Source organism: Bifidobacterium pullorum subsp. saeculare, assembly GCF_016899725.1.
Classification (GTDB): Bacteria; Actinomycetota; Actinomycetes; order Actinomycetales; family Bifidobacteriaceae; genus Bifidobacterium; species Bifidobacterium pullorum_C.
This window is the reverse complement of record NZ_JACLYU010000007.1, coordinates 1-87,936: the sequence shown is the minus strand read 5'-3', so window position 1 is coordinate 87,936 and position 87,936 is coordinate 1. Positions and strand designations below refer to the sequence as shown.

The following is an 87,936-nucleotide window of genomic DNA, read 5'->3' as shown; positions in this document are numbered from 1 at the left end:
GCCCGGCACCGCGATCGTCCTCCTCAACGACACGCCATCCCGGAAATACAGATCGACCGCCCCGCGACGCTGCTCCTCGCCACACATATCGGACTCCAATCCAGACACCCACGCGTCCAACCTTTCGACCGCACCCCCAGACACACACCGCTGCACTGGATCGCGACGGTGATGGTCTCCTTTTTCCGCGGCACGCCCGGCATCGTGCAACTGTACCTCGTGTTTTTCGGTCTGCCACGCCTGTGCGCCCGGTTCGGCGCGGATCTCGACAGCTGGCCAGCAGGCGCGTTCTATATGATCGCCGCCACGTTGAATCTCTCCTGTTTCATAGGCGAGGCGCTGCGCAGCGGATATCTGGGCGTCGACCGCGGGCAGATCGAGGCCGGGCAGCATCGGTTTCAGCCCCGTGCAGAATCTCATCCACGTGATTGTGCCGCAGACGCTGCGCACGGCGCTGCCGAATCTCAAGAATCTTGCGATCGCCGTGCTCAAGGATACGTCCATCGCCTACTCCATCGGCGCGGTGGAGCTGCTCGGCTATGCGAAAACTGTGGTCGCGGCGCGCTATGGCCTGGGCCAGCTGTGGATCCTCGGCGCCGCGGCCGTCATGTACGCCATACTGTGCGCACTGTTGGAGCTGGCGTTCAACCTGGTGTCCCGGCGCATGGCACGGCACGGCACGGAGGGAGTCTGGCATGAGCGGGCTTGACTACGACTTTATGATCGCCGACCTGCCTGTCGTGCTCGCCGGCTTGCCGACGACGCTGCTCCTGGCCGTCTGGTCGATGCTAATCGCCTGCCTGCTGGCGCTGGGGTTCGGCTGCGTGATCCTCTCCGGCGCCACGCTGCTACGATGGTTCGTCAGCGCGGTGAACACATTCATCAAGGGCGTGCCGCTCGCGCTTCAGCTGTTGTTCTGCTATCACGCGGTGCCGCTGGCGGCGCGCTGGCTCGCCAGCATCGGGCTCATGTCATTCGACCCGCGTCATCCGCCGTATTTCCCGGCAGCGGTCATCGCCATCGCCTGCAATTTCAGCGCCTACCTCACCGACGTGGTGACCTCGTCGGCACAGGCCGTGGACCGCGGGCAGGCCGAGGCCGCGGCGGCGGTCGGCATGACGCGGGTACAGACGGCCACACGCATCGTCATTCCCCAAGCCTTGGCCATCGCCCTGCCGGGACTGACGAACTACGGCGTGTGGCTGCTCAAGAGCACCAGTCTGGCCTCGCTCATCAACGTGACGGAGATGCTGGCGACCGCGCAAATCAGCGCGGCCGACGGATACCAGTATCTGGAGGCATACCTCGATGCGGCCGTCATCTACTGGGCAACCTGCGCCGCCATCGAAGGCGCTTCGGGATGGCTGGACCGACGGCTCAAGCCTCTCACCGCCGTGGCGTGACGGACCGGGGCGCAACGGCCACGCCTAGGCGCCCCCGGCGTCCCGCAACCGCCAGCATCCGCATCCATCCACACATTCATCCTCATCCAACGACCACACCCTCAGGGAGGAAGCATGGCATACGAACACAATGTGCCGCATCTGCACGACGCCACCATCGACGCGGCCAGGGAGATTTCCGAACGGCGCGCGGCGACCATCAGCCGCATGGTCGACGAGGCGGCCAAACACGGTCTCGACGACCAGTTCGCCTACGACGCGGTAGCCGACTACGGCACAGACAATGCGACGGCATTCCGCCGGACTATGAAAGACCCCGATTCATTCGCTGAATTCGCCGATTCCTTCGGCACCGACCACAACCGGGGCGTCTACGAAATGGAGACCGTGACACGGACCGATGACGAACTGCGCATCGATTTCCATTACTGCCCCTATGTGACGGCATGGGTGCGGCAAGGCAAAACGCCGGAGCAGATTTCACGCCTGTGCGCGATTGCGATGGCCGGGGACCATGCGTTCGCCGACGAATTCCCGTACATGCGCTTTGATTTGGAAGGCACAATCGCGGACGGGAACCCCACGTGCGTGCTGCGGTTCACCCGCCAACAGCCTGCGGAACAACAGGGCGGCAACGCAGGCAGTGAAGACAGCGAAGGCGGTGGGCGCGCATGACGGGGCAACCGCAGCGGAACGCAGGCCCTATCCACCGCGCTATCGTGGAGGTGCACGCCATTCACGCATCCCACGGTGGCACCGAGGTCCTCCATGGCATCGATTTGTCGGTAGGCAGGGGCGAGGTGTTGGCCATCCTCGGGCCATCGGGTTCGGGGAAGACGACGCTGCTGCGCTGCATAAACGCACTGGAACGGCCCGATTCCGGCACTGTGCGCGTCGACGGGGTTACGCTCGATTACGCCGGCCACGTACCAGGCAGAAGTATCCTTGCATTGCGACGCAAAACCGCCATGGTGTTCCAAAGCTACAACCTGTTCCGAAACCGTACGGCGCTGCGTAACGTGACCGAGGGGCTGACCGTGGTGCGTGGCGTATCCCGAACGCAGGCGGATCGCACTGCGCGCCAAGCGCTCGCCGCGGTGAGAATGGAAACGTATGCCGACCGGTATCCTTCGCAATTATCAGGCGGGCAGCAGCAGCGGGTGTCCATTGCGCGCGCGTTGGCGCTCAAACCCGACGTCATCCTCTTCGACGAGCCCACCTCGGCGCTGGACCCCGAACGTGTCGGCGATGTCCACGATGCGATCGCGGCAGTGGCAGACAGCGGCGTCACGATGGTGATCGTCACACATGAGGTGCGCTTCGCACGCAGCATCGCGACCCGCGTGGTCTTCCTGGACGGCGGGCGCATCCTCGGGCAGGGCACTCCCGAAGAGATCATCGACCATCCGTCATCGCCGCGCATCGCCGGTTTCCTACGCCATGTGTCCCCGGCGTAATCGCCCGCGACGCCGGCCCGCGACGCGCAGTATGAAGAGATTGGGGGCATTCCCCGCCCGCGGCGTGACGCGGGCCGGATATCGATAGGATGTTCCGGTTGGCAAGGCTGCGCCCCGGCGCCGCCCGGGACGCCTGCGAGAGAGGAATGGCATGGTCGAGGGATTGCTGGCGCGGATCGGCGGACCGGACGACGTGAAGGCGCTGCCGGAGGGGCGGCTGCCCGATCTGTGCGCCGAGATCCGTGCCGCCCTCCTCGACTACGGCCATTGGCACGGCGGCCACATCGGCTCGAATCTGGGGATGGTCGAGGCGACGGTGGCCCTGCACCGCGTGTTCGACTCGCCGCGCGACCGCATCGTGTTCGACGTGTCCCACCAAAGCTATGTGCACAAGATGCTGACCGGCCGTGCGCGGGCGTATTTCGACCCGGCGCACGCCAACGAGGTGACCGGGTTCACCAACCCCGAGGAAAGCGAGCACGACCAGTTCGTGCTCGGGCACACCGGCACGTCGATCTCCTTGGCCTGCGGCCTGGCGAAGGCGCGCGACCTGGAGGGCCGCGACGGCGACGTGGTGGACGTCATCGGCGACGGATCGCTGAGCTCCGGGGTCGCGTTCGAAGGCCTCAACAACGCGGCCGAGCAGGGCACGGGCATGGTGATCGTGTTCAACGACAACGAGATGTCGATTTCCGGCGACTTCGGCGGCATGTACGGCCCGCTGGCCCGCCTGCGCGCCTCGGGTGGCACCGCGGAGCCGAACCTGTTCAAGGCCTTCGGCCTGGACTACCGCTATGTGGAGGACGGCAACGACGTGCTGGCGCTGGTGCGCGCGTTCCGCGAGGTGCGGGGCGCCACGCGCCCGGTGGTCGTCCACATCCATACGACCAAGGGCCTGGGTTTGCCGGCCGAGGGAGCCTGCGCATGCGCGGCGCCGGCACCGGCGTCCGTCGGCGACCCCGGATGGCACGGCGTGTCCGACGCATGCGACCTTTCGGGCAGCCATCTGCACGCGGGTCGCTGCGAGGCCGCGCACTGGCAGATGCCGGACAGCGCGCTGGGACGCCCGGACGACCCGCGCAAGCATTATGGCAAGCTGGCCATGGCCGCCCTGGAACGCCGCTTCGCCGCCGAGCCGGGCCTGGTGGTCGTCTCCCCGGCCACGCCGGGGTCGAACGGCATCACGCATGCCTTCCGCGAGCGCGCGGGCGCGCACTATGTGGACACCGGCATCACCGAATCGCATGCGGTGGCGGTGGCCGCCGGCATCGCGAAGGCCGGCGGCACGCCGGTGGTGGCGACGACCGCCTCGTTCTTCCAGCGCGCCTACGACCAGTTCTTCCAGGAGCTCGCCCTGAACCGGATGCCGGTGACGCTGCTCGATTTCCTCGGGGGTCTGTCCGGCTCCGACAACACGCATTCCGGCGCCTACGACCTGGCGATGTTCGGTAACATCCCGGACCTCGTGTGCCTGGCGCCGACCAGCGGCACCGACTTTCTCGGCATGCTCGCCTGGGCCACCGACCCGGCGCGGCGCGGCTCCGCCACGCCGGGGCCGGTGGTCATCCGCGTGCCCGGCGAGGCCATCCTCGCCCGTGACACCGCGGACGGCGCCCTCTCCCCCGCCACCCCGGACGGGGCGGCGGCCACGGACTGGACGCGCTGGCAGGTCACCCGAGCGGGCGGCCAGGTGGCCATCGTGGCCCTGGGCAACACGCATCCGCTGGCCGAGCGGACGGCGGACCTGCTCGCCGACGAGGCCGGCGTCCGGGCGACGATCGTCGACCCGCGCTGCTTCTCCGCGCTGGACGAGGCGGCGCTGGAGGCGCTGCGCGGCAGGCATCGACTCGTCGTCACGCTGGAGGACGGCCAATTGGAGGGCGGCTGGGGCGCCAAGGTGACCGCGTATTACGCGAACCGGCGCGACGGCGCCCCCGGGCGCGATCCGCGGGTGCTCAACGTGGGCGCGGCCAAGGAGTTCACCGACCGCGTGCCGCTGGCGCAGCTGGAGGAGCGCTACGGGCTGACGCCGCGGGCCATCGCCGGCCGCGTCCTCGCCGCGCTCTGAGCCGCGCCGGCGCCGCGCAGGCCGTCACTTGGTCTCCGCGGCGGTGAGCATGGCCTTGGTGACCTGCTCGTACAGGTCCTGGTAGCCGCCGGGCGTGGAGGCGGGCAGCACCACCGTCTTCGCGTTCGCCGAGTCGGACAGCGACCGCATCACGTCGAGGTACTGGTTGAACAGGACCACGTTGTTCACGTCGTTGATGTCCATGCCCACGGCCTGCAGGCTTTTGATCTGGTCGACGATGCCGTTGGCGATCTCGCGGCGGTAGTTGGCCTGGCCCTCGCCCTGCAGGCGGGTCTTCTCCGCTTCGGCTGCGGCCTGCGTCTCGATCTGGATGCGCTGCGCCTCGGCGCGCTGGCGCGTGGCCTCCTTCTCGCGTTGGGCGGCGTTGATCGAATCCATGGCGGCCTTGACCTGCGGGCTCGGATCGATGGCGGTGATCAGCGTCTTGACCACGGTGAAGCCGAATCGGCTCATCTCGTTGCCCACGGTCTTCTGCACGTCGAAGGCCACATCGTCCTTGCGCGCGAAGGCGTCGTCAAGCGTGAGCGCCGGAATGGCGCTGCGCAGAGCGTCCTCCATGTAGCTGCGCAGCTGGCCGGCCGGGTCGCGCAGCTCGTAGTACGCGGTGGCCACGTTCTCCGGGTTCACACGGAACTGCGTGGACGCCACCACCGTGACGAACACGTTGTCGAGCGTCTTGGTCTCCAGTTTGACGTCCAACTGGGCGACGCGCATATTCGTCTTCATCGCGATGCGGTCCACCACCGGGATGCGCATGTGGATGCCGGCGAACTGCACCTTGTGGAATTTGCCGAAGCGCTCGATGATATACGCCTGCTGCTGCGGCACCACGAAAATGGCCGCCACCAGCAGGGCGATGACCACCACGATGATCAGCAGGGCGATGACCCAGCCCACGATGATTGTGTCCATTGCGTCCATATCCGTCTCCTTCCCCTATGAAGCGGCATGGCATCCGTCGCCACGCCCGATCCCATCGTACCAACGCCAGCCGCGCCCCGAGGTATGGCGGCAACCGGCACGCCGCGCTTATCAGGGCGTGGCTATATCGTTTGGTTATCGTTGGTAATCGAGCACTCTGCGCGCCTGGTATGCCGCCCGGTATGCCAACGGTTGCGTTGTGATGGAAGGCAAGGATGACCGATCACGATTTTCCCCGCGAGTATGTGGCGCTGGATCTGGAGACAACCGGCTTCTACCCGGACAGCTGCCGGATCACGGAGATCGGCGCGGTGCGTGTGAGCGACGGCGCCATCGTCAGCCGCTTCCAGCAGCTGGTGAACCCGCTCAAGCCGATTCCCGCGCAGGTGACCCGGCTGACGGGCATCAGCGATGCGATGGTGGCCGACCAGCCGCCGCTGGACGAGGCGCTGCCCGCGTTCCTGGCGTGGCTGGCCGCCCCGGCCGGCGCGCTGCCGGTGGTGGGGCACAATGTGGGGTTCGACATCCGTTTCCTGGACCATGCGTCGCGCCGTGTGGCAGGCGTGCCGTTCGCCTGCGTGGATTACGACACGATGCAGATCAGCCGCGCGCTGTTCCCCACGCAGAAGCGGCATCGCCTGGTGGACCTGATCCAGCGCTTCGGCATCGCGGACACGGAGGAGCATCGCGCGCTGAGCGATGCGATCCAGACGCACCAGTGCCTGGAATGGATGCGCGGCTGGGTGCTCGACCGTTCCGGCCTGTTCGCCGACGGCTTCCGCTTCGTCCCCACCCCCGCCACCGACGGCACCGAGGCGCTGCACCAGCGTCTGGTGTGCGACTAGCGGCTCTCCGCGGTGCGGTGCGGCACCCGGCTGGAAGGCGAACCCTTATACGGTAAGGCCCCGCGTCGTGGCTTGCCGTCCATTGACGGTACGGAAGCCATGACGCGGGGCCTGACGGGCCGTGTCCGCGGCGTTTACTCCAGTTCCACCGCTCCGGTGTACAGCTGGTAGTACTCGCCCTTCTTCGCGATGAGCTCGTCGTGCGAGCCACGTTCGATGATGCGGCCGTGGTCGAGCACCATGATGACGTCCGAGTTGCGGATCGTGGACAGGCGGTGCGCGATGACGAACACCGTGCGCCCCTTCATGAGGTTGTCCATGCCGGCCTGCACCACGGACTCGGTGCGCGTGTCGATGGAGCTGGTCGCCTCGTCGAGGATGAGGCACGGCGGATCGGCCACGGCGGCGCGGGCGATGGAGATGAGCTGGCGCTGGCCCTGGGACAGGCCGGAGCCGTCGCCCTCGAGCACGGTCTGGTAGCCCTGCGGCAGCATGCGGATGAAGCCGTCCGCGTTGGTGAGCTTGGCCGCCTCGATGCATTCCTCGTCGGTGGCGTCGAGCCGTCCGTAGCGGATGTTGTCCATCACGGTACCGGTGAACAGGTTGACGTCCTGCAGCACGATGCCCAGCGAGCGGCGCAGGTCCGGCTTGCGGATGCCCTTGACGGAGATGCCGTCGTAGAGGATCTGCCCCTGCTGCACGTCGTAGAAGCGGTTGATGAGGTTGGTCACCGTGGTCTTGCCCGCGCCGGTCGCGCCGACGAGCGCGATCTTCTGGCCGGGCTTGGCGAACCAGGTGATGTCATGCAGCACCGGCTTGTCCGGGTTGTAGCCGAAGGTCACATCGGTGAAGCGCACGTCGCCGCGCAGCAGCGTGAGCCTGCCGTCCGGCGAGGTGACTGCCTGTTCGCGCGCCTTGGCGGCCACCTCGGCGGCCTTGGGCGACAGCGCGCTCGCGGCGGCCAGCGAGCGCGTGCCGTCGTCGCCGGCCTCGCGCTTCCACGCCCAGTGGCCGGTCTTGCGGTCGGTTTCGGTCATGGTGCGTCCGTCGTCGCCGAGCTCCACGTTGACGAGCGTGACGGTGCCGCCGTCCTCCTCGGACGGCTCGTCGAGCAGCGTGAAGATGCGGGAAGCGCCGGCCAGCGCCATCATCACCATGTTGAACTGCTGGGAGACCTGGCCGATCGGGTTGGTGAACGAGCGCGACAGCGTCAGCAGGGAGACGAGCGTGCCCAGCGTGAGCGAACCGGTGCCCTCCAGGCCGAAGTTGCCCCAGCCTGCGAGCGCCCAGGCGCCGCCGAACACCGCCAGCAGGATGTACAGCAAGTAGCCCATGTTGCCCACGACCGGCATCGTGACGTTGCCGTAGGTGTTGGCCTTGGCGGTAGCGTCGAAGAGCTCGTCGTTGCGGGCGCGGAACTGTTCGGCGGTGGCGGGCTCGTGGTTGAACACCTTGATGACCTTCTGGCCGTTGACTGCCTCCTCGACGAAGGCGTTGACCTCGCCGATGGACTGCTGCTGGAGCAGGAAGTAGTGGCCGGAGCGGGTGACCAGGTGGCGCACCACCACGATGAGGACGGCGGTGAACACGAGCACGAACAGCGTGACCGGCACCGACAGCCAGATCATGGAGATCAGCGCGGCTAGCGCGGAGACCACGGAGGCGAACATCTGCGGGAAGGACTGGCTGATCGCCTGGCGCAGTGTATCGGTGTCGTTGGTGTAGTGGCTCATCGTGTCGCCGTGCTCGTGCGTGTCGAAGTAGCGGATCGGCAGCGTCTGCTGGTGGGCGAACATCTCGTCGCGGATCGTCTTGAGGGTGCCTTGGGAGACGGCGACGAGCAGCCAGTTGTACAGCCAGGTGCTCACGGTGCCCACCGCGTACAGACAGCCCATGAGCGTCAGCGCACGGATGAGCGGGCCCCAGTCGGGGTCGGCGGCGCCGACGAGCGGCAGGATGTAGCTGTCGATCAGGCTCTGCAGGAACACGGCGGAGCCGGCTTGCGCGGCGGCGGACAGCAGGATGCACACGATGGAGACGGCCATGTGCGCCTTGTAGCGGAACACGTAGCCGAGCAACCGCTTGAGGGTGCCGGGCCGGGCGGTGGCGCTGAGCTTGCGCCCGTGCGGGGTGGCGGTGGCGAGCGCGTCCTTGAGCGCCTTCGATTCAACCGAGGCGCCGTTCGTGCCGGTGCCGGGCATGTGCTTCTTCGTGGTGGTCATGCTGGGTTCTCCCGTCATCTCACATCGCCTCCTGCGCGGTGTTGCGCGTCTGCGATTCGTGGATCTGCCGGTATTCGTCGCAGGTCTCCAGCAGCTCGTCGTGCGTGCCGGAGGCGATGATGCGCCCGCCGTCCATGACGAGGATGAGGTCGGACTCCTGCACGGAGGCGATGCGCTGGGCGATGATGATCTTCGTCGTGTCCGGGATTTCGGTGCGGAACGCGTTGCGGATCAGCTGGTCGGTTTTGGTGTCCACGGCGCTCGTGGAGTCGTCGAGGATCAGGATCTTCGGCTTCTTGAGCAGCGCGCGGGCGATGCACAGGCGCTGGCGCTGGCCGCCGGAGACGTTGGTGCCGCCCTGTTCGATGTGTGTGTCGTAGCCGTCGGGGAATTCGCGCACGAAGCCGTCGGCCTGCGCGAGCTGGCAGGCGTGGACGAGCTGGTCGTCGGTGGCGTGCGGGTCGCCCCAGCGCAGGTTCTCCTTGATGGTGCCGGCGAAGAGGATGTTCTTCTGCAGCACCATGGCCACCTGGTCGCGCAGGGTCACCAGGTCGTAGTCGCGCACGTCGACGCCGCCGACCTTGAGCGTGCCCGCGGTCACGTCGTACAGGCGCGGGATAAGCTGCACGAGGCTGGACTTGGCCGAACCGGTGCCGCCGACGATGCCGACGGTCATGCCCGGCTTGATCGTCAGGTTGATGTCGTCGAGCACAGGCTTCTCGGAATGGTCGGAGTAGCGGAAGCTCACATGGTCGAACTCGATCGAGCCGTCCGCCACCTCGACCACCGGATGCGCCGGGTCGATGACGGTGCTCCGCTCCTGCAGCAGCTGGCAGATGCGGCTGGCGGAGGCGCGCGAGATGATGACCATGACGAAGATCATCGAGATCATCATCATGCTCATGAGGATCTGCATCGCGTACGTGACCATGGCCGTGAGCTCTCCGGTCGTCAGGCCCAGCGCCGCGTTGTTGCCGGAGGCGACGATCTGGCTGGCGCCGAGCCAGGCGATGAGGATCATCGACACGTACATGCACAGCTGCATGAGCGGCATGTTGAAGCTCATCGTGCGCTCGGCCTTGAGGAAGTCCTTGTAGATGCGCTTGGAGATGCGCATGAACTTGGATTCCTCGTGGTCCTCGCGGTTGAAGGACTTGACCACGCGCATGCCCTGGATGTTCTCGTCGACCACGTTGTTGAGGTCGTCGTAGGTGTGGAACACACGTTCGAAGATCGGGTGCACGGCGGCGGCGAGCGCGATCAGCGCGATGCCGAGGATCGGCACGGCGATGAGGAACACCATCGAGATCGAATGGCTGATGTTGAACGAGCACGCCCAGGCGACGACCATCATGATCGGGGCGCGCACGCCCACGCGCACGAGCATCATGTACGCGTTCTGCACGTTGGTCACGTCGGTGGTCAGGCGTGTGATGATCGAGCCGGTGGAGAAGCGGTCGATGTTGGTGAAGCTGAAGCCCTGCACCTGGTCGAACAGGTCGCTGCGCAGGTTGCGCGCGAAGCCGGCGGCCGCGATGGCCGCGAACTTGCCGGCCAGGTAGCCGAAGAGCAGCGAGACCAGCGAGCACAGGAGCAGCAGCAGCCCGAACTTGAGGATGACGGGCATGCTGCCGCCGGTGATGCCCCGGTCGATGAGCTCGGCCATAACCGTGGGGATGAGGATCTCCAGGATGGCCTCCACCGCCACGCAGACGGGGGTGAGCAGGCTCTGCTTCTTGTATTCCCTCAGACTGTGCGCGAGGGTGCGCAGGATGTGCTTGGGCGGCGCAGGCCGGTCATGGCCGGCCTGCGCCGCGGTGATGTCCTGGGATGGCATGTGCGCGTTCCGTTCCTTTCCTTGCAATCGTTCGTATGCTTTCAGTCGTTCCCTCGCCCCGGGGCTGTGCCTCCGGAGGCCGGCCTTCCGCAGCGCCCCACCTTGCCGGTGGCGGCGAGGTTGTCCATCATCGCGTCGAGGCAGCGGCGGAAGACGGCGAGGTCGGCGCCGGCGATGCCGGCCGTCATCGTCGTCTCCATCCGGTCCCCGCTGCCGTGCAACAGGCGTTCGATGTCGCGCGCCTTGTCGGTGAGCACGATGCGCTTCAAGCGGGCGTCGCGCGCGACGGATTCGCGGCGGATGAGCCCTTTCTTCTCCATAAGCCCGAGCACGCGCGAGGACGTGGAGCGGGTGATGCCGAAGCGGCGTTCGATGTCCTGCGGGAACATCTCCCGGTCCTCGTGCCGGACCAGGTACAGGATGATCTCGGCGTTGCCGCCGGTCGCCTCGCGCGCTTCCTCGGGCATGGTGGCGCCCAGGTAACGTGCGGTCATGTTGTTGAGCCGCCGCAGCAGCACGCCCAGCGGCGTCTCGTCCGCCGGTTCGGCGACCGGCGTGGCGGGCGCGGACGATGATGGGGATTCGTTCATGGATTGGCGTCGATTCGTTTCCGGGTGGCGGGAGCCATGCCGGCCCTCTTTGACGAATCCGTACTATATACAACAGTTGCGCATACAACAATTTCAGGGCGTGTCCCCCGCCGATGCCGGCCACTGCGCGCCCGGCGCAACCGTGCGCCCGGCGTCACCGATTTTCAGCCAACCAGTCAAGGGCGTAGACCCGGCGGATGCCGTCGTAGGATTCCGGACGCGCGTCATCCATGGTGATGAGCGTCTTCGGATAGTTGTCACGCAACGGAGCGAACGATGATAACTCCCTTTCCAAGGTCGCCGAATTCGCCGTCGATTCGCTGACCTGCCAGTATTGGCGCCCGTCGGCGCCGTTGGTCACGAAGTCGATCTCCCCGCCGGCACCCTGCCCGACGAATACGGCCCGCTCGCGGCGCAGCAGCTCCAGATACACGACATTCTCCAGAATGCGGCCGGCGTCACGAACGTCGTTGGAGCACAGGACCCGGCGCAGGCCCAAGTCCACCGCATAATACTTGCGCTCCTGCTTGAGGATGCGTTTGCCACGGATGTCGTAGCGCGGGACCGCGTACACCACGAACGCCGATTCCAGCACGTCGAGATACGAGGCGACGGTGGGCGGCGTGACCTTGGTCCCGGCCGATGTCAGGGCGCGCGCGACGCCCGCCGCCGTGGTCAGGTTGCCGATGTTGTCGTACAGATACACCACCAATGCCCGCAGCAGGCCGACATTGGCTTGGACACGTTGCGCCACATCCTTGATCAGGATGGTGTTGAGGATGCCGTCGAGATAGTCGCGCACCAGCGAGTCGTCCCCGTTCAGTCCGCTGACGGCCGGAAAGCCGCCGTCGTGAAGATAGTCGGACCACCGGCGCCTCGGCGAGGAGTCGGCCGCGGCGGAGCCTACGGGAACGGACAGATACTCCGCGAACGACAGCGGCAGCATCGGAATCTCCACATACCGGCCGGACAGCAGCGTGGCCAACGTACCACCCAACAGCTTTGCGTTCGATCCGGTGACATAGAGGTCAATGTTGGGACGTACGTACAGGCTGTCCATAGCCCTCTGGAAGTCGGGGACGTTCTGAATCTCATCGATGAGCACGTAATGCATCGCGTCGTCCCGGCACCGACCGAGGATCTCGTCGTGTAGCGCATGATAGTCAAGCAGGCGCTCGTATTCCAGCATCTCCAGATTGATGTGAATGATATGGTCGTCCGCCACGCCGCGATCGCGAAGCCATTGCGCCCATATGCCCATCAACGTCGACTTGCCGCAACGCCGGACACCGGTGATGACCTTGATGACATCCCTGTCTCTCCACCGCTCCAGCATCGCTACATATCCAGGACGCTCGATCATCGCAGCCCTCCTTTCCACGGCACACACCCCAGATGCACCATCAAAACAAAACCTATTTCATTTTATCAACAACTTTCCGGGGAAAACATAATGGATTTTTGATTTGAGACATGCCTGACGCTAAGCGTCTGACGCTAGGTCGTCCACACCGCCGACCCGCAGCGCACGGATCCGGCGCCACGGATGTCCCGCGCGGAGACCCCGACCTCGACGGTGGCCTCGCCGGGCTCGACGTGCCAGTCGTGGAAGCGGACGGACCAGTAGGCGAACGCGCGCTCGTCCAGGTCGATGGCCACAGTCGTGGATGCGCCGGCCTTGAGGGACACCTTCACGAAGCCCTTGAGCTCGTGCTTCGGGCGGGCGACCTCCTGCCGGCCGGGGGCGACGTACACTTGCACGGTCTCGGCGCCGTCCACGGCGGATGTGTTGGTCACGGTGGCGGTGACGCGCGCGGTGTTGGCGCCGGTCTTGGCCACCCGCACGTCGGTGACATCGAAGCTGGCGTAGCTCAGGCCATAGCCGAACGGGTAGTCGACGTCCACGCCGTAGGTGTCGTAGTAGCGGTAGCCGACGAACACGCCCTCGCCGTAGTCCACATGCCCTTCCTCGCCGGGCCAGTTGAGCATGCTCGGATCGTCCTCCAGGCGCATCGGGATGGTCTGGGCGAGCTTGCCGGAGGGACTCACGTCACCCAGGATCACGTCGGCAAGCGCGGCGCCGCCGGCCTGGCCGAGCAGCCTCGGCCTCGAGGGCGGGGTTGGCGGGCTCCAGGTCGAGGGTGAAGCCGGGAGCGAAGTCATAATCCACGCCGCGCGCGGCGATCGCGTCGAGGAAGGAGGTCTTCCTCGTGGGGGTGATATGCGAGGAGCCGCCGCCCTGGTAGCGCGGAGTGCGGGCGAACTCGCCGATGACGGCGACCTTGGCGCCGGCCTTGAGCGGCAGGACGCCGCCTTCGTTCCTGAGCAGCACGATGGATTCACGGGCGGCGCGGCGTGCGGTCTCGTCGTGGGCGTTCACGTCGTAGCGGAAGCCCTCGCGTTCCATGGCGGGGCGGGCCTTCTCATAGAGGTCGAGCATGCCCTGGGCCATCGCGTCGAGCTGTGCCTGGTCGAGGCGCCCCTCGCGGGCGGCGTACACCACCTGGTCGTCGGTGAAGCTCGGCGGCATCTCCAGGTTGAGGCCGGCGTCGAGCGCGGCGACGCGGTCGTGCACGGCGCCCCAGTCGCTCATCACGATGCCGTCGAAGCCCCACTCCTTGCGCAGCACATCGGTGAGCAGCCAATGGTTCTGGGAGGCGTGCTCGCCGTTGACCTTGTTGTACGCGCACATGAGGGTCCACGGCTTGGCGGTTTTGACGATGTGCTCGAAGGCGGGCAGGTAGATCTCGCGCAGGGCGCGTTCGGAGATGCGCGCGTCAATGCGCAGGCGGTCGGTCTCCTGGTTGTTGGCCGCGTAGTGTTTGAGCGAGGTGCCCACGCCCTGGGACTGCACGCCCTCGACGATGCCCGCGGCCTCGTGGCCGGCAAGGTACGGGTCCTCGGACCAGTATTCGAAGCAGCGGCCGCCGAGCGGATTGCGCTTGATGTTCACGCCAGGGCCCAGGATCACGGCGACCTTCTCCTGCACGCATTCCTCGCCCATCGCCACGCCGACCTCGCGCACGAGCTCCGGGTTCCAAGAGCTGGCCAGACCGGCCGCCGGCGGGAAGCAGGTGGCGGGCACGGAGGCGTTGAGGTCGGTGCTCCCGGTGGTGTCGGCCAGCGCCTTGCGCAGGCCGTGGGGTCCATCGGTGATCATGTATCCGGGCACGCCCTTGGCCTCGATGCCCTGCAGATGCCAGGCGTCGCCGCCCGAGGTCAGGAGGCCTTCTCCTCCAGGGTGAGGTCCTTGACGGTGATGCGTTCGGTCATATGCGTCCTCGCTTTCTTGCGGATGTCGTGCGCTACGTCATTGTGCGCCGCGGTGCGCGGCCCCGGCAGGACTGACCTACCGTTCGGTAGGTACCTTACCAAAGCCCGCCCTCACAGCGCAACCCGCACCCCGGCGTCCGGCGCACACGCCACGGAGGACGGCCGGCCGCACAGCATGGGAGAATCGTAGGCAGCGCAGTTCCTGGACGAAGGAAGTCACCATGCCTGATCCCACCGCCGACACCGGCAGCCGCGCCGCGATCCTCGACGCGGCGGTCGAATCCTTCGGCACGCTCGGCTACTACGGCACGTCCCTGCAGCGCATCGCCAACGCCGTGGGACTGACCAAGGCCGGAGTGCTCCACCATGTGGGCAGCAAGGAGGGGTTGCTGCGCCTGGTGCTCGACGAGCGTTACGACCGTGAGACGCTGGACTTCACCTGCGCGATGGCGCGGCGCGAACGGCCGCTCATCGCCGAGATGTGGCGCGGCATCGTCTCCATCAACGCGCGCCGCCCCGCGCTGGTGCACATGTTCTCCACGCTGAGCGCGGAGGCGCTCGACCCCGGTCATCCTGCGCACGACTACTTCGAACGGCGTGAACGGCAGATTGTGGACACGGCGCTCACCATCCGCTGGCAGGTGCCGGCGGGTACGGATGTGGCCAAGCTGCTGGCCACAGGCTTCGCCGCGATGGACGGCGTACAGCTGCGCTGGCTGCGCGCGCCCGGCCGGGACCTGGTGGCGATGTGGGCGGACTGCGAGGACACGCTCATGCCCCTGCCCGTCTGGGAGGGCTACCGCTGAGCGGCATGATTCGGCGAGCGCCCTTCGCCTGCTTCCGCCCAAGGCCGCACCGGCCGGTATAATGGCGCCGTTTGCCGCCAGCCAAGGAGCCCGTCATGAAATCGCATCGTCCCTACCCGACCGCCACCGTCACCCCGAAGGCCGAGAAGGCACTGCGCGGCGGTCATCCGTGGGTGTATGGCGCGGAGGTCGTCGCGTTGGCGGCGCCCGCCGGCGAGAACGGCGCCGCCCGCGCCATCGGGCCGGATGAGGTGCCCGACGGCGCGTATGTGGACGTGGCGAACGCGAAGGGCGCCTATCTGGGCACCGGGTTCATCTCCCACGGCTCGAAGATCCGCATCCGCCTGGTCACGCACAATGCGAACGACCGCATGGACGCCGCGTTCTGGGAGCGCAAGGCCGCCTGGGCGTGGGATTACCGCCGCCAGGTGCTCGGCGACGTGGACGCGACCGCCTGCCGCATGCTGTTCTCCGAGGCCGACGGCTTCCCGGGTCTGGTGGTGGATCGCTTCGGCGACGTGCTCGTCACGCAGACGCTGTCGCTGGGCATGGAGCGGCTCAAACCGGTGGTGTTCCCGGCGATCGTACACGCGCTGGCCAAGGCCGGCGTGGCGATCCGCGGCATCTACGAGCGCAACGACGTGGCCGCCCGCTCCCACGAGGGACTGGGGCCGACCTGCGGCTGGTGGCCGATGGACGGCGCAGACGGCGGGGCCATCGTCCCCGATCCGGCGACTCCGGGCGCGATGGCGCCGCTGGATGCCGTCCCCTCCCCCGACCCCGACGCCACCGCCTACGGGCCGGCGGAGGTCGAGATCGTGGAGAACGGCGTGCGCTATCACGTGGACGTGGCGCGCGGGCAGAAGACCGGCTTCTTCCTCGACCAGAAGTACAACCGTCGCGCGGTGGCGAAGCTGGCGCACGGCCGGCGTGTGCTCGACTGCTTCACGCACACCGGCTCCTTCGCGCTCAATGCGGTGGCCGGCGGCGCCGCGCACGTCACCGCGGTGGACATCTCCGCCCCGGCGATCGAGATGGCCAAGCGCAACGCGCGGCTCAACGGTTTCATGGCCGAGGGCGCCGACGAGGGCGAACGCATCGACTTCCGCACCGAGAATGTGTTCGGCCTGCTCACCGACCTGGAGGCGAGCCACCGCAAGGACTACGACTTCATCATCCTCGATCCGCCGGCGTTCACGAAGTCGCGGCGCACCGTGGATTCCGCGGCCCGCGGCTACAAGGACATCAACCTGCGGGCCCTGAAGGCACTGCCGCGCGGCGGCTACCTGGCCACCGCCTCCTGCTCGCATTTCATGGACACGGAGCGCTTCCGCCGCATGTTGTGGTCGGCGGCGCGCGACGCCGGCGTGCAGCTGCGACAGATCGAGGAGCGTCAGCAGGCGCCCGACCATCCGATCGTGTGGGGCATCCCGGAGACCGACTACCTGAAGTTCTTCATCTTCCAGGTCGTGTGAGCCGCGTTGGGGCCTTGTAAGGAGGCCTTCGGGACAGAATCGCTGCATCAACTGGACGGCCTCTGTCGCTGACCAGGCTTGTGGGCCGCCGCCCCGCCATGCGGGAGCGACGGCCGACGGCTCAGACCGCGGCCTCCATATCCGGCGCGGCCTCGCCCTCGCGCTCATGCTCGCGCTTGGCGGCAGCCTTCTTGGCCGCGGCGATCATGAGCTTGATGCGGTTGAGCTGGTTCGCCTCGGAGGAGCCCGGGTCGTAGTCGATGCTCACGATGTTCGCCTCGGGGTGCAGGCGCCGGATCTTGCCGAACATACCGCGGCCGGTCACATGGTTGGGCAGGCAGGCGAAGGGCTGCGCGCACACCACGTTCGGGCAGCCGGATTCGATGAGCTCCAGGATCTCGGCCGTCAGCAGCCAGCCTTCGCCGGCCTGCACGCCCAGGGAGGTCACGGTCTGCGCCATCTGCGCGAGCTCGGTCATGGTGGCGTCCTGCTGGAACTTGCCGTGCGCCAGCTCGAGCGCCTTGCGCACCGGCTTCACATACGCCTCGAAGCCCTTGCGCATGATCCACTTGCCCAGGTCGGAGCCGCCCTTGCCCAGGTAGTGCTTCTCCCACTCGTGCGTGTACAGGTGGGTGGTCATGAACTCCATGATGCCGGGCACCACGGCCTCGCAGTCCTGCGATTCGATGACGTCCACCAGATGGTTGTTCGCGTCCGGGTGGTACTTGACCAGGATCTCGCCGACCACGCCCACGCGCGGCTTGCGCGGCATATCCTTCAGCGGCAGTGCGTCGAAGGAGCGCACGATCTCGCGCGCCAGCTTCGGGTACGGCAGGTAGCCCTTGGCCGCGCCAAGCCTGCGCCGGGCGGTCGCGGAGAAGCCGTGGTGCTCGATGGTCTCGCGCGCGATGGTATCCCACATCTCGTAGAGACGGTCGGCGGAGCCGGGCTCTGCCTCGTAGGGGTGCACGCGGCGCAGGCACTTCATGAGCAGGTCGCCGATCACCAGCGCCTTGAGCGCGCGGGCGGCCAGCGTGGGCGTGGCCTTGAAGCCGGGGTTGTCCTCGAAGCCCTGCACGGACAGCGCGATGACCGGCACCTGCGGATAACCGGCGTCGATCAGCGCCTTGCGGATCAGGCCGAAGTAGTTGGTGGCGCGGCACATGCCGCCGGTCTGCGTGATTGCCAGCGCCACACGGTCCGGGTCGTACTTGCCCTGGATGATCGCGTCGACCATCTGGCCCACCACCATGATCGCCGGGTAGCAGGCGTCGTTGTTCACGTATTTGAGGCCGGTCTCCACATCCTCGCGGCTCGCCGTGCGCAGCACGTCGAACTTGTAACCGCCGGACCGGATCGCCGCCTCGACGAGCGAGAAGTGGATCGGACTCATCTGCGGCGCCACGATCGTGTAGTCCTTCTTCATGTCCTTGCCGAAGGGGATGCGGTTGGCGTAGCGGCTCATCGTCGCGTTGTTGTGGCCGGAGCGGCTGGCGGCGCCGGCGGCGGGGCTGCCGTCGGCGTTGACCTCGGGCACGGCCGCGCCCTCCTTGGCGGCGCGGCGGGCGGCCTCGCGCACGCGGTCGGTGAGCTTGGGGTTGTCGGCCATCGTCGCGTTGAGCATGACCTGGCGGCCGGGGGTCGGCGCCTGGGAGCCGGTTCTGCGGAACCCGTCGCCGTCGGTGCGTGCGGCCTGCTCGCGGGCCTCGTCGGCGCGGCGGCGGGCCGCATCGAACGCGGCCTGCGCCTTCGCCAGGTCGGCCTGCGCGCTGGCCAAGTCGGCCTCGGCGCGGGCGGCGGCATCGGACGCAGCTGCGGACACATCGGAACCGGCGGTGTCGGCGGCCTTGGCGGCGCGCGCGGCCTCGCGGGCCTTGTTCGCCTCGCGCTCCTCGACCGCGGCCTTGAGCGAGCGCAGACGGATCTTGGCGGCGCCCAGGTTGGACACCTCGTCGATCTTGAGCATCGTGTACACGTCGGCCTTGTCGGCCAGGATCTCGGAGACCTGGTCGGTGGTGATGGCGTCGAGGCCGCAGCCGAAGGAGTTGAGCTGCACGAGCTCGAGCCCCGGGTAGGAGGCCACGAAGTTCGCGGCCGCGTACAGGCGCGCATGGTAGGCCCACTGGTTGGTCACGCGCAGCGGCATGCGGGTGACGGTGCGGTCGCCCACATGGCGGAAGCCGGCGGCGTTCTTCGCCCGCGGATCCGGCTCGCCCTCGGACAGGAACGCCGTCAGGTCGAGCTTCTCCCCCGGCTGCAGCTCGCACACGGAGTCCTCGGAGAGCACCACCATGCCCAGGGAGCAGATGGTCTCGGGGATGCCGTGGTTGATCTCAGGGTCGATGTGGTAGGGGCGGCCCGCGAGCACGATGCCGCGGCAGTCGTGCTCCTTCATGTAGGCGAGCGCGCGCAGGCCCTCCTGCTGCACGTCGTTCTTGAACACCTTGTCCTCGGCGTAGGCGGCTTTGACGGCCGTCTCGGCCTCCTCGCGGGTGACGCCGGCCCAGGCGAACTCCTCGACGATGCGGTCGACCATGAGGTCGTGGTCCGCCAGGTTGAAGTACGGGTGCATGTAGCGGATGCCGGGTTCGCGCAGCTCGGGCATGTTCGCGCCGATGACGAGCGGGTAGTTGGCCACGATCGGGCAGTTGTAGTGGTTGTCCGTGTGGTCCACGAGGTTCTCCTCGTAGGCGACGCACGGATAGAAGATCGTCTTGACGCCTTTGTTGAGCAGCCACTTGATGTGCCCGTGGGCGAGCTTGGCCGGGTAGCAGATGTTCTCCGAGGCGATCGACTCGATGCCGGTTTCGAACAGCTCGTGGCTGGAACGGCCGGAGATCACCACCTTGAAGCCCAGGCTGGTCAGCAGCGTGAACCAGAACGGGTAGTTCTCGTACATGTTCAGCGCGCGCGGGATGCCGATCTCGCCGCGCGTGGCCTTCTTGTCCGTGAGCCTGCGGTAGGCGAAGCACCGCTTGTACTTGTAGTCGTACAGGTTCGGCCGGTCGGAGCGCTGCCGCTTGGCGTCGCCGCCGCGTTCGCAGCGGTTGCCGGTCACGTAGCGCGAGCCGTCCGCGAAGGTGGTGATCGTGAGCTTGCAGTGGTTCTGGCACAGCTTGCACACGTCGCGCTCGGTGGTCATGGTCAGGGTGTCGAGCGCCTCGCCGGACAGGATGGCGGAGGCGGTGTGCCGCACCCCGTCGACCACGACGGTGCGGGCCTCGGCGCCGGAGCCGGTGGGCTTGAAGCCGTCCGCGTCCCCGGCGGGCGCGGAGCCGCCGTCAGCTGTCACCATCTCGTTCTGGTCCTCGGCCACGTCCTGGTAGTGCATGCGGGCGGTGAGGGCGGCGCCGTACGCGCCCATCAGGCCGGCGATGTTCGGACGGGTGACCTCGCGGCCGGTGAGCAGCTCGAAGGCGCGCAGCACCGCGTCGTTGAGGAAGGTGCCGCCCTGGACCACGACGGTGTCGCCGAGTTCGCCGGAGTCGCGCAGCTTGATCACCTTGTACAGCGCGTTGCGCACCACGGAGTAGCACAGGCCGGCGGCGATGTCCTCGATGGACGCGCCCTCCTTCTGCGCCTGCTTGACCGAGGAGTTCATGAACACGGTGCACCGCGAGCCCAGGTCCACCGGGCGTGTGGAGGCGAGCGCCTTCTGGGTGAATTCCTCGATGCTCAGGCCCATCGACATCGCAAAGGTCTGGAGGAAGGAGCCGCAGCCGGAGGAGCAGGCCTCGTTGACGGCGATCGAGTCGATGACGCCGTCGGCGACGGCCAGGTACTTCATGTCCTGGCCGCCGATGTCGATGACGGCGGTGACGCCGGGGCTGACCATCTCGGCGCCGCGGTAGTGGGCCATCGTCTCGACCACGCCCTCGTCCAGGTGCAGGCCGGTGGTGATGAGGCCTTCGCCGTAGCCGGTGGCGCAGGCGCGTGCGATCCACGCGCCCGCCGGCAGCTGGCTCTGGATGGCCTTGACGATGCCGATGGCGGCGGTCAGCGGGCTGCCCTCGTTGTTGGCGTAGCTGGACCAGACGATCTCGCGGTCGTCGTTGACCAAGGTGGCCTTGATCGTGGTGGAGCCCGCGTCGATGCCGAGGAAGTGCGGGCCCGACGCTCCTTCGAGCGTGCCGATGTGGACATGCTCGCGGTGGTGACGTTCGTCGAAGGCCTTCCGGTCCGCCTCGGTGGGGAACAGCGGCGGCATGTGCGGGGTGTTCGAGGGAAGGTTCTCGAGCTCGTCGAGGCGGGCGAGGATGTCCGCGCAGGTGCGCGGATCGTAATGCTCGCCGTCCATGTCGATGCCCTCGGGCTTGCCGGCCACGAGCGCGGCGCCGTAAGCCACGTAGAGGTGGGCGTCGGTGGGGACGATGAACTCGTCCACCTTGCCGTCGAGGGCGCGCTGGAACGCGGCGCGCAGCTCGCTCATGAAGAACAGCGGGCCGCCGAGGAAGATGACGGTGCCGTGGATGGGCCGGCCGGAGGCCAGGCCGGCGATGGTCTGCGTGGCCACGGCGGTGAAGATGGAGGCCGCCAGATCGGGCTTGGCGGCGCCGTCGTTGATCAGGGGCTGCAGGTCGGTTTTCGCGAAGACGCCGCAGCGGGAGGCGATCGGGTACAGGGTCTGGTAGTGGCTGGCCATCTCGTTGAGGCCGGCGGCGTCGGTGTCCAGCAGCGTGGACATCTGGTCGATGAACGCGCCGGTGCCGCCCGCGCACGAGCCGTTCATGCGCTGTTCCGGCGTGGGCTTCAGGTACGTGATCTTGGCGTCCTCGCCGCCGAGCTCGATGATGACGTCCGCCTGCGGATACTCCGCGTCGATGGCCTCGGTCTCGGCGATGACCTCCTGGACGAAGGGGACGTGCAGCTGGTCCGCCAGCGCGAGGCCGCCGGAGCCGGTGATGGCCAGGCGGATGGGGGCGTCGCCGCGGCCGAGCTGGTCGAGCTTGGCATGGATGTCCGTCAGCAGGCCCTGTACGGTGGCGCGCACGTTGGCGTGGTGGCGGCGGTAGTCGGAGAACAGCGTGGCGTCCAAAGAATCGGTCTGGTCGAGCACGACGGCCTTGACCGTGGTCGAGCCGATGTCCAGTCCCACGCGCAGCGGCATGGTGCCCGCGGAGCTCATGGTGGTTGCCTTCTCAGTCATGCATTCCTCTGTCTGTCCGTCTTCCGGAAGGAAGGTGCCCGAGGGGCCTGCGGCCAGGAGGCCTGCGGCGGCGCGGGGACGACTGCGTCATCGTCGTCCTGGGCCTCGTGCGGGGCACGCTGCGTCCGGTTGCTGCTATGTAATGTAGTCCGACTCCCGGTCCACGGCGCATCCGGGCGACGTGATTTCGCCCACAGAATGCATAACCTGTCGTGCGGACCGAGCCACGGCGCGTGTCACGACGACGTGCTTTTGCCGGATTCGCGGTCCTTGAGGTAGATCTCGGGGATGTCGCGCTCCTGGTCGTGGAGCCTGGCCCAGACGACGGGTCCGCCGGCCTCCAGCGACCTAGGCACGTCGAGGATGCGCTGGTTGGAGGAGCCGCGGAACTGCAGCAGCGAATCCTTGAGCGTCTTGATGTAGCGGCCGTCCACAAGCACGTCGATGAGTTCCAGCAGCTCGCGCTTGTCCGGCGTCTCGCCGGGGCGCATGAGCTCCTCCCACGTGTAGCCGGTCCAGCACCAGAGGTCCTTGGCATGGCCGAATTCGGCGCGGATGCGGCGGGCCAGCGGCACGAGCACCGGTGTGGCGAGCATCGGCTCGCCGCCCAGGAAGGTGAGACCCTGGATGTAGCCGGGCCGCAGGTCCTCGATGATCCGGTCCTCGAGTCGCTGCGTGTACTCGTGGCCGGCCTGGAAGTCCCAGATCGAGGCGTTGAAGCAGCCCTCACAGTGGAACGGGCATCCGGAGACGTACAGGGAGTTGCGCACGCCCTCGCCGTCGGTGACGACGACGGTCTTGTAGTCGGCGATCATGTTGCGGAACATGCGCCGGCCGTCCCATTGGCCGGCGCGGGGGTCGTTGCACAGTCCCCCGGACGGCACGGACGGCCCGCGGCCGGTCTCCCCTTCGGCGAAGTCGCGGCGGGGCGCGTCGGTTCTCACGGTGGTGACGGGCATGGCATCTCCTTTGCTTCGGCTTCCGCGCCGGCGGCCTGGCCTGCGTGCGGATGCGCGAGGGGCGGCCGCCATGCAGGCGACCGCCCCTCGCCGGTCGTGTCCCATCTTAGGCGCCCGGCCTGTCTTCCTCGGCCGGGTCCCCGCGATGGGTGTGGGTCACTTGGCCTCTTCGAACCATTCGCGGGTCTCGCCGTCAGCCAGCGTGACCTTGCCGGTGGAACCGCTCATGTGCTTGACGCGGTGGGCGATCTCCTCGTGGCGGCCGTGGACCATCGGGCGCTGCACCGGGGAGCCGAGGTAGCCGCAAGTGCGCTTGGTCACATTGCACTTGTCCGGGTCGGAGTTGCCGCACTCCGGGCACTTGAAGCCCTCCTCGGTGGGCTCGAAGTCGCCCTGGAAGCCGCAGACGAAGCAGTGGTCGATCGGCGTGTTCGTGCCCAGGTAGCCGATGCCGATGTTGTAGGCGTAGTCCCACACGGCTTCGAGCGCCTTCGGGTTGTCCTGCAGGCACGGGTACTCGCAGTAGTTGATGAAGCCGCCGGAGGCGTAGTACGGGAAGTCCTTCTCGAAGTTGAGCTTCTCCATCGGGGTGGGCTGCAGCCACACCGGGTAGTGGAAGGAGTTCGTGTAGAAGTCGTGGTCGGTCACGCCGTCGACGACGCCGAACTTCTCGCGGTCCATGCGGTTGAAGCGGTCGGTGAGCGACTCGGCCGGCGTGGAGTACACCGAGTAGTGGTAGCCCTCGGCCTTGCTCCACTGCTTGCACAGCTCGTTCATGCGCTTGACGATGGACAGCGCGAACTCCTTGCCCTCCGGGTCCCAGCCGTGGTCGCGGATCCAGTTCTTGCCGTAGAACACGGCGGTGGTCTCCGCCAGTCCGATGTAGCCCAGGGACACGGTGGCACGCTCGTTCTTGAACAGCGTGTCCACGTTGTCGTTCGCGCCGAGGCGGCCGAAGGCGCCGTAGCGGAACAACGTGGGCGCGTTGACCGGGGTGGCCTGCTTGCAGCGCATGATGCGGTACTGCAGCGCCTGGTGGGCGACCTCCATGCGCTCCTCGAAGATCTTCCAGAAGCGCTGCTTGTCGCCGCGGGACTCGAGGGCGATGCGCGGCACGTTCACCGTCACCACGCCCAGGTTCATGCGGCCGTCCTCCTCGTCCTCGCCGGTCGTCGGGTTGATCCAGCCCTGCAGGAAGGAGCGGCAGCCCATCGGCGCCTTGAAGGAACCGGTGATCTTGACGATGTTCTCGTAGAACACCACGTCCGGGTACATGCGCTTGGTCGCGCATTCGAGCGCCAGCTGCTTCAGGTCGTAGTTCGGGTCGCCCGGGTCGGCGTTCACGCCGTGCTTGACGGTGAACACGAGCTTCGGGAAGATCGGGGTGTGGTGCTCCTTGCCCAGGCCACGGATGCGGTTGAGCAGGATGGCGCGCTGGATCTCACGGGAGAACCAGTCGGTGCCCAGGCCGAAGCCCACGGTCACGAACGGGGTCTGGCCGTTGGAGACGCGGTTGGAGTTGATCTGGTACTCCATCGTCTGCATCGCGTCGTAGATGGCCTTGCGCGTGCGGATCTTGGCGAGGATCTCGCGCTCCTGCTCGAGCTCGTCGACGTCGTCGTGGAACGGGGTGTCCATCGGCAGCGGCTGGCGGGAGCCGAAGTGCAGCTTGGCCGGCTCGTTGCGCTTGGCGGACTCGACCTGGCGACGGGCGAATTCGACGGGCATGCCGTCGGGGATGGTTTCGCGGGCCTCCTCGAGGAACTTCTCGTAGTCCTTCTTCGCGTACTGCGCCAGATGCTCGTCGGCGCGGTTGGCGGTCTGGCCGCCGTACTGGCTCGAGGCCACGTCCTTCATGATCTGGGTGATCTGCGTGGCGGCGATCGCGATGGACTTCGGGGAGGCCATCGGCGCGTTGCCGAGGGTGAAGCCGTTGGCCAGCATGTCCCAGAAGTTGGGCAGCGAGCAGTTGGACTGCGCGGTGAACGGCGAATAGTCGGCGTCGTGGAAGTGGATGTCGCCCTTCATATGCGCGTTGGAGACGGCGTCCGGCAACATCGCGAAGGCGGTGGCTTTGGAGACGGCGCCGGCCAGCAGGTCGCGCTGCGTGGCGTAGACGTTGGAGTCCTTGTTGGCGTTCTCGTGGATGAGGGTCGGGTCGTGGTTGATGAAGCGGGCGACGGCCTCGTTCACGTCGGTGGCCTTGGCGCGCTGGATGTCCTTGTCCAGGCGGTAGTTGGTGTAGGCGCGGGCCACGTCGTACATATGCCCGTCGATGAGGGCGTGCTCCACGAGGTTCTGGATGTCCTCGATCTTGGCGGGGCCGGCGTAGCGCTCCTTGATCTCGCCTTCCACCTGGTCGGCGATGCCGCGGATGAACTGCTCCTCCTGCGGACCGACCTTCTTGTCGAGGTCGCCGAACGCGGACTTGACGGCCACGATGATGTTGACCGGATCGAAATCCACGATGCGGCCGTCACGCTTCTCGACCTTCACCCCTCCTGTGGATTGGGTGGATGCCACGGCTTGCATCATCTGAGTCTCCATCTCGACCTCGTTTCGACAAAAGATAGTTCGATAACAGCTCAGGCCGACCGTCCACACCCGCCGTCCGGCCGGGTCTGCGAAGGCCCTGCACGGAGGCCAAACCACATGGATGTGGTTCCGGTCGCCTCATGTACTGTACGACAACCCGCCCACTATATCTAGTGGCGACGCGCCGTCGAAACACTACCAGTAGTGCTTGAGGGGCTAAGTACCACCGAAACACGCGGTTGGGGGAGGTCGTGTGAAAAAGGTCACACGCCCCTCGTGGCGCGTCGGGTTGACGCCCCGGCGTATACCTGCCGGCAATCGATGCCTGCCTTCCACCGCTGCCTCCCTGCGGTCGCGGATCTTCCCCGGCCGCCATGCCGGCGTCGGTGACGCCATTGTCCCACCACAACGCGCGCACGGTATTTTTTTACCGGCTTTTCCCGCCGCACGTATCATGGTGGCCATGAGTTACCAGATGCACCAGGGACCGGCGCCCCGGCCGATGGACCAGCTGCCGAGGCTCGCCAGCGAGACCACGGCGGACAATCCATGGCCGGTGAGCGTGCTGAGCCAGAAGTTCCACATCGCGGTGGAGAAGTGGCCGGCGGCGTGGATCTGCGGGCAGATCACCGAGATCAACACGCGCCGCGCGGGCTCCGCCTATCTGACGGTGCGCGACGACTTCGAGGACATTGCGATCTCCGTCTCCGGCTGGCGTGCCTTCGCCGCGAAGGCCGCGCAGTTCCGCCAGGGCGACCGTGTGGTCATCCATGGCAAGGCCGATGTGTGGATGAAGCAGACGCGCCTGAGCTTCATCGGCGACGACATCCGCAAGATCGGCGCCGGCGGCCTCAAGGAGCAGATCGACGAGCTGCGCAAGAAGCTCAAGGGCGAGGGGTTGTTCGACCAGGAGAACAAGGTGCCGCTGCCCGAGTTCCCCCGGTGCATCGGGCTCATCTGCGCCCCGCAGGCGCGCGCCGAGGGCGACGTCATCACCAACGTGAACCTGCGGTGGCCGGCGGTCAGGTTCAAGGTGGTGCACACCCATGTGCAGGGCGAGCAGTGCCCGCCCGATGTGATCCGTGCGATCCGTCAGCTCGACGCGGATCCGGAGGTGGATGTGATCATCGTGGCCCGTGGCGGCGGCGCCTTCGAGGATCTGGTCGGTTTCTCCGACGAGGGCGTGGTGCGCGCCACCGCCGCCTGCGTCACGCCGATCATCTCCGCCATCGGCCACGAGGACGACTGGACGCTCATCGACCTGGCCGCCGACGTGCGCGCCTCCACGCCGACGGACGCGGCCAAGCGCGTGGTGCCGGATGTGCGCGAGCAGTGGCAGCTCGTGGACAACGCGATCGGCCGGATGCGCATGCGTGTCTCCGCCCGGGTGGACAGCGAGGTGCGGCTGGTGGAGGGGTATGCGAACCGTCCGAGCCTGACGCATCCGCTGACGATGCTGGACCCGCACCAGCGCCTGCTGGACGAGGCCCGGCAGCGCCTCGACGTGGGGCTGCGCCGGCTGGTGGACGATGCGGAGCGCACCGTCGAACGGGCGCATGCCACGCTCACCGCGATGAGCCCGCAGGCCACGCTGGACCGCGGCTATGCCGTCGTCCAAGCCGCCGACGGCCATGTGCTCGACGACGCGGCCCGCGTGAACCCCGGCGACGCGCTCACGCTGACACTGCGCCGCGGCGTCGTCACCGCCACCGCGACCGCCACCGCGTGAGCTTCGGCTCCGCGATCCCCTCCGACACCATTCCCACCAACACCATTCCATCAGCATCACACCCAGAGAAAGGAACGACGATGACGACACAGCAGGGCGCCACCACCGACGAGACGGCGCAGGAGGCCACGGCCGGCGAGCAGACGGCCCCCTCCCCCGCCTCGTCCCTCACCGACGCGGAGCGCGAGGCCATCGCGCGGATGCCGTATGAGGAGGCGCGCGACAAACTCATCCAGGCCGTGCAGACACTGGAGGCAGGAGGCCTCGACCTCGACCAGTCAATGCGCCAGTGGGAGATCGGCGAGGCGCTGGCCAAGCGCGCGCAGAGCCTGCTCAACGAAGTGCGCACCAAGCTCGACGCCGCGCAAAGCGCCCAGGCCGCCACCGCGGACACGGCCGGCACGCAGTCGAACCTCGGCTGAGCGGCACGCCGGATGGCCGCTTCGCCGCCCGAGCGCCGCTTCGCCGCTCAGCCGACGGCGATCGTGGCGATGAGCGCGGCGTGGTCGGAACCGGCGATTGGCTTGACCAGGGTCTGGCCGGCGGTCATGCCCTGGTCGAGCACGATGTGGTCGATGCCGGCGACGCGCGGCAGCGGCGGCTTATCCGTCGGCCAGGTGAAGGTGAAGCCATGCCCGGCCGACTTGGCCGCGTCGTGGAAACGGTCGCCCAGGAACGTGCGGAACGGCGTGTGGTCGTCGGTGGCGTTGAAGTCACCCATGAACACGTAGCGGGTGCCGGTGTCGGCGCGCATGCGGGCGAGCTCGTCGAGCGACCGCTTCCACTGGCCCCAGTAGCCGGGCACGGGCGCTGTGGTGTGCACGGAGACGAACCGCACCGGCAGACTGCCACCGGAGAAGCCCACGGTGCCGCCGGGCATGAAGGAGGCGCTGGAGTCGACGTCGGTGTCGCGCGGGTCGCCGAGCGGAGTGGCGGACCACAGGCCGTTGCCGAACACGCCATCCGAACTGGACACATTCGAGTACGGCAGGTAGCCGCCGATGCCGGCCTCCTCGAGCGCCCGCACGAAGGCGTCGGTGGTCTCCTGCAGGGCGAGCACCTCGATGCGGTTGTCACGCACGGCCTCGACGATGGCGGCGGGGTCGGCCTGGCCCTTGTACACGTTGAAGGTCATCACGCGGGCGTAGGCATCCGCCGTGTCTGGCTTCGCGGCGGCGACGGCGGCCTCGGCCGCTTCGGGCAACGGGGATCCGGCCATGAAGAACGGATGCTGCCACCAGCCCTGTGCGCCGATGCAGGCGATGGCCACCAGCGCGGTGAGGTAACGGGCGGAGACCAACGCCATCACCAGGGCCAGCACGGACAGGATCGTGAACCACGGAGTCGCGGAGACCAGCACCGGCACATACGGCAGGGCCTGCAGATCGCCGGGCAGCGTGCGGGCGAAGGTGCCCAGCGCAGCGGCCACCGCGCAAATCACCGCGAGCGCCCCAAGGATGCGATGACGCCTCTTACCCATGCCCGGTCCTCCTAACCGTCCTCCGATTCGCCACGATGATTCGCCACCATACCCGATGCGGCGCATCACCGTCCGTCAGACCGCATCCCGTCGGCCCCGCAGCCGGCCGGGCAGCTTGGCGACCTCCATCTGTACCAGCGACATCGCCGCCAGAGCCGCGGTCACGGCCCACTGGCCGCCGGTGAGCGAGGCTAGGCCGAAAGCCTCCCGCAGGGCAGGGACCAGCAGCACCGCCATCGTCAGCGCCAGGGAGCAGAGCACGGCGGCGACCAGCCAGGGGTTGGCGCCTTCGGCGCGCACCCACACCGGCTCGGTGGTGGACCGCTGGTTGAGCGCGCGCAGCAGCTGGGAGAAGGCGAGCACGCAGAAGGCCATCGTCTGGCCTACGGCGTGGCCGCCCGCGCCGGCGCCCCAGCCGGTGCCGACCCAGTATGCGGCGGTGGTCATCAGCGCCACGAACACGCCCTGCGCAAGCACACGGCCCACGAGTCCGCAGTCGAACAGCGTGCCGGAGCGCACCGGCGCATGCCGCGTGGCCGTGGCTAGGTTCACCCACAGGATGTGGGCGCCGGAGAGCGGCGCGGCTAGGTTGAGCGCTGCCGCGACGAGCAGCGTCGTGATCTCCGCGATGTTGCCGGCCAACAGGAACTGGATGACCTTCTGGATGTTGCGCGCCACACGCCGGCCTTCCTTGACTGCGACGGCGATGGTGGCGAATGAGTCGTCAAGCAGGATCATGTCCGCCGCGCCCTTGGCCACGTCGGTGCCGGCCACGCCCATCGCCACGCCGATGTCGGCGGCCTCGAGCGCGGGCGAGTCGTTGACACCATCGCCAGTCATCGCGATGACCTCGCCGGTACGTCGGAGACTGTCGATGATGCGCAGCTTATCGCCGGGGGTCACGCGCGCGAACACGGTGGCACTGCCGACGACCGCGTCGAGGGCGGCGTCATCCATGCGGGCCAGGTCGGCGCCGGTGACCACCGTGTCGCCAGGGCGGTGGATGCCCAGGTCCCGGGCGATGGCCAGCGCCGTGAGCGGATGGTCACCGGTGATCATGACGGTGCGGATGCCGGCGGCGGAACAGGAGCGCACCGCCTCGCCGGCTTCACGGCGAAGCGGGTCAATCATGCCAGTCACGCCGAGGAAGACGAAGCCACGTTCCAGCACGGCCGGATCGGGGGACGCCAGGACCGGGGAGCCCGGACCCGCGGCGCAGGCATCGGGCGTGCCGGGGGCGAGCCCGGCCTGCGAGGCATCCGTCGTGCGCATCGCGAAGCCGAGTGTGCGCTGCGCGTCGCCGGCCATGCCGCGGCAGAGCGCCAGGATGCGGCCGCGGTCGGCGGATGTCATCGCACGCACGGTGCCATCGTCGCCGCAGATCCGGTCGCACAGCGGCAGCAGCCCTTCCACGGAGCCCTTGGCGTAGGCGGTCAGTCCGTCGCCGACGCGGTGCACGGTGGTCATACGTTGGCGTTCGGAGTCGAACGGGCATTCGGCCACGCGCGGGAAGCGGTCCTCGAGCGCCTCGTGGTCGATGCCGAAGCGTTGGGCGAAGCGGATGAGCGCGCCCTCGGTGGGGTCGCCGATGACCTCGCCCGGATGGTCCGGGTCGAGGCTCGCGTCGTTGCACAGCGCGGCGGCCGTGAGCAGGAGACCGGCAGCGGAGCCGATTCCGGTGCCGGTCTCACCGTTGCTCGCGTCGGCCACGGACCTGCCGAGGTCGTCGACAGGTGTGGCCTCGCCGGCCGTAAACCCGCCGTCGGTCGCCACATGGGTCACGGTCATGCGATTGAGCGTGAGCGTACCGGTTGTGTCGGAGCAGATCACCGTCACACCGCCGAGCGTCTCCACCGCAGGCAGCGTCTTGACCAGCGCATGGCGGCGGGCCATGCGCTGCACGCCGAGCGCCATCACGATGGTGGCGGTGGCCGGCAACCCCTCGGGGATGATTGAGATGGCCAGCGTGATCGCGACAAGCAGCTGCGGCACCATCGGCCGCTGGTACAGCACGCCGAGGAGCAGAATCGCCGCGCAGACGACGAGGCCCACGATGGTCAGCGCCTTGCCCACGGCGGCGAGCGATCCCGACCGCATGCCGGGCATTGAAAGAAAGAAAGGGTGCCCCAGATAGGAATCGAACCTACGACACCTTCTTTAGGAGAGAAGTGCTCTATCCACTGAGCTACTGGGGCAACAGCGTCCTATTGTACACAGGTTCGCACCGCCGCCGGACCCTGGTGTCGTCGGCGGGACGGACGGCTCACAGTTCGAAGCCGAGTTCCCGTGCGGCCTCGGTGGGCACCGGATCCTCGCACCACAGGTCCTCGAGGTTCTCGTTGGAGGTGAGGGAGCGGATCTCGGCCTTGTCGATGTACAGCTCGCCGGACAGATGGTCGGTCTCGTGCTGGAAGATGCGCGCCGGCCAGCCGTGCAGGCGTTCCTTGTGGTGGTTGCCGTCCTCGTCATCCCATTCGGCGTCGATGTCGAGCCAGCGGCGGCGCACCGCCTGGTAGCCGTCGAAGCTCAGGCAGCCTTCGAAGAAGCTGCGGGTCTGCTCCCCCACCGGCGTGTACTTCGGGTTGATGATCACATGGAACGGGAACTCCGCGGCCTCGCGCGGGTCGTTCTCGTCGCCTTCGCCCGCGTGGTCCTCTACGACGGCGAGCGCCAGCCCTAGGCCAATCTGCGGGCCGGCCAGGCCCACGCCGGGGGCCTCGAGCATCGTCACATGCATGGTGTCGATGAGCTTGGCCAGCGTGCGTTTGCTCAGCTGCCCGGTGTAGGCGGCGCACCGCTGGCGCAGCACCGGCTCGCCGGCCTGCACGATGGGCAGGATCCGCTCCTTGCCGCCCTCCTTGATAAGGCGTTCGACGGCTTTGTTGAGCTCGAGGTCGACCTTGGCGTTCTTGCCGAACATGGATGTTCTCCGTTTCCTGACGGCACCCCGGGCACGGCGTCCGGGGCGTGGGGGTGGATGGGCTAGAGCTTGAGTTCGTCGGCGACGACCTGCGCGAGGCGGGCGCACACCTCGTCGGCCTGCTGCTGGGTGGCGGCCTCGGCCATCACACGCACCAGCGGCTCGGTGCCCGAGGGGCGCAGCAGCACGCGGCCGGTGTCGCCCAGCAGCTGCTCCTCGCGCTTGACGGCGGCCTGCACCGCGACGTTGGTGGAGGCTGCCATCTTGTCCACGTTCGGCACGTTGACCAGGGTCTGCGGCAGCTGCGGGAAGTCGGCGGCGAGCTGCTTGAGGGACTTGCCGGAGCGCACGACCTCGTTGCACAGGGTCAGGGCCGTCAGCGTGCCGTCGCCGGTGGTGGCGAACTCGCGGTTGATCACGTGGCCGGACTGCTCGCCGCCCAGCGTGTAGCCGCCGCGCAGCATCTCCTCGAGCACGTAGCGGTCGCCGACGGCGGTCTGCACGGTGGCGATGCCCATGTCTTTCAGGGCGAGCTTGAGGCCCAGGTTGCTCATCACGGTGACGACGAGCGTGTCGTGGGCGAGTTTGCCCTCGCGCTTCTTGGCGCGGGCGAGGATGCCCATGATCTGGTCGCCGTTGACCATGGTACCGTCCTCGTCCACGGCCAGGCAGCGGTCGGCGTCGCCGTCGAAGGCGACGCCCATGACGGCGTCTGAGGCGCGCACCATGGCCTGCAGCTGCTCGGGGTGGGTGGATCCGGCGTGCTTGTTGATGTTGTAGCCGTCCGGGGAGGCGTTGATGACGACGACCTCGGCGCCGGCGCGGCGCAGCGCCTCGGGAGCGACCACGGAGGTGGCGCCGTTGGCGCAGTCGGCCACGATCTTGAGGCCCTTGAGCGGCTTGGGCTGCTTCTGGTCCGCCCCGACGGGGGCGATGGTGGAGACCAAGTGGTCGATGTACAGGTTGGTGGCGGTGACGTTGTCCTGCGAGACGCGGCCGACGCCGGCGCCGGTGGGGCGCTCCCAGTCCTGGCCGAGCACGGCCTCGATCTCGTCCTCCTTGGCGTCGGGCAGCTTGAAGCCGCCGCGGGCGAAGAACTTGATGCCGTTGTCCGGCATGGGGTTGTGGGAGGCGGAGATGACCGCGCCCATCTCCACGTTGAGCACGGAGGTGAGGTAGGCGACGCCGGGCGTGGGGATGATGCCCGCGTCGATGACGTCGAAGCCGCCGGCGGACATGCCCGCCGCCAGCGCGGAGGCGAGGAAGTCGCCGGAGACGCGGGTGTCCCTGCCGATGAGGGCGCGGCGGCGGCCGCCCAGCCCTTCGGTCGCGTTCGCATCCGTGTCGCCGAGCACGCGCACGGCGGCGTCGCCCAGGTCGAGCGCCAGCCGTGCGGTCAGGTCGCGGTTCGCCAGTCCGCGCACGCCATCGGTTCCAAACAGTTTCGGCATGATGTTCCTTGCCACCCTTCCTTGCCGGGCGCGCGGCCCGCGCCGCCATGCCCGTGAGATTGCACACCTCATTCCATCGTAACCGTCCGGCGGCGCGCGGCGCGGCGCAGGACGGATAATCGGACGCCCCGCGCGTCGTCAGGGCGCGCGGGGCGTCGTCAGGGCAACGCCTTGCCGAGGCTCAGAGGGCCTCGTTGTAGGCGCGGACCTTGAGCGTGCGGCGGGAGCCCTCGACGTTCTCGATGACGATGCGGCGCAGCGCATTGTCCGCATCGGCATGCGAGGCGAGCCACGCGTCGCCCAGGTCCACCAGAGACTTCGGGTCGGCGTACACCGGGTACAGGCCCTCGAGCAGCGCCTCGGCCATGTGGAAGGTGCGGTGAGCCCAGATCCAGTCGATGGTCTCGAAGTACTTGGCGGCGTACGGCTCGGCCAGGTCGGCGCGCGGGGTGCCGGCGAAGCCGTGGGCCACGGCCTCCAGCTGCATGTTCGTCAGGGACTCGTCCTGGATGGCGGCCTGCCACGCCCAGGCCTTGGCCTTGGCGGTCGGGCGGGCGGCGCGGGCGCCCATCGCGAACTCGCGGTTCTCGGTGGTCTCCTTCTTGGCGAGCTCGCCGGCGATCTCGTCCTCGTCCATCGCGTTGACGGAGGCGAGCGCGCGGTTGAGCGTCCAGGTGAGGTTGTTGTCGATCTCCAGGCCCGGCAGGCTCACCTCGCCGGACTTGAGGCCGGCGGCGTGGCGCACGAACTCGGCGTCGCCCTCCTCGCCGTAGCCCAGGTAGGCGGTGACCAGCTGGAACTGGTTGTCGCTGCCGGCCTCGGCCTGCTGCGCCAGATCCCACAGCGTGGCGGCGACGCGGCGCACCACGGCGTCGCGGCGGTCCGTCGGCGTGTAGTGCCAGGCGGCGGTGGACATGCAGCTCAGGGCGTAGCGGAAGGTGGTGGACTCGTCCTCGTGGGCGAGCAGGCGCAGCGTCATGTCCACGAAGCGTTCGGCGGGGAACTCGCCGTCGCGGGTCATATCCCAGAAGGCGAGCCAGATCACGGCGCGGGCCAGCGCGTCGTCGAAGCGGTGCAGGTTCTCCTCGGCGAAGGCGAGGGAGACCTGGTCGAAGCGGATCTTCGTGTAGGTCAGGTCGTCGTCGTTGACCAGCAGCAGCGCGGGCATGCGGCGGCCGGCGGCCTCGGGCACGGCGGTGGCCACGCCGTCCACGTCCAGCTCGATCCGGTCGGTGCGCACGATCGCGCCGGTGGCTGGGTCCTCATTGTAGAAGCCGACGGCCAGGCGGTGCGGGCGCAGCGTCGGATGCTCGGCGGGCGCGGTCTGCGCGAGCGTCAGCGAGGTGATGGTGCCGTCGGCGGCCGTCTCGACCTGCGGAACAATCGTGGTGATGCCGGCCTCCTCGAGCCACAGGGCGCTCCAGGCCTTGAGGTCGCGGCCGGAGGTGGCCTCGAGCTCGGCGAGCAGGTCGGCGAGCGTGGCGTTGGAGTAGGCGTGCTTGCCCAGGTAGTTGTGGATGCCTTCGAAGAAGCGGTCGCGGCCCACGTAGGCGACGAGCTGCTTCAACACGGAGGCACCCTTGGCGTAGGTGATGCCGTCGAAGTTGACGTAGGTGTCGTTGAGGTCGTTGATCGGCGCCACGATCGGATGCGTGGTGGGCAGCTGGTCCTGCCTCAGGGCCCAGCTTTTCTCGCCGGAGCAGAACGTGGCCCAGGCGTCGTGCCATTCGGTGGCCTCGGCGGTGGCGAGCGTGGAGGTGAACTCGGCGAAGGACTCGTTGAGCCACAGGTCGTTCCACCACTTCATCGTCACCAGGTCGCCGAACCACATGTGGGCCAGCTCGTGCAGCACCGTGACGACGCGGCGCTCGGCCAGCGCGTCCGTCACCTTGGATTCGAACACGTACTGGTCGCGGATCGTGACCATGCCGATGTTCTCCATGGCGCCCGCGTTGTACTCGGGCACGTAGATCTGGTCGTACTTGGCGTACGGGTAGGGCACGCCCCAGGTCTTGGCGTAGAAGGCGAAGCCCTTCTTGGTGATGTCGAACAGGTAGTCGACGTCCTTGGCGAACGCGGGGGCGAGCGCCTGGCGGCAGTACTGGGCCATCGGCACGGTGCGGCCGTCCTCGTTGGCGTATTCGGTGTGCCATTCGGCGTAGGGTCCGGCGCAGATGGCGGTCAGATAGGAGCTCATCGTCGGAGTCGGCTCGAAGGTCCAGCGCTTGCAGGTCTCGGCCGGGTGGCTTTCCAGCGTGCCCTCGGCGGTCATACGCGGATCGTCCTCGGTGGCCTTGACCGGCATGTTGCTCAGCACGATCCAGCTTGCCGGGGCGAGCACGTCGAAGTCGAACACGGCCTTGAGGTCGGGCTGGTCGAACACGGCGTAGACGCGGCGGGCGTCCGGCACCTCGAACTGGGAGTACAGGTACACGTTGCCGTCGGAGGGGTCGACGGAGCGGTGCAAGCCCTCGCCGGTGTTGGAATAGCGGCACAGCGCCTCGACGGTGACCTCGTTGGTGGCCTTGAGGCCGGTGAGCGCGATGCGGTCGTCGGCGAAGACGGCGGCCGGGTCGAGCGTCTCGCCGTTGAGGGTGACGGCCGTGACCTGCTCGGCGATGAGGTCGAGGAAGGTGGAGGCGCCCTCGGTGGCGCCGAAGGTGACGGTGGTCCTGGAGCCGAAGGTCTTCGCGCCGACGGTCAGGTCGAGGCTGACGGCGTAGTGGATGGGCGCGGCGACGATGGCCTTGCGCTCCTCGGCCTCCACGCGGGTGAGGTTGGAACCGGGCATGGTGCTCCTTGCTGGGTTGGTCGCTCAGGCCTTGTGGGCCGTCGCGAGGGTGGGTTGGTTGGGGTCTGGGGGGCAACGCCGCGCGCCGCCGTCCGCGGCTGGGCGGACGGCGGCGCGCTGGCGGCGTCACTGCTCGGCGACGTCGGTGGCGATGTCGGCCACGACGGGCACGATCATCGGCTTGCGCTTGAGCTGGCGGGCGATCCAGCCGCCGAGGGTGCGGCGCATGAGCTGCTGCAGCTTGTGCGTGTCCTTCGTGCCGGACATCATCGCGTCGTTGAGCTGCTCGACGATCTGGTGGCGGACCTTGTCGAACTCGCTTTCGTCCTCGGCCACCGCGTTGAGGTAGATCTTGGGGCCGGAGATGACCTCGCGGGCGTCGGTGTCGACGACGGCAAACGCGGAGACGAAGCCTTCGGTGCCCAGGATGCGGCGCTTCTCGAGCTCCTCGTCCGTCAGCTCGCCGACGGAGTCGCCGTCCACGTACACGTAGCCGCACGGCACGGAACCGACGATCGCGGCCTTGCCGTGGTAGAGGTCCACCACGTCGCCGTCCTCGGCCAGGACCACGTTGTTCGGGTCCACGCCGGTTTTGACGGCGATGAGGCCGTTGGCCACCAGGTGGCGGTTCTCGCCGTGGATCGGCATCGCGCACTTGGGCTTGACGATGTTGTACATGTACAGCAACTCGCCCTCGTTGCAGTGGCCGGAGACGTGCACGGCCGCGTTGTCGCGGTTGACGACCTTGGCGCCCATCTGCACGAGCTTGTTGATGACCTTGTACACGCCGTGCTCGTTGCCCGGGATGAGGGAGGAGGCGAGGATGACGGTGTCGAACTCGTTGATGTGGATGTCGCGGTGGTTGCCGTCGGCGATGCGGCCGAGGGCGGCCATCGGCTCGCCCTGGGAGCCGGTGCACATGTAGACGAGCTTCTTGTCCTCGATGTCGTTGGCCTGCTTCAGGTCCACGACGGTGTCCTCGGGGATGTGCAGGTAGCCCAGGTCGGCGGCGATGGCCATGTTGCGCACCATGGAGCGGCCGACGAACACGACCTTGCGCCCGTACTTGTGGGCGGCGTCCACCACTTGCTGCACGCGGTGCACATGCGAGGAGAAGCTGGCGACGATGATCTTGCGAGTCGCCTGCGCGAACGCCTGGTCGAGCGCGGGGCCGATCGAGGTCTCCGGCTTGACGAAGCCGGGCACCTCGGCGTTCGTGGAGTCCATCATGAGCAGGTCCACGCCCTTCTCGCCGAGCTTGCCGAACTCCACGAGGTCGGTGATGCGGTGGTCGAGCGGCAGCTGGTCGAGCTTGATGTCGCCGGTATCGATCAGGGAGCCTGCCGGGGTCTTCACATAGACGGCCAGCGCGTCCGGGATCGAGTGGGTCACGTTGACGAACTCGAGGTCGAAGGGGCCGACCTTGAGCTTGTCGCGGCCGGTGACCTCCACCTTGGTGGGGTTGATGTGGTGCTCCTTGCACTTGGCGTCCACGAAGGCGAGCGTGAGCTTGGATCCGATGAGCGGGATGTCCGGGCGCAGCTTGAGCAGGTAGGGCACGCCGCCGATGTGGTCCTCGTGGCCGTGGGTGAGCACCAGGGCCTCGACCTGGTCCATGCGGTCCTTGATGTAGCTGAAGTCCGGCAGGATGAGGTCCACGCCGGGCTGCTCCTCCTCGGGGAAGAGCACGCCGCAGTCGATGAGCAGCAGGTGGCCGTTGTACTCGACCACGTTCATGTTGCGGCCGATCTCGCCGAGGCCGCCGAGCGGCGTGATGCGCATGGAGCCCTTGCGATACTTCGGCGGGGCGATGAGCACGGCGTCCTGCTGCGGCGCGGTGGCCTGCTGGCGGCCGCCCGAGCGCGTCGCCTCGGAGCGGCGCGGGGCGCGGCGGGTGGAGCGGGCGGGGCGCTCGGCGCCCGCGGCGGTCTTGCGTGCGGAGCCGCGGCGGCGGGTGCCGCGGCCGGAGGTGGGTTCGTTGGTGTTGTTCTGTTCCTGTGCCATTGCTTTCGTTGGTTTCTGTTTCTGTTTCGGTGCCTCCGTGCTGTCACGGTGGCGACAGGTACGGGCCCCGGCAGTCCGGTGCTCAGAGCAGACCGGCGGCGCGCATGCCCTCCTCGGCCTTGCGGATCTGGCCGGCGTCGGGGCCGATGTTCGGCAGGCGCATCGCGCCGGAGGGGATGACGCCCTTGGCCACGAGCGCGGCCTTGGCCATGACGGCCTGGTAGCCGTCGCCGTTGAGGGCGTGGACGAGCGGGGCGAGCTGGTTGGCGATGCGGCGCGCGGTGGCCACGTCGCCGGAGTCGAAGGCCTCGGCGAGGCGACGCATCGGGGCTGCGGCGACGTGCGCGATCACGGAGATGATGCCCACGGCGCCGATGGAGAGGAACGGCAGGAAGAGGCCGTCGTCCCCGGAGTACCAGGCCAGATGCGTGCGCTGCTGCTTCTCGACGGCGGAGGCGAGGTCGCCGGTGGCGTCCTTGACGGCCGCGACATGCTTGAGTAGGGCGAGCCGGTCGTAGGTCTCGGTCCTCACCTTGAGCCCGGTGCGGCCGGGCACGTCGTAGACGATGATCGGCTTCTCGGCCACCTTGTCCACGGCCTGGTAATGGCCGACGATGCCGTCCTGGGAGGGGCGGGAGTAGTAGGGCATGACGACGAGCAGCGCGTCCGCGCCGGCCTCCTGGATCTGCTCGGCCATGCGCACGGTGTGCGCGGTGTCGTTGGAGCCGGCGCCGGAGACCACCGGCACGTCGACGGCTTCCTTGACGGCCTTGACCAGATCCACCTTCTCGTCCATGTGGGTCACCGGCGACTCGCCGGTGGTGCCGTTGACGACGAGACCGTCCGCACCGTCCGCGACCAGCTGCCGCGCGAGGGCCTGCGCCGCGTCGAAGTCGACGTCGCCGTTGGGCTTCATCGGGGTGACCATGGCGGGCAGGATGCGTCCGAAGGGCGCGGGGTCAAGAAGATGCATGGTGGTCTCGCTCATGGTTGTAACGGTACTGCGGCTTGTGGACTCGCCGGGGCCGTGCGGACCGGCCGCGGCCCGGCCACGCTCACAGGTCGAGGAAGCTGTCGAGCCCCACCGTGAGCCCGGCGGGGGCGTCGGCGGCGAGCCTGCGGACGGCCAGCAGCACGCCCGGCATGAAGGAGCCGCGGTCGAAGCTGTCGGCGCGGATGACGAGCTGCTCACCGGCGTTGCCGAGGAGTACCTCCTCGTGGGCGTTGAGGCCACGCAGGCGCACCGCGTGCACGTGCACGCCGTCGACGACCTGCCCGCGGGATCCGCCGTCGGTCTGGGTGGCGTCGGGCATCGGCCCCATGCCGGCGGCACGGCGGGCGGCGGCGATGGCCCGCGCGGTGTGGAGGGCGGTGCCGGAGGGGGCGTCCACCTTGTCCGGGTGGTGCATTTCGATGACCTCCGCCGATTCGAAGTATTTGGCGGCCTGCACGGCGAAGTGGTCGGCGAGCACCGCGGAGATCGCGAAGTTCGGGGCGACGAACACCTTCTGGCCCCCCGGCCGGGGGCCTGCGGCGATGGCCTGGCGCACCTGCTCGAGCCGTTCCTCGGTCCATCCGGTGGTGCCGACGACGACGTCCACGCCCTGGGCGACCAGCGCGAGCACGTTGCCCAGGCTGGCGGAGGGCACGGTGAATTCGACGACGACGTCGGTGTTCTCCGGCGAGATCAGCGTGAGGTCGTCGCCGGCGTCAAGCGCCAGCGCCAGCTCCATGTCCGCGGCGCCGCGCACCGCCTCGACCACATGGCCGCCCATGCGGCCCTTCGCTCCCACCACGGAGACCCTGATCATCGTCGTACATCCTTTCCTCGGTCGGGCATCATACCAATCATGCCACTGTACCCGTCATCCGTTCCATGTGGCCAGACGCAGGCCCGGCGGACGGACGGTCAGCCGAGCATCCGTTCGATCTCGCGTTCGCGTGCGGTCAGCGGTATGCGCTGGTACCGGTTGAGCACGAGCAGATGGAGCACCGGGAAGGTGGCCGCCTCGTGACGCGTCCAGGAGCCGAAGTCCGGCTCGAAGAGAAACGACGCCAGCGCATAGCCGATGAATACGCACAATGCCAGGAACACCGTAGGGTCATTAAGCTTGTTCATCTGCCGCAGCAGATTGACCAGGTACACGGTCACGAACAGCTGGAACGCGAAGAACGGCCAATACTGCAGGCCTCGGATCGCCAGCTCCACCGGAATCATCATGCGGAACGCATCGATCACATAGTTGGCCATGAACACCGGTAGGCCACCGCCGGAAATCCAATTCTGGATGAACGTGGCGGAATCGGCGTTGCCGTCCATCACCGTACTGTATGAATCCCGCAGCGTCATCACCTGATCGTAGGCATCCGGCATGAGCACGCTGGAAGCCAGCAGCACCAACCACACCGTGGCGAACAGCGTGACGCACACCAACAGCACCGTGCCTCCGGTGAACCGATGCACCCGTGCGCGGAAGAACGTCAGAATCGCGTACACGAGCAGCACCAATGCCGCGATGAGCACATAGTACGCGCGGAAGAACGTGCTCTCGTACCACAGCACCACGGCGCTCAACACAATCTTGAGCGTGGCGCTTCTGATCGGCAGCATAAGCACCACATACACGGCGAGGAAGAACGCGAACTGGATCACATCCTTGCCAATGGTGAAGATATAGATGTTGAGCAGGCCCACCGAGGCCAGGATGAACAACGACTGGATGAAGTCGGGGGCATCCGCCCGCGTGACCATCACGATGACCACGCCGGTGAGCACGATGCCCAGGCACACCGACCATTCGAGCATGGTGGTGAGATCGCCGATGTTGATGGCCTCGAACAGATTCGCGGCGATGCGGTAGCTGCCTTCCCACGCAACGGTGCCAAGCGCATGATTGGCCATGCCGAGGATGCGGTTGTTGTCGTAGAAGTACTTCGGTGGCAACAGATAGGCCACGAGCAGCTTGGCGACGATCATCACCGGCAGCACGCAGAACAGCAGCGCGTTGCGGCTGCGCCGATCCAGACGCATGCGCAGCGCCCGCCGCTGCACACGCGACATCGCGGCGATGTCCGCCACCGTGACCGGCCGCAAAGCGCGTGCGGCGCGCGGATCCGTCACTGCTCGCCGGCTTCCGGCTTGACGGCGCGGCGCTTGGAACGGCGACGCCGGAACAGGCCGCGCTTGCGCGGGCGTCCCTCATCCTCCAGATAGTAATAGTAGTAATAGTAGCTCTCGTTGCCCCGCGTGAGCTTGGTGCGGTTGAACACCGTGCCCACGATCTGCACGCCCACCACCGACAGCTCCTGCATGCAGTCGCGCAGCGCGCGCTTAAGCGTGCGGTTCTGCGCGGTGACGAGCAGGGTCAGCGTGCCTTTCTTTGAGAAGATGGCGGCGTCGTTCGTCACGGACAGTGGCGCGGTGTCGAGCACCACATGGTCGTATGCGGCGGCGGCCTGCTCGAGGAATGACATCATGGCCTGCGAGTTGATGATGATGCCCGGGTTTGTGGTCTGCTCGCCGGCCGGCAGCACATGGAAATGGGGCTTCCAGTACGGTTGGATCGCGCTTTGCGAATCCGCCTGCCCGGTGACCAGATGGGTCAGGCCGATCCTGCCGTTGATGCCCAGCAGCTTGGCGACGGACGGATGCCGCAGGTCGGTGTCCACGAGCAGCACTTTCTCGTCGTTTTCCGCGAAGGCCGCGGCCACATTCGCCGCGATCGTGGTCTTGCCTTCGGAGGGGCCGGGCGAAGTGATCACCACCACGTTCGAGAACGTCGTGCGGTCAGGCGTCACGAACGCGAGGTTGCGGGCCAGACGCCTGATGCCTTCAGCGGCGTGGCTACCCGGATGCGAGGCCACGACTGTGCCTTCGCTGAGCTCATTGGATTCGGGCACCAGGCCCAGCACCGGAGCGTCCACATATTGGCTGAGGTCGGCCACGTCGCGCACGCGCCGGTTCATCGCCTCAAGCGCGATGGCGACGAGGAACGCGACCACCACGGCCACCAAGCCGCCGATCAGCAGCGTACTGCGGTTGTTCGAGGTCGGCGCACCCGGGGCTTTCGCCGGCTTCACCACCTGCAGCACGATCGGGGACAGCGCGTTGGTCTTCACCTCGCCGAAGCTATCGGCAGCGATCTGGTTGTTCAGGCTTTCGCCGACCGCGTTGGCGATGTCGGCCGCGGTCTGGGGGTCGGTGCTTTTCGCGCCGATGGTCAGGAACAGCGAGTCCTCGCTGGAGTTGATGGCCACGTTGCCGGCGAGGGCATCAGGTGTGGTGCTGAGCTTGAGCTTGTCGATCACCGGCTGGAGCACGGCGTCGGTTTGCACCAGCGTGTTGAGCAGACCGATCTGCGAACGGACGAAGTCCTGGTCGCTTTTCACCTGGTCGGGGCTTTCCTGGCTAGGGGCCGGGGTGGCACCGGACTGGTCCTGGGTCGCCGCGCTTTGGCGCAGCGTGGCATAGTACTGGGAGTAGGCGGTGTATACCGGCACCTCCCTGGCGGCGAAGCCACAGGTGGCGCCGAAGATGACCGCCACGGTGATGACCATGGCTACGATGTGTTTCTTCGCGGCTCCCAGGATGTCGGCCAGTGTCACGTATCGCTCCGTTCGTTCAGTTCGTTCGTCGGACCGCCCTGTGGCAGGTCACTTATATGCTTTGGTCCAGTCGCCGCCTTGGGACGACTCGTCGCCTTCGCCTTGTTCCACACTGGTTCCGGAGGAACCATCGCCGTCGTCCTTGCTTCCCGAGGGGTCGAACAGGTCGTCGAAATTGATGACATTGTCGGCCTCGGGGTCGCTCCACGAGTCGCTGTAGCTGTCCACTTGGGATTTCTTGGCGCCCTTCGACGAGTCCCCACCGGTGGATTGGTCCTGCGAGGTCTTCTGCTGCTGCGACGTCTCAGGCTCGGCCTGCTTGGATTTGAACCAGCCGTGCGAGATGCCCACATCGGCGGCGACGGCGCCTATCACCAAGGCGCCGATAGCAAAGGTCACGGCGCCGACCGCCACCGCCAGCGCCGTGCCGCCGACCGCCATTTTGGCGGCCCACTTGGCGCGGGCGCGGGCGATGACGGCCTGCAGCGTCGGCCGTTCGTCACGATGCTTCATCAGAAAGTGAAATTGTTGGCTTTGAATAAATCCTCGAAATTACTGTAATTGGCACCACCGTTGTCACCGGCTTCCGGATCATCCGTCATCACAGTGGTTTCATCGCTGGCGCAGATGATATCTGTGTTCAATAATTCCACATCAAGTGTGGGATGCTCATACTGCTGCTTCATACTGTAATCTCCTTATTTATTATTTACTTTACCGAAATTCAGGCCGCTCTCATTGTCATACTTATTGATTGGCCATTCAGTATTGGACACAGCTTTGAAAATATTGCCGTGCTTCCAATTCTGTAGACCATTCACATAGGGCATATCCTCGGAATCGTCCTTATCTATGATGTGTTCTATGGTAGAGCTCACAGAGCTCGGCTGATTCCCTTCAGTCTCATAGTCACTATCAGAAGTCAAAGACTGAACTTTACCAGACACACTCAAATCACTATTTGCAAGGTTACTATTAGCCCATATTCGAAATAAGAACCTTCGTTAGGATAACCCTTGATAACCAAATTAATTTTGTAATTATTATCTGCTATATGATGAACAACAAGATCATCACCTGATATCTTTCTCATTTTGTCATCAGGAGTACCTTCAATCCCATATGATTGAGAACAGGTAATCGCCCTTGTCATTGCACACGGGGATGCCGGCCCCTTTAGCGGGGCCCGTGCAGTTCCGCGGATCAACCGTGTTCTGCGCCGCATCGCCGGCGGCATTCTGGTCCGTCTTCGAGGATGCGGAGTCGCCTTCCTGGCTGCCTTCGGCGGACTGCTCGGTCGCCTCGGCCGTGGCGTCGCCGCCCTGGCCGCCATCGGCATCGGCCTTGCCAGGCTCCGCGCCATCTTGCTGACTGCCGTCGGAGGAGCTTTGATCCGTGGCCGGCGCCGCCGGGTCCTCCACCTTGCCGCCGTCCGCATTGCCGTCAAGGGTCTGGGTCGGCTTCGCACCGTCGCCGGCAATCTGCTGCGTGATGGTCTGGTTCGTGCCCGTGGTCGTGGAAACATCGTCGTCCGCACTGGCCGCCACCGGGCCCGCGGCCACAGCCGCCGTCAAGGCCATGGCGAGCGCAGCGGTCGCTGCCATCGCACGCCCCCACCGTTGCTTGATACTCATGGCGTGCACCTTCCTTCCGTATCAGCCGACGATACCATTGTCCCTCCGGCCGTTGACGTTTTCGGCACAGATGTCAGTAATCATACCCCCTTCCCATAGACCGCGCTCCCCCGTTGACCATTGGTGAGACCACGTATGGAACGGCCGCTCAATGGCCGGGACACACACCCCCGAGCATGGCCGTGGCGGCCGCGTCCACGGCGGTCCGCCGTATGCTGCAGGTGAGCCGGTACACCGGCACGGTGGCGAGCAGACGGTCAGCCAGATCCAGCGTGGCCTCGGCCATGGCCGCAGTCGCCGGCATATACGTCTGGCGGAGGACGAGGGGCGTGGCCTCGGCCGGGTCCAGCCGATCGCACCGGTCGACGTCGCCGCGCGTGACCACGGCCATGGCGACGAGCGGCGCATGCGCCTTCGGCGTCTGCCAGCCCTCCTTGCCGGCCCAAGGCGTGGCATGCACCGTGACGTCCCCGCCGCCGACGGCCAGGATCGGCTTGTCCCCGTTGACCACCTGCACCGCATCCCCGAACCGTCGCCGCCAGAGCGCGATATGCGTGGATTTGCCGGTGCCGGAGGGCGCGGTGAACACCAGGCCCCGCGGCGGGACTCCTGCCGGTGCGTAGGCGATGGCGGCGCCATGGAAGGCGAGCCGGCCGAAGGCGGGCAGCCGCTCGGCGACCGCCCGATGGACGGCCAGCGTCTCCAGATAGTCGTCGCTCCATGCCCCCGACGGGTTGAGCCGCCGCTCCCGGTCGATCATCGCGGGCGTGACCCGCACCGTCATGTCGCGGGCCGTGCCTTCCGCGGCATCCACGCGGTAGCCGCGGCATTGCCTGCCGATGCGCTCGTGCAGCGGCTCCACATGCACGGTCAGCCCAGCAAGCGTCATATCGAACGGTTCAGCCATGCTTCCACCGTAGCAGCGTGCCGCCGGCATGCCGGGCGGTGCGCCATGTGCGCATCAGCACGCGACGCAACGGCCAGAAGGCGAGCCAGAACCGCCAATACCGGCGGTACCACGCGGACTGCCGGCAGACGATGCGCCGGGGGCCCCGGTTCCATTCGACGAGGGTTCCCAGCACCCGTTCCACCGGCACGCTCTCGTCGACGAGGGTGTTGTCGCCGCGCACGCGCCACGTCCCGTCCGGCCACCGTCCGACGATCCGATGGAGCACATACCGGCCGCCTGCCCGGTACAGGATGACATCGCCCACGTCCGGGCCCGTCCCACCTGCGCCGAGCGCACGGATCGTCACGGTGTCGCGCCTGTCACGCAGCATCGGCCGCATGCTCGCCCCCACCGCCGGCGCCACCAGCATGCCCTCGCGCCGCAATATCCACTCGATCCGTCCCTCCGGCGACGCATCGGAGCCAGCCGGCCGCTTATCGGCCATCGTCCACCTCTTCCAACCGAATCACCTGGTCGCAGTAGTCGAGCACTTCGCAACGATGCGTCACGATGAGCACCGTCCGGTCCCCCAGCTCGCGGATCGATTGCAGCATGCGGCGTTCGGACGCCACGTCCAACGCGCTGGTCGCCTCATCCAGCAGCAGGATGGGCGCTCCGGAATACAGGGCGCGCGCCACCGACAGCCGCTGCATCTGCCCTTCGGACAGGCCCGAGCCGCGCTCCCCGAGCAGCGTGCGGTAGCCGTCGGACAACGCTTCCACGAACCGCGTGGCGTCCGCCATACGGCAGGCCCAGCGCACGCGCGCATCATCGATGTCCTCGGCGCGGTCCGCGAGCGCCACCACTTCCCGCACCGTGCCGGACATCAGCGCATTGCCCTGCGGCACATAGGCGAACATGCCGCAAGGCAGTTGCTCCGGCATCATCGCGGCCGGCGGAGCGCCGTGGCGGCCGGCGGCGAAACGCAGCGCGACCGTTCCGGCCGACGGGCGCCGGATGCCCAGCAGCAGCATGAGCAGTGTCGATTTGCCGATGCCGGAGCGCCCCGTCACCGCCACGAACGACCCGCGCGGAATCCGGGCGGTCACATGCCGCAGCACCGCGCCATGGCCATAGGAGAAGCCGATGTCGTCAAAGCTGATCGCCTCCAGTCGGGAGGCGAGACCGGCGACCTGCTCATGGTCGATGTCCGTGCGGCGGGCGGCACCGGCGGCATCCTCCGGCCGCATGGCCATCAGCCGTTCGGCCGACGCCATCATCGCCGCATAGCGTGGGAAGAGTCCGCCGAAGGAGGCGAACGGCTGCTGCAGCTGCCCCACCAGCTGCACGATGGCCATCAACGTGCCATAGGAGATCGCGCCGCGCAGCAGCCCCACCCCGCACCAGACGAAGCCGAGGTAGAACCCCGCCTGCATGGCCAGCCGCAGTCCGGTGGCGCTCAGGTCGGATGTCGCGACGCGCCGCATGCGCGCGGCGCGGTGGTCCTCCAACCGTTGCCGTTGCTGTTCCAGCATGTGGCTGCGGGCGCCGAACACGCGCACCACCAGCAGGTTGCCCAGCACCTCCTGCATGAAGGACCGCGAGCGGCCTTCGGTCTCCTGCACGTCACGGTGCAGGCGCTTCAGCCGGCTGCGCAGAGGCAGCGACGCCGCGCCCATGCAGCAGCCCGCGACCACGAACACGGTCGCCAGGCGGATGTCCAGCATCGCCATCACGGTGACCGCGCCGACGATGCGCACCGCGGACGAGGCCACGGTGGAGGGCAGTTGCACCACCGAGCCCGACACCACGGCCACGTCCGACGTGAGCCGGTTCATCAGATCGCCGGTGTGCTGCGCCGACAGCGCCGCCACGTCACCTTCGAGGATGTCGCCGAAGATGCGGCCGCGCAACGCGTTGTCGATGGAGGCCAGCGTGGCTTCACGCAGCCACCAGACCAGGGCGAGGAGCAGCACCTGTGCCAGGATGGCGATGCCGAAGGCGGTGGCGGCACCCACGAATCCCTCGGCGTCGCCGGCCACGGCCGCGTCCACCGCATCGCGCATGAACAGCGCGAACATCACCGCGTTGCCGGCGGTCACCATCTGCAGCAGCACGCCCGCCGCCACCATCCACAGCCGTCCGCCGCACGCGTGGCCAATCCAGCGCATCACCTCGCGCGCATGCGGATCGGCGCCACCATGCGGACGGCGGCGCGTCATCTCACGCCGCGAGGAACCCATGGTCACGGGCCTGGGTCACGAAGGCGTCCACATCCCGGCGCGCCGTGGCGCGGTCCACCTCGTACCGGTCGAGCAGACGGTCCACGATGGCCTCGTCGTCCAGACCGTCCATCAGCCCCTGCCAGATCACGGTGCCGCTGCCATTGACCCGGATCATGCCATGGAAGGTGCGCGAAGCCTCCCCCGCGGCCACGATCACCGTCTGCCCGGCGACCTGGCGCATCACGAAGCCCGGGGCGATGCGCCCCCGGGGGTTTGCCGCGTTCCTAATCATGGCCGTTCCTTTCACGCCGTTACGCCACCGTGGTCTCACTGTGCGCCGAGCACGTCGCCCGAGTTCAGCGACTGGTCCACCAGTCCGGCGTAGTCCTTGGGCGACATCGCGTTCGACGCCGCCCCCAGCAGGGTGTCGTCCTGTTGCTCGGAGGGAATGTCCCCCTGGCCGTTGGGGCCCATGCCCGCGTCCACACGGCGCATCATATCCTGCCATTCGGCGTATTCCACGCCCACGTAGCTCACGCCGTCCTGGCTAAACGAATACGAGGGGCATCCGGCGGTGGTCAGGCGCGGGGCTCCGCCGCGGAACCGCAGGCCGAGCTTGACCATATCCTGCACCGTCATGTCGGTGACCAGGTTCGCCGCCAGATCACGGATCAGCCCGGGCAGTTCATTCACTGGCTGTTCGAACGCCTTGCCAACCAGCGCGGTCAGGACGATGCGCTGCGCCTGTGCGCGGGAGAAGTCGCCGCCCCGCACCTGGTAGCGTTCGCGGACGAACCCCAGCGCCTGCTTGCCGTTCAGGGTCTGCCGCCCGGCCTGCAGGGCCACGCCGCCGTTGCCACCGGAGAACGATTGCGGCACATCCACGGTGATGCCGCCCAACCGGTCCACAAGTCCGGTGAGCCCGTCGAACCCGACCTCCGCCACATGCGAGATAGGCACGCCCGCGAACCGCGAGACCGTGTCGACCATGAGCGCGGCGCCGCCTTGCGCATAGGCGGCGTTGATTTTCTGCGGCTGGTCGGAACCGTCGATGCTCACCTGCATGTCGCGGGGAATCGAGACGACGTCCACCTGCCGGTCCTGCGGCGCCACACGGACCAGCATGATGCTGTCCGCGCGGCCGTAGCGCTCGTTGCCGCGGTTGTCCGATCCCAGGACCAGCGCGTAGAACGTGCCATCGGGCGAGGTGGCCGGCGTCAGTTCGGCGGTGGTCCCGCCGTCGGTCCGCATGGAGGTGTCCAGAGAGCGTACGAACCACATGGCCGCCAACGTGGGCACGATCACCAGCAGGCAGAGCAAGGACACCACGCATGCCACCGCCAAGCGGCGCATCTGGCGGCGGTGCCGGCTGCTGCGGCGGCGAGGGCGCGGGGCGGCGTCCATGAGATCGCGGATGTCGTCGGTCGTATCCTCCTCATGCCAGATGCCGTGCAGCACCGACCGCATGTCATTCCGCCCGTTGTCTGCCGTTGCCATGGTGTGCTGCCTCGTTCCGCCGTACCGCCGCGTTCGTCCCCTCATCCTAGCAATGGCCTTGCCCCGACCGGGCCGTTCCACGCCGTCGCTGTGACTATAGTTGAATCCGAAATCCCACCATGGAGCACCGGATGACGCAGCCATGGGACGGATGCCGGCCGAACCGGGCCGGACCGCGACGCACACGAGGAGCCGAGCCATGCGTGATGATGCCCCTGCCGTCCCCCAGCAGGCCGACGGACAGCCGTCCGCCTCACCGGACGATCCCTACGGCATCCCCGACATCCGCCCGCGTGGTCTGGCCGTGCCCGCGGTGTCCGTGCACCGTGGCGTCGCTCGGCGCCGCATGAGCGACGAGCATATCGCACGGATCAAGGCGCGCCATCGCAGGGAACGCCTGGGCGTGGGCATCGCCATAGGCGTGGCGGCGGCGCTGGTCGTCGGCGTGGCGCTGTGCATCGCCTGGTGGATGTCGTTCCTGCTGTAGGCCGGGCGCCCGCGGCGCTCAGCCGCGGCCGCGGCCGAACACAAGCCTCAGCTCCGCCAGAAGTTTGCGCGGATGGTTGCGGATCACGCTGCCCAACCGCATGAACGGGAACAACGGCAGCAGCCACGGATGGCGGTCGAACAGCGGATGCACGGCGCGGATCTGCTTGGACCCCGGGTAGAGGCGGGACGCCACGTAGCGCAGCGTGCCGAGCGCACCGGTGCCGCCGGTCCGACGGCGGGCGTTGGCCACCTGCTGCTCCAGCGTGCCGAAGGTGCCGCTGCGCAGCAGCGTGAGGAACATCTCCCGTTCCCGGTCGGGCAACGGCGCGCCGTCCCGTCCCTCGTCCCGCTCCCCCAGCAACGCCGTGGCCAGGCTTCGGACGGTGGCCTCGAACCCGGTCAGGCCCATCGTCGCCAAACGCTCCCGGATATGGTCCGCCACGGCCTGGCGCTCCGGCAGGTCAGCGAACAGACGCAGGTACACGGCTTCGTCGACGAGGAACCGTATGCCGCAGCCGGCCGAGGTGAAATGCTTGTGCATGTGCACGATGTGGAACACGTATTCGTCCGCCAGAGTCATGTGGAACGTGCCGGGCACATCGCCGTCCGGCACCATGGCCGGCCAGGGGTCCTTGAGGTAGGGGTAGACCGGGCTGCGCGGCGACAGCAGGTCGCGGTGGAGCTCGAAGTGGAACGGCGCGCGCAGGTATTGCAGGTCGGTTTCCATGGGTGAGGTGGGACGGCGCTCGTACCCCAGGTCCGCCATGACGGCGTCGATATGCGTGGCGGCCTCGTCATAGGCCCTGTCCATGGCGTGCGCGTGGGAATCCCCGGCGCCTTGCGGCTGCCAACGGCCATCGGCGCGGCGTTCCAGCACAGCGAACAGCACGTCGTTGTCTCCCATGGAGCGCAGCCCCGGCGCCGGGTACCGCCGCGCGAGCACCGCGCCTTTCAACGCCGCGGTGGAGATGCCGTGTTCGGCGAGCCGCGACGCGATCTCCTCGCGCTCGGCCTCGAAGGTGAGCTGGCGGACGAGTGTGGCGTCGGCCTCGCGCGCCCATCGCGCGCGCAGGTCCTGCGGCACCTGGGCCTCGAGCTCCGGTTCTCCGGTCACGCCGGCCCAGGCGATTGCCTCCACGGCATGGCGTGACGCCAACGCGTGGACCCGATGCCAGTCATCGGCGGCAAGGTCCCGGCCGTCGCCGCCGCCGTGGCCGGCGAGCGCCCCGGCGATGAGATGCATCAGATACAGTCCTGTTTCACTGCCATCCATACGCACCATCGTCCCATACCATGCCGGCGACCCGCCGGCTGGGGCCTCGCCCGGCGGGCCTGTGCCGGCGCGTCGCTCAGCGCCGCCGCCGGGCGAGGCCCCAGCCGAGCAGGGCCAGCGGCACCGCGCAGGCGGTGGTCAGGGCGGGCAGCAGCATGCCGACGTGCGGGCCGGTGGCGTCGAGCACCACGCCGGCGAGCGACGAGCCGATCGAGGTGCCGACCGTGCCGGCGGTGGACACCCAGCTCAGGCCCTCGGTCAGGCTTTCGGCGGGCACGATCTGCCTGACGATGAGGTTGCCGGTGGTGAACAGCGGCGAGACGCACAGACCGGCCAGGATCTCGACCGCGCCGAGCAGGAGCAGATTGTCCATCGTGACGCGGAACAGGACGTAGCCGACGGCCAGAAGCACCAGGAAGACGACCATATGCCGCCAATGGGAGCCGGCGGGGCGACGGGAGCCGAACACGACGGCGCCGATGCAGGAGCCGACCGCGAGCATCGCCAGCTGCAGGCCGAGAAACGGCTCCAGTCCCATCGCCTTCATCATGGCGGTGATGGACACGTCGAAGGATGTGAAGCTCATGTTGAACACGACGAACACGGCGAGCAGCGGGACGACGCCGGCGTAGAGCAGGGCGCTGCGCGGCCTGCCGCCGGGGCGCCGGAGCTGGGCGAGGGCGAGTTCGTCGGCCTTCGCCCCCTCCGGGGCACGCACGGTGCCGTCGCCGGCGCGCACGGTGGCGCGGGTTCCGCCGGCCGCCGGGGCGACCTCGACGGATTGGACAACGACGGGCGGCTGCGTGGAGCGCAGCGAGAAGAACACGGCGCCGCCGATACCGCAGGCCGCGGTGGGCACGAACAGCTGGGAAACCGGGTGCACGGAGGTGGCGAGCCATGCGGCGAGGATGGGGCCGAGGATGAACACGACCTCGTCGATGGCGGCCTCCATCGCGTAGGCGGTGTTGAGCAGCGCCTCGCCGTCCCGTTCGCCGCGCAGCGCGTAGGCCCAGCGGGTGCGCACCAGCGCGCCGAAGGAGAACTGGGTCAGGCCCATGAGTATGGCCAGCGCGAACAGCGCGGGAATCGGCACCCGCACCAGCGCGCCGCAGGCGAAGGCGAGCATCGCCACGACCTGGACGGCCAGGGCGACGCGGCCCACGCGCGCCTGGCCGAGGCGGTCGAACAGGCGCGCGTACAGCGGGGTCACACAGGACAAGGCGAGCACATAGGCGGTGCTCATCGTGCCGGCGATCGTCCAGTTGTCGTACAGGTGGTTGAGCGCGAGCACGATGCCCAGGCTCATCATCGAAATCGGCAGGCGGGCCACGGCGCCGGCAACGCAGAACGCCTTGGTCCCCGGGATGGCGAACAGGCGGCCGTACCGTGAGACATGGCCGGCGCGGTCGTCGCGGCGGCGGGGTGCGGTCACTCGGCCACCGCCCGCACCGGGGAGCCGGCGTAAATGAAAATGTCATCCATTGTGCTCTCGCCGCCGTCGGGGGCGTCCTCGGGGTGGTCCTTCGCGAAGCGCTCGGCCTCGCGGTCGAGGCCCTGGTGCTCGTAGAAGCCGATGTCACAGCTGGAGTCGGTGTGCAGGTAGTAGCGGTCCACGCCGTGGCCGGCGAAATACGCCATCTGGTTGCGCCACAGCGTGCCGCCCACGCCATGGCCGCGAGCGGCCGCGGAGACGAGGAACAGCTCGACCTCGCCCTGGGTGCGGCCGTTGATGCCGATGGCGTCCTCCAGCTCGATCTCGACCTGGTGCCAATGCTCGGTGTCCCTAAGCACGGCGGCGCCGAGTCCGGTGGCGGCGAGCGCGGTATTGACGCGGGCGAGCTCGCCCGTGGTGCCGGGGAACAGCACGGGCTGGCCGTCGACGCGGGAAAGCGTGACGCCGAGGAAGGTGCCGTCGTCGGCCTCGGCGATCTCGCCGCGCGTGGCGGGCTCCAGGTAGTGCAGGGTGAAATGGCGCGACAGCAGCATCGAAGCATCCGGGTCGGCGCACGCAGGGCTGCATTGGCCCCAGGTGCGGTCGAATTCCTCGCAGATCGCGTCGACGTCGGTCCAGCGCATGGGTCGGTAGTTGACCATCAATCCTCCAACATGCCGTCAAGCAACGTCCTTTGACGCATGTGTGCCCGCCCACGCATGCACCGGCCGCCTTGGGCGGGTCCCCTCCGGCGCCAGCCCGCCCGCGGTGCGTTCCGGCCGCGGTTCCACGCCCTGCCGCCCTGCCGCGCCCATGGCGGTGCGGCGGTCCGGCGCGGCTCAGTCGTCGTCGGTTTGTTCGGGGATGCCCGAGCGCAGCTCGGCCAGGATCTCCTGTTCTGTTTTCATCCCGGCGTGCAACTCGCGGTCGCGTTCGTCGGGCTCACTCAGATAGTAAAGGGTGGCGTCGATGGCCTCCAGCGGCACGCCCTCCACCGTGGCGAGCAGCAGCCGGTACAGGTCGAGCTGCACGAGCTTGTCCTGCACGTCCCGCGGTTTGCGCGGTCTGCGGCCGGTTTTCCAGTCGACCACCGTGTACCGTTTCGAAGCGTCACGTGGGTCGAGGCCGCCGAGGAACACCGCGTCGAGCTTGCCGTTGACGATGGCGCCGCCGAGGTCGGGGACGGCGATGACGATCTGCCGTTCCGCCCAGGCCGGCACACGTCTGGCCCAGGGGGAGTCGGACAGGCGCCGCGCCCAGGTCAGCACGTCGGCCGAAGGGATGCCGGCATCCGGTCCCGCGCCACGATGCTCCGACTGGGCCGCGCGGCGCTCCGGCCGGGCGACGGCCGTCTCCCAGCGGCGCAGGTCCTCGAGCATCGCCTCGCGGCTGGGCCCGGCCTGCCCGGCATACGCGCCGTCGGAGAGCGAGGCTCCGTCCTCCGCCATGGCCATGGCCGTGTTCGCGTCAACGCCGGGGTTCCAGGCGTTGACGAAGCGCTCGGCCCAGGCGTGGAAGCAGGTGCCGTCCGCGGCGGCCGGCGAGGGCGCGGTGGGGATGGGGCGTACGATGCCACGCCAATGCTCGCGTTCCTGGCGTTCGTCCATGCCGCCGGCCGTGGCTTGCAGGGCGGTGACGCTCTGCCGGCCCTGGGCGAGGATGCGGCGGGCCTTCGCCTTGATGGCACGGTCGAGGTCGGCGCCGGACAGGGTTCCTGCCATGAGGTCCTGGTCGGCCGCGAGCAGACGCGCGCGGGCCAGCAGGGAATGCTCCGCGGGCAGCGGCCCGCTCCCCTGGCCTGCTTCCCCGTCCACATCCGCGGCCGCGCCCGGGTCCGCCTCCAGCGCATGGCGCACGGCGTCGGCTCCGGCCTTGAGACGGCTGGCGGTCTCCTCGCTCAATCCGGAGGGCCAGGGCAGGGCCGTGCCGTCCGCCGCGGGGGGAATCGGGTCGAGCCAGGCCTGGCCGACCACGGCGTCCTCGTAGTCCTGGGCGTAATCGCCGGCGAAAAATCCTTGAGGCAGCGGCGGCAATGTGCCGTCGTCGCAGCCGTCGGCGATGCGCGCCAGCGTGCCGGCGTCGAGGTTCGAGGGGCGTCCGACCGCGTCGGGGCGGGCGCGCAGCGCGTCATGCACCTCCAGCCAGAACGGGGAGGGTTTCCTGCCGTTGATTCCCTCGGGCACCGCCCCCGGATCGCGGCTGGGTTCGGCGTGGACGCTGTAAGTGAGCAGGGCGTCGTGACGGGCGCGGGTCAGCGCCACATAGGCGAGACGGCGTTCGTCGGCGTGCAGACGGCGGCCGTATTCCTCTTCCTGGGTCAGGGGCAGGGCGTCGGGGTCGCCGGCGTCCTCGCCCAGCCCCCGCAGGGAGCCGAACACCTCGTCGTCCAGGGTTTCGGCGTCGGTGAGGCTGGCGAGGGCTTCGATCGGATCGCCATCCACGGCCATGCCGCGGGGGAAGCGCGGCAGGATGCCGGCGTCGACGCGCACCGGCGCGGGCACGGCGGTGGGGTCGGACAGCCAGGTATGCGCGGTCTCGTGGTATTCGGGGGCTGTCCAGGCGCCGCCCTCGGTGCCGCCCGGATGCCGGTCGTCGAGGATGACTTTCAGTTGGCTGTCCTTGCCGGAGGAAGGGAAGACGCGGTCGGCCATGCCGATGATGGCCACGGCGTCCCATTCGAGGCCCTTCGCTTGATGCACGGTCATGAGCTCCACGTCGGCACGTTCGTCGTGCATGGCGGCGGCCTCGTCCTCGATGTCGCGCAGATTGTCCACCCACGCCATGAACCCGCGCAGGGTGGGGGTGCGGCCGGCGGCGAGCTCGCTGACATAGGCGTCCACCAGGTCGATGAGCGTGTCCAATGGCATGCGCGCGACGGTGGGACGCACGGTGTGTGAGGGGTCACGCATGGCCTGGGCGACCACCAGGTCCACATCCAGGTCAAGCGCCCGCACGGCGGCGCGCACCACGTCGGCGAGAGGCCGGCCCGCCGCGGCCTGAGTCTCACGCAGCACCCGTCCGGCGCGGCGGACCGCCGCCAGCCCCTGGGCGGACAGTCCCGCCATCGCCGCCGGTGGCTTGCCGGCCACGCGGTCCGGCCCGTTCCCATCCGGTCTGTTCCCGTCCGGCCCGTTCCCGTCCGCGGCGGCTTGCAGGCCAAGGTCCCCGCGCAGCAGGATGTCCGGTAGGAACACGATGTTGGCGACCTGGTCGCGATGCTCGACCACGGCCTGGGCCCACCGGTCCCGCGGCAGGTCGGCGGGCACCACGCCCGCCTCGGCCAAGGCGCGGAAGCGTGCCTCCGTGTTCGCCCGTTCGGCGGCGCCGGCCAACGCCTTGAGATCGGCGGCGGACATGCCGAAGCGCGGCGTGGCCAGCAGACGCATCAGGGAGCCGGCGTCGGTGTGATCGGAGACGACGCGGAGCAAGGCGAGTGTGTCACGCACCTCGGGGCGTTCCACCAGCGCTGAGTATCCGACCGTGAAGGTCGTCAGCCCGGCCCGTTCCAGCGCCTCCTGGAACACGGCAATGGTGTTCTTGACCCGGAACAGCACGGCAGCGTGGCCGCGGCGCATCTCGCCGGTGGCGGGGTCGACGCTGGTGTGGCGTTCGACGGCGTGGCGGCAGAACCGCGCCACGGCATCGGCCTCCTGGCCGAGCGTGGCGTAGCCGAGCACGCCGAGCGTGCCGTCCTCGGTGCCGGGCAGCGTGCTCAGCGCGGGCACATCCACCTCGCGCATCAGCGAGCTGCCGGCGCGGCGCTCGGACCGGCGCAGCGGCAGCGTCAGGTCGTTAGCCGCCTCGAGCACGATGCGCGGATTGCGGCGGGTAACGCTCAGCGCCTTGGGACGTTCCTCCGGCGGCATGCCGAAGTCGCATTGGAACATGCGGAACGCGCCGGGGCTGGCGCCGCGCCATGCGTAGATCGACTGGAAGGGGTCTCCCACCGCGGTCACCGCCGTGTTCCCCTCCCCCGCCTGGGCGCCGTGAAACAGTCTGACGATGAGGTTCGCCTGCGTGGTGGAGGTGTCCTGGTACTCGTCGAGCAGCACATGGCTGAAGCGTCGCCGGTAGCGGCGTCCGATCGAGGGGAAGCGCTCCACCAGCTGGTAGGCGGCGATGGTGAAGTCGCTGAACTCGGCCATGTTGAGGCGGCGTTTCTCCGCCGCGTATGCCTCGACGAGGCCAAGCAGCGTCTCGCGTCTGACGGTGGCATCCAGCAGGCCCGCGCACTGCACCCGGCACAGCTCGTGGCATTGGCTCTCGAACGCCGCCAGCTTCTGTGCGTAGCGGTCGTCGCTGTCGCGGGCGGCGCGGCGGGGGAACCGGAGCTTGCCGATCTTGTCCGGCAGTGGATCGTCGCCGAGAATGGCGCGCACACGGCCGGCGAAGGCGGTGTCCCAGGCCCGCACCCTCGCGATGGCGGTGCCGTAGTCGTCGCACACACCGCCCATGGTGCCGGAGCCGGCCGCTGAGGGAGGCGTGCCGATCATCGCGCTGCCGATGGCATTCGATAGGGCGAGCACCTGTTTGGCGAGCTCGGAGAACGATCCCAGGTCCTGGCCGCGTAGCTCGTCCATATGCTCGTCGAGGACGGTGACGACGAGTTGCATGGCCCCGGCTTCGCTCAGCGGCTGCGTGTTCTGGTCGAAGCCGACGAGCAGGCCGTATTGGCGCACGATCGACTGGAAGAACGCGTCATAGGTGTAGACCGCGGGCTTGAGGAACGTGCGTTCCGAGGAGCGGGCGTCGCCGCCGCGCTGCGCGGCCACGGCCGCGGACACGCGTTCGAGGAGTTCGCCGGCGGCCTTGCGGGTGAAGGTGAGGCCGAGGATGCGTTCGGGGGCCACGCCACGCTCGATGAGGGCGATGATGCGGCGCGTCATCGTGAAGGTCTTGCCCGATCCGGCACCGGCCACGACGAGCACATCGCTGCCGTCGGGCGCGTCGATGACCTGGCGCTGTTCCTCACTGGGGGTGAATCCGCTCATGGATGCCTCGTTTCGTACACGGTGTCGATGCTGCCGGCGCAGGCCGGGCAGACGGCGCGCATGCGGCAATGCTGCTGATGCTGTTTGGTGGGATGTGCCTCGATCCGCGTCGAGCGCAGCGCGGCCCCGGCGTAGATGACCCGGGCGATCATGGCCATCGCCCACAGCGTCTGCGTGCCGCCGAGCCGCTTGCGCAACCGGTCCCACGTCCCTTGTCCGATGCCCGCAGGGGCCTGCTCCCCCAGGGCCGGCGTCTCCAGGAGCTTCGCCATATCGCTGTAGTAGTACCGGGGTATGAACGGCTCGGCATTCAACGCGCCGTCCACGAACAGCGGCGGCTGGAACAGTCCCTCCGGCGCATGGCTTTCCGCCGGCGCCGAGGACTGCGCCACATGGAACAGCGCGCTCTGCGTGATGCGAGGCATCCGGTCGAGCGCCTCCGCGCCGCCGGGCCCGTCCTCGGGGAAGGCCAGCCCGAGCTGATAGCAGACCAGCTGCAGGTCGTTGACGATCTGCTGGCCGGATGGCTTGGCACCGGTTTTGTAGTCGATGAGACGCGTCACCGTGCCTGCGCCGCCAACGGTTCTGGTCTCCATGCGGTCGATGCGCCCGGAGAGGCGTATCTCGAGGTCCGGCGCCATGCCGTCCGGCCAACCGCCCACCAGGCTGCCCATCAAGGCGTGGAACTCCGCCGCGTCCAGGGGCACGGCGTCTGGGACGCGCAGGTAGGCGGCGCGGATGTCCTCGAGGGCGAACCGGGCGGCGAAGGAGACCTCGCAGTCGGCGCGCAGCAGCGTACCCACCTGGAAGTACTTGGCGTTCTTGGCCGGATAGTCCGGTTCGTTGCTGGTGACGAAGTACGTGGCCACGTTGGCGAGCGCCTCGGCGGCATGCTCGTCCTTGCTGATGGCCCGGTAGCGCTGCTCGGGGTCGGCGATGGCCGTGGGGTCCGTGCGCATGCCGCGGTAGATGGCGAGCAGACGGTCGGCGATCTGCTCGATGCGGGCGTCCACGCCATGTCCGGCGAGGAAGTCGGACCGGTCGAGCCCTTCCTCGCTGCCGATGCGGGCCACTTCGTGGATCAGCGTGCCGAAGTTGGTCGCCACGGAGCCGGGCCTGGGTCCAGAGCAGGATTGCTCCAGCAACCAACACACCGGGCATCCCCACAGGCCGTCCGCGGCGGAGGGGGACAGCTTCGCGACGGGGTGGGCGTCACGGACGGCTGGCGGCGTGGACGCGGAGGCGGACGTGTCGCCGGAGACGCCGTCGGCCGGATCGTCGAGGAAATTCCATGCCCCGGGGTCGGCGTCGGCGATGCCGTGTCTGGCGAGCAGGGCCAGCGCCGCGACGGCGTCGCGCCCTTCGGGCGAGTCGACCGGATGCGTAGCCAGTGTGGCGCGGGCCGCGGCGACCAGGCCGCGCGGGTCGGCGTCGAGTCCCACCGCGTCCAGGGCGGGGGCAGGGGCGGAGCCGGCTTCCGTTCCGGCGTCCCGGTCATCGTTCCGAGACCGTCCGGCGCCCGGGGTGTCCGAGGTCCCCGGGGCAAGCTCCGGCGCGCCGACCGTGGCGAAGCGCGCCTTCGCGCGGTCGCGGACGAATCGCTCGGGCAGGTAGCCGAAGAGGAAATCCGAGGGGGTGAGGTCGTCGTTCCACACGGCGCTGAGCGTCGCCTCGGCGTCGGCTCGGGTCAGGGCGACCAGCAGGCCTTTCTTCTCGCCGGCGAGCACGGATGCCAGCCGGGGGTCGTGGCCGTGGCCGTCGCCTTCCTCGATGGCGCCGCGCAGGGCGACGTCGGCGAGGTCCTCGCCACCGAAAAGGGTGTTGCGTTCGGCGAGGTTCGGCCACACGTCCTGTTGGATCGCAGGCATCCACACATGCGCCCAGTGCCGTCCGGCGGCGCCGGCCGGGGTGGTGAGGGTGACGGCCTGTTCGACCGGTCCGATGTGGGCCAGCGAATCGGCGCCGATCCGCAACGACCGCACCCGTGCGATGAAGGAGGCGATGTCGCGCTGGCCCGATGTCTCCTCGGCGAATTGGAACAGCCGCATCGCCACATCGAGCCGGTCGTTCGCGGCGCGGCCCTCGGGGGTGTTGGCGAGCGCGGCACGCTGCCAGGGTTTGGCGACGCCGGTGGCATCCCAGGCGAGGGCGAGCACCTGCAGGGCGTCGTCAGTGGTCAGGCGTTCCAAGCCCTTGGCCACGCTGGCGACCAGCGACCACAGGTGGGCGAAGGCGCGCGACTGGGGATCGGCGCCGATGACCGCCTCGATGGCGTCCTCGGCGTCCGCCGCCGGCGCCTGGGGGTCGTCGAAGGCGAGCATCACGTACAGCGCGTCGACGCCGAAGGCCAGACCGCCGTCCTCCGGTGCGGCACCGTCCGAGGCGCCGTCCTGTGCAATGCCCGTCGGAGCGTCCTCCGGCGCGGCGGCGTCGACGAGATGGTCGTCGGTTTCGACCTGCGCGTCCCCGCCCTTGGCGTCGGCGAGGTCCTGTCGCAGCCGTGTCCAAGCGGCCATCAGCCGGGGCACATGCGCGTCGCTCCCCCACGTCGTGTCCCGGGCGTCCTCGCCTGAGGCCATGGCGCCGTCCGATCCGCCGTCGGTCGCGGGCTCGCCGACGACGCCGGCGAGCGATGCCAACGCGCGCATGGCCGCGGCGACCGGTTCCATGCGCGCCGGCCGGCCTTCGGCGGGACGGCCCGCGGTGGTGACCAGTGGACTGGCCATCAGGGTCTCCACGCGCACGCGCACGTATGCGGCGACGCCCGCGGGCGCCATCGTGGTGCGGCGGACGCCCTGGCGGCGCAGCCGGGCCAGCTCGATGAGCGCGAACAGCCCCTGCACGAAGGGCTCGTCGTTGAGCGGCCGGACAACCGACGAATAGCGCACCGGCACGCCGTCGCGGCGCAACCGCTCGCCGAAGGTTCTCACGGTGGCGTTGTCGTGGGCGATGACGGCCATGCTGTTCCAGTCGGCGCCGCCGTCGAGATGGCTGCGTTTGATGCGCCACACCACGTCGTCGAGTTCCTCGCGGGGGGAACGGTACAGCGCGGTGCGCAGCGTGCCGTCGCCCGGCAGCGGCGAATCCTGCGCCAGAGGCGCGATGGGCAGGCTGCCCGGCAGCTGCGGCAGTTTGCCGGGGCGTTGGGGCAAGGGTACGGGGTCGTCCTCCGGCGAGGGGATGGACAGCGAAACACGGGCGGCCACCAGCCCGCGGTAGTCGCCGCCGTCCCGCGTTCCGTCGGAGCCTGTCTGGCCCGCTGTCAGCCGCACCAGGCGCGCGTGGAGCGCTCCGTCGCAGACGCGGGCGAACAGGTATTCGGGGTAGGAGCCACGGAAGGTCTGCACGGCCTCGTCCGGGTTGCCGACCAGCAGCAGCCGCGTTCCGGCGCCGGCGAGCGCCTCGAGGAACCGCAGTCCGGCGAGCGTGGTGTCCTGCAGGTCGTCCACGACCAGCAGCTTGGGGACCGGGGCCGCGTTCCGGCCGGCCAGGGCCTGCGCGCCTTCGACGAACAGGCGTGAGGAGTCGAGGCGGCATTCGCCGGGATAGGAGTCGGCCACGGCCCGACGGTATTCACGGCGCAAGGCGAAGGCCAGCCGCCATTGCACGCGCAGACGGTCGGCGGCGAGCGTGTCCGGGGACAGGGCGTCGAGCGCGTCCCCCTCGCGGGATTCGCCCACGCCCAGCTCGTCCATGCGGGCGAGCATGTCGCGCAGCTGGGCGACGAAGGCGTCGGAGATGCCGCGCGCGAGCACGGCCGCGGTCGTGGAACCGTCCGCGGCGGCGTGTTCCGGCACGGCGTCCGGGGCTCCGCCGTCCGGGGTCGCGGCGTCCGCCATGGCCGGGGCGGCGACCATGCCGCCCCAGTCGTCCCGTGCGAAGTAGGTGCGCAGCAGCCGGCAGGTGGCGCAGTCGTCGCCGCGTTCGGCATGCGCCAGATGCGCGGCCAGGATGCCGCGCAGCAGCGCGTCCTGTTCCGCGCCGTTGAGCAGCCGCGGCGCCGTGTCGCCCCGGGTCTTGCGCGCCGCCGTCAGCACGCGGAATGCGATGGCCTGCAGGGTGGTGACCGGGCGCACCTGGCAGGAGGCGCCGATGCGTCTGATCACCTCGTTGCCGATCGAGTCGGCGGCCACACGTCCGGAGACGGTCATCGCCGCGTCGTCGTTGCCGAACTGCGCGAGTCCGTCCAGCAGCGCGCGTGTGGCGAACCGCGTCTTGCCGCAGCGCGGCGCCCCCACCGCGAGCACGGCCTGTGTCTCGTCCGCGAGCAGGGCCGCGACGGCTTCCCGAGCCTCGTTGTCACCAGTCATGGCTCCATCCTAAAGGCGGTCCGACAAGTCGGTATTTTTTTACCGCATGTGTGTTGTGGCGGTGCCCCAAGCGCCGGACTGCCACGCTGGACTTCGGACCGCCGGCGCCGGGCGTGGACGTCCGCGGCGGCGGGCACAATGCTTCCATCATCGGAGGGAATGCGTGACGGACGCGACCACGGAGGCGATGATGCCCGGCCCTGCCGCCATGCCCGATTCCCCCTGCTCCCCCGCCCGTGGCGTCGCGACGCCGCGGCCATACCCGCCGACGCAGGCTCCCTCGCTGCCGGGGATGCGCTGCCTGGGCCCCATCGGGTCCGGCGCCTGCGCCGTGGTGTTCCGCTACCGGCCCTGCCTTCCCTCGGAGCCCGATGTCGCCGTGAGAGTGGGCAGACGGCCGCTCTCCCCCGCTGGGCGGGCCCGTTTCCTGGCTTCGGCGGAGACGTTGGAGCGGCTGTCATGCCATCCCAACATCGTGCGGTTGCACAGGCTGTCCGTGCTGCCGGACGGCCGGAGCCTGGTCGTCTCGCAACTCGCCGAGGGCGGTTCGCTCGCCGAGCTCATGGCGCGCGCGGCCCCAGTACCGCCCGGCCTCGCGCTGGACATCGGCGTCGCGATGGCCGGGGCGTTGGCGGCGGCGCACCGGATGGGCCTCGTGCATCGCGACGTCAAGCCCGGCAACATCCTGTTCGACGCCCAGGGCGTTCCGCTGCTCGCGGACTTCGGCGTGGCGGGGACCCCTTACGACCGGCAGGGTCTGGGGTTCTCGCCACGCTGGGCGGCGCCCGAGGTGCTGCGGGGCGGGGCCGGCGCCGAACAGGCCGACCTGTATGCGTTGGCGGCGACAATGCTGGCCATGCTCGGCGGTTCGGCGCCGCCGCCGTTGGACGCCGTACTGCGCCATGCGATGATGGACGACCCCGACCTGCGGCACGCCACGGCGGAGGATCTCGCGCAGGATCTGCGCATGGCCCGGGACCGGCTCGGATGGTCGCCTAAGCCGTCCGGCTCGCCGCCGACGCCGTCCCGCCCCGCCCGCTCCCTGCCCGCCGCTCCGCCGGACGACGGAGCCCACCGGCGCCGCAACCGTCGGCACCCATGGAAGCGATGGGTTGTCTGGCTGGCACCGGCGGCCGTCGGCGTCCTGCTCGCCGGTGGTCTCGCCGCGCTCCCGCACAGGCCGCCGACCGTCGTCGGACCGGCGTTTGAATCCCCCGGATCCTCCCTGCCAGCCGCCGGCGTCGTGAGTTATCCACAATCACCGCGACAGCGTTGTATCCGTTCTCCCGACTGGGTTTCAAGCCTATCGGAGCGGCCGCGACACGCCCGGAGCGGAGGATCCGACCACAATGCCCCGCACGGCTTTCTCCGCCCGGATGCGACCGGTTAGGCTGTCCGCATCCGCCCCGCGGAAGGCCCGCGGAACACACCGGCGACGACGCCCACAGGAAGGAGGCCGGCATGCATCCGGATATCCATCGCCCCCGACGCCCCAGGCGCGCGTTCCCCTGGCTGCGCCGCCGTGGTCCGCGGCGTCCTGGCAGCCCCTCCCGCGGACCGCTGGCCCAGGTGCCGGTGGCGTTGGCGGTGTTGGCGGCCATGCTGGCCGGCGCGGCCGTCGTTTCCTCGGTCAACGAACGGCAGACGACGTTCGACGATGGCACGGTGTGGGTCGTCTCGGCGTCCCATGGGAAGGCCGCCCGGCTCAATGTGGAGGCCGGGCAGGCCGAGGCGACGGTCGAAACGCCGGCGCCCGGTGCGGATGTGGCCCAGCATGGCGGGCTGGTCGCATTGGCCGAGGGTGCCCGGGTGCGCCTGGTCGACGCCGCCACAGCGCAGGCCGGCGAGCCCATCGCCTTGCAGGGGCGTGCCGTGGCGGTGGCGAACGGCGGCACGCTGGCGGTGGTCGAACCGGATTCGGGCCTGGTCTGGGCCCGGGACGAGGCCCGGGTGCGGCGTCTTGCCCCGGCCGTGGACCGGCCGTGCCTGCGGCTGGGGTCCGGCGGGCTGGTGGCCGTGGACGACGAGGGCCTGGTGTGGGGGTACCGTCCGTCGGATGGCATGGTCCTGGCCGTGATGCCAGGCGTCGGGCGTGTGCCGCGCGAGGTCGGCTCGCTGTCAGGCGGGAAGCAGCTTGGCGTCGACGCGTTCACCGTGGTTGACGGCACGCCGGTGGCTCTGGCCGACGGCCAGGTGCTCACGCCGTATGGCCGGGCCGAGGTCAGGTTGGAGCCGCCGCTGATGTTGCAGGCGCCGCCGGTGGACGGGGACCAGTCCGGTTGGGTCGTGGCCGCCGGCACCGGCGGCGTGGCCGCGATCCGGCTGCCTGACGGAGGGAAGCCGCCGTCCGTCGTTCTGCACCAGACCAGCGGCGGCCATGGCCAGGCGGCGGAGCCGGTGTCGGTGCTGGGCTGCGTGCATGTGGCGTGGGGACAGGCCGCGCGCAACTACGTGCGTCTGTGTTCGCCGGAGGACAGGCCACGGTTCCGCTCGCTGGCCTCGGTGGCGGCGTCCGCCGATCTGAGACTCCGCGCCAACCACCGCCGGGTGGTGGTCAACGACATGGCGGAGGGCACAGTGTGGGTTCCGGAGACCTCCGACGAGGCGGTCGCCGTGGATTGGAGTCTGGGCGACGAGCCGCAGGCCGTGGCGGAACGGTCCGCTTCCCGCTCCTCCGGGCAGTCGCTGGGGTTCGCAGCCGCCTGCTCGCAGGTTTCGGGGAGCATCGGGGCGGTGGACGACCATGTGGCGGTGCGGGCGGGCGGCCGGGCGCTGGTGGATGTGCTGCGCAACGACCGACGCACCGACTGCTCGGTGCTACGCGTGGAGGAATTGGCGGGGAGCGCGGGCGGCGTGGACGCGTCGGTCGTCGCCGACGGAAGGCTGGTGCAGGTGGACGCCTCCCGCGCCCAGGCCGGGACTGCGGAACTGTCGTACACGGTGACCGACGGCAGGGGTGGCGTCGCCTCGGCCGAGGTGACGGTGGAGGTCGTCGGCTCGGGCAACCGTGCTCCGACGCAGGAGGGGCCTGTGCCGGAGCGGTGGGTGGAGCGGGGAGCCTCGGCCGAAGCGCAGGCGTTGGCTGGGTTCGTCGATCCGGATGGTGACGCGTTGGCCTTGACGGGTGCGCGCGTTGTGCCGCAGGAGGCAGGCGAGGCGTCGGTGCGAGCCGACGGCCGGCTGGTCTTCCACGCCTCCCCCACGGCCACGGGCCGTGCCAGCGTGGAGGTCTCGGTGTCCGATGGCCGCGCGTCGGGCACGGGCAGTGTGGTCTTCCATATCGTCGACGAGGGCACGCTGCCGCCCGCCGTCGATCCGGTGACTGTCTCCACGACGCCTGGCACAGACATAGTCGTCGATCTGGCGCCGTATATCCGCGCCACCGGGGTCGCCGCGGTGACGCTGGCCTCGGTGGACGCTCCAGACGGGGTCACGGTGTCGTCCGCGTCGGCCGCTTCCATGCAGAGCCGGGACGCCGGGCCGAAATCGCTGGTTCTGCGGCTGTCCGCCCAGGTTCCGGGCACGCAGTATGTGCCGTATGCCGTGGCCCAGGGAGCGGTCGAGACGACGGGTCTGATACGGCTGGAGGTGCGTGGACGCGACGATGCCAGAGAACCGGCGGCGCCGGTTGTCATGGACGATGTGGCGGTGTTGGATGGCGGCGGCGTGGCCGTCGCGGAACCGTTGGCGAACGACATGGCCCCGCAGGGCGGCGTGCTGGCCCTGGCTTCGGCTTCGGTCCCCGAGGGAGCCGGCGTGCGGGTGTCGGTGCTCGGCCATCGGCGTCTGTTGGTGCGCGCGAACCGGATGCCCTCGGAACCGGTGCCGGTACAGGTGCGGGTCGAAGGCCCGGGCGGCGGCAGCGCGGGGACGGTGACCGTGCTGCCGCCTGCGTCCCGATCCGCCACCGGGCCGCCGCGGATCGAGGACATGCGCGTGCGGGTGCGTACCGGAGGCACGGTGGGTGTGCGTCCGGACGACCATGTGGCCGCGGGTTCGCCACCGGTGGCCATGGTGGAGCGCCGGCTGCAGACCGACGGGGACTTCCGCGGTCTGGCCTTCGTCTCCGGGGACACCGTGCGATATCTGGCCCCCGACGAGCCGGGCGAGCACCAGGCCACGGTCACGGTGCGTGGCGAAGGCGGCGAGACGGCCCGTTTCGCCCTCACCTTCGCAGTGCACCGCAGCGAGGCGCGGGGCAAACCCGCCCCAACCCCCAGGCCGGCCGAGGCGCGGGCGGCGGCGGGCGGCACTGTCCGCATTCCCATCGAGTTGTCGGGCATCGACCGTGATGGCGACGACGTGCAGCTGCTCGGATTGGGGGATGTGGCGCCCAAGCTGGGCCGGATCGTGGAGGTCGGCGCCGACCATCTGGTGTACGAGGCCTACGCCGACTCCCAGGGGACGGACACGTTCTCCTATGCGGTGGAGGATTGGACCGGGCAGCGGGCGCAAGCATCCGTCCGGGTGGGGGTGTTCCGCGCCAGAGCGGTGCAGCCGCCGGTGACTCGTGACGATACGGTCGTGGCACGCCCCGGTGCGACGGTCGTGGCGCCGGTGCTGCTCAATGACGAATCCGCCGATGGCTCCGAGCTTGCGCTGGCTGGCATCGAGAGCTCGCAGGGTGTGTCCGGCGTGGCTGTGGACGGCGACCGGATCCGGCTGCTGGTGCCGCAGGAGGCGACGGGTCTGGGCTATGTGGCGTACCGGGTGCGCGATGGCGCCGGCCTGACCGCGCAGGCCATGCTGACCGTGCGCGTCGACGCTAAGGCGGCTCCGGAGCCGCCCCAGGCCATGGATGTCCGGGTGCCGCCCGCGGACACAGTGGACCGGCGTGCCGTGGAGGTCGATGTGGGGCCGTGGGTGTCGTCGTCCTCAAGCGCGGACGGGTCGCCGGAGGTGGGTGTGCATGCGTCCGCGGGCGGACGGGCGCGGCTCAAGGCCGGCTCGCGCTCGATGATCGTCGTCGACCTGACGGACCGGCCACGCGCCGTCCCCTATGTGGTCACCGATCCGGCGACGGGCCTGGCATCGATCGCGTTCATCCACGTGCCGGCCTATGGCGTGTTTCCGCCGATGCGGCGGCCGAACGCGCCGGAACTGACGGTCCGGGCCGGAGGGACGCTGGAAATTCCGTTGGCCGAACAGGTGCGGGTGGGTGCGGGCAAGGAACCGCTGGTGATTGACGCCGCGTCGGCGAGCGCGACGAAGTCGGATGGATCGTCGCTGGTCGTGGACGAGCGGACGCTGCGGTTCACTGCGGCGCGGGATTATGCGGGGCCCGCGTCGCTCACCGTCACCGTGGCCGATGGCAGGCCCGGGCGCTCCCGGACCGGTCCGGATGGCGATGCCGACACGACCATCGTCACCGTGGCGAGGCTGACGCTGCCTATCACGGTTCTGGGCGACGGGAACAGGCCGCCGTCGTTCGCCGCGCCGGTGGTGGAGGTACCCGCGGGTGGCGGCACGGAGCTTGACCTGGCCGCGTTGACCACACCGTCCCCGGGCAGTGGCCGCAAGGAACTGTCCTACCGGGGCGGACTCGACCAGGCGGGGGTGCGGGCCACGCTTGCCGAACGCGGGGTGCTGGCGGTGACGGCGCGGGCCACGGCCGAGCCGGGCACGATGGTGCGGGTGCCGGTCGCCATCGTCCATGGCGGCGGGACGTTGGAGGCCAAGGTCGGTGTGCGCGTGGTGGCGTCCACGAAGCCGTTGGCGCGGGTGCCGGGCGGCGCCTTGCGCGTGGTGGCGGGCGCCTCGGCGTCGCTGCAGGTGCTGGCTGGCGCGTATGACCCGTTCCCTGACGATCCGCTGCGGCTGGAGCGGTGCGCCGTCGAAGGCGGGGATGACGCCGGGCAAGGGCTGACGGTGTCTTGCGATGGTGCCGGCATGCTCACGGCCACTGTGCGGGCCGATGCCCCGGCAGGCGTCCGTTTGGTGACGGCGACGGTGGCGGATGCGACGGGTCGCGGAGAACGCACGGTGACGGCGACGGTCGAGGTCACAGTGGTGGCTCCTCCCGGGGCGCCGTTGCTGTCGCCGAAGATCACACGGCCAGGCCCGGACGCCGTGGAACTGGCTTGGTCGCCGGGGGTCTCGGGCGGACTGCCGGTCACCGGGCATGAGGTGCGGGTCCTGGGTCCGGGAGCGCCGGCGACTCACCGGTGCGCGGCCTCGGCCCCGTGCACGGTCGAGGGGTTGGAGCAGGGCCATATCTACCGGTTCGCGGTGCGTGCGCAAAACGATGCCGGCTGGTCGCCGTGGTCGAACGAGGTGAAGGCGTTGGTCGACCAGCCGCCTCCGGCGCCGGACACCGTGACCGTGGAGGGCGGGCATCGCACGGTCACGGTGACATGGACGATGCCGCGCTACGCGGGCTCGCCGCCCGACCGATACGCCGTCGCCTTGCAGGGGTTGCCGGATGCGGTGACGGTGCGTGGCGTGCTGTCGCACACCTTCCATGTTCCGGATGCGCGGATCCGGGACGGCCTGGCGGTGGCTGCGACCGTCTCGGCCGGCAACCAGGCGGGCATGGGGCCGGCGGCGGCGTCGCCGGCATTGGCGCGGCCCTACGGCTCCCCGTCTGCCCCGTCGGTCGCGGCGGAACTGGAGGCCTTGGACGGGATCGGTGACGGCGGAGTCCGGTCCGAAGACGCTGGAGGCGGCATCGCAGGCCCCCAGGACGACGGATCGCCGTCCGACGGGTCCGGCGGAGCCTCGCATGGATATCAGAACGATGCGGTGCATCCGGTCCGGGTCACGGTGGCCGGCGTGCTGGGCGACATGCGCAACACCGTGTGCGCCGCGGTGGAGCTGTCCGTGGGCGCAAAGACGGCGGCACAGGTGCCATGCGGCGCCATACGCGCGTCGTTCACGCTGAGCGCCGCGGAGGTGAAGCGTTTGGACGGCATGGCGACGCCGCGCATCACCGTGCGTACCAGGCAGGGGCCGTCAGTTTCGGCCGATGGACGGCCATTGGCGCTGCGCGGCGCCGTCACACCGGAAGCCAGCCTGCCCGCCGGAGAGAGGAGCCAGCCATGAGCCGCCATGCCGCCGGATTGCGGAGCCGTCTCGACCGCCTCGGCACGGTCCGCCGCGCCAAGGGCCGCAACCATGCGCCGGTTCCGCGGGAACCATCGCATCAGGCGGAGGCCGTGCCCGATGCCGCGGCATCGCCTTATGGCGACGCCCTGCCCCAGGTCGGTGCCATGGCGGACGACGGCACCGTGGTGACCGAGAACCCTGTGGCGGCCGAGGGCGTCGCGGTGGCCGGAAACGTCATGGCGGACAAGGACGCCATGACGGATGACGGGACGGTGGTGCGTGCCGAGCCTGTGACGGATGACAGGACCGTGATGCGTGATGATACGAACACCGCGCACCGGGAAGGCGCCGCCACGTCCGGCGACGCTGCCCCGCCGGACGGCCATGCCCCGCCGGATGCCGATGACATCGCGTTTGCCGCGTCGCAGTCGCTTCCGGCGCCGGAGGTCGCTTGGGCAGCGGAGGCCATCGCCCGTCTGGAGGCCAATGTCGCCCGGGTGGTGCTGGGCAAGGCGCATCCGGTGCGGCTGTGCGTGGCGGCGATGCTGGCGGGAGGCCACGTGCTGGTCGAGGACTCGCCAGGCACCGGCAAGACACGGCTGGCCCGCGCGTTGGCCGAGTCGCTGGACGTGACCTGCTCGCGCATCCAGGGCACGCCGGATCTGTTGCCCGGCGATGTGACCGGCGGCCTGACGCTGGGCCCGGAACGCGGCACGTTGGTGTTCCGCCGTGGACCGGTGTTCGTCTCGGTGGTGCTGGTGGACGAGGTCAACCGCGCCTCGCCGAAGGCGCAATCGGCGCTGCTCGAGGTGATGGAGGAGCATACGGTCACGGTGGATGGTGTGCCGCATGCGGTGCCGGAACCGTTCCTGGTCATCGCCACGCAGAATCCACAGGACCAGGCCGGCACCTATCCATTGCCGGACGCCCAGCTCGACCGATTCCTCTTGCGGGTGAAGCTCGGCCATCCGGGGCACACCGTGGCGGTGCGGCTGGTGGCCGAAGACCGCGGCATACACCCGGTCCAGGCATCGCAGCCCGCAGCAAGCGCCGGTCCGGTGGCGGCGGGCGGACCGGCGACATCAGATGGACCGGCGAATTCACCGCACACCCCAGTCCTGGGTTCCCGGCGCCGCTCCCCCGGCGAGCTTGCGCCCGTGCTGTCCGCCGCCGACATGGCACGACTGCGGTCCATGGCAGGCGACGTCCATCTGGATGGGTCGATCGCCGAGTACATCGTGCGGCTGGTGGAGGCCACGCGGCGTGACGGGCAGGCGGCGGCCGGCGTCTCGACGCGTGGCGCACTGGCGTTGGCCCGGTGCGCGAAAGCCTGGGCTCTGGCACAGGGACGCGGCTATGTGGTGCCCGACGATGTGCGGGCACTGGCCGTCCCGGTGCTCGCGCACCGTCTCCGGCTCGTACCCGAGGCCGCGTGGGAGGGTGCCACGGTCGAGGGCATCGTGGAGCGCATCGTCGAGCAGACCCCGGCTCCGACAGGAGGTGACGCATGATGGTGGACCTTGGGTTCTTCTCCGGCATGGCTTCGGCGCGTTGGCTGCGGCGCCGGATATCCCGGTGGCAGCGGCCCCGGTGGCAGCGGCCCCGGCGGCAATGGGTCCGGCGGCAGTGGGGCCGGCTGCACGGGCAATGGCCGCTGACCAGGCCGGGCTGTGGCGTGGCGGTGTGTGGGGTGGCGCTGATGGCGGTGTTTCCGATATGCGGCTGGTTGGAATGCCTGGCCGCCGGAATGACGCTGCTGTCCTTGACGGCGGGCGCGTTGCTGATGACCGTGGGCCGCCTGCCACTTGCCGCGGGGTTGACGGTGTCGTCCACGCGCGTGGCCGTGGGAGGGCGCGTGACGGTGGGCTTGGAGGCCGGCAATCCCGGGCGTCACCCGTCCTCGGCCGCCGTCTGCGCCATCGGCATGGCGGGCGACTGGCATCAGGTCCATGTCCCCGGGCTTGCCGCGGGAGGCACGCATCGCGTCACCCGCGTCATCGTCGCCCAACGGCGTGGCCGGCTGACCGTCGGACCGGCGGCGATGATCAGGGGCGACCCAGTGGGGCTGGCCGTGCGGAAACGACGGTTGGCTCCGGCCGTCGCTGTGACCGTACACCCGCGCATCGTGACCCTGCCCAGACCCATCCCCCAGTCCGTTTCCCGCGCGGGGAACAGGGGCGATGGATGGACTGGCCGCGGCGAGGGGATGGAGCTGCGCGAACTGCGGGAGTACGGGCCCGGCGATGACGCGCGGCGTATCCACTGGCCGAGCAGTCTGCGCCTGGGTGTTCCGGTGCTCCGTGTAGCCGAAGCCGGGCATGACGGCGCCTTGGCGCTGGCGTTGGATACCACCTCAAATCACTATGCCGCGGCGGAGGAGTTCGAGCTGGCGGTGTCCGTCTATGCGTCGTTGGGTGTGCGGTGGCTGCGCGGAGGGCGGCCGCTGCATGCGGCGGCGTCCCCGGGCGCCGGCCTCTGGCGGGCCAGTCGGATGGCGGCGTCTCCGGGCGTCACGTCATGGGAGGCCGGCCGGACGATGGCGTTCCTGGACGCGTGCAGCGTAATTGTCCCCGCCGATGGTGTTCCGGCGACTGGCCCGCCGCCGTTCGCGGCGCAGGTGTTGGTCGTCGGTTCGCGCCGCGAGGCCGTGACGTGCGGCGACGTTCCGATGCTCATCCAGGTCCGGACCGGTGCGCGGACCGCGGTGTCGGGGCGGGCGCATGGCGTGCTGCTGACCGTCGGCGGATTGGAGGAGCTGCCCAAGGTTTTGGCCGGAGTCCTCGCCGTGCATGGGAGCCGACCATGAACGCCGGCGGCGGGCGGAAAATGACCGCGGGCCAAAGTACGGCGGCGAGCCACAGTGCGCCGCCAGGCCAGAGCGCGACGGCAAGCCTAGACATAACGGTGCGCCGGCGCGAGGCGACGGTCCACAGCATGGCGACGGACCTGGCGATGGTGGCGGCGCTAATGTTGGTGGCTTTGGGCGGTTTGGCGCCGGTGTACGGGCCGTCGGCTGTGGGCGGGGTCGCCGGCGCCGTGGGCGGCTTCGCCGGCGGGGGCAGTGTCCCGGGCTTCAGCGGCATCCCGGGTGTCTGGTTGATGCTGGCCGTGCCCGCAGTGGTCTCGGGGTGCGTCATCGCGGGCTGCGGCGTGCTCCGACGGGTGGGGCCGGCCGTACAGATGGCGTTGCTGGCCATGGCGCAGACCATCGTGGGGCCGGCGCTGGCTTGCCCGTGGACCCTTGCCTGGGGAGTGCTGCCGACGCCGGAGACCCTGGCCACGGGATTGCATGCCACGGTGGCTTCGTTCAAGGCCGTGGCCGCCATCGATCCACCGGTCGGGCTGGCCGGCGGTGCCGGCATGGCGGTGTGGACGTTGGGATTGTGGCTGGCATTCCTGGCGGGGACCTTGGCCGCGGCGGGGCAGTTCCGTGCGTGGGCGGCGGCGCCCATCGCCGTGGCGTGCGCGGCCTCCGCGCTGCTGGGCGTCGCGGATGCCACGCATCGTCCCTGGCAGGTGGTGGTCGGGATCCTGCTGGCCGCGGCGATGGCATGGTGGCTGGCGCACGCCAAGCGGAGCCGCTCCCATGGCCCGGTTCGGACGGTGGCACTGCTGGCGGCCGGCGCCTTGGCAGCGGGCGCTGTATGCGGCGGTGTGGACGCGCATCGGCGGGTGGCGCGCGATTGGTATGACCCGCCGCTGGTGTTGGAGGAGTCGACGAGTCCGCTAAGCGGAATGCGCGGACTGCTGCGACGCCACGGGGACGATGTGCTGCTCACGGTCTCCGGCCTGCCGCAAGGCGCGCCGGTGCGGCTGGCGGTGATGGACGCCTTCGACGGCAATGTCTGGAACCTGTCGGCTTCCGATGCCGCTGGCCAGGGGACGTCGCGCTTCCGCCGCGTCGGCGCCCGCCTGCCGGACGGTGCCGGCGCCACGGATGTGGGCGGGAAGCCATTCTCCGCACGCTTCGTCGTCGGCACAGGATTGGACGGCCCATGGTTGCCGCTGGCCGGCATGGCCAGGTCCGTCATATTCGAGCAGTCCGACGACGCCAGCGGGCTATATGCCGACGCTGGCACCGGCACCGCCCTGCTGGAGGACGGGCTGCGCCCGGGCCTGGTGTATACGGTGTCCGGCGTGATGCCGGAGATCCCAGCCGAGGCCCGTGTCAAGGAAGCCGCCGCGACCCGTATGGACCATGCCGAGCCGCGGCAGGTTCCCGATGCGGTGCGTGAGTTCGCCGCCATGGTGGCTCCGGCCGGGAGCAGGTCGCGGGACGGACCGAAGGCCGACGGCGGCCGTCTGGCGCAGCAGCTGGCCCAGCGGCTAGCCGAAGTGGGCTGGTTCTCGCATGGCGGCCAGGGCGAGCATCCGTCGCCGCCGGGGCATGGGCATCACCGCCTGAAGCGGATGTTCTCCCAGACGCTGGTGGTGGGCGACAGCGAGCAGTATGCCTCGGCGATGGCGCTGATGGCGCGCGAGCTTGGATTGGCGAGCCGCGTGGTGTTGGGCTTCCGTGCGCCGGACCGGCCTCCGGGCACGCTGCGGTTCACCGGCGGGGATGTCCGGGCGTGGACGGAGGTGGCGCTCGACGGTCTGGGATGGGTGGCGTTCGATCCGACGCCGGACGAGTCGAAGCGTCCGGAGGACGAGCAGGCTCTGGCGGCGGCCGATCCTGAGCCGGTGCCACATCAGCCTCCGCCGCCATTGGCCGAGCCGTTGGAGGATGAGGTGCGCAGGACCGGTGCCGGGGCCAGCGGCGGCGAGCGCGCCGAACCCGCCGGCGCCTCTGCCCGCACGGGCGCCGCGCTGTGGCGGCTCGCACGCACCGTGGCTGTGGTCGGTGCCCCGCTGTGGCTGGCGGTGTTGGCGATGGCGGCGATCCTGGTGGCGAAGGCGCTGGCGTTGGCCCGGGCACGCCGGCAGGGGTCGCCCCGCGAACGGATCCTCGCCGGATGGCGGTGTCTGGTCAGGCTGGCCCGTCACAGCGGCATCGCCGTGCCTGCGCATGGCACCCGCACGATGCAGGCCGCGGCCATTGGCCAGGCCACGGCCGGTGCCCCGGCGGCTCAGCGGGAAGCACCGGAGTCCCTGGCCGGCGCCCCGGGGTCCCCTGCCGGTACCCCGGCTCAGGCCTCCGCAGCCGCGGAGCTGGCCGTACTGGCGCGCCGTGCGGACGAGGCCGCGTTCGCCGGCCGACCGGTCGGGCCGTTGCAGGCCCTGCGCTTCTGGACGGATCTCGACCAGGCCCGTGCCATGGTGCTCGCCGCGCAGCGCCCGCTCCGCCGCTGGCGCACGCGCCTGTCGTGCCGTCGCTGAGCCACCGGCATGGCGCGCCAGAAACGGCGATGGCCCGGCCACCATGCGAGGTGGCCGGGCCATCGAAACCCGGAGCCCGGGACCCCGGTCCGCGTCAGCGGCGGGGTCCCGGTCGATGCCGTGACGGCAGCGGAGGATCAGAGCGTGTCGCCGCCCAGGTCCACCTGACCGCCGTTGTCATCCAGGAAGTCGTCCGGGTTGAAGTCGTCGCCGAGCTTCAGGTCGCCGAAGTCGATGTTGGAGAAGTCCACATCGCTCAGGTCGGCATCTGTCAGGTCGCCGTCGCCGCCCAGGTCGCCACCCAGCCCGAAGTTCGGGTAGATGGTGTCGCGGATGGCCTTGTCCGGCTCCACCACCGCGTTGCGGTAGCGGGCCAGGCCGGTGCCGGCGGGAATCAGCTTGCCGATGATCACGTTCTCCTTAAGGCCCTTGAGGTCGTCGACCTTCTGGTTCAGGGCGGCCTCGGTGAGCACGCGCGTCGTCTCCTGGAAGGAGGCGGCGGACAGCCACGAGTCGGTGGCCAGCGAGGCCTTGGTGATGCCCATGAGCTCGGGGCGGCCGGAGGCGGGCTTCTTGCCGGCCTTGACCGCGGCCTTGTTGGTCTCCTTGAACTTCTGCTGGTCCACGAGCTCGCCCGGCAGCAGGTCGGTGTCGCCGGAGTCGATCACCGTGATGCGGCGGGTCATCTGGTGAACGATGACCTCGATGTGCTTGTCGTGGATGTCCACGCCCTGGGAGCGGTACACGTTGTGCACCTCCTCCACGATGTTCATCTGGGCGGCGCGCTTGTTGAGGATGCGCAGGATCTTCTTCGGATCGACGGAACCCTCGACCAGCTGGGTGCCGGTGGCGACGTGCTCGCCATCCTTGACCAGCAGCGGCACGCGGCGCGAGACGCTGTAGACGATCGGCTTGATCGCGCCGTCCTCAGTCGGGGCGCCGGAGTCGGCGTCCGGGTTGAGGATCACCTGGCGGCCGCGGTCGTTCTCCTCGATCTTGATCGTGCCGGCGAACTCGGCGATCGGGGACTCGCCCTTCGGGGTGCGGGCCTCGAAGAGCTCGGTGACTCGCGGCAGACCCTGGGTGATATCGGACGCGGAGGCGACGCCACCGGAGTGGAAGGAACGCAGCGTCAGCTGGGTGCCAGGCTCGCCGATGGACTGGGCCGCGACGATGCCGACGGTCTCGCCGACGTCGACCAGCTTGTTGGTGGCCATCGACCAGCCGTAACACTTGGCGCACACGCCGCGCTGGGACTCGCAGGAGAGCACGGAGCGGGCCTTGACGAACTCGACGCCGTGGGCGACGAGGTCCTCGAGCACGTCCATGGACAGGGCGTCGTCACGCTTGTACAGCACGGTCTTGCCGTCGGCCGGGTCGATGACGTCGGCCGCGAGCAGACGGGAGTACGGGCCGCCGTCCGCGTTCTTGACGAGCACGAAGTTGCCGTTCTCGTCGCGGTCAGCCACGCGCACCTCGATGCCGGCCTTGGTGCCGCAGTCCTCCTCGCGCACGATGACGTCCTGGGAGACATCCACCAGACGACGGGTCAGGTAGCCCGACTCGGCAGTACGCAGAGCCGTGTCGGCCAGGCCCTTGCGGGCGCCGTGCTGGGAGATGAAGTACTCCAGCACCGACAGGCCGTCACGGTAGTTGGACTTGACCGGACGGGGGATGATCTCGCCCTTCGGGTTGGCCACGAGGCCTCGCATGCCTGCGATCTGGTTGATCTGCATCATGTTGCCTCGCGCGCCCGACTGGACGATGATGGCGAGGTTGTTGGACGGGTCGAAGTGCTCCTCGACGGCCTCGGACACCTGGGAGGTGCACTTGGCCCACAGGTCGATGAGCTCCTGGCGGCGCTCATCCTCGGTGAGCATACCCATCTCGTAGTTCTCGTTGACCGTGGCGGCCTCGTCCTCGAATTGGTGGATGAGCTGCTCGCGCTCCGGCGGCTCGACGACGTCGGAGAACGCGAAGGACACGCCCGACCACGGGGCGCGGGTGAAGCCCATGTCCTTGAGGGCGTCCAGCGAGGCGGCCACCTGGGCGGTGGAGTAGCGGGTCGCGATGTCGTCGACGATCTTGGCCAGCTGCTTCTTGCCGACCTGCGCGTTGACGAACGGGTAGTCCGTCGGCAGGGTCTCGTTGAACAGCACGCGGCCGTAGGAGGTGGCGAACAGCGTGGTGCCGTCCTGGAAGCGCTCCTCGTGCACCGTCTCAGTGCCCCCCTGGCTCTCGGGATCGACCACCTTGACCTCGCCCGGCTCCCAGTCGGTGGGCAGGCAGAAGTCCTGCGGCAGGCGGATGAGCACCTTGGCCTGCATGTCGATCTCATGCAGGTCGAGCGCCATCTCGGCCTCGGCCAGCGAGGAGAACACGCGGCCCTGGCCCTTGGCGCCCTCGCGCACGGTGGACAGGTAGTACAGGCCGAGGATCATGTCCTGCGACGGCATGGTCACGGTGTGGCCGTCGGCCGGCTTGAGGATGTTGTCCGAGGCCATCATCAGCGTGCGGGCCTCGGCCTGGGCCTCGGCGGACAGCGGCAGATGCACGGCCATCTGGTCGCCGTCGAAGTCCGCGTTGAAGGCGGCGCAGGCCAGCGGCGGCAGGTGGATGGCCTTGCCCTCGACCAGGATCGGCTCGAATGCCTGGATGCCCAGTCGGTGCAGGGTGGGCGCGCGGTTGAGCAGCACCGGATGCTCGGCGATGACCTCCTCGAGCACGCCCCACACCTCGGAGTCGCCGCGGTCCACGAGACGCTTGGCGCTCTTCATGTTCTGCGCGTAGTTGAGGTCCACGAGGCGCCTGATCACGAAGGGCTTGAACAGCTCCAGGGCCATCGGCTTGGGCAGGCCGCACTGGTGCATGCGCAGCTCCGGGCCGACCACGATCACGGAACGACCGGAGTAGTCCACGCGCTTGCCCAGCAGGTTCTGACGGAAGCGGCCCTGCTTGCCCTTGAGCATGTCGGACAGGGACTTCAGGGGGCGGTTCGAGGCGCCGGTCACCGGGCGGCCGCGGCGGCCGTTGTCGAACAGCGAGTCGACGGCCTCCTGGAGCATGCGCTTCTCGTTGTTAAGCATGATCTCCGGGGCGCCGAGCTCGATGAGTCGCTTGAGGCGGTTGTTGCGGTTGATCACGCGGCGGTACAGGTCGTTGAGGTCGGAGGTCGCGAAGCGGCCGCCGTCCAGCTGCACCATCGGGCGCAGGTCCGGCGGGATCACCGGGATCACGTCGAGCACCATGGCCTCCGGCTTGTTGCCGGTGGTCAGGAAGGCGTTGACGACCTTGAGGCGCTTGAGCGCCTTGGTCTTGCGCTGCTCGGACGCGTCCTTGATCTCCTCGCGCAGCTCGGCGGCGATGGCCTCCAGGTCCAGGGACTGCAGGCGCTTCTTGATCGCCTCGGCGCCCATGGAGCCGGAGAAGTAGTCCTCGTAGCGGTCCTGCATCTCGCGCCACAGGTCCACGTCGTCGATGATGTCGCCCGGCTTGAGCTTCTTGAACTGGTCGAAGACCGCGTTGAGCCGGGAGATCTGGTCATCGTAGCGCTGGCGGATGGCGGCCATCTCGCGCTCGGCGGAGTTGCGCAGCTTCGCCTTGGCGCTGCCGGTGGCCTCGCCGGCCGCCTCGAGCTCGTGCAGATCGGCCTCGACCTTCTTGGCGCGATCCTCGATGTCGTTGTCGCGGCGCTTGCCGAGCATGCCGATCTCGTGGTCGAACTCGTCCTGCAAGTCCGGCATGTCGGCGTGGCGCTGCTCCTCGTTGATATCCGTGACCATGTAGGAGGCGAAGTAGATGACCTTCTCCAGGTCCTTCGGCGTCACATTGAGCAGGTAGCCCAAGCGGGAGGGCACGCCCTTGAAGAACCAGATGTGGGTCACGGGCGCGGCCAGCTCGATGTGGCCCATGCGCTCGCGGCGCACGCGGGAGCGGGTCACCTCGACGCCGCACCGCTCGCACACGATGCCCTTGAAGCGCACGCGCTTGTACTTGCCGCAGGCGCACTCCCAGTCACGGGTCGGGCCGAAGATCTGCTCGCCGAACAGACCGTCCTTCTCCGGCTTGAGGGTGCGGTAGTTGATGGTCTCGGGCTTCTTGACCTCGCCGTAGCTCCATCCGCGGATGTCGTCGGCGGTGGCCAGGCCGATCCTCAGTTTGTCAAATGCGTTGACGTCCAGCACTTGTAATTGTCCTTACTCTCGCGAAATCTCACTGGTACTCGGGCTCGGGGGCGGCCTGGTCCTCCTTGGCGGCCGCGTCGGGGCGGGCGCCGATGTTGAAGCCAAGGTCGTCGGAAGCGCTGACCGGATCGTCGTCCTCTTCCTTCATGTCGATGACCTGGCCTTCGGCGTTCAGGACCTCGACGTTCAGGGACAGGGACTGCATTTCCTTGAGCAACACCTTGAACGACTCGGGGATGCCCGCCGGCGGCAGGTTCTCGCCCTTGACGATCGCGCCGTACACGCGCACGCGGCCGTCCACGTCGTCGGACTTGGTGGTCATCATCTCGTGCAGCGTGTAGGCGGCGCCGTAGGCCTCGAGGGCCCACACCTCCATCTCGCCGAAGCGCTGGCCGCCGAACTGCGCCTTGCCGCCCAGCGGCTGCTGGGTGATCATCGAGTACGGGCCGGTGGAGCGGGCGTGGATCTTGTCGTCCACGAGGTGATGCAGCTTGAGCATGTACATGTAGCCCACGGAGATCGGGCGCGCGTACGGCTCGCCGGTGCGGCCGTCGTACAGCGTGGCCTTGCCGTCCGGGCCGACCAGGCGTTCGCCGTCGCGGTTCGGCAGCGTGGTGGACAGCAGGCCCTTGAGCACGTCCGGCTTGACGCCGTCGAACACCGGGGAGGCCACCGGGGTGCCCGGCTCGGCCTTCTCCGCACCCTTGGGCACGAGCCTCTTCCACTCGGCCTCGAGGTCCGGATCCAGGGAGATGTCCCAGCCGGAGTGCGCGATCCAGCCCAGGTGCAGCTCGAGCACCTGGCCCAGGTTCATTCGGCTCGGCACGCCCAGCGGGTTGAGCATGATGTCCACCGGGGTGCCGTCCGCCAGGAACGGCATGTCCTCCTCGGGCAGGATGCGCGAGATGCAGCCCTTGTTGCCGTGGCGGCCGGAGAGCTTGTCACCCACCGTGATCTTGCGGTGCTGGGCGATGTACACGCGGATCATCTGGTTGACACCGTTGGGCAGCTCGTCGCCGTCCTCCTCCGCGTCCTCGCGCGTGATCTCCTTGATGCCGATGACGGTGCCGGTCTCGCCGTGGGGCACGCGCAGCGAGGTGTCGCGCACCTCGCGGCTCTTCTCGCCGAAGATGGCGCGCAGCAGACGCTCCTCCGGCGTCAGCTCGGTCTCGCCCTTCGGGGTGACCTTGCCCACGAGGATGTCGCCGGCCTCGACCTCGGCGCCGATGCGGATGATGCCGCGCTCGTCGAGGTTGGCCACCGCGTCCTCGCCGACGTTCGGCAGGTCGCGGGTGATCTCCTCGGCACCCAGCTTGGTCTCGCGGGCGTCGATCTCGTACTCCTCGATGTGGATCGAGGAGAGCGTGTCGTCCTGCACCAGGCGCTGCGAGATGATGACGGCGTCCTCATAGTTGTAGCCGTTCCACGGCATGAACGCGATGAGCAGGTTCTTGCCAAGGGCCAGCTCGCCCTTCTCGATGGCGGGACCGTCGGCCAGCACGGAGCCGGCCTCCACACGCTCGCCGTCGTGGATGAGCGGACGCTGGTTGTAGCAGGTGGTCTGGTTGGAACGCTGGAACTTGGCCAGCTTGTAGGAGCTGGTGGTGCCGTCGTCGTTCATCACGCGGATCATGTCGGCGGACACGTAGGTGACCACGCCGTCCTTCTCCGCCTTGATCACGTCGCCGGAGTCGTTGGCGGCGCGCCATTCGGAGCCGGTGCCCACCAGCGGGCGCTCGGATTCGATCAGAGGCACGGCCTGGCGCTGCATGTTGGTGCCCATCAGCGCTCGGTGGCCCTCGTCGTGCTCCAGGAACGGGATCAGGGAGGCGCCCAGGGAGACCATCTGACGCGGGGAGACGTCCATGTAGTCGACCTCGGACACCGGCACATCGACGGCCTCTTCCTCGCCGACTCGGGCGAGGGCGTCCTCGTGCACGAAGTTCCCGTTCTCGTCGAGGTCCTGGTTGGCCTGGGCGATCACGTGGTCGAGGTCGCGGTCGGCGGTCATGTACTCCACGTCGTCGGTCACGTGGCCGTCGACGACCTTGCGGTACGGGGTCTCGATGAAGCCGAAGGGGTTGACGCGGCCGAAGGTCGCCAGCGAGCCGATGAGGCCGATGTTCGGGCCTTCCGGGCTCTCGATCGGGCACATGCGGCCGAAGTGGGACGGGTGCACGTCGCGCACCTCCATGGAGGCGCGGTCACGGCTCAGGCCGCCCGGGCCCAGCGCGGAGAGACGACGCTTGTTCGTCACGCCGGACAGCGGGTTGTTCTGGTCCATGAACTGCGAGAGCTGCGAGGTGCCGAAGAACTCCTTGATCGTGGCGTTCACCGGGCGGATGTTGATCAGCGACTGCGGGGTGATCGCCTCGGCGTCCTGGGTGGTCATGCGCTCGCGCACGACGCGCTCCATGCGGCTCAGGCCGGTGCGCAGCTGGTTCTGGATGAGCTCGCCGACCTGGCGGATGCGGCGGTTGCCGAAGTGGTCGATGTCGTCCACGTCCACGCGCAGGTCCACGTCCTGGCCGTCGCGCTTGCCGGGGAAGGTCTTCTTGCCGTCGTGCAACGTGACCAGGTACTTGATCGTGGCGATGATGTCCTCGCGCGAGAGCGAACGGTCGTTGACGTCGGTTTCCAGGCCCAGCTTGCGGTTGATCTTGTAGCGGCCCACGCGCGCCAGGTCGTAGCGCTTGGTGTTGAAGTAGAAGGAGTCGAGCAGGTTCTTGCCGGCCTCCGGGGTGGGGGTGTCGGCCGGGCGGATCTTGCGGTACAGGTCCACCAAGGCCTCGTCCTGGGTCTGCAGGCTCTCACGCTCGAGCGCGTCGAGCACCAGCGGGTAGTCCTTGAAGGCCTCGCGAATCTCCGGCTTGCTCATGCCGATGGCCATGAGGAACACGATCGCGGACTGCTTGCGCTTGCGGTCCACGCGCACCTGCGGCTGGTCCTTCTTGTCGATCTCGAACTCGAGCCAGGCGCCGCGCGACGGGATGATCTTCGCGCCGAAGACCTCCTTGTCGGAGGTGCGGTCCTGCTGGCGGTCGAAGTACACGCCCGGGGAGCGTACGAGCTGGGAGACGATGACGCGCTCGGTGCCGCCGATGATGAAGGTGCCGTGCGGGGTCTGCAGCGGGAAGTCGCCCATGAACACGGTCTGGGACTTGATCTCGCCGGTGTCGCCGTTCTCGAACTCGGCGTTCACGTACAGCGGCGCGGAGTAGGTGTAGTCCTTCTCCTTGCACTCCTGAACGGTGTGGCGCGGCTCCTCGAAGTACGGGTCCGAGAAGGTCAGGGACATGGTCTGGGCGAAGTTCTCGATCGGGGAGATCTCCTGGAAGACCTCGTCGAGGCCGGAGATGTGCGGCACGGTGTTGGTGCCGTTCTTGAGGTCCTCGGCGACGCGCGCCTTCCAGCGCTCGTTGCCGATGAGCCAGTCGAAGCTGTCGGTCTGCACGCCCAGCAGGTAGGGCACATCGATGGGCTCCTTGATGGAGCCGAAGTTCACGCGGTCCGAGGCCTTGTGCATGTCGATGTCATGCTGATCGGCGCGCGCGACCAGAGTATTCGTCGTCGTAGCTTTAGTGGCAGCCAATGGACGTTCCTTATCGCTTGCTAGAGTTCGAAACTGTTGCTTTCCGGGGAAACGCCTTGGCCGGCCGCCATATGCCTGCTCGCGGGCGTCTCGTCATTGGCGGCATGCCCGCAATATGACATACCTCACGCAGATTCGTCACTTTACTGGTACCCGCCGACGCCATACCATCCCCGCCGCGTCGCGGGCGCCGCTGTTCGCGCCTGGCGAACAGCGCCGTACCCCGTCACCGCACGGCAGCCGCCGCACGGCCGCCGTCACTGCACGAGCACGGGCACCGGGTCGCTGGCCACCTTCGGGTCGGCCTTGAGGCTCAGCGTGCCCACATAGGCGCCGGGGTTGACCTTCGGCAGCGTGGTCCCCTCCTTGCACGCGTCCTGCCCGGTGTTGGAGTCCGTGTTCCATATGATCGACTGGATGTCCTTGTCGCCGCGGGCCATGAGCAGCCTGCGCGGGTCCGCCGGGCAGGCGTCGGAACGCCAGACCACCTGGTCGCCGGACGTGATGGTGAGCACGCGGGCGGCGTCGGAGCCGTCGATGAGGCAGCTGCCAGAGCCCTCGTGGCGGATCGTGGCCGTCCATTCCATCGTGCCGCCGACCGGCACGGTCTGCGTCTTGGCGCTCAGTTCCAGCCTGACGTCCGCGGAAGCGCAGTCGGAAACGCCGGTGCTCGGCTTGGGCTTGGGCGCTTCCTTGCGGGCCAGGGCGGTGAGCTCGTCATGGCGCAGGGCCAGACCGACCGCCTCCGCCGTGGCGCCGGCGAATCGGACGAGGCTGTAGCCGCAGAACACGGCCAGCGCGAGGAACACGACCGCGAGCAGGCCGACGACGATGCGGCGGCGCCGATAGATGGCCCGTTGGCGTGCGCTGAGCTGGCGCTTGGGACGGCGGCCCGGGCGCGCCGGGGCGCCAGCGGGGCGCCCGCCCGCCGTCCGCCTGCCTGCCGACGGCCTGGTGCCGCCCGTTCCTCGTCCCTGCGCTGCCATAGTGCCTCCCAGTCTACGTCGCCCCCGTCCACCGCCCCGTCACCGGGCCGCGACCGTCCCGTCAGCCGGCGGGCAGCCGCACGTCGCCGCCGTCGAGCAGTTCGATGAGGCCGTCCTCGTCGAGGGAGGCGACGCAGGCGTCGAGCTGCGCCCGGTCCTGCCACAGGGCCAGCACGGTGGCGCGTTCCAGCGTGGCGCCGGCGGGCAGCGAGCGCAGCGCGTCGAGCACCAGCCCTCGCACCTGCCGGTCGGTGCCTTGGAAGCGCTGGCGGGGCCGGGTGCGCCGTTCCCCGAGCCCGGGATAGCCGGCCCGGCGGAACGCGCAGCGCGACGCCACCGGGCAGGCGTCGCACAGCGGCGCCTTCGCGGTGCAGACAACGGCGCCGAGCTCCATCGTCGCCTGGTTCCAGGTCACCGATCGGTCGGCGTCGGCAGGCAGCGAGCGCTCCGCCAGCTCGCGTTCGGCCCGGCTGGCGGCGCCGCCGCGCGACTCCTCCCCCAGCAGCATCCTGGAGAGCACGCGGCGCACATTCGTGTCCACCACCGGCACGCGCACGCCGTAGGCGAAGCTCAGCACCGCGCTGGCCGTGTAATCGCCGACGCCCGGCAGCGCCACCAGGCCGTCGTAGTCGCGCGGCAGCTCGCCGCCCAGTTCGCCGGCCACCACGCGGGCGCATTCCTGCAGGCGCAGCGCGCGGCGCGGGTAGCCCAGCCTCCCCCATGCGGTGATGACGTCGGCCTTGGATGCGGCCGCCAGCGCGGCCGCGTCCGGCCACCGCGCCATCCACGCCTGCCAATACGGCACCACGCGGCCCATCTGTGTCTGCTGGCTCATCACCTCGGAGACGAGCACACCCCATGGCGTGGCGCGGCCGAAGCGCCACGGCAGGTCGCGGGCGTGCGTCTGCCACCAGGCGGCCAGGCGCGTGCGGAACCATTCGTCGCTGTCATCCATCGTCCATATTCTTAGCAGTCGTGACGAACGAACAGCGCATCTCACCCACCCCCGCGGCCGCCTCCCCCGAGTCGAAGGTCGGCGCGATGTACGAATACGGCTACCGCAAGTCGAACTACGGGCCGGACGAGCTGGTCACCGACGCGCATGGCAATCCGATCTCCGTGGTCGACGCGATGCTGTCGCCGCATGCGGCGGCGCAGGCGGAGACCGTCACGCCGCATCTGTGCTACTACTCGCCGCGCATCCCGGGCAACACCGGGTCGGCGATCCGCCTGTGCGCGGTGACGGGCACGATTCTGCACCTGGTGGAGCCGCTGGGCTTCAACCTGCGCGACACCAAGCTGCGCCGCGCAGGTCTCGACTACCACGACATGGCGCATGTGGTGCTCCACCCGAACTTCGAGAACCTGGTCGAGTCAATGCCCGATTCGCGCATCATCGCGTTCACCGCGCACGCCACCAAGCTGTACACCGAGGTCGAGTACCGGCCGACCGACATCCTGCTGTTCGGCCCGGAGCCGGGCGATATCCCCGATCCGATGGACATCATGGCCGGCCCGCATGTGGCCGAGCAGGTGCGGCTGCCGATGCGTCCCTCGCTGCGCAGCCTCAACCTGACGAACTGCGCTTCGATCGCCATCTACGAGGCCTGGCGCCAGCTCGGGTTCGCCGGCGGGGCGTGACGGGCGGCGGGGCCGGGTGGGGCCGGGCGCGGCGCCGGCGAGCAGCCGCAGCCCGAGCCCGGCGTCCCGCTCAGTTCTTGAAGGAGTGGATCGGCGCGGGGATGCGCCCGCCGCGCGTCACGAACGCCTCGCAGCCCGCCTGGTTGACCGGCATGATCGGCGCATAGCCCATGAGTCCGCCGAAGTTCGCCATCTCCCCCACGCCCTTGCCGGCGACCGGGATCACACGCACGGCGGTGGTCTTCTGGTTGACCATGCCGATGGCGGCTTCGTCGGCGATGATGCCGGAGATCGTGGCCGCCGTGGTGTCGCCGGGGATCGCGATCATGTCCAGGCCCACCGAGCACACGCAGGTCATGGCCTCGAGCTTCTCGATGGTCAGGCAGCCGGAGGCGGCCGCGTCGATCATGTTCTTGTCCTCGGAGACCGGGATGAACGCGCCGGACAGACCGCCGACGTACGAGGACGCCATGATGCCGCCCTTCTTCACCTGGTCGTTGAGCATGGCCAGCGCCGCGGTGGTGCCGGGGGCGCCCACCTGCTCCAGGCCGATCTTCTCGAGCACCTCGCCCACCGAGTCGCCGACCGCCGGCGTGGGCGCCAGGGACAGGTCGATGATGCCGAAGGGCACGCCGAGGCGGCGCGCGGCCTCCTGGGCCACGAGCTGGCCCACGCGCGTAATCTTGAACGCGGTGCGCTTGATCGTCTCGCACAGGAACTCGAAGTCACGGCCCTTGGCCGCGTCGAGCGCGCGCGAGACCACGCCGGGGCCGGAGACGCCCACGTTGATCACCGCGTCGCCCTCCGTCACGCCGTGGAAGCCGCCGGCCATGAAGGGATTGTCGTCGGGCACGTTGCAGAACGCCACGAACTTGACGCAGCCGTAGGAGTCGTTGTCCGCGGTGCGTTCGGCCACGTCCTTGATGATGTGCCCGAGCAGCTCGACAGCGTTCATGTCGATGCCGGTCTTCGTGGAGCCCACGTTCACCGAGGAGCACACGATGTCGGTTTCGGACAGCGCCTGCGGCAGCGAGCGGATGAGCATCTCCTCGGCCGGGGTCATCGCCTTGCTCACCAGCGCCGAGTAGCCGCCGATCAGGTCGACGCCAACCTCCTTGGCCGCGCGGTCGAGCGCGTGGGCGATCTTGACGAAGTCCTCGCTGCTCCTGCAGCAGCTGGCGCCGACCAGCGAGATCGGCGTGACGGTGATGCGCTTGTTGACGATCGGGATGCCGTAGTCCCGCTCGATCGCCTCGCCGGTGGGCACGAGGTCCTTCGCGTAGGTGGTGATCTTGCGGTAGATGTTGTCACACACCTCGTCCACGGTGTCCGCCGCGCAGTCGAGCAGCGAGATGCCCATGGTGATGGTACGCACGTCGAGCTTCTCCTGCTCGATCATCTGATTGGTCTCGTGGACCTCCATGATGTTCAACATGGTTGGCCTGTCCTTCCTTGGGTGTTCCCCTGGCTGTTCCGAGACCACGCTCAGATCCGGTGCATCTTGGTGAAGATCTCCTCGCGCTGGCAGCGGATGCGCACGCCGATCTCCTCGCCGAGCTTGTCGAGGTCCTCCACAATCGTGCCGAATTCTTCGCTGGCGTCGGTCACGTCGACGATCATCATCATGTTGAAGAAACCGTCGATGATGGTCTGCGAGATGTCGAGCACGTTGACGTGGCGCTCGGCCAGGTAGGTGCAGACGCGCGCGATGATGCCGACCGTGTCATGGCCGACGACAGTGATGATGGCCTTGTTCATCCGATGGCTCCCTCGATTGAGACGGGTGGGTGCTGGTTGGTTGCCAGTATAGGGGACGCGGACAGGACCCGCCGGGTCCTGTCCGCGTCCCGCAATGGTCTCACTGCCGGATGTGGTCTCACTGCCAGATGGAATGCAGATCGCGCACCGTCAGCGAGCGCACCTGCCCCTTCGCCTCGACCCGGCAGGCCGCGCGGCCCGGCGCGGCCTCGAACAGCATGCTGCCAGCCGCCTCGCCGTCGTTGAGGAACACCTCGGCCACGGTGCGGTCGAAGAACACCTCCACGCGGCGCACGTCGTCGAGGCCGGCGTCGAAGTCGACGTCGTCCACGTTCAGGCCGTGCGTGACCAGGCGCGTGCGGCCGCCTTCGCGCACCAGGCGCAGGCTGGCGCGCGTGCCGTCGGCCAGCTCACGGCCTTCGGCGAGCGTCATCGTGAAGTCCGCGTCGTCGTCGAGTCGCAGGTCGGCGTAGTAGGCGTCGCCCGGCGCCGCGGCGGCCGCGCGCACGGCGCCGTCGGCGGCAACCGGCAGCGGATCGCCGAGCAGCTGCTCGTACACCTCGCGCACCGGCTTGGACCACACGCGGCCCTCGCGCACATGCAGCTCTCGCGGCAGCGACATCATGCCGTTGGCCGTGCAGGGGCGCTCGGTGCGCGCGCCGGCGAAGTCGGTGTACCAGGCGAACACGATGCGGCGGCCCTCGTCGTCGCGGAAGCTCTGCGTGGCGTAGTAGCCGGTGCCGAAGTCGCACCAATCGCTGCTCTCCACGGCCAGGCGCGGACCCTCGCCCTCGTCCACCAGGTCGCCCACGTACCAGCGCACCTGCTGGAAGCGGCCCTGACGGTCGCGGTAGTGCATGAGCGCGCCCACGGCCACGGTCCGGCCGTCCAACGGGAACAGGTCGGGGCATTCGTAGGTGCGGGACAGGCCGTGGCCCAGGTCGGCGAGCACCGGTCCCTCGTAGTGCCACACGTCGGTGCGGCCCAGTGGCTTGGCCGTGGAGAACAGGGCCATCGCCGGCACGGTGGCGTGGTTCGGCTCGTCCACGCCGGGCTTGCCGTAGGGACTGCGGGTGAACCAGCCGCCCGTGCCCCGCGTGCTCACGCCGGCGGGCGCGGGTTTGTCGATCGTGCTGACCGCGCCGGCGAAACGCTTCGCGGGCAGGTTGGTGGCGGTCACCATGTAGGCGCGTTCCGGATCCACGGCGGGGCCGGCGAGGGCGCATTCGACCTTCGGGTCGCGGAAGTCGAGGCCGAGCCCCTCCTCCGGACGCACCACCAGCGGCGTCTCCACCTCCATGTGCACGCCGTCGCGGCACAGGCAGGTGGCCTGCCATTCCACCACGGAGGATTCGTCGCCCAGGGTCTCCAGATGGCGGGTCAAGTACAGGCGGATCGCGGCGGCCTCGTCGCCCGGGCACGGCTCGCCGTGCTCGTCCACGGTGACGGCGGAGCCGGAGAACGCGCCGCCGCTCTGCGTGGCGTCCACGAAGATGCCGTGCTGCGGCTCGAGCGCCACCGGCAGGTCGGTCCAGTGCACGAGGTCGCGGCTGACCGCATGGCCCCAGTGCATCGGCTCCCAGTTCCAGCCGTACGGGTTGAACTGGTAGAAGAGGTGGTAGCGACCCTGGAAGCGGCACAGGCCGTTGGGGTCGTTCATCCAGCGCGCCGGCGGCTCGTAGTGCGCGCCGGAGCGGCCGAGGCCGGCGTGGATCTGCCCGGTCGTCGGCACAGTAGGCCAGGCGGCCTGCACCGGGTCGAGGTTGATCAGGCGGATGCCGCGGTCGAGCAGGTCCTCGCCGCCGGACAGGTACGCGTACGGCGCGGAGGCGTCGACGAGCGCCACACGCACTTCGGTGTTTTTCGGCACGGGGATGACGATATGCTGCCGGCGCACGTCGGAGGGGATCCGGTATTCGCGGCGTTCGCCGTCCGCGGTGACGACGGCCATGCCCGTGCCGACGGCCGCGCCCTGGAGGAACAGTTCGAGCGTGGTGTAGCCGTCGGTCGCGAAGCTCACGTCGACGGTGGCGGATGATGCTTCCATGATGGTTGCCTTTCTTGTATGGGCCATAGGGGCTATAGGGGAAGGGTTCGCAGGCTGTGCGAAGTCTGATGGGGATGGGGTGGGGAT

General features: G+C 68.9%; 55 protein-coding genes, 1 tRNA gene and 2 pseudogenes. 18 read left to right on the top strand and 40 right to left on the bottom strand.

Annotation, left to right across the window (positions count from 1 at the left end):
- Positions 1 to 171 precede the first annotated feature (171 nt).
- The 6 genes and pseudogenes from H7U32_RS11790 to H7U32_RS05180 all read left to right on the top strand — a co-directional run.
- A pseudogene (locus H7U32_RS11790) lies at positions 172 to 288 on the top strand (amino acid ABC transporter permease); the annotation flags it as partial.
- 118 nt (positions 289 to 406) lie between these two features.
- A complete protein-coding gene (locus tag H7U32_RS10755; RefSeq protein ID WP_239457530.1) occupies positions 407 to 709 on the top strand; it encodes a hypothetical protein in 303 nt (100 codons plus the stop codon).
- On the top strand, positions 696 to 1,403 hold the full coding sequence (locus H7U32_RS05195) for an amino acid ABC transporter permease (protein WP_204468688.1): 708 nt from the start codon (positions 696 to 698) through the stop codon (positions 1,401 to 1,403). The genes H7U32_RS10755 and H7U32_RS05195 overlap by 14 nt, the downstream gene beginning before the upstream one ends.
- A gap of 114 nt (positions 1,404 to 1,517) precedes the next feature.
- Positions 1,518 to 2,078: an L-2-amino-thiazoline-4-carboxylic acid hydrolase gene (locus tag H7U32_RS05190; RefSeq protein WP_204468687.1), complete on the top strand. Its 561-nt coding sequence runs from the start codon at positions 1,518 to 1,520 to the stop codon at positions 2,076 to 2,078.
- 44 nt (positions 2,079 to 2,122) lie between these two features.
- Positions 2,123 to 2,860, top strand: coding sequence for an amino acid ABC transporter ATP-binding protein (locus tag H7U32_RS05185; RefSeq protein ID WP_323804587.1), 738 nt, complete (start codon positions 2,123 to 2,125; stop codon positions 2,858 to 2,860).
- 151 nt (positions 2,861 to 3,011) lie between these two features.
- Entirely contained in the window at positions 3,012 to 4,928 is a 1,917-nt protein-coding gene (locus H7U32_RS05180) for a 1-deoxy-D-xylulose-5-phosphate synthase (protein WP_204468683.1), read from the top strand.
- Positions 4,929 to 4,952: 24 nt separating this feature from the next.
- Here H7U32_RS05180 and H7U32_RS05175 read toward each other — a convergent pair whose 3' ends face one another.
- A complete protein-coding gene (locus H7U32_RS05175) occupies positions 4,953 to 5,861 on the bottom strand; it encodes an SPFH domain-containing protein (protein WP_204468698.1) in 909 nt (302 codons plus the stop codon).
- Between the two features lie 224 nt (positions 5,862 to 6,085).
- Between H7U32_RS05175 and H7U32_RS05170 the strand changes: the two genes are divergently transcribed.
- On the top strand, positions 6,086 to 6,715 hold the full coding sequence (locus tag H7U32_RS05170) for a 3'-5' exonuclease (RefSeq protein WP_204468681.1): 630 nt from the start codon (positions 6,086 to 6,088) through the stop codon (positions 6,713 to 6,715).
- 134 nt (positions 6,716 to 6,849) lie between these two features.
- Here H7U32_RS05170 and H7U32_RS05165 read toward each other — a convergent pair whose 3' ends face one another.
- The 5 genes and pseudogenes from H7U32_RS05165 to H7U32_RS10750 form a co-directional block, all read right to left on the bottom strand.
- A complete protein-coding gene (locus H7U32_RS05165; protein ID WP_239457540.1) occupies positions 6,850 to 8,760 on the bottom strand; it encodes an ABC transporter ATP-binding protein in 1,911 nt (636 codons plus the stop codon).
- Between the two features lie 196 nt (positions 8,761 to 8,956).
- Positions 8,957 to 10,774 (bottom strand): ABC transporter ATP-binding protein, encoded by a 1,818-nt coding sequence (locus H7U32_RS05160; protein ID WP_204468679.1) that lies wholly within the window; start codon positions 10,772 to 10,774, stop codon positions 8,957 to 8,959.
- A gap of 41 nt (positions 10,775 to 10,815) precedes the next feature.
- Complete coding sequence (locus H7U32_RS05155) at positions 10,816 to 11,364, bottom strand: MarR family transcriptional regulator (RefSeq protein ID WP_239457529.1); 549 nt, start codon at positions 11,362 to 11,364, stop codon at positions 10,816 to 10,818.
- A gap of 154 nt (positions 11,365 to 11,518) precedes the next feature.
- Complete coding sequence (locus tag H7U32_RS05150; protein WP_204468678.1) at positions 11,519 to 12,727, bottom strand: ATP-binding protein; 1,209 nt, start codon at positions 12,725 to 12,727, stop codon at positions 11,519 to 11,521.
- A 182-nt stretch (positions 12,728 to 12,909) separates the two neighbouring features.
- Positions 12,910 to 14,637, bottom strand: a pseudogene (locus H7U32_RS10750) (glycoside hydrolase family 3 N-terminal domain-containing protein); the annotation flags it as partial.
- A 221-nt stretch (positions 14,638 to 14,858) separates the two neighbouring features.
- On the opposite strand from H7U32_RS10750, the gene H7U32_RS05135 reads away from it, so the two are divergent.
- Together H7U32_RS05135 and H7U32_RS05130 are read left to right on the top strand one after the other, a co-directional pair.
- Positions 14,859 to 15,443 (top strand): TetR/AcrR family transcriptional regulator, encoded by a 585-nt coding sequence (locus H7U32_RS05135; protein ID WP_204468674.1) that lies wholly within the window; start codon positions 14,859 to 14,861, stop codon positions 15,441 to 15,443.
- 95 nt (positions 15,444 to 15,538) lie between these two features.
- A complete protein-coding gene (locus H7U32_RS05130; RefSeq protein WP_204468672.1) occupies positions 15,539 to 16,918 on the top strand; it encodes a class I SAM-dependent rRNA methyltransferase in 1,380 nt (459 codons plus the stop codon).
- Positions 16,919 to 17,039: 121 nt separating this feature from the next.
- On the opposite strand, the gene H7U32_RS05125 is transcribed toward H7U32_RS05130, so the two are convergent.
- The 3 genes from H7U32_RS05125 to nrdD form a co-directional block, all read right to left on the bottom strand.
- Positions 17,040 to 22,064, bottom strand: a complete 5,025-nt coding sequence (locus H7U32_RS05125) for a 2-hydroxyacyl-CoA dehydratase (RefSeq protein ID WP_204468670.1) — start codon at positions 22,062 to 22,064, stop codon at positions 17,040 to 17,042.
- 236 nt (positions 22,065 to 22,300) lie between these two features.
- Positions 22,301 to 23,023, bottom strand: coding sequence for an anaerobic ribonucleoside-triphosphate reductase activating protein (gene nrdG / locus H7U32_RS05120; RefSeq protein ID WP_204468668.1), 723 nt, complete (start codon positions 23,021 to 23,023; stop codon positions 22,301 to 22,303).
- 156 nt (positions 23,024 to 23,179) lie between these two features.
- Entirely contained in the window at positions 23,180 to 25,570 is a 2,391-nt protein-coding gene (nrdD, locus tag H7U32_RS05115) for an anaerobic ribonucleoside-triphosphate reductase (RefSeq protein ID WP_204468666.1), read from the bottom strand.
- 451 nt (positions 25,571 to 26,021) lie between these two features.
- On the opposite strand from nrdD, the gene xseA reads away from it, so the two are divergent.
- Both xseA and H7U32_RS05105 read left to right on the top strand, forming a co-directional pair.
- Positions 26,022 to 27,287: an exodeoxyribonuclease VII large subunit gene (xseA, locus tag H7U32_RS05110; protein ID WP_239457528.1), complete on the top strand. Its 1,266-nt coding sequence runs from the start codon at positions 26,022 to 26,024 to the stop codon at positions 27,285 to 27,287.
- A gap of 80 nt (positions 27,288 to 27,367) precedes the next feature.
- The gene (locus tag H7U32_RS05105; RefSeq protein WP_204468663.1) at positions 27,368 to 27,709 is read left to right on the top strand and encodes an exodeoxyribonuclease VII small subunit; all 342 of its coding nucleotides are present in this window, start codon (positions 27,368 to 27,370) and stop codon (positions 27,707 to 27,709) included.
- A 47-nt stretch (positions 27,710 to 27,756) separates the two neighbouring features.
- On the opposite strand, the gene H7U32_RS05100 is transcribed toward H7U32_RS05105, so the two are convergent.
- From H7U32_RS05100 to H7U32_RS05010, 19 genes are all read right to left on the bottom strand, one after another.
- Entirely contained in the window at positions 27,757 to 28,767 is a 1,011-nt protein-coding gene (locus tag H7U32_RS05100; protein WP_204468661.1) for an endonuclease/exonuclease/phosphatase family protein, read from the bottom strand.
- Positions 28,768 to 28,842: 75 nt separating this feature from the next.
- A complete protein-coding gene (locus H7U32_RS05095; protein WP_204468659.1) occupies positions 28,843 to 30,864 on the bottom strand; it encodes a cation-translocating P-type ATPase in 2,022 nt (673 codons plus the stop codon).
- 25 nt (positions 30,865 to 30,889) lie between these two features.
- A tRNA-Arg gene (locus tag H7U32_RS05090) sits at positions 30,890 to 30,962 on the bottom strand.
- 68 nt (positions 30,963 to 31,030) lie between these two features.
- Entirely contained in the window at positions 31,031 to 31,687 is a 657-nt protein-coding gene (locus tag H7U32_RS05085) for a peptide deformylase (protein ID WP_204468657.1), read from the bottom strand.
- A 62-nt stretch (positions 31,688 to 31,749) separates the two neighbouring features.
- Positions 31,750 to 33,138 (bottom strand): phosphoglucosamine mutase, encoded by a 1,389-nt coding sequence (gene glmM / locus H7U32_RS05080; RefSeq protein WP_204468655.1) that lies wholly within the window; start codon positions 33,136 to 33,138, stop codon positions 31,750 to 31,752.
- A 181-nt stretch (positions 33,139 to 33,319) separates the two neighbouring features.
- Positions 33,320 to 35,929 carry an aminopeptidase N gene (gene pepN / locus H7U32_RS05075; RefSeq protein WP_204468653.1) on the bottom strand — a complete coding sequence of 870 codons (2,610 nt, stop codon included), beginning with the start codon at positions 35,927 to 35,929 and terminating at the stop codon, positions 33,320 to 33,322.
- Between the two features lie 126 nt (positions 35,930 to 36,055).
- The gene (locus tag H7U32_RS05070) at positions 36,056 to 37,933 is read right to left on the bottom strand and encodes a ribonuclease J (protein WP_204468651.1); all 1,878 of its coding nucleotides are present in this window, start codon (positions 37,931 to 37,933) and stop codon (positions 36,056 to 36,058) included.
- An 82-nt stretch (positions 37,934 to 38,015) separates the two neighbouring features.
- Positions 38,016 to 38,921 (bottom strand): 4-hydroxy-tetrahydrodipicolinate synthase, encoded by a 906-nt coding sequence (gene dapA / locus H7U32_RS05065; protein WP_204468649.1) that lies wholly within the window; start codon positions 38,919 to 38,921, stop codon positions 38,016 to 38,018.
- A 67-nt stretch (positions 38,922 to 38,988) separates the two neighbouring features.
- On the bottom strand, positions 38,989 to 39,744 hold the full coding sequence (gene dapB, locus H7U32_RS05060; RefSeq protein ID WP_204468648.1) for a 4-hydroxy-tetrahydrodipicolinate reductase: 756 nt from the start codon (positions 39,742 to 39,744) through the stop codon (positions 38,989 to 38,991).
- Between the two features lie 98 nt (positions 39,745 to 39,842).
- The gene (locus H7U32_RS05055; RefSeq protein WP_323804586.1) at positions 39,843 to 41,012 is read right to left on the bottom strand and encodes a hypothetical protein; all 1,170 of its coding nucleotides are present in this window, start codon (positions 41,010 to 41,012) and stop codon (positions 39,843 to 39,845) included.
- A 38-nt stretch (positions 41,013 to 41,050) separates the two neighbouring features.
- Positions 41,051 to 42,538, bottom strand: coding sequence for a polysaccharide biosynthesis tyrosine autokinase (locus H7U32_RS05050; RefSeq protein ID WP_204468646.1), 1,488 nt, complete (start codon positions 42,536 to 42,538; stop codon positions 41,051 to 41,053).
- A gap of 48 nt (positions 42,539 to 42,586) precedes the next feature.
- Entirely contained in the window at positions 42,587 to 43,051 is a 465-nt protein-coding gene (locus tag H7U32_RS05045; protein ID WP_204468644.1) for a hypothetical protein, read from the bottom strand.
- Positions 43,051 to 43,224, bottom strand: a complete 174-nt coding sequence (locus tag H7U32_RS05040) for a hypothetical protein (RefSeq protein WP_204468642.1) — start codon at positions 43,222 to 43,224, stop codon at positions 43,051 to 43,053. The genes H7U32_RS05045 and H7U32_RS05040 overlap by 1 nt, the downstream gene beginning before the upstream one ends.
- A gap of 426 nt (positions 43,225 to 43,650) precedes the next feature.
- The gene (locus H7U32_RS05035) at positions 43,651 to 44,172 is read right to left on the bottom strand and encodes a hypothetical protein (RefSeq protein WP_204468640.1); all 522 of its coding nucleotides are present in this window, start codon (positions 44,170 to 44,172) and stop codon (positions 43,651 to 43,653) included.
- Between the two features lie 148 nt (positions 44,173 to 44,320).
- Positions 44,321 to 45,079 (bottom strand): hypothetical protein, encoded by a 759-nt coding sequence (locus H7U32_RS05030; RefSeq protein WP_204468638.1) that lies wholly within the window; start codon positions 45,077 to 45,079, stop codon positions 44,321 to 44,323.
- Positions 45,072 to 45,566: a S24/S26 family peptidase gene (locus tag H7U32_RS05025; RefSeq protein WP_204468636.1), complete on the bottom strand. Its 495-nt coding sequence runs from the start codon at positions 45,564 to 45,566 to the stop codon at positions 45,072 to 45,074. The genes H7U32_RS05030 and H7U32_RS05025 overlap by 8 nt, the downstream gene beginning before the upstream one ends.
- Positions 45,556 to 47,304: an ABC transporter ATP-binding protein gene (locus tag H7U32_RS05020; protein WP_239457537.1), complete on the bottom strand. Its 1,749-nt coding sequence runs from the start codon at positions 47,302 to 47,304 to the stop codon at positions 45,556 to 45,558. Before H7U32_RS05020 ends, H7U32_RS05025 begins: the two co-directional genes overlap by 11 nt.
- Entirely contained in the window at positions 47,285 to 47,578 is a 294-nt protein-coding gene (locus H7U32_RS05015; protein WP_204468633.1) for a PqqD family protein, read from the bottom strand. Before H7U32_RS05015 ends, H7U32_RS05020 begins: the two co-directional genes overlap by 20 nt.
- Before the next feature lie 35 nt (positions 47,579 to 47,613).
- On the bottom strand, positions 47,614 to 48,783 hold the full coding sequence (locus tag H7U32_RS05010) for an LCP family protein (protein ID WP_239457527.1): 1,170 nt from the start codon (positions 48,781 to 48,783) through the stop codon (positions 47,614 to 47,616).
- Positions 48,784 to 48,982: 199 nt separating this feature from the next.
- On the opposite strand from H7U32_RS05010, the gene H7U32_RS05005 reads away from it, so the two are divergent.
- Positions 48,983 to 49,270 carry a hypothetical protein gene (locus tag H7U32_RS05005; RefSeq protein ID WP_204468631.1) on the top strand — a complete coding sequence of 96 codons (288 nt, stop codon included), beginning with the start codon at positions 48,983 to 48,985 and terminating at the stop codon, positions 49,268 to 49,270.
- Positions 49,271 to 49,288: 18 nt separating this feature from the next.
- Here H7U32_RS05005 and H7U32_RS05000 read toward each other — a convergent pair whose 3' ends face one another.
- The 5 genes from H7U32_RS05000 to H7U32_RS04980 all read right to left on the bottom strand — a co-directional run bounded on the left by H7U32_RS05000 (position 49,289) and on the right by H7U32_RS04980 (position 61,278).
- Positions 49,289 to 50,545, bottom strand: coding sequence for a nucleotidyltransferase domain-containing protein (locus H7U32_RS05000; protein ID WP_204468630.1), 1,257 nt, complete (start codon positions 50,543 to 50,545; stop codon positions 49,289 to 49,291).
- A 76-nt stretch (positions 50,546 to 50,621) separates the two neighbouring features.
- The gene (locus H7U32_RS04995; RefSeq protein WP_204468693.1) at positions 50,622 to 51,854 is read right to left on the bottom strand and encodes an MFS transporter; all 1,233 of its coding nucleotides are present in this window, start codon (positions 51,852 to 51,854) and stop codon (positions 50,622 to 50,624) included.
- Positions 51,855 to 51,973: 119 nt separating this feature from the next.
- Positions 51,974 to 52,639 carry a GNAT family N-acetyltransferase gene (locus H7U32_RS04990; RefSeq protein WP_204468628.1) on the bottom strand — a complete coding sequence of 222 codons (666 nt, stop codon included), beginning with the start codon at positions 52,637 to 52,639 and terminating at the stop codon, positions 51,974 to 51,976.
- Positions 52,640 to 52,816: 177 nt separating this feature from the next.
- The gene (locus tag H7U32_RS04985) at positions 52,817 to 56,968 is read right to left on the bottom strand and encodes an ATP-dependent DNA helicase (RefSeq protein ID WP_204468626.1); all 4,152 of its coding nucleotides are present in this window, start codon (positions 56,966 to 56,968) and stop codon (positions 52,817 to 52,819) included.
- Positions 56,965 to 61,278, bottom strand: coding sequence for a PD-(D/E)XK nuclease family protein (locus H7U32_RS04980; protein ID WP_204468624.1), 4,314 nt, complete (start codon positions 61,276 to 61,278; stop codon positions 56,965 to 56,967). Before H7U32_RS04980 ends, H7U32_RS04985 begins: the two co-directional genes overlap by 4 nt.
- Before the next feature lie 46 nt (positions 61,279 to 61,324).
- Here H7U32_RS04980 and H7U32_RS04975 point away from each other — a divergent pair, with 46 nt between their 5' ends.
- The 5 genes from H7U32_RS04975 (at position 61,325) to H7U32_RS04955 (ending at position 73,641) form a co-directional block, all read left to right on the top strand.
- Entirely contained in the window at positions 61,325 to 62,668 is a 1,344-nt protein-coding gene (locus H7U32_RS04975) for a serine/threonine-protein kinase (RefSeq protein WP_306452354.1), read from the top strand.
- 71 nt (positions 62,669 to 62,739) lie between these two features.
- Positions 62,740 to 68,319 (top strand): Ig-like domain-containing protein, encoded by a 5,580-nt coding sequence (locus H7U32_RS04970; protein ID WP_204468620.1) that lies wholly within the window; start codon positions 62,740 to 62,742, stop codon positions 68,317 to 68,319.
- A 113-nt stretch (positions 68,320 to 68,432) separates the two neighbouring features.
- On the top strand, positions 68,433 to 69,833 hold the full coding sequence (locus tag H7U32_RS04965; RefSeq protein ID WP_204468618.1) for an AAA family ATPase: 1,401 nt from the start codon (positions 68,433 to 68,435) through the stop codon (positions 69,831 to 69,833).
- Positions 69,830 to 71,128, top strand: a complete 1,299-nt coding sequence (locus H7U32_RS04960; protein WP_204468617.1) for a DUF58 domain-containing protein — start codon at positions 69,830 to 69,832, stop codon at positions 71,126 to 71,128. The genes H7U32_RS04965 and H7U32_RS04960 overlap by 4 nt, the downstream gene beginning before the upstream one ends.
- A 128-nt stretch (positions 71,129 to 71,256) precedes the next feature.
- Positions 71,257 to 73,641, top strand: coding sequence for a transglutaminase-like domain-containing protein (locus H7U32_RS04955; RefSeq protein ID WP_204468615.1), 2,385 nt, complete (start codon positions 71,257 to 71,259; stop codon positions 73,639 to 73,641).
- Positions 73,642 to 73,778: 137 nt separating this feature from the next.
- On the opposite strand, the gene H7U32_RS04950 is transcribed toward H7U32_RS04955, so the two are convergent.
- The 4 genes from H7U32_RS04950 to H7U32_RS04935 all read right to left on the bottom strand — a co-directional run bounded on the left by H7U32_RS04950 (position 73,779) and on the right by H7U32_RS04935 (position 83,358).
- On the bottom strand, positions 73,779 to 77,825 hold the full coding sequence (locus tag H7U32_RS04950; protein ID WP_204468613.1) for a DNA-directed RNA polymerase subunit beta': 4,047 nt from the start codon (positions 77,823 to 77,825) through the stop codon (positions 73,779 to 73,781).
- A gap of 28 nt (positions 77,826 to 77,853) precedes the next feature.
- Complete coding sequence (gene rpoB / locus H7U32_RS04945; RefSeq protein WP_239457533.1) at positions 77,854 to 81,351, bottom strand: DNA-directed RNA polymerase subunit beta; 3,498 nt, start codon at positions 81,349 to 81,351, stop codon at positions 77,854 to 77,856.
- A gap of 323 nt (positions 81,352 to 81,674) precedes the next feature.
- Positions 81,675 to 82,403: a hypothetical protein gene (locus H7U32_RS04940; protein ID WP_204468609.1), complete on the bottom strand. Its 729-nt coding sequence runs from the start codon at positions 82,401 to 82,403 to the stop codon at positions 81,675 to 81,677.
- A gap of 61 nt (positions 82,404 to 82,464) precedes the next feature.
- Complete coding sequence (locus tag H7U32_RS04935; protein ID WP_204468608.1) at positions 82,465 to 83,358, bottom strand: A/G-specific adenine glycosylase; 894 nt, start codon at positions 83,356 to 83,358, stop codon at positions 82,465 to 82,467.
- 86 nt (positions 83,359 to 83,444) lie between these two features.
- On the opposite strand from H7U32_RS04935, the gene H7U32_RS04930 reads away from it, so the two are divergent.
- Entirely contained in the window at positions 83,445 to 84,044 is a 600-nt protein-coding gene (locus H7U32_RS04930; RefSeq protein ID WP_239457532.1) for a tRNA (cytidine(34)-2'-O)-methyltransferase, read from the top strand.
- A 70-nt stretch (positions 84,045 to 84,114) separates the two neighbouring features.
- Here H7U32_RS04930 and H7U32_RS04925 read toward each other — a convergent pair whose 3' ends face one another.
- The 3 genes from H7U32_RS04925 to H7U32_RS04915 all read right to left on the bottom strand — a co-directional run bounded on the left by H7U32_RS04925 (position 84,115) and on the right by H7U32_RS04915 (position 87,849).
- Positions 84,115 to 85,479: a PFL family protein gene (locus H7U32_RS04925; RefSeq protein WP_204468604.1), complete on the bottom strand. Its 1,365-nt coding sequence runs from the start codon at positions 85,477 to 85,479 to the stop codon at positions 84,115 to 84,117.
- A gap of 50 nt (positions 85,480 to 85,529) precedes the next feature.
- Positions 85,530 to 85,802 (bottom strand): ACT domain-containing protein, encoded by a 273-nt coding sequence (locus H7U32_RS04920; protein ID WP_204468603.1) that lies wholly within the window; start codon positions 85,800 to 85,802, stop codon positions 85,530 to 85,532.
- Positions 85,803 to 85,920: 118 nt separating this feature from the next.
- Positions 85,921 to 87,849 carry a glycoside hydrolase family 32 protein gene (locus H7U32_RS04915; protein ID WP_239457526.1) on the bottom strand — a complete coding sequence of 643 codons (1,929 nt, stop codon included), beginning with the start codon at positions 87,847 to 87,849 and terminating at the stop codon, positions 85,921 to 85,923.
- Positions 87,850 to 87,936 lie beyond the last annotated feature (87 nt).

What these genes read in the sequence shown, in the direction of transcription:
- H7U32_RS05020 (WP_239457537.1), bottom strand. Translation starts at nt 47,304, where the DNA reads ATGGGTTCCTCGCGGCGTGAGATGACGCGCCGCCGTCCGCATGGTGGC.
- dapA (WP_204468649.1), bottom strand. Translation starts at nt 38,921, where the DNA reads ATGAGCGAGACCACCATGCATCTTCTTGACCCCGCGCCCTTCGGACGC.
- H7U32_RS04985 (WP_204468626.1), bottom strand. Translation starts at nt 56,968, where the DNA reads ATGAGCGGATTCACCCCCAGTGAGGAACAGCGCCAGGTCATCGACGCG.
- H7U32_RS04960 (WP_204468617.1), top strand. Translation starts at nt 69,830, where the DNA reads ATGATGGTGGACCTTGGGTTCTTCTCCGGCATGGCTTCGGCGCGTTGG.
- H7U32_RS05025 (WP_204468636.1), bottom strand. Translation starts at nt 45,566, where the DNA reads ATGGCCGATAAGCGGCCGGCTGGCTCCGATGCGTCGCCGGAGGGACGG.
- H7U32_RS05000 (WP_204468630.1), bottom strand. Translation starts at nt 50,545, where the DNA reads ATGGATGGCAGTGAAACAGGACTGTATCTGATGCATCTCATCGCCGGG.
- H7U32_RS04930 (WP_239457532.1), top strand. Translation starts at nt 83,445, where the DNA reads ATGTACGAATACGGCTACCGCAAGTCGAACTACGGGCCGGACGAGCTG.
- H7U32_RS04920 (WP_204468603.1), bottom strand. Translation starts at nt 85,802, where the DNA reads ATGAACAAGGCCATCATCACTGTCGTCGGCCATGACACGGTCGGCATC.
- H7U32_RS05175 (WP_204468698.1), bottom strand. Translation starts at nt 5,861, where the DNA reads ATGGACACAATCATCGTGGGCTGGGTCATCGCCCTGCTGATCATCGTG.
- H7U32_RS04975 (WP_306452354.1), top strand. Translation starts at nt 61,325, where the DNA reads ATGTGTGTTGTGGCGGTGCCCCAAGCGCCGGACTGCCACGCTGGACTT.
- H7U32_RS05100 (WP_204468661.1), bottom strand. Translation starts at nt 28,767, where the DNA reads ATGGGTAAGAGGCGTCATCGCATCCTTGGGGCGCTCGCGGTGATTTGC.
- H7U32_RS04995 (WP_204468693.1), bottom strand. Translation starts at nt 51,854, where the DNA reads ATGATGAGCCTGGGCATCGTGCTCGCGCTCAACCACCTGTACGACAAC.
- xseA (WP_239457528.1), top strand. Translation starts at nt 26,022, where the DNA reads ATGAGTTACCAGATGCACCAGGGACCGGCGCCCCGGCCGATGGACCAG.
- nrdD (WP_204468666.1), bottom strand. Translation starts at nt 25,570, where the DNA reads ATGGAGACTCAGATGATGCAAGCCGTGGCATCCACCCAATCCACAGGA.
- rpoB (WP_239457533.1), bottom strand. Translation starts at nt 81,351, where the DNA reads ATGCACAAGGCCTCGGACCGCGTGAACTTCGGCTCCATCAAGGAGCCC.
- H7U32_RS05005 (WP_204468631.1), top strand. Translation starts at nt 48,983, where the DNA reads ATGCGTGATGATGCCCCTGCCGTCCCCCAGCAGGCCGACGGACAGCCG.
- H7U32_RS05105 (WP_204468663.1), top strand. Translation starts at nt 27,368, where the DNA reads ATGACGACACAGCAGGGCGCCACCACCGACGAGACGGCGCAGGAGGCC.
- H7U32_RS05195 (WP_204468688.1), top strand. Translation starts at nt 696, where the DNA reads ATGAGCGGGCTTGACTACGACTTTATGATCGCCGACCTGCCTGTCGTG.
- H7U32_RS05165 (WP_239457540.1), bottom strand. Translation starts at nt 8,760, where the DNA reads ATGGCCGTCTCCATCGTGTGCATCCTGCTGTCCGCCGCCGCGCAAGCC.
- H7U32_RS05085 (WP_204468657.1), bottom strand. Translation starts at nt 31,687, where the DNA reads ATGTTCGGCAAGAACGCCAAGGTCGACCTCGAGCTCAACAAAGCCGTC.
- H7U32_RS05150 (WP_204468678.1), bottom strand. Translation starts at nt 12,727, where the DNA reads ATGATCGAGCGTCCTGGATATGTAGCGATGCTGGAGCGGTGGAGAGAC.
- H7U32_RS05190 (WP_204468687.1), top strand. Translation starts at nt 1,518, where the DNA reads ATGGCATACGAACACAATGTGCCGCATCTGCACGACGCCACCATCGAC.
- H7U32_RS04925 (WP_204468604.1), bottom strand. Translation starts at nt 85,479, where the DNA reads ATGTTGAACATCATGGAGGTCCACGAGACCAATCAGATGATCGAGCAG.
- H7U32_RS05035 (WP_204468640.1), bottom strand. Translation starts at nt 44,172, where the DNA reads ATGAGTATCAAGCAACGGTGGGGGCGTGCGATGGCAGCGACCGCTGCG.
- H7U32_RS05040 (WP_204468642.1), bottom strand. Translation starts at nt 43,224, where the DNA reads ATGAAGCAGCAGTATGAGCATCCCACACTTGATGTGGAATTATTGAAC.
- H7U32_RS04970 (WP_204468620.1), top strand. Translation starts at nt 62,740, where the DNA reads ATGCATCCGGATATCCATCGCCCCCGACGCCCCAGGCGCGCGTTCCCC.
- dapB (WP_204468648.1), bottom strand. Translation starts at nt 39,744, where the DNA reads ATGATCAGGGTCTCCGTGGTGGGAGCGAAGGGCCGCATGGGCGGCCAT.
- H7U32_RS05135 (WP_204468674.1), top strand. Translation starts at nt 14,859, where the DNA reads ATGCCTGATCCCACCGCCGACACCGGCAGCCGCGCCGCGATCCTCGAC.
- nrdG (WP_204468668.1), bottom strand. Translation starts at nt 23,023, where the DNA reads ATGCCCGTCACCACCGTGAGAACCGACGCGCCCCGCCGCGACTTCGCC.
- H7U32_RS05095 (WP_204468659.1), bottom strand. Translation starts at nt 30,864, where the DNA reads ATGCGGTCGGGATCGCTCGCCGCCGTGGGCAAGGCGCTGACCATCGTG.
- H7U32_RS04990 (WP_204468628.1), bottom strand. Translation starts at nt 52,639, where the DNA reads ATGGTCAACTACCGACCCATGCGCTGGACCGACGTCGACGCGATCTGC.
- H7U32_RS04915 (WP_239457526.1), bottom strand. Translation starts at nt 87,849, where the DNA reads ATGGAAGCATCATCCGCCACCGTCGACGTGAGCTTCGCGACCGACGGC.
- H7U32_RS05070 (WP_204468651.1), bottom strand. Translation starts at nt 37,933, where the DNA reads ATGGCACAGGAACAGAACAACACCAACGAACCCACCTCCGGCCGCGGC.
- H7U32_RS04935 (WP_204468608.1), bottom strand. Translation starts at nt 83,358, where the DNA reads ATGGATGACAGCGACGAATGGTTCCGCACGCGCCTGGCCGCCTGGTGG.
- glmM (WP_204468655.1), bottom strand. Translation starts at nt 33,138, where the DNA reads ATGCCGAAACTGTTTGGAACCGATGGCGTGCGCGGACTGGCGAACCGC.
- H7U32_RS04980 (WP_204468624.1), bottom strand. Translation starts at nt 61,278, where the DNA reads ATGACTGGTGACAACGAGGCTCGGGAAGCCGTCGCGGCCCTGCTCGCG.
- H7U32_RS05010 (WP_239457527.1), bottom strand. Translation starts at nt 48,783, where the DNA reads ATGGCAACGGCAGACAACGGGCGGAATGACATGCGGTCGGTGCTGCAC.
- H7U32_RS05170 (WP_204468681.1), top strand. Translation starts at nt 6,086, where the DNA reads ATGACCGATCACGATTTTCCCCGCGAGTATGTGGCGCTGGATCTGGAG.
- H7U32_RS05045 (WP_204468644.1), bottom strand. Translation starts at nt 43,051, where the DNA reads ATGAAGCATCGTGACGAACGGCCGACGCTGCAGGCCGTCATCGCCCGC.
- H7U32_RS05015 (WP_204468633.1), bottom strand. Translation starts at nt 47,578, where the DNA reads ATGATTAGGAACGCGGCAAACCCCCGGGGGCGCATCGCCCCGGGCTTC.
- H7U32_RS04940 (WP_204468609.1), bottom strand. Translation starts at nt 82,403, where the DNA reads ATGGCAGCGCAGGGACGAGGAACGGGCGGCACCAGGCCGTCGGCAGGC.
- H7U32_RS05155 (WP_239457529.1), bottom strand. Translation starts at nt 11,364, where the DNA reads ATGAACGAATCCCCATCATCGTCCGCGCCCGCCACGCCGGTCGCCGAA.
- H7U32_RS05180 (WP_204468683.1), top strand. Translation starts at nt 3,012, where the DNA reads ATGGTCGAGGGATTGCTGGCGCGGATCGGCGGACCGGACGACGTGAAG.
- H7U32_RS05160 (WP_204468679.1), bottom strand. Translation starts at nt 10,774, where the DNA reads ATGCCATCCCAGGACATCACCGCGGCGCAGGCCGGCCATGACCGGCCT.
- H7U32_RS04955 (WP_204468615.1), top strand. Translation starts at nt 71,257, where the DNA reads ATGGCGACGGACCTGGCGATGGTGGCGGCGCTAATGTTGGTGGCTTTG.
- H7U32_RS05125 (WP_204468670.1), bottom strand. Translation starts at nt 22,064, where the DNA reads ATGACTGAGAAGGCAACCACCATGAGCTCCGCGGGCACCATGCCGCTG.
- pepN (WP_204468653.1), bottom strand. Translation starts at nt 35,929, where the DNA reads ATGCCCGGTTCCAACCTCACCCGCGTGGAGGCCGAGGAGCGCAAGGCC.
- H7U32_RS05130 (WP_204468672.1), top strand. Translation starts at nt 15,539, where the DNA reads ATGAAATCGCATCGTCCCTACCCGACCGCCACCGTCACCCCGAAGGCC.
- H7U32_RS05030 (WP_204468638.1), bottom strand. Translation starts at nt 45,079, where the DNA reads ATGGCTGAACCGTTCGATATGACGCTTGCTGGGCTGACCGTGCATGTG.